The organism is Nitrosospira sp. Nsp14 (genome assembly GCF_900113575.1).
In the GTDB taxonomy this organism is placed as follows: Bacteria; Pseudomonadota; Gammaproteobacteria; order Burkholderiales; family Nitrosomonadaceae; genus Nitrosospira.
In genome coordinates, this window is sequence record NZ_FOPV01000009.1 from 57,672 (window position 1) to 144,182 (window position 86,511).

General features: G+C 54.3%; 78 protein-coding genes, 2 tRNA genes and 1 pseudogene (1 of these 81 cut by a window edge). 17 read left to right on the forward strand and 64 right to left on the reverse strand.

The annotated features are described in order from the left end of the window. The 4 genes from BM022_RS07435 to BM022_RS07450 all read right to left on the reverse strand — a co-directional run. Positions 1-275, reverse strand: partial view of a DUF1841 family protein gene (locus tag BM022_RS07435; RefSeq protein ID WP_091138149.1) — the 5' portion only. The gene continues 163 nt to the left of window position 1, outside the view; the window shows 275 of its 438 coding nt (coding positions 1-275); its start codon is at positions 273-275; its stop codon lies beyond the left edge, outside the window. A gap of 67 nt (positions 276-342) precedes the next feature. Then, complete coding sequence (gene nth / locus BM022_RS07440) at positions 343-1,074, reverse strand: endonuclease III (RefSeq protein WP_091138150.1); 732 nt, start codon at positions 1,072-1,074, stop codon at positions 343-345. Positions 1,075-1,120: 46 nt separating this feature from the next. Next, positions 1,121-1,813 carry an RnfABCDGE type electron transport complex subunit B gene (locus tag BM022_RS07445; RefSeq protein WP_091138152.1) on the reverse strand — a complete coding sequence of 231 codons (693 nt, stop codon included), beginning with the start codon at positions 1,811-1,813 and terminating at the stop codon, positions 1,121-1,123. Between the two features lie 10 nt (positions 1,814-1,823). Continuing rightward, the gene (locus BM022_RS07450; protein ID WP_091138282.1) at positions 1,824-2,849 is read right to left on the reverse strand and encodes a quinone-dependent dihydroorotate dehydrogenase; all 1,026 of its coding nucleotides are present in this window, start codon (positions 2,847-2,849) and stop codon (positions 1,824-1,826) included. A gap of 139 nt (positions 2,850-2,988) precedes the next feature. Here BM022_RS07450 and BM022_RS07455 point away from each other — a divergent pair, with 139 nt between their 5' ends. Next, a complete protein-coding gene (locus BM022_RS07455; protein ID WP_091138153.1) occupies positions 2,989-3,924 on the forward strand; it encodes a tetratricopeptide repeat protein in 936 nt (311 codons plus the stop codon). 62 nt (positions 3,925-3,986) lie between these two features. Here the strand turns inward: BM022_RS07455 and BM022_RS07460 are convergent, their stop codons facing one another. The 16 genes from BM022_RS07460 to thiO all read right to left on the reverse strand — a co-directional run bounded on the left by BM022_RS07460 (position 3,987) and on the right by thiO (position 16,765). Then, positions 3,987-4,733: an arginyltransferase gene (locus tag BM022_RS07460; RefSeq protein ID WP_091138155.1), complete on the reverse strand. Its 747-nt coding sequence runs from the start codon at positions 4,731-4,733 to the stop codon at positions 3,987-3,989. After that, positions 4,717-5,415 carry a leucyl/phenylalanyl-tRNA--protein transferase gene (gene aat, locus BM022_RS07465; protein WP_091138157.1) on the reverse strand — a complete coding sequence of 233 codons (699 nt, stop codon included), beginning with the start codon at positions 5,413-5,415 and terminating at the stop codon, positions 4,717-4,719. Before aat ends, BM022_RS07460 begins: the two co-directional genes overlap by 17 nt. A 58-nt stretch (positions 5,416-5,473) precedes the next feature. Continuing rightward, complete coding sequence (gene queC, locus BM022_RS07470) at positions 5,474-6,157, reverse strand: 7-cyano-7-deazaguanine synthase QueC (protein ID WP_091138159.1); 684 nt, start codon at positions 6,155-6,157, stop codon at positions 5,474-5,476. 30 nt (positions 6,158-6,187) lie between these two features. Then, positions 6,188-6,880, reverse strand: coding sequence for a 7-carboxy-7-deazaguanine synthase QueE (gene queE / locus BM022_RS07475; protein WP_091138283.1), 693 nt, complete (start codon positions 6,878-6,880; stop codon positions 6,188-6,190). Between the two features lie 102 nt (positions 6,881-6,982). Beyond that, entirely contained in the window at positions 6,983-7,891 is a 909-nt protein-coding gene (gene ybgF, locus BM022_RS07480) for a tol-pal system protein YbgF (RefSeq protein ID WP_091138160.1), read from the reverse strand. Between the two features lie 2 nt (positions 7,892-7,893). Continuing rightward, a complete protein-coding gene (gene pal, locus BM022_RS07485; RefSeq protein WP_091138285.1) occupies positions 7,894-8,409 on the reverse strand; it encodes a peptidoglycan-associated lipoprotein Pal in 516 nt (171 codons plus the stop codon). 35 nt (positions 8,410-8,444) lie between these two features. Further along, positions 8,445-9,746, reverse strand: coding sequence for a Tol-Pal system beta propeller repeat protein TolB (gene tolB / locus BM022_RS07490; RefSeq protein ID WP_091138287.1), 1,302 nt, complete (start codon positions 9,744-9,746; stop codon positions 8,445-8,447). A 47-nt stretch (positions 9,747-9,793) separates the two neighbouring features. Further along, the gene (gene tolA / locus BM022_RS07495) at positions 9,794-10,669 is read right to left on the reverse strand and encodes a cell envelope integrity protein TolA (protein ID WP_256209041.1); all 876 of its coding nucleotides are present in this window, start codon (positions 10,667-10,669) and stop codon (positions 9,794-9,796) included. 10 nt (positions 10,670-10,679) lie between these two features. Beyond that, positions 10,680-11,096, reverse strand: coding sequence for a protein TolR (gene tolR / locus BM022_RS07500; protein WP_256209042.1), 417 nt, complete (start codon positions 11,094-11,096; stop codon positions 10,680-10,682). A 31-nt stretch (positions 11,097-11,127) separates the two neighbouring features. After that, positions 11,128-11,814: a protein TolQ gene (tolQ, locus tag BM022_RS07505; protein ID WP_091138162.1), complete on the reverse strand. Its 687-nt coding sequence runs from the start codon at positions 11,812-11,814 to the stop codon at positions 11,128-11,130. Continuing rightward, entirely contained in the window at positions 11,811-12,233 is a 423-nt protein-coding gene (gene ybgC / locus BM022_RS07510) for a tol-pal system-associated acyl-CoA thioesterase (RefSeq protein ID WP_091138163.1), read from the reverse strand. The genes tolQ and ybgC overlap by 4 nt, the downstream gene beginning before the upstream one ends. A 61-nt stretch (positions 12,234-12,294) precedes the next feature. Then, positions 12,295-13,338, reverse strand: coding sequence for a Holliday junction branch migration DNA helicase RuvB (gene ruvB / locus BM022_RS07515; RefSeq protein WP_091138165.1), 1,044 nt, complete (start codon positions 13,336-13,338; stop codon positions 12,295-12,297). A gap of 106 nt (positions 13,339-13,444) precedes the next feature. Next, the gene (gene ruvA, locus BM022_RS07520; protein ID WP_091138167.1) at positions 13,445-14,038 is read right to left on the reverse strand and encodes a Holliday junction branch migration protein RuvA; all 594 of its coding nucleotides are present in this window, start codon (positions 14,036-14,038) and stop codon (positions 13,445-13,447) included. Next, complete coding sequence (ruvC, locus tag BM022_RS07525) at positions 14,035-14,553, reverse strand: crossover junction endodeoxyribonuclease RuvC (RefSeq protein WP_091138169.1); 519 nt, start codon at positions 14,551-14,553, stop codon at positions 14,035-14,037. Before ruvC ends, ruvA begins: the two co-directional genes overlap by 4 nt. A gap of 99 nt (positions 14,554-14,652) precedes the next feature. After that, positions 14,653-15,378 carry a YebC/PmpR family DNA-binding transcriptional regulator gene (locus BM022_RS07530; RefSeq protein ID WP_091138170.1) on the reverse strand — a complete coding sequence of 242 codons (726 nt, stop codon included), beginning with the start codon at positions 15,376-15,378 and terminating at the stop codon, positions 14,653-14,655. Between the two features lie 274 nt (positions 15,379-15,652). Beyond that, the gene (gene thiO / locus BM022_RS07535) at positions 15,653-16,765 is read right to left on the reverse strand and encodes a glycine oxidase ThiO (protein WP_091138172.1); all 1,113 of its coding nucleotides are present in this window, start codon (positions 16,763-16,765) and stop codon (positions 15,653-15,655) included. A gap of 147 nt (positions 16,766-16,912) precedes the next feature. On the opposite strand from thiO, the gene BM022_RS07540 reads away from it, so the two are divergent. Next, positions 16,913-16,988: transfer RNA gene (locus BM022_RS07540), tRNA-Lys, on the forward strand. Between the two features lie 212 nt (positions 16,989-17,200). Here BM022_RS07540 and BM022_RS07545 read toward each other — a convergent pair. The 3 genes from BM022_RS07545 to BM022_RS07560 all read right to left on the reverse strand — a co-directional run bounded on the left by BM022_RS07545 (position 17,201) and on the right by BM022_RS07560 (position 19,908). Next, positions 17,201-17,611: a hypothetical protein gene (locus tag BM022_RS07545; protein ID WP_091138174.1), complete on the reverse strand. Its 411-nt coding sequence runs from the start codon at positions 17,609-17,611 to the stop codon at positions 17,201-17,203. 167 nt (positions 17,612-17,778) lie between these two features. Then, positions 17,779-18,522 carry a flagellar brake protein gene (locus tag BM022_RS07550; protein ID WP_091138175.1) on the reverse strand — a complete coding sequence of 248 codons (744 nt, stop codon included), beginning with the start codon at positions 18,520-18,522 and terminating at the stop codon, positions 17,779-17,781. A gap of 519 nt (positions 18,523-19,041) precedes the next feature. Beyond that, positions 19,042-19,908 (reverse strand): hypothetical protein, encoded by an 867-nt coding sequence (locus BM022_RS07560; RefSeq protein WP_091138177.1) that lies wholly within the window; start codon positions 19,906-19,908, stop codon positions 19,042-19,044. Positions 19,909-20,861: 953 nt separating this feature from the next. Here BM022_RS07560 and BM022_RS07565 point away from each other — a divergent pair. After that, positions 20,862-21,581, forward strand: coding sequence for a hypothetical protein (locus tag BM022_RS07565; protein ID WP_091138179.1), 720 nt, complete (start codon positions 20,862-20,864; stop codon positions 21,579-21,581). 104 nt (positions 21,582-21,685) lie between these two features. Here the strand turns inward: BM022_RS07565 and BM022_RS07570 are convergent, their stop codons facing one another. From BM022_RS07570 to BM022_RS07590, 3 genes are all read right to left on the reverse strand, one after another. Then, positions 21,686-23,581, reverse strand: a complete 1,896-nt coding sequence (locus BM022_RS07570) for a pyruvate kinase (protein ID WP_091138181.1) — start codon at positions 23,579-23,581, stop codon at positions 21,686-21,688. Between the two features lie 927 nt (positions 23,582-24,508). Next, positions 24,509-24,778 carry a hypothetical protein gene (locus tag BM022_RS07575; protein ID WP_091138182.1) on the reverse strand — a complete coding sequence of 90 codons (270 nt, stop codon included), beginning with the start codon at positions 24,776-24,778 and terminating at the stop codon, positions 24,509-24,511. A 1,381-nt stretch (positions 24,779-26,159) separates the two neighbouring features. Next, the gene (locus tag BM022_RS07590; RefSeq protein ID WP_091138189.1) at positions 26,160-26,486 is read right to left on the reverse strand and encodes a hypothetical protein; all 327 of its coding nucleotides are present in this window, start codon (positions 26,484-26,486) and stop codon (positions 26,160-26,162) included. A 962-nt stretch (positions 26,487-27,448) separates the two neighbouring features. On the opposite strand from BM022_RS07590, the gene BM022_RS07595 reads away from it, so the two are divergent. From BM022_RS07595 to BM022_RS07615, 5 genes are all read left to right on the forward strand, one after another. Beyond that, a complete protein-coding gene (locus BM022_RS07595; protein WP_091138191.1) occupies positions 27,449-30,397 on the forward strand; it encodes a hybrid sensor histidine kinase/response regulator in 2,949 nt (982 codons plus the stop codon). 56 nt (positions 30,398-30,453) lie between these two features. Then, positions 30,454-31,656, forward strand: a complete 1,203-nt coding sequence (locus tag BM022_RS07600) for a response regulator (RefSeq protein WP_177191652.1) — start codon at positions 30,454-30,456, stop codon at positions 31,654-31,656. A 142-nt stretch (positions 31,657-31,798) separates the two neighbouring features. Further along, a complete protein-coding gene (locus BM022_RS07605) occupies positions 31,799-32,851 on the forward strand; it encodes a YheT family hydrolase (RefSeq protein ID WP_091138194.1) in 1,053 nt (350 codons plus the stop codon). 279 nt (positions 32,852-33,130) lie between these two features. Then, positions 33,131-36,625 (forward strand): DNA polymerase III subunit alpha, encoded by a 3,495-nt coding sequence (gene dnaE / locus BM022_RS07610; protein WP_091138195.1) that lies wholly within the window; start codon positions 33,131-33,133, stop codon positions 36,623-36,625. 159 nt (positions 36,626-36,784) lie between these two features. After that, positions 36,785-37,516, forward strand: coding sequence for a YggS family pyridoxal phosphate-dependent enzyme (locus BM022_RS07615; RefSeq protein WP_091138197.1), 732 nt, complete (start codon positions 36,785-36,787; stop codon positions 37,514-37,516). On the opposite strand, the gene BM022_RS07620 is transcribed toward BM022_RS07615, so the two are convergent. The 5 genes from BM022_RS07620 to BM022_RS07640 form a co-directional block, all read right to left on the reverse strand. Continuing rightward, on the reverse strand, positions 37,482-37,745 hold the full coding sequence (locus tag BM022_RS07620) for a YfhL family 4Fe-4S dicluster ferredoxin (RefSeq protein WP_091138198.1): 264 nt from the start codon (positions 37,743-37,745) through the stop codon (positions 37,482-37,484). The two genes, BM022_RS07615 and BM022_RS07620, sit on opposite strands and share 35 nt — an antisense overlap. 7 nt (positions 37,746-37,752) lie before the next feature. After that, positions 37,753-38,238, reverse strand: a complete 486-nt coding sequence (gene coaD, locus BM022_RS07625; protein WP_091138200.1) for a pantetheine-phosphate adenylyltransferase — start codon at positions 38,236-38,238, stop codon at positions 37,753-37,755. Next, on the reverse strand, positions 38,207-38,776 hold the full coding sequence (gene rsmD, locus BM022_RS07630) for a 16S rRNA (guanine(966)-N(2))-methyltransferase RsmD (protein WP_091138202.1): 570 nt from the start codon (positions 38,774-38,776) through the stop codon (positions 38,207-38,209). Before rsmD ends, coaD begins: the two co-directional genes overlap by 32 nt. Before the next feature lie 60 nt (positions 38,777-38,836). Next, positions 38,837-40,147 carry a M16 family metallopeptidase gene (locus BM022_RS07635; RefSeq protein ID WP_371264306.1) on the reverse strand — a complete coding sequence of 437 codons (1,311 nt, stop codon included), beginning with the start codon at positions 40,145-40,147 and terminating at the stop codon, positions 38,837-38,839. A 69-nt stretch (positions 40,148-40,216) separates the two neighbouring features. Next, complete coding sequence (locus tag BM022_RS07640) at positions 40,217-41,623, reverse strand: M16 family metallopeptidase (RefSeq protein ID WP_371264308.1); 1,407 nt, start codon at positions 41,621-41,623, stop codon at positions 40,217-40,219. Positions 41,624-41,724: 101 nt separating this feature from the next. Between BM022_RS07640 and ftsY the strand changes: the two genes are divergently transcribed. From ftsY to rpoH, 4 genes are all read left to right on the forward strand, one after another. Then, the gene (ftsY, locus tag BM022_RS07645) at positions 41,725-42,708 is read left to right on the forward strand and encodes a signal recognition particle-docking protein FtsY (protein ID WP_091138203.1); all 984 of its coding nucleotides are present in this window, start codon (positions 41,725-41,727) and stop codon (positions 42,706-42,708) included. A 25-nt stretch (positions 42,709-42,733) separates the two neighbouring features. After that, entirely contained in the window at positions 42,734-43,387 is a 654-nt protein-coding gene (gene ftsE / locus BM022_RS07650; protein ID WP_091138205.1) for a cell division ATP-binding protein FtsE, read from the forward strand. Continuing rightward, positions 43,384-44,292, forward strand: coding sequence for a permease-like cell division protein FtsX (gene ftsX / locus BM022_RS07655; RefSeq protein ID WP_091138206.1), 909 nt, complete (start codon positions 43,384-43,386; stop codon positions 44,290-44,292). Before ftsE ends, ftsX begins: the two co-directional genes overlap by 4 nt. Positions 44,293-44,390: 98 nt before the next feature. Beyond that, complete coding sequence (gene rpoH / locus BM022_RS07660) at positions 44,391-45,239, forward strand: RNA polymerase sigma factor RpoH (RefSeq protein WP_091138208.1); 849 nt, start codon at positions 44,391-44,393, stop codon at positions 45,237-45,239. Between the two features lie 318 nt (positions 45,240-45,557). On the opposite strand, the gene BM022_RS07670 is transcribed toward rpoH, so the two are convergent. The 13 genes from BM022_RS07670 to aroQ all read right to left on the reverse strand — a co-directional run bounded on the left by BM022_RS07670 (position 45,558) and on the right by aroQ (position 55,845). After that, complete coding sequence (locus tag BM022_RS07670; protein ID WP_091138211.1) at positions 45,558-45,806, reverse strand: BolA family protein; 249 nt, start codon at positions 45,804-45,806, stop codon at positions 45,558-45,560. Between the two features lie 213 nt (positions 45,807-46,019). Beyond that, the gene (locus BM022_RS07675) at positions 46,020-46,775 is read right to left on the reverse strand and encodes an ABC transporter permease (protein WP_091138213.1); all 756 of its coding nucleotides are present in this window, start codon (positions 46,773-46,775) and stop codon (positions 46,020-46,022) included. Continuing rightward, a complete protein-coding gene (locus tag BM022_RS07680) occupies positions 46,772-47,701 on the reverse strand; it encodes an ABC transporter ATP-binding protein (protein ID WP_091138214.1) in 930 nt (309 codons plus the stop codon). Before BM022_RS07680 ends, BM022_RS07675 begins: the two co-directional genes overlap by 4 nt. Positions 47,702-47,788: 87 nt before the next feature. Further along, positions 47,789-48,103, reverse strand: coding sequence for an STAS domain-containing protein (locus BM022_RS07685; RefSeq protein ID WP_091138216.1), 315 nt, complete (start codon positions 48,101-48,103; stop codon positions 47,789-47,791). Position 48,104: 1 nt separating this feature from the next. Continuing rightward, on the reverse strand, positions 48,105-48,749 hold the full coding sequence (locus BM022_RS07690) for an MlaC/ttg2D family ABC transporter substrate-binding protein (protein WP_091138217.1): 645 nt from the start codon (positions 48,747-48,749) through the stop codon (positions 48,105-48,107). 60 nt (positions 48,750-48,809) lie between these two features. Then, positions 48,810-49,295 carry an outer membrane lipid asymmetry maintenance protein MlaD gene (gene mlaD / locus BM022_RS07695; RefSeq protein ID WP_091138219.1) on the reverse strand — a complete coding sequence of 162 codons (486 nt, stop codon included), beginning with the start codon at positions 49,293-49,295 and terminating at the stop codon, positions 48,810-48,812. Then, positions 49,295-50,092, reverse strand: coding sequence for a lipid asymmetry maintenance ABC transporter permease subunit MlaE (gene mlaE, locus BM022_RS07700; RefSeq protein WP_091138221.1), 798 nt, complete (start codon positions 50,090-50,092; stop codon positions 49,295-49,297). Before mlaE ends, mlaD begins: the two co-directional genes overlap by 1 nt. Then, positions 50,085-50,897, reverse strand: coding sequence for an ABC transporter ATP-binding protein (locus BM022_RS07705; protein ID WP_091138222.1), 813 nt, complete (start codon positions 50,895-50,897; stop codon positions 50,085-50,087). Before BM022_RS07705 ends, mlaE begins: the two co-directional genes overlap by 8 nt. 164 nt (positions 50,898-51,061) lie before the next feature. Continuing rightward, positions 51,062-52,240, reverse strand: a complete 1,179-nt coding sequence (locus tag BM022_RS07710; RefSeq protein WP_091138224.1) for a DUF3426 domain-containing protein — start codon at positions 52,238-52,240, stop codon at positions 51,062-51,064. A gap of 27 nt (positions 52,241-52,267) precedes the next feature. Beyond that, on the reverse strand, positions 52,268-53,194 hold the full coding sequence (prmA, locus tag BM022_RS07715) for a 50S ribosomal protein L11 methyltransferase (RefSeq protein WP_091138226.1): 927 nt from the start codon (positions 53,192-53,194) through the stop codon (positions 52,268-52,270). Between the two features lie 167 nt (positions 53,195-53,361). Continuing rightward, positions 53,362-54,717 (reverse strand): acetyl-CoA carboxylase biotin carboxylase subunit, encoded by a 1,356-nt coding sequence (accC, locus tag BM022_RS07720; protein ID WP_091138227.1) that lies wholly within the window; start codon positions 54,715-54,717, stop codon positions 53,362-53,364. Between the two features lie 30 nt (positions 54,718-54,747). Then, positions 54,748-55,209: an acetyl-CoA carboxylase biotin carboxyl carrier protein gene (gene accB / locus BM022_RS07725; RefSeq protein ID WP_091138229.1), complete on the reverse strand. Its 462-nt coding sequence runs from the start codon at positions 55,207-55,209 to the stop codon at positions 54,748-54,750. Between the two features lie 156 nt (positions 55,210-55,365). Beyond that, positions 55,366-55,845 carry a type II 3-dehydroquinate dehydratase gene (gene aroQ, locus BM022_RS07730; RefSeq protein ID WP_091138231.1) on the reverse strand — a complete coding sequence of 160 codons (480 nt, stop codon included), beginning with the start codon at positions 55,843-55,845 and terminating at the stop codon, positions 55,366-55,368. Positions 55,846-56,143: 298 nt separating this feature from the next. On the opposite strand from aroQ, the gene BM022_RS07735 reads away from it, so the two are divergent. Beyond that, a tRNA-Thr gene (locus BM022_RS07735) sits at positions 56,144-56,219 on the forward strand. A gap of 491 nt (positions 56,220-56,710) precedes the next feature. Here the strand turns inward: BM022_RS07735 and BM022_RS07740 are convergent. From BM022_RS07740 to BM022_RS07755, 4 genes are all read right to left on the reverse strand, one after another. Further along, entirely contained in the window at positions 56,711-58,396 is a 1,686-nt protein-coding gene (locus tag BM022_RS07740; protein ID WP_091138232.1) for a restriction endonuclease subunit S, read from the reverse strand. Beyond that, the gene (locus tag BM022_RS07745) at positions 58,393-59,850 is read right to left on the reverse strand and encodes a class I SAM-dependent DNA methyltransferase (protein ID WP_091138234.1); all 1,458 of its coding nucleotides are present in this window, start codon (positions 59,848-59,850) and stop codon (positions 58,393-58,395) included. Before BM022_RS07745 ends, BM022_RS07740 begins: the two co-directional genes overlap by 4 nt. A 3-nt stretch (positions 59,851-59,853) precedes the next feature. Further along, positions 59,854-62,313: an EcoAI/FtnUII family type I restriction enzme subunit R gene (hsdR, locus tag BM022_RS07750; protein WP_091138236.1), complete on the reverse strand. Its 2,460-nt coding sequence runs from the start codon at positions 62,311-62,313 to the stop codon at positions 59,854-59,856. A 261-nt stretch (positions 62,314-62,574) separates the two neighbouring features. After that, positions 62,575-62,919 carry a hypothetical protein gene (locus BM022_RS07755; RefSeq protein ID WP_091138238.1) on the reverse strand — a complete coding sequence of 115 codons (345 nt, stop codon included), beginning with the start codon at positions 62,917-62,919 and terminating at the stop codon, positions 62,575-62,577. A gap of 934 nt (positions 62,920-63,853) precedes the next feature. On the opposite strand from BM022_RS07755, the gene BM022_RS07760 reads away from it, so the two are divergent. Beyond that, complete coding sequence (locus BM022_RS07760; protein WP_091138240.1) at positions 63,854-64,612, forward strand: hypothetical protein; 759 nt, start codon at positions 63,854-63,856, stop codon at positions 64,610-64,612. Between the two features lie 132 nt (positions 64,613-64,744). On the opposite strand, the gene BM022_RS07765 is transcribed toward BM022_RS07760, so the two are convergent. The 8 genes from BM022_RS07765 to BM022_RS07800 form a co-directional block, all read right to left on the reverse strand. After that, positions 64,745-66,046 (reverse strand): hypothetical protein, encoded by a 1,302-nt coding sequence (locus BM022_RS07765; RefSeq protein WP_091138241.1) that lies wholly within the window; start codon positions 66,044-66,046, stop codon positions 64,745-64,747. Positions 66,047-66,281: 235 nt separating this feature from the next. Then, positions 66,282-67,241 carry a hypothetical protein gene (locus BM022_RS07770; protein ID WP_177191653.1) on the reverse strand — a complete coding sequence of 320 codons (960 nt, stop codon included), beginning with the start codon at positions 67,239-67,241 and terminating at the stop codon, positions 66,282-66,284. Positions 67,242-68,018: 777 nt separating this feature from the next. Further along, the gene (locus BM022_RS07775; RefSeq protein ID WP_091138243.1) at positions 68,019-68,717 is read right to left on the reverse strand and encodes a hypothetical protein; all 699 of its coding nucleotides are present in this window, start codon (positions 68,715-68,717) and stop codon (positions 68,019-68,021) included. Positions 68,718-68,921: 204 nt separating this feature from the next. Beyond that, positions 68,922-70,880, reverse strand: a complete 1,959-nt coding sequence (locus tag BM022_RS07780) for a DUF3631 domain-containing protein (protein WP_177191654.1) — start codon at positions 70,878-70,880, stop codon at positions 68,922-68,924. Then, entirely contained in the window at positions 70,877-71,191 is a 315-nt protein-coding gene (locus BM022_RS07785) for a CHC2 zinc finger domain-containing protein (protein WP_091138246.1), read from the reverse strand. Before BM022_RS07785 ends, BM022_RS07780 begins: the two co-directional genes overlap by 4 nt. Beyond that, positions 71,188-71,622 carry a helix-turn-helix domain-containing protein gene (locus tag BM022_RS07790; RefSeq protein ID WP_091138247.1) on the reverse strand — a complete coding sequence of 145 codons (435 nt, stop codon included), beginning with the start codon at positions 71,620-71,622 and terminating at the stop codon, positions 71,188-71,190. The genes BM022_RS07785 and BM022_RS07790 overlap by 4 nt, the downstream gene beginning before the upstream one ends. A gap of 149 nt (positions 71,623-71,771) precedes the next feature. After that, positions 71,772-72,623, reverse strand: a complete 852-nt coding sequence (locus BM022_RS07795) for a hypothetical protein (protein ID WP_091138249.1) — start codon at positions 72,621-72,623, stop codon at positions 71,772-71,774. A gap of 41 nt (positions 72,624-72,664) precedes the next feature. Next, positions 72,665-73,861: a tyrosine-type recombinase/integrase gene (locus tag BM022_RS07800; protein ID WP_091138250.1), complete on the reverse strand. Its 1,197-nt coding sequence runs from the start codon at positions 73,859-73,861 to the stop codon at positions 72,665-72,667. 971 nt (positions 73,862-74,832) lie between these two features. Here BM022_RS07800 and BM022_RS07805 point away from each other — a divergent pair. From BM022_RS07805 to BM022_RS07815, 3 genes are all read left to right on the forward strand, one after another. Next, the gene (locus BM022_RS07805) at positions 74,833-76,986 is read left to right on the forward strand and encodes an Agd3-related carbohydrate deacetylase (protein ID WP_091138251.1); all 2,154 of its coding nucleotides are present in this window, start codon (positions 74,833-74,835) and stop codon (positions 76,984-76,986) included. A 258-nt stretch (positions 76,987-77,244) separates the two neighbouring features. Further along, positions 77,245-77,529, forward strand: a complete 285-nt coding sequence (locus BM022_RS07810) for a hypothetical protein (RefSeq protein ID WP_256209044.1) — start codon at positions 77,245-77,247, stop codon at positions 77,527-77,529. 429 nt (positions 77,530-77,958) lie between these two features. Next, entirely contained in the window at positions 77,959-79,284 is a 1,326-nt protein-coding gene (locus BM022_RS07815; protein WP_256209046.1) for an MFS transporter, read from the forward strand. Positions 79,285-79,386: 102 nt separating this feature from the next. Here BM022_RS07815 and BM022_RS07820 read toward each other — a convergent pair whose 3' ends face one another. The 8 genes and pseudogenes from BM022_RS07820 to BM022_RS16375 all read right to left on the reverse strand — a co-directional run. Beyond that, a complete protein-coding gene (locus tag BM022_RS07820; RefSeq protein WP_091138254.1) occupies positions 79,387-79,875 on the reverse strand; it encodes a hypothetical protein in 489 nt (162 codons plus the stop codon). A 106-nt stretch (positions 79,876-79,981) separates the two neighbouring features. Continuing rightward, positions 79,982-82,108 (reverse strand): CopD family protein, encoded by a 2,127-nt coding sequence (locus BM022_RS07825; RefSeq protein WP_091138256.1) that lies wholly within the window; start codon positions 82,106-82,108, stop codon positions 79,982-79,984. Then, complete coding sequence (locus BM022_RS07830) at positions 82,105-82,521, reverse strand: copper resistance CopC family protein (RefSeq protein WP_177191655.1); 417 nt, start codon at positions 82,519-82,521, stop codon at positions 82,105-82,107. Before BM022_RS07830 ends, BM022_RS07825 begins: the two co-directional genes overlap by 4 nt. 154 nt (positions 82,522-82,675) lie before the next feature. Further along, positions 82,676-83,233, reverse strand: a complete 558-nt coding sequence (locus BM022_RS07835; protein ID WP_091138300.1) for a hypothetical protein — start codon at positions 83,231-83,233, stop codon at positions 82,676-82,678. A gap of 109 nt (positions 83,234-83,342) precedes the next feature. After that, positions 83,343-83,912 (reverse strand): hypothetical protein, encoded by a 570-nt coding sequence (locus tag BM022_RS07840; protein ID WP_091138257.1) that lies wholly within the window; start codon positions 83,910-83,912, stop codon positions 83,343-83,345. Between the two features lie 205 nt (positions 83,913-84,117). Next, positions 84,118-85,368, reverse strand: coding sequence for a methane monooxygenase/ammonia monooxygenase subunit B (locus BM022_RS07845; protein WP_091138259.1), 1,251 nt, complete (start codon positions 85,366-85,368; stop codon positions 84,118-84,120). Next, positions 85,369-86,193 (reverse strand): methane monooxygenase/ammonia monooxygenase subunit A, encoded by an 825-nt coding sequence (locus BM022_RS07850; RefSeq protein WP_091138260.1) that lies wholly within the window; start codon positions 86,191-86,193, stop codon positions 85,369-85,371. 219 nt (positions 86,194-86,412) lie between these two features. Next, positions 86,413-86,511, reverse strand: a pseudogene (locus BM022_RS16375) (methane monooxygenase/ammonia monooxygenase subunit C); the annotation flags it as partial.

An 86,511-nucleotide genomic window follows, 5' to 3' on the forward strand; every position in this document is an offset into this window, starting at 1 on the left:
CGCTGGCGGATTCCGGACGGCTGATCGATCGAAAGCTGCTCCTTGACGGCAACGTGCATGCTCATATGGAGGAAAGGGTTGATATCGCCCATTTCGGGCAAATAGTCCTTATGCTGAAATCGTTCCGGCATTTCAAGCACTCGCTGGTATTCGGGATGCAATAGAATGACCTCCAGCGCCATGTCTTCCATGGCGGAAAGCATTTCTCGTCGCTGGTATTTTCGCCATGCATCGAAAAAGAGCTGACGCGCCTGATCTCGGGAAGGGCTGAACATCTAGGAATCCCTTGATAAATCAACGGAATGGGACATCTCTGTTACCACAGCACGTCATTGCGCAAACTCATTTGCTCGATGAGGCCGGCGTAGCGGACGGCCCGGAGGGCTCGTACGCGGCTTCGTGCGCCAATACCAACGCACCTGGATAGCTGCTGTCGGTTTTGCCGAAATTTTTTTCCTTGTATTCGCATAGATCGTTGATGATGCAAATGGCGCATTTGGGTTTCCTGGCGACGCAGATATAACGCCCGTGCAGGATAAGCCAATGATGAGCATCATGGCGAAAACTCGGCGGTACGTTCTTCAAAAGCTTCAGCTCTACTTCCAGCACGGTTTTTCCAGGGGCGATTCCGGTACGATTTGCAACACGAAAAATGTGCGTATCCACGGCGATCGTCGGTTCACCAAAGGCTGTGTTTAAAATCACGTTAGCGGTTTTCCGTCCCACGCCGGGCAGTTGCTCCAACTGATCCCGTGTCTGAGGAACTTTCCCGCCATGATGCTGAATCAGCAGCTTGCACGTGGCGAGTATATTTTTTGCCTTGGTCTTGTATAGACCAATGCTCTTGATGATCTCGCGCAAGCCCGTTTCTCCCAGCGCTAGCATTTTTTCAGGTGTATTGGCTTGGGGAAAAAGTTTGCGCGTTGCCACGTTTACGCTCTTGTCAGTCGCTTGCGCAGACAGAATCACCGCAATCAGTAATTCAAACGGCGAGGCGTACTCCAGCTCGGTGGTGGGGTGGGGATTGGCCGACTTAAAGCGGGTGAAAATTTCCTTTCGTTTGCTTGAATTCATGGAAGTTGATTAAATGCCAGTGAACGGCATGTTTCCCTATGTTTCCCTATGTTTCCCTAGTTTCCGTTGGCCCTTGAGTTCGCGTGGCCCTGGCACGCGCCAGCGCCGCTTGAATAGCTGCTTTTTTAGGATCATTCCGCGCGGAAACATCGGCGACCGTCACCGCTTCAGCCTGCGCCAATCTCACATCGTTTTCGCATTTTTCCCGCTCAAGCCGCTGCAGCCGGTACCGGTAACGCGCACGAGCATGATCTGCCGAGGCATCGCCACGATGCCTGGAACCGTCATTTGTGCCAGCGTCCCCATCCGGCGCGCCGGCATCTGCAATTTTCCCAGGCATCATCCTGATACAGTCAACTGGACAAGGAGCAAGGCATAACTCACAGCCGGTGCACTCGTCCGCGATTACAGTATGCGCCTGCTTGGCGGCACCCACGATCGCGTCTACCGGGCAGGCTTGAATACAGAGTGTGCAGCCTATGCACGCCTCCTCATCGATCATCGCAACGGTGCAGGGTTGATAAGAACCATGAACAGGATTGAGGGGTATGGGACGCTTGTCCAGCAAAACGGCCAACCTGCGGATACCATCATCGCCACCTGGAGGACATTGGTTGATGTCCGCGCGCCCTTCGGCGATGGCCTCCGCATAAGGCAGACAGCCTGAATACCCGCATCGCCGGCATTGGGTTTGCGGCAATATCGAGTCGATTTCTTCAACCAGTGCGTTCTCTTTCATCGAAGCTCGGCTACGAAGAAGCTTCCGTCCTGCATAAGGCTTGTGCGATCTCGCCTACCAGCACGGGACCTCGATAGATCAGCCCGCTGTAGATTTGTATCAGACTCGCCCCGGCTTCCATTTTTTCCTTTGCATCTGCCGCGCTCATAATACCACCTACCCCAATGATCGGTAGCGCCCCTTGCAGGGCCGCGTGCAGGCGGCGTATCACCGCGGTGGCACGCTGTCTCAGAGGCGCTCCGCTCATGCCTCCAACCTCGTCCCGATGGCGCAGTGTTTCGACGCCAGATCTGGAAAGCGTGGTATTGGTAGCGATAACCCCGTCGACCTGATGCTTCATTAACAACGCTGCGATTGCATCGATCTGTGCTGGCTCAAGATCGGGCGCAATTTTTACCGCTATCGGTGTATATTTCCCGTGTTCATCAGCCAGCTTTTGCTGATTCAGCTTCAACAAGTATAATAATTCACTTAACTCCTCGGCGTTCTGCAGCTGGCGAAGATGCGGCGTGTTGGGTGACGAGATGTTGACGGCGATATATCCGGCATAACGATACGCCTTCCGCAGGCAAACCAAATAATCCTCGGCTGCATTTTCCACTGGGGTATAAAAATTTTTTCCGATATTGATACCAAGTATGCCTCGATAATCAGCTTGCCTGACGTTCGCCAACAGCCTGTCTATGCCTTGATTATTAAACCCCATCCGGTTGATAATGGCCTCGGCCTGCGGTAGTCGGAACAATCGCGGTTTCGGATTTCCCGCCTGGGGACGCGGCGTCACCGTGCCGATTTCGATAAAGCCGAAGCCGAGGGCGGCGAGCGCGTCGATGTGCTCGCCATCCTTGTCCAGTCCGGCGGCCATGCCAACGGGATTGGGGAAATCCAAGCCCATGATAGTTCGCGGCGGGCATGGCACCGGCTCTGCAAGTGGAAGGCCCAGCCTTCGAGCTGCCTCCAGGGCCTTAAAGGTAACACGATGAGCTGTCTCGGGATCGAGACTAAATAACAACGGACGGATCAAGGAATAATGCATGGGCGTCATTTTAACATCCAGGGACTGTTAACCTCACAGCTCAAAAAACTCATACGGCGGCGCCGCGTGTCCGGTGCGGCGGTTCTAAAGTTGTTGTTTATCCATCTCCCTCAGTTACCACCATCATTGCAGGAATTCCATGAAAAAATTTGGGCTATACCTGGTCTGGATTCTGATGACGATGTCCTCAAGCACCTTTGCGACGACGGACTGGGAGACACTTAACCAGGAGTTGGAGGCACTCTACCAGCAGGGGAATTATGCGCGTGCCACGGCGGTAGCGAAAAAAGCCTTTCAGACAGCTGAACAAACATTGGACGCTAGTCACCCCGACATCGCCACCAGTTTGAATAGCCTGGCGCTGCTGTACAGTGACCAAGCGCAATACGCACAGGCCGAACCGCTACTCAAGCGTGCACAGATAATTTTCGAGACAGCGGTTGGGGAGGAAAGTCCGGAGGTGGCGGCCACCTTGAACAACTTGGCGATGGTTCACAGGAAGCAGGGGCAGTTTGCCCAGGCAGAGCCCTTATATAAGCGCGCTCTGGCAATTGATGAGAAGGCGCATGGGCCGGATCACCCAAATGTCGCCATCAGTCTTAACAATCTTGCTCAGCTCTATCAGGCGCAGGAGCAATACGACCGGGCAGAACCGCTACTCAAACGCGCACTGGCGATTCTGGAAAAGACGCTTGGGCCGAATCACCCGAATGTCGCCATGAGCCTCAACAACCTTGCGCTGCTCTACAACGCTCAAAAGCAGTATTCGCAAGCCGAGCCGCTCTACAAGCGGGTGCTCGCCATCTCCAGAAAGACGCTAGGTCCGGATCACCCGAATGTGGCCTTAAGCTTGAACAACCTCGCCGGGTTATATAAAGATCAAGGCAAGTACCCGCACGCGGAGCCACTTTTCAGGCGAGCTCTGGCTATCTCGGAAAAAACATTGGGCCGGGATCACCCGGATGTCGCAACCAGCCTCGAAAATCTGGCGCAGCTTTATCGGGAAGTCGGGCACGCAGATAAAGCGGAGCCCCTGGATAAACGCGCCGCGGCAATAAGGTCTGCGCAGAACTAGGCTGATTTCTCGCAGCGCCTTGAACACGTCATGGCAGTTGCCTGCGCTGTACAGGCACAGATCTAGGCGTGATCGGAAGCTTCCAAACTGCTGAGGGGCTCCCACTGGCCATTAATCAAGCGCTGCAATGGCCGGAAAGCCGCTTTGTACGCCATCTTCCGGCTATCCTTGATCCAATATCCCAGATAAAGATAAGGCAGCTCCAGTGTCAGGCAAAGTTGTGCCTGCCAAATGATGTTGTAGGTGCCATAGCTTGCTCCCGGCACATCCGGGTCGAAAAAGGTATACACCGACGATATTCCGTCGGGCAGCTCATCAATGATGCTGATCATGCGCAGCTCACCATTTTCACGAAACTCGACCAGGCGTGAGTTCACGTTGCTAGGAAGCAGGAAATGCCGGTATTGCTCGCGGCTGTCACGGTCCATTCCTCCACCGGCATGGCGCCTCGCCTGGTAGCGCAGATAGAGCGCGTAGTGATCCGGGTGATAATACAAGTCGTGTTGTATAGCCACCAACTTCTGATGGCGTTTCCACGAACGCCGCTGCGTGCGACTGAGCGTCAACTGGTCAGCCACTACCCGCACCGGCATGCAGGCGCAGCAGTTGTCGCAGTGTGGACGATAAGTGAAAGCGCCGCTGCGCCGGAAACCGGCTTGCACCAGTTCGCCATAAACGCCGGTGTCGATAAGGTGGCTGGGTGTAGCTACCTGAGAACGCGCCAATTGCTCCGGCAGGTAACTGCATGGATAAGACGCTGTCGTGTAAAACTGCAGCGCTGAAGAAGGAAGATCATTTAACTTGCTCATGATCAAGACACCATTTTTTGCCTCGTTCAGGATAGTGTACCAATTCTTTTAATTTCTGCCTAAATTCCTTCCGGGAAATTTCGCGCGCACCCAGCGAGGCGAGATGTTCTGTTTTCATCTGGCAGTCGATCATTTCAAATCCCCAGCGCTGCAGTTGTGTTACCAGGTGTACAAACGCAATTTTGGAGGCGTCGGAAACACGGAAAAACATTGATTCGCCGAAAAACATCTTACCCTGCCCGATGCCATACAAACCGCCAACCAGTTCTCCCTCTATCCACGTTTCCATTGAGTGGGCCATGCCCATCTCGTGGAGCTTTTCGTAGGCCGCGATCATCTCCGCGTGAATCCAGGTGCCCGCCTGATCCCCGCGCGGAGCGGCGCAGGCTTCCATCACCTGTTTGAAAGCGCTGTCAGCGCGTATCTCGTAGTTTCCCCTCTTGAGGGCTTTGCGCAGGGAGCGCGAAATCTTTAGTTCTTGCGGGAACAACACCATGCGCGGATCGGGGCTCCACCATAAGATGGGCTCGCCTTCATTAAACCACGGGAAAATTCCGCGGCGGTACGCGTCTATTAACCGCGAAGGCGAAAGGTCTCCGCCGACCGCGAGCAACCCATTCGGCCGCGCGAGCGCGGTCTCCAATGGAGGAAAAGGCGATTCAGGATCCAGCCAGGGAATCATCAATACACCGTGAAATTGATAAACGTTTTATTTTAAAACGGCTCGCCTAGCGGCGGAACTATGGGAACGGTGTCTGATAATGCGTGGGATCAGGCACCTGGGCCGATTGAAATCCTGTTTGCCGTATCCGGCATGAATCGCACACGCCGCACGCCCGTCCAGCTTCGTCAGCCTGATAGCAGGACACGGTCAGGCTGTAATCGAGGCCTAGCGAAGCACCTTGTTTAATTATCTGGGCCTTGGACAGATGCATGAGGGGGGCATGGATATGTATTTTAGCGCCTTCGATTCCGGCTTTGGTGGCGAGGTTCGCCATGTTTTCGAATGCCGTTATGTATTCGGGACGGCAATCGGGATAGCCGGAATAATCCACCGCGTTGACCCCGATAAAAATATGACGACTCTCGAGTACTTCTGCCCAGGCGAGCGCAAGAGACAGCATAATGGTATTTCGGGCAGGCACATAGGTGACCGGTATTCCCGGTTTGATTCCCTCGGCGGGAACAACGCGTGATGGATCGGTCAGAGCCGAACCGCCGAAGGCGGAGAGGTCGACTGCAATTACCTTATGATCGCGTGCCCTGACCGACTCCACAAGCTTTGCAGCGGCGGCAAGTTCTGACACATGGCGCTGGCCGTAATCAATACTTAACGCGAAACATTCATAGCCGCTACTACGGGCAATGGCGAGCGTAGTACCCGAGTCCAGACCCCCGGACAACAGCACGACGGCCTTAGTCATCAACTCCGGGGTAATGGATTCTTCCCATCATCATCGCCCGGGGCCCTCACCCCAGAGCAACTTGTGCAACTGGACCTGCACCCGTACCGGCAGGCGGTCGCGCAGCACCCATTCAGCCAGCGAAGCCGGGTCAAGGCTGCCATATACCGGTGAAAATAAAATCGGGCAAATCCGATCGAGCTCGTGCTCGCGCATCACTGCGACGGACCATTCATAGTCGCTTTTATCGCACAGCACAAACTTCACTTCATCATGGGATGTCAGATGGTGGAGATTGGACCAACGGTTCTTATCCAGCTCGCCCGAACCGGGGGTCTTGATATCCACGATTCTGGATACGCGCAGGTCCAGTTTGGATATATCCATAGCGCCGCTGGTTTCGAGCGATACCGAATAGCCGGCGTCGCACAATAATTTGAGCAAGGTCGGGCACTCTCTTTGCGCAAGGGGCTCGCCTCCGGTCACGGTGACGTGACGGACGGCATAGCTCGCGATCTCATCAAGAATGGCGGAAATCGCGATGCGCTGGCCACCATAAAAAGCGTATTCGGTATCGCAATAATGACAGCGCAACGGGCAGCCGGTCAGCCGCACAAATATCGTTGGCAGGCCGACGCGGCTGGTTTCCCCCTGCAGGGAAAGGAAAATCTCGCTGATGCGCAAATGGCCGTGCTCCGGCGACGCATAGGCCGGGTTTACAAGCTCGAATGAAGTTTGGATCATGTCGGGCAATGTGGGTCCACAGCACGAAATGTCAAGTAGAGGCATGTCGGTATCAGCCCATCGCGTGCACGACCGCGCCTGGCTGGTGAATTCACCAGCACGCTACTTCGAGTTGGCAAGCCGACGCTTTGCTTTCTCGGCGGCGTCGCTTCCAGGATATCTCGCGATAAGGGTTTCGAGAGTTTTTTTTGCGGCGGTTTTTTTACCCATTTCCTGCTGACTGCTGGCAATGTTGAGCATCGCATCCGGGGCCTTGGCGCTGTCCGGATAACTACTCAACAATTTCTCCTGAGCGGTAATTGCGTTTTTAAAGTCGCGCAGCGCGAAATACGAGTTACCGATCCAGTATTGGGCACTCGGCAGATAACTTGAGGCCGGGTAACTTTTGATGAACTTGTTGAAATGAGAAATAGCATCCTTGTATTTGGCCGACTTGAACAGGGCGTAGGCTGTCTCATACGCCTGCGCCTCGCTGCTGTCAGCTGGCGCGGCGCTTCCATTCGAAACCGGAGCGGAAGAAGAGACCCCAGGAGCTGCTGCGGAAGCCATGGCAGTAGTCTCTGCATCCGTGTCCGGCGCGCTGCCGGCATCAACGGATGAATGCATGTCAGCCTCCTTCTCTTTGGGGGCGAGTGCAGAGGAGTGCGAACCCATGGTTTCGCCGTGCTGCTCGATGCGCCTTACCCGATCATCCAGGTCAATGTAAAAATCCTTCTGACGCTTCTGCGTCAGCTCACTCTCATTGCCCAACACCTCGATCTGGCCCTGTAATTTATTCAGATCCACTCTCAGGTGCTCGATCTGATTATGCAGGTCCAACAGCGGTTGGTTGCTCAGCGCTTCATCGAGTTTGATAATGCGCGCCTCCAGCGCCTGAACCTGGCTGCGCAGTTCCGTTATCAGGGCCTGCTGCGCCGCGATCTGCTTGCGCGCCTCTTCGTCGTTGAACAGGCCCGCGTAAGCTGGGTTACCGCCGATCAGAAGCAACAATAAAAAAGCGCGCAACCGCATCGTTACTCGCCCTGATAGCGGATATCGACGCGGCGGTTTTCTGCCCAGGAAGCCTCATCGTGACCACTGGCTCGCGGCTTTTCCTCGCCAAGACTGACAGACTCGATCTGGGATTCCTTGGCACCCGACAGCGTCATCGCATAGCGCACCGCATCGGCCCGTTTTTGTCCCAGTGCCAGGTTGTATTCACGGCTACCACGCTCGTCAGTATTACCTTGCAAAAGAACCCTGGCGTTTGGATTGCTGCGGAGGTACCCAGCATGGGCGCCGACGAGGGATTTATATTCATCCTTTACCACGAAGCTGTCGAATTCGAAATATACGCTGCGCCGGGAAAGAATATTATTCGGATCCGTGAGTGGATTGAGAGTCGGCGCAGCTTCCGTGGTCGCTCGAGGCGCTTCCGTCGCGGGTTTCGTTCCCACTGACTTGTCTTCGACCTCGGCGTCCGATTTCTTGGTCTGGCTCGCGCATGCCGTTAAAAGACTGATCAATAATACAGCTACAACTTTTTTCATTTCATTTCCTTTGAGGTTGACTAAAAATGCGGATGCTAGTTTTGCGGCCTTCGCATGGGTCCCCATGCCGGCTCTCTCATATCTCCAGCTTGCGTTGAAAGCTGTTGTCTTGTTCTGCCATCGCTGGATACAGCGGATAATATACCACGGCCTTTTATTTCAGTTGCATAGAGTATGATCCTGCCATTGGGCGCGAAGCTGGGAGACTCGTCAAATCGCGAATCAGTAAGCAAATGTACCTGGCGTGTCGCCAAATCCTGTATCGCAACATTGAATCCTCCTCCGCCACGGTGGATAAACGTAAAGCTTTTTCCGTCAGGGCTGTAACGCGGGCTGACGTTATAGCTGCCCTCGAACGTAAGGCGTTCAGCCGACCTGGACGCACTCTCGGCTACCGGCATGCGATAAATCTGAGGACTGCCTCCGCGGTCAGAGGTAAAAATGATATAACGGCCATCCGGGGAAAAACTTGGCTCGGTATCGATACCGGAACTCTGACTAAGCCGCTGCAATCCCCCGCCATCGGCATTTATAAGGAAGATCTGCGACCCCCCCATCAGTGATAACACCACCGCAAGCTTGCTGCCATCCGGCGACCAGGCGGGTGCGCTGTTACTGCCCCGGAAATTGGCCACCGCTTTGCGCGCCCGTGTCGCCAGGGTCTGCACATAAACCACCGGTTTCTTGTTTTCGAACGACACATAGGCCAGCTTGGTACCGTCTGGAGACCAGGAGGGGGAGATGATCGGCTCAGTGTATTCGATCACCGGCTGGGAGTTATAGCCATCGGCGTCCGCCACCTGCAACGAATATTTCTTGCCTTGCTTCACGACATAGGCAATGCGCGTGCTGAATACGCCCACATCGCCCGTCAGTTTTTCGTAGATCATATCGGCAATGCGATGCGCGGCGGCGCGCAATTGTTCCGCGGGCACGGTTTCCGCATAGCTCGCCAGTTGCTCCTGTTTTGCAACGTCCAGCAACTGGAACCGGATTGCGACCTGGCCGCCTGCCAGGGTTGTGGTGCTTCCAATCACCAGAGCGCCCGCGCCACGGTTTACCCAATCGGGATAACTCACCTCGACCGGTTCATGCGGCCTGAGACCCGCCGGATCTACCAGCCTGAACAACCCGCTGCGCTGCAAATCCGCTGCCACCACGGGTGTAATACTCTGGCTGAGTTTTTCTTCGGCGGCGAAGGGAACAATGGCGATCGGAATCTGGGTTGCGCCACCACCGAAAATTTCAATATTGAGTGTGGCGTACGCATTCGCGCCCGCCAACCACAGAAAAAGGACAACAGCATAGCTGTAAAATCTGCACAGGCGAACTTGCATGGGTATGGCCTTCAGGGGAATTCGCGGGAAGACGTAAATTATACCAGTCATTCTTGGTAATGCACCTTGACGTTCAAATTGCGGAATTTCAAGAACAGCGCGGGATCGGAAGGCAGCGGAAGCGGCTTGGACATAAAGATGCCGCGCTCCACGGCGCTATCGAAAGCGGGGTATCCACTCGTCCTGCGCATCTTCACCTCAAGGATATCCCCTCCGGGAAGCAGCGTAACGTCGAATTCCACAGCTGGATTTCCTGGGAGATCGGGCGGCATGACAATGTTCCTTCTGATCTTGGCCATGATCTTCGCCTTGTACTCGGCCATCTCATCCGCCAAACGGGATTGTGCCGCCGCCAGTTGCTGCCGCTTGTCATTTGCTTCCTGCTCCCGTTGAAGCTGCTCCACCTCGGCGGCGATTCTCGCTTTCTGCTCTTTCTCCTTCTGCTCTTTGTCCTTCAGCTCTTTCTCTTTCCGCTCCTTTTCCTTCTGCTCTTTCGCCTTCGATTCCCTCTCCGCCTGCTCCTTTAGTTCCTTTTCTTTCTTCGGCGGCTGCTTCTGCTCCACCGGCTTCTTTTCCGGCTTGGGTTTTTCGATTTTTTCCTTGAGAACAATATCGGGCTTCGCCGGGGGCGGAACCTCCGGCTCGGGTGGCAACGGCTTTGCCTCAGGAGGTGGAGGTGGAGGAGGCGGAGGCGGTGCGGGTGCCGGGGGCGCTGCTTTAGCCGCGGGCTGAACCGGCGGCGGGGGGGGCGGCAAGCTGCTCCACAAGTCCACGGTCATGCTTTCGGGAGGAGATGTTTTCCAGTTGAGGCCGAAAATCATAAACGCAAAGAAAACGATATGTACCACCACCGCCAGCACGCCCGCTCGCAACCGTCCCGGTTCAAGTTGCACCGAATTGCGCAATGCTATGCCGCCTGTCACGTCGCACCGTTCATTTGGGTCTGGCCAGCAGCCCCACCTTCTTCACCTGCTGCTGTTGCAGAATATCCATTACATTTATCACTTCTTCGTAGCGGACGCTCTTATCGCCCGCAATTACCACCGGTTGTTCGGTGTTTACGGCCTGCTTCCGTTTGATTGCTTCGACAAGTTCGTCCCGGCTGATTTTCCGTTCGCCGCCGGCCACGGAACGGTCGTGCAGCCTGAGGCTGCCATCCGCCTTGACGATCACCTCGAGCGGCGCTACGGGCGGCGCCAGAGATTTGCCGATCTCGGGCAACTCGATCTGGCCGGGCGTGATCAGAGGGGCGGTAATCATGAAAATCACCAGCAGCACGAGCATTACGTCAATGTATGGAACGACGTTTATCTCATTCATCAGGCGGCGTCGGCTGCGGCGCTCAGTCACGATAACCGCCCTACGAAGTAATACTCATCCCTCATCCGGAAGCCTGCCGCTGCAATACGTTGGACAATTCTTCCATGAAACTCTCAAAGCGGGTTGCGAGACGATCGATGTGGCTTGCGTAACGGTTATAGGCGATCACCGCGGGGATGGCGGCAAATAGTCCCATGGCGGTCGCGATCAGCGCCTCGGCGATGCCCGGTGCGACATGAGCGATGGTAGCCTGGGAAACGTTGGACAATCCGCGGAAAGAGTTCATGATGCCCCAGACCGTGCCAAACAGTCCCACGTAGGGACTCACCGAACCAACTGTTGCCAGAAAGGAGAGATGGGACTCCAGGTTGTCCATTTCGCGCTGGTAAGTCGCCCGCATTGCCCGGCGCGTGCCGTCCATGACTACGCTGATATCCATGCCAGGTTGCCGCTTGTGCTTGATGAATTCGCGGAAGCCTGCCTCGAAAATCCGCTCCATACTCCCCGCAGTATGACGCGACGCCGCGGCGCTTTGAAAAAGCGTGTTGAGGTCCGGGCCTTTCCAAAAGACATTCTCGAATTCGTCGCTCTGCTGCATCGCCTGACGGATCGCAAACAGCTTGCGAAAGATGTACCACCACGACAGAAAGGAAGTCAGCAGCAGCAACGCCATGACCAGTTGGACCGGCAGACTGGCGCTGCCGATGAGATGAAACATGGACATGTCCTGCGTAACCGCTGGGCTCATGACCGAGCTCCCAGTTTTTGGCGCAACGGCGCCGGCACGCTCACCGGCCGGAGGCTCTCGGCTCCCACGCAAACCGCTTGCACCGTCGCGTTGGCCAGCAGAGTTGTCCCGCGCAGCACATGCTGCGAGATAGTAATGCGGCTTCTGCCCAACTCCGCCGCCTGTGCAGTGATGTGCAGCAAATCGTCCAGCAACGCCGGTTTGAAATATTCGATACTGAGGGAGCGAACCATGAAAACCACCTTGTGAACCTGAACCAATGAATGAATATCGAAGCCTAGCTCCCGCAGCCATTCGTAACGGGCACGCTCCATGAAATTGAGATAAGTGGAATGATAAACCACTCCGCCAGCATCGGTATCCTGATAATAAACGCGCAACGGCAGAGTAAAAATCGGATAAGTCGGGGAATTATCCATCTATCTCAGGTATTGAACTTCTCGCGCACTTGCCCGCGAAAACCACGCACAATTTTTCGGGCTACTGACTATCATCCCACAACTCTCCACTCAACCCGTTTTTCGGCAGCGCGATACCAAAGTGCTGATAAGCGATCATGGTCGCCATGCGGCCGCGCGGCGTACGTTTCATGTAGCCCTGCTGGATCAGGTAGGGTTCCAGCACGTCCTCGATGGTGCCCCGCTCTTCGCTAATCGCGGCGGCAAGGTTGTCCACCCCAACCGGACCTCCCCCGAATTTTTCCATCACCGCCAGGAGCAGCTTTCTATCCATCACGTCCAGGCCAATGGAATCCACATCCAGCATGAGTAATGCCGCGTCCGCCACCTGCCGGGTAATGCCGCCGTCAGCCCTGACCTGGGCGAAATCGCGCACGCGCCGCAGCAGTCGATTAACAATGCGCGGCGTGCCGCGCGAACGGCGGGCGATTTCCACGGCCCCATCGATTGAGATTTCCGCACTTAACAACGCGGCCGATCGCACTACGATCTTGGTCAGCTCTTCAGCCGTATAAAATTCAAGGCGTGAGATGATGCCAAAACGGTCGCGCAAGGGATTGGTAAGCATGCCCGCGCGGGTAGTGGCCCCGACCAGGGTGAACGGCGGCAGATCGAGCTTGACCGAACGCGCGGCCGGCCCTTCACCAATCATGATATCGAGCTGGTAATCCTCCAGCGCTGGATAAAGAATTTCCTCCACCACCGGAGAGAGACGGTGAATTTCGTCTATGAACAGCACGTCATTAGGTTCGAGATTAGTCAGCAATGCCGCCAGATCTCCCGGGCGCTCCAGCACTGGACCAGAAGTATGGCGCAGGCTTACGCCCATTTCCCGCGCAATGATGTGGGCAAGGGTAGTCTTGCCTAACCCGGGCGGACCAAACAGCAACACGTGGTCAAGCGCTTCCTGACGGCGCCGCGCCGCCTCGATGAAAATCTGCAACTGTCCGCGGATTTTTTCCTGACCGATGTATTCGGCCAAATGCTTGGGACGCAGCGCCCGCTCGAGTTCCTCTTCCCTCTGGGAAACGGGCGCGGAGGCGATGAGCCGATCTGTTTCAATCATTCAGTGCATACCCGATGCGCACGCCGCCGGATATTCCTGATAACGGAAATGTTAAGTCGAGCGAGCCGCCGATACCGGCGTGGCTACTATTGCGCATCTTCGGGTGCTACTTTTCTTTAGATAGGATTTTCAACGCCTGCCGTATACCGTCGGCCACATTAAGGTCCACGGGTAACTGCCTGATGGCCCAACTGGCCTCGCGGTCATTATACCCCAGAGACAACAGGGCATTAAGCACGTCGCTGCCGCTGCTTGCCACACGCACCCCTCCTGCCGCCTCTGATGCGCCGTTCGCGCCGGTGCCGAGCTTGTCGCGTAACTCCAGCAATAGACGTTCCGCGGTTTTTTTTCCGACGCCCGGGATTTTGGTCAACCGCCCGCTATCCTGCGCCGCCACTGCCTGATGCAGGTCGGCCACGCTCAAGCCGGACAGCAGTGCAAGGGCGGTTCTGGCTCCAACGCCCGAGATTTTCACCAGCTGGCGAAATACCGATCGCTCCGCTTCCGTGGCGAAGCCGAAAAGCAGATGCACATCTTCGCGCACGACAAGATGGGTGTGAAGCACGATTTCGGTCCCGATGGCGGGCAGGTTATAGAATGTACTCATTGGCACGTCGATCTCATAGCCGACTCCGCGCACGTCCACGAGCACCAATGGCGGAATTTTCTCCAATAGCAAACCCGTTATTCTGCCGATCATACCAATCGTCCTCGCTTCATGCGGTAACCCGCGGTAGACATGCCGCCCAGTCCCAACCCGCCATGAGCGTGGCATATCGCGCAGGCAAGGGCATCGGCCGCGTCTGTGCTGGGGTTGCCGCCAAGCTGCAGCAAGCGCTTGACCATTTCCTGAACCTGCTCTTTTTTCGCATGACCCTTGCCGACCACCGCCTGCTTGATCTGCAAGGCGGTATATTCAGCCACCACCAGATTATTCAGCACTGCGGTGCAGATTGCCGCCCCCCGCGCCTGTCCCAGCATCAACGTGGACCGTGGATTGACATTGACGAATACTTGTTCCACCGCGACTTGATCGGGGCGGTGTTGAACGATAACCTCGTTGAGATGATCCATAATCGACTTCAGGCGTAATGGCAGCTCGCCATCCTGTGTCTTGATACATCCGCTGCTGACGTAGGCAAGCTTGCTGGCTGTTTTGTCGATGACCCCAAAACCTGTAATTCGCAAGCCGGGGTCAATCCCAAGGATACGGATTTTGATTACCTCAAGTAATGGGGCCCCAAGGCTCCGGGCAGGGAAATCAATATACTAGACTTCGCGCGTGGATTCGTCGGGCACCGTGCGTGACGAAAACTATTCATCCATTACGGCGGTCGTGTAAACCTCTTGCACATCGTCAATGTTTTCCAACGCATCGAGCAGTTTTTGCATTCTTGTCGCATCATCGCCCGCCAACGCGGTCTCGTTGACCGGCTTCATCGTCACTTCAGCCAGTTCCGCCTTGAACCCCGACTTCTCCAGCGCTTCCCTGATTGCGACAAATTCGTAAGGCGCGGTGACGACTTCGATGCTGCCGTCCTCATGCGTGACGATGTCTTCGGCGCCGGCTTCGAGGGCAACTTCCATCAGCTTATCTTCATCGGTTCCGGGCGCAAAAAGAAGTTGTCCGCAGTGCTTGAACAGGAACGCCACCGAGCCATCCGTGCCGAGATTGCCGCCATACTTGGTGAAAGCGTGGCGCACATCCGCAACGGTACGGACGCGGTTGTCCGTCATGCAATCGACCAGCACGGCCGCGCCTGCGGTGCCATAGCCTTCGTAGCGTATTTCTTCGTAGTTGACGCCCTCCAGACCGCCGCTGCCGCGCTTGATGGCGCGTTCTACGTTGTCCTTGGGCATGTTTTGCTCGTATGCCTTATCTACAGCCAGGCGCAGCCGCGGATTACTATTGGGATCGCCCCCACCTAGCCTCGCGGCGACAGTGATCTCCTTGATGAGCCGGGTGAAAATCTTGCCGCGCTTGGCGTCCTGCGCGGCTTTCTTATGCTTGATATTAGCCCACTTGCTGTGACCCGCCATGATATGCCCTTTACCCTCGTCCTCTTGTTGAGTAGTGCAATGGTATCACCGCGTGCCACGAGCATAAAGCGCGGAGCAGAGTGTGTTACGGCGCGTATATATTGCTCCCAGCGGAGACCCGAGAGGCGAGGGAATCCCTGAATAGGTCCTCCGCCTAGCGCATCTCGGGAATCGGGATCGCGAAATCCGCGTTCTGCCACCCACAGCGACTTTTGTCCACTTAAGGAAAACGGCAATACGGCTCCGCCAAGGCGGCAGGTCGATTTAACGATATTCAGACGGGCCAGAGATAGGGGGTAATGTCGATTGGCTGGGGTGCGCCCGAAATGACGTTCGATATAAGCCGGGCGCTACCAGGCGCCATGGTAACGCCATATCGGTAATGGCCGCTATTGAGATAGAGGTTGGGGATTGTCGGATGATGATCGATAACCGGGACATTACCAGGCGATCCCGGACGCAAACCGGCCCAGTGCGCGGAAAGGACGTCTTCGTTTAATTCCGGCACCAGCGCGCGCGCCTTTGCAAGTAGCATCTCCCGGGCCTCGGCGGTAGGGCCCTTGTCGAACCCGGCATCCTCCAGCGTACTACCAGCCAGAATGTGCCCATCCCGACGGGGAATCAAATAGAATTTTTCCGGTTCCTTCAACACGATGACATCGAGGAGGCCGGGATCTGCCCTGAAAAGCAGGATTTGGCCGCGCACCGGCCAAATGTCGAGCTTTAGCGCGAGTTGATGCAGAAGCCTGCCGCTCCATGCCCCAGCGGTCACGACATAATTGGCCGCAGCGTGGTCCTCTCCCCGGCTGGTGCTGACTGACTCAACCCGGCCTCCCGCCATATTCCAGCGCGTGGCCTCTGTATCTTCAACGATGACGCCTCCACGCAGTTCCACTGCCTTCATTAGCGCTTGTAACAGGCGAGGATTGCGCACCTGGCATACGCTGGACAGCCAAAGCGCCGCTGCATCGTGTGAAAGTGCTGGTGCAACTTCATGAGAACGAACCCTGCTCATGGGAAAATTAAATCGTGCGCACCAGGCTTGCGCTACGCGTATTCGGGCATCCAGCCGTCTCGCTTCTGGCTCGCTGCATTGCTCCGTAAGCACCAGCATTCCGGTCGCCTGATACTCGGGATCAATCCCCGTTTCAGTTCGTACGGCTTCGATAAATTCCGGATATAGCTGGTTGCTCAACTGCGTGAGCTGCGTGACAGCGTCAGGGTAATCCCAGGGCAATAACGGAGACAGGATACCCGCGCCTGCCCATGACGACTCCTGCCCGCAGCGATTACGTTCCAGTAGGGTTACCGTCGCCCCCTGCCGCAACAATTCGTAAGCAGTAGCCAACCCGACGATTCCGCCGCCGATGATAAGAACGTCGCTCAAAAATCAATCCTTCGCATCGCCGGCAGTTTAAAGCAATTTTTCCACCGAAGCAGCGCAAGCTGGCGTTGGTCATAAAGATGAGCCTGGTCCAAAAAACTTTATATCGGGAGGGTGAGCCGGTATAATGCACGTCCCTTGGGAATCAGTGGGTCGTTAGCTCAGCCGGTAGAGCAGCGGACTTTTAATCCGTTGGTCGCCAGTTCGAATCTGGCACGGCCTACCAATACAATCAGTAGTTTACCTTGATAGTGACTTGGTATCATGCGCCGCGTGGGACACTGTTGGGGCACTTGAGGTGAACTGTATCCCCTCTGCCGCTTCTATACGTTTTGTCTTCTCTGTACCTATATCTGTATCTAGCAGTCGTCACCGTTACGTCGTTACCCCTATCGAGCGCCTAGGGGACCGGGATACCTTTGAGGCTACGCGTCCTGCTCACAAAGGGCCCGGCAGAAAGTGATGTATCAGATCGTTACGCTCACGCCCCATCAGCTCTAAATTGGCACATTTGGACATGCGAAAGTCGCTGTGGCCAGTGCTTGTGAAGGTGAACGACATCCGCGGTTGCGTAATCTCTTCCGTCTCCTTTCGGGGCTCACCTGCATCTGACAGGATGGCGTCGCCATACTGCCTGATCAGCTTGCCCATCATCTGCGTCTCGATTTTTTCCGCCCGCTTCGCGCGGCGCTCCACAAAATCAATTGTGGTGCCGTCTGCATGGTGATTAGCTATCAGCAATTTTAGCAATCTCTCGATTGCCTGGAACAGCAGCACATTGGGCCCAATCTTGCGAAGCACATCATCGCTCAAGGTCTTCATATGCGACACCTGATCATTTTTGTCCATTACCCGAAATCCTGTTGTCATATTCTAGACTTATTTCTCGAACCTCGAGGAAAACTGGCTGAATTTTTTTATCATGCATCGGTAGCAAGCCCATGCTTCTTGGCCCTTCTACGCGGCGATTAGCGAGAGAACTCTCTCTGATCAATGAGGGGGAAAGAAGTGCAGGATTACTTTCTCTTCTCTACTTCAAGCTTGTTGATGTAGCGTTGAATTAACGATAGGGTAATATCGTCTACGTCGACATATTCACAACTGACACGCTGGCGGGGGATATCATTCACCCGCTGGAGCTCGACGCGCGTTACCCGGACGCTGGCCTTGAGGGTGCCCATTTCAGGAAGCATGATGCGGCAATTGGGGTAGATGGGACCTTTTTCGAAGACGACTTCGCATCCATAGTCCAGGAACGCCATTCCACCACAACTGATATTCTGCAGAACAACGTCCACTGAAGAAGCCGATATATTTTGGAGCAAAGGAATGACGCACTTCACCGGCGAGACGATAGGCGTCGCAATCCGGTAATACTCTCTTTTCTGGATCTGGAGAAGGCTTTCCGGTACTTCAGCAAGGAAAGCCTCCTTGCCTTCAAACAAGGTTTTACGCAGTTTCTGGCACATGAACTGGATCTTCACCTTGTTGGGGAATGCGACGATACTCAAGTCGCTGGTTTTGAGCGCTTTCTCATTGACTAAGCCATCCGCGCCGCAGTCCATAACCATTTCATTTTGATGGGCATCTACGCTTAAGATGGTGGTCAGAAAAAAGCTGCCGCTCTCGCCAAAGTAACAAGTGGCAAGCGAACGGCTCCGCACCATTAGGCGAAGTACAGAGAGAATTGCGATTTTGGAATGGGTACGGTATTTCTCATTGCTATCAAGGACCTCGGGTTTGTTTTCCTGTTTTAGCATGAACTTGCTCTCTGCTGACCGGGATTGCCGATTTATGTTGAATATAACGATTACGTTGCTTTAAAGGCTGGCTTTAGAAGCCTCCCTGCAGTATGGTTTGCACAAGGTGTGCCATGGAGGGTAATAACGGCAGTAATGGGGGGAGAATTAAAGCGTCGATATGGCAAAAATTTTGAAACGCTCATTCCTATTCATTCTTTTCCTCTCTGAATGGCTTCTAGCGCACTTAAACGTCGTTCCGGGTCTTCGTCAGCTCTTGTACCGTGTGATGTTTTGCAGGCTCCGCACGAACAATCAGAACAGACTGACATGCATCTGTTGCGAGGGTCTGCTGCACGGCTACAAGAGTCCACCGGGAGTAATGAACGTCTTCGGACTGGTGCCTCAATGGTGAGGGGTCGTTCCGCGGCCAGCGTGCGCCCGGCCAATTGTTTCTTGAGCTCGCCGGCCAGCCCGGATTCTCCCGGAATCGATTCGGCATCCTTGTTCTTGAACTGGGCCAGCAGTTAATCAATCAGTTCATCCGGGAATAGCTTGGACGCCTTCGCTTTGGTCTTCCTGCTCTTGATGTTCATCGTATTTGTCATGTTGTTTCCCTTTCGAGATCATCTCATGACCTTCCCATACAAAATAACTGACAGGCTCGGCGGGGCCCATTCTTTTGCTTTGAATGATCATTTGTTCATAAGAGACGGAATGCTCATCGACGTTACGCGCGTATTGCAACAGTGAATCCACCCAGTCGTTAAATAGCCTGAAGACACGATCGACAACCACCTCTGCTTTCTCGCGTTCGTCGTCGTTAAGAGCCGGAAGATCTAAATCGGCGAACCCGGGACCATTGATTGCGTGTGACGATTCCGCGATATAGTGCTTCGTGCCAAAGAATTCGCATTCTTCGCCGTTTTGCATAGTGATGCCTTGGCAGCTTCTGAAGAGGACTATTGACACAGCTTCAATCGCCTCCATCAACGCGAACAAACCATAGGATTCCAACTGTGTCGCTGTTGCGGTCAGTTCCAGAGACAACCGGCGGGAATGTTCAAATCCGGCACCCCATAAGACTCGGGTGGCGTCGGAAAGAGGCATCTTCATGTCGGCGTTGACCTTATCGAGGTCGCGCAACAACCATTGCCAATGGAAATCCTCCTCATACGTGTGAGCATTCAACATGGCCTGAATGGGGTCAGCAACGCCGCCGGGCTTTTCTTTTCGGAAGACGTAGGTGTTCAGATCAGCGTACGCCATGATAAAAGGAATGGTGCTGGGAGCCCAGGATAGGCGTTTTTCTCCCGGCAAGTCGGTGTCGGATAGAAACTGCGTGAAAAACGGATGTCTCTCAAATTCATTTCTCGCGGTTTCGATATAGTCGATGATATTTTTCATGTTCTGGGCACCATTAAAACGTTTAGGGAACTGAATAAAAACCGCACTACGCCGCGGCTGACATGCAGCACAAGTACCTCCTGGAAAAAGGGCCGTTAGCTGCCTCGTGACACGTGAACGAGCAAGGGAAGGCGGGCTTCCAGACTGTGTTATCGGCAAACCTTTGTTTTTTCTTTAACGAAAATACGGCGCGGCAGTGAAGCGGACGCCGGAATGATGCTAGTCGCAAGTGCAAAGGTGCAGACCCGCGAATAGAAGTTCAATCAGGCCAAATCCTGGCTACGCGAGATAAGCTACGGCCGGCAGCGGCACGGAAGATGATCGTAGGGTTACGATTCTGGAGACGTTTGTAAGACATTATCATGCATGGCGGCAATCTTGACGGCTGCAATCCCTGACCTTTGAAACGGTTCGGCCAGATGTTCAAGTATCTGGTTGGTGCGCTGCAGTTCCTGTAGCCCGCTTCAGTGCGCGTCACCACTCAGCAAGACGCCTCGTGAGTTCTTCCTGGGCTATAGATGGTGGCGATGAACGTCTAGTGCGAAAAGCCGGAGATGACACCATCGCTCAGAAGGAAGAAACCACCTGCAAATATTGCGTGTGTGAGCCACCACATGTGATTCCGGAGCCCGACCGAGGATGAAGGCAAGCGACGAGAGCGCGTGCCGTAGATCAGCGAAGTACTGATCAGTCGCTGCAACAAGATGACTGATCCGGTTTTCCTAAAGCAGATCAGTATGTCGCACTGGCCGGGTAACGGGTAAGACGAAGGGGAAAATAATTGTATTCTCGCTAATTGGTTTTAACGATTTAAATAATTAACCAATCCCTGCACTTATAGAATTAATAACCTATTATTAATTCTGTATCACCCTTTTTTCAGCATCACTGACGGATGTGTATCAATTGTCCAATAGATGCGTTTCTTTAAACAAGAATGATAGGAGATCAAAATGAAAATGAAATTCGGTGGGTTCGGGTCTCTTCTGATCTTGGCGTTAGTAAATTTTCCGGCGGTGGCGGCACCATCCGCGCCATGTACTAAAGAGATCGGGGAAGTTGTTCCTGACGTCGGTACTTATGTTAACGCCACGGCTGATACCAATTATTTTATTAAACCGGGCGAGTGCCTGGTCTCCCCGAACAAGCAATATATGGCTGTGCTTCAGCCTGATGGAAATTTTGTGGTGTACGAAACCCACCACATCGATTCTAAATCCGATTATTGGAATAGTGGAACGCGGGATAATCGCAAGGCGGGTCTCTTAGTCCAGCCGGATGGGCGTTTCGTGATATATAAAGAGAAAGGGATCAAGCAAGGAACCGATGGCAAGTTTTATGGCGATCCATCGCGGGCTGTTTTCGTTTCAACTGTACGATCCGCACCATCGGATTATTATTTGGCCATAAAGAACGATGGTAATTTAGTCCTTTATCGTGGTACTCCCCCTGGGGTAAAGATGGTACCCGTTTGGGATTCCTTTACGTATCCTGCAATGAGGCGCTACTGCATCACGTTGAGTCAGCCCCATCGCGGCGTGGTTGGTATGAGAGAAGTCGACACCGCTAGCCCCGGCACTAAGGCTCCATATTATCTGGAGCAGCATAACAATATGTCTCTTCCCTCGTTTCGCGCCACTTCTTTTAGTACTGAACGTGGCAATTGTCCCTAGGAAATTAGGTGTGGGGGTAAATCCAGTACACGTTTACCCCCTTTCAAATCAGTACCTTCGCATGAACCTTGTTTTGTCCTGACCTGAATCGCGGGTTTATAGCGTTACCAATGCAGGCGCCGTAGCAATGAACGTTTTTTCCACTGGTGCCCCTGCATGCGTTGCAGGATGCTATCCAACATCTGGATCGCCTCTATAATGTGCGGCCCTTTGTTGAGCATGACACACTCGGCACGCTCTCCCATCGCAGCATCAGTAACTTCGGCGCGACTCGGCCTGCCTGTTTTGACCAACCCTTCCAGAACCTGAGTAGCCCAAATTACGGGAAGGTGCGCGGCCTCGGCCAGCCATAAAATTTCCTCTTGCAACTCGGCCAGTCGTTCATAACCACATTCCACGGCCAGATCGCCACGCGCGATCATGACCCCAGCGACCGGTGAGCCGAGGAGAGAAAATATCAGCTCCGGCAATTGCTCGAAAGCGGTACGTGTCTCAATCTTGATCACGATTCCCAGCTTTTCGGCATCAAGCCGTTTCAGCTGTTGCTGCAACAATGCGATATCCGAGGGCTTTCGCACGAAGGAAAGTCCAACCATATCCGCGTGACGGGCGACAAATTTTAGGTCGATTATGTCCTGGACTGTCAGGCCATCCAGATCAAGATCGCTATCCGGCAGATTGATGCCCTTGTCAGCCAGCAGCTTTTCTCCGCAATCACGAGCCTGGGTGATCTCAACCCTAATCTCGCCAGCGTTGACGTCGCGAATTACTCCGCCGATACGGCCATCATCGATCAGAATCCGCTCACCTGGGCGAACACCTGCGAAGACTTCTGGTAGAGAACAAGCAATACTGGCGGCACGTAACATCCGACCGCCATCGTCGAACTGAGCGGGACGCCCTGGAATCGAGTCACGCGTTATAATGAGGCTGTCGCCGCGATAAAGCCGAATAATTCCCGCCATTTCGGGAACCACACCTATCTCTCCGGCATAGTCATGATGTATCCCCCGTGCGGCCCCGGGGTCTGGTGCTCGCAACAGGTCAAGCGACAGGCCAGGCTTGACATATGCAGTTTGGGAAGACTCTCCCCAGCAACCAAAGCTCGCCTGCCCAACGACTTGTATGCTGCGCAACTTACCTCTAGCGTCGGTGAATTCAATATTGTCGCCTGCCATTACCTGCGCTAGCCAGTTTCCCTTGACTGGAATGCAAGCATCAGCTTCGACGCAGGAAGCGGCTTGCTCCTCGGGATACAACCAGATGCGAGCAGGCCGGAGCACTTTGCCGTACGCGTCGCGTTTCGGACGCCATTTGAGTACCGCGTGCCCAGACGCGATTTCGCCAGTACGTAGTTTAGGGCCACCCAAATCCATCAGGATGCGGCACTGACGTCCCGTTTCACGACGCGCCCGCTTGATCTGTCGGAGCAAGCGCATCCAAACGCTCATGTCGTCGTGCGCGCAATTGATACGCGCGCAGTCCATCCCTTGCAGGATCATTTTTTTGATCAGGGAATAGTCGTCCGCTGCCTCGCCGGGCAATGTGACCAGAATGCGAACGCGCCTCTGTGCCGGAGGTTTACCAAGAAGGTTATAAGTGTTGGCTTCCAGCGGCGCGGGTCCCGTTGCCGGAGAATCGGCGAGGGAAGAGTAGAATTGCGATGACTGCTTACCCAAAACACATTCCAAGAGTGTGATGATGGCGTCCAGATTGTGAAGGACATGGGACTCCGCACGTCCCAGGGACGATAATCCAGCCGCCGCGAGTTTTTCCTGCAAGGGACGTATATCGCGCCGCCGCAAGCCCAAATAATGAATCAGATTGGCGGCGCTGGGCCGATGGCGCGCCGCCACCTTCTCCAAGATCTCGGCGGATTCGCTTTCCAAGGTCATAAGGTCCTGTCGCAGGGCCGTCAATTCCCGCAACAAATCCGCGTAAGAATTTTTTTTGCTACGCTTAGATGAAGAGGTTTGCCGGTCTGGGCGGGACGGGTTCATGCTAGCTCTCCATAGGGGTCGGAAATATTGTCATTGCATTGTTGCAAAGATATGACAATAAACCCGCGCGTCAACGTCGTTTTTTCTAATCAATCATTATAAGAATCAGAGGCTTATCCAGATAGCGTTCGAGTATGGCCCCCAGTTATGGGGGGTCTTTTTTTCCATCTCTTTAAAGTCTCACCACTGAAGTACTTACCCTTTCGCCTATAGACCAACCCCACGGGAATAGCCCGTGGTCGAATTTTCTGCCATCGACTTGAGTAGTGCCCGGCGCCGCCGGTACTCACCTGCCAGACGCCAGAACAGTTACCTCGCGGGATCACTGGGCCGGATCACTGAGGGTGTCCGTTTCTGTTACGGGAATGGGAAAATTGCTCTTTCCTGTTACTGTTGCAGGAGCCGGGGGTTAGCCCTACGGTTCCGCTTTAGGAAGAATCAGGAGATTTGGTCCTGTTATGGTAGCAGGACCGTTTGAAGAGATTGATTGATGCAGTCGCAGATGCTGATTCTTCTGTGCGCAGACCATCACCCGCGTACCGTCACCCGCGCGGGTCCTGCATTTGATCTTCCGATTCCGATTACGGATATTGTATCCGTTACCGGTACAGCTAGCGGTTTCTGTTTCTTATTATCGCTCCCCGGCGGGATAACAGGGTGTATCTTCAGTGCAAGATTGCAGAGGGCGGAGGGCTCGCACCGCATGCGCGGGATTCTGGAACAGGACTGTAGCACGACCATACGGCCAAAATGTTTTCCAACCTGCCCAACTACGTCATTCTGGATCCGGACACCATTGGCGCGCGGCTGCGCTGTATGACGGTATCCTTTAGTTCCCAACCTGAACATGAGCGGGGCCGGAAACCTGCAAGTCCGCTTTCATTCGAGAATTCCCGACCCTGCTTCAGTCCACCAAAAACGAAGATACTATTTTTTCTCCTTGTACGGTTTCTTGTCCATTACTTCCTGATCTCTGTATTCGTATTTCACCCCCGGCGGCACATCGTCGGGTACCTTTTCGCGCATGATCTCGCTGGTTGAGCTTGGCTGTTTCCCATAATATTTGTCCCCGTCCTTTTTGCTGGACCCGGTGCTCGTCGTCGTTTCCTTGCCCTTGTCATGCGATTCAGCGGACACGCCGAAGCTACAAACAGCCGTAAAGGCGGCGAGAATAACAGTCGATATGAGTTTGTTCATTTCAGGCTCCTATTAGTGAGCTACGTGATAGATAAAAACATCGATCGCCCGTTTTGGTGCGTGGTAAGCATGTTCTTTGAATCCTGCGCCGAGCAGACCTTTCGCCTGGTTTCCCACAACGTTCATAAACAATACGAATGCTCTTCGATATATTCGGTGCGCTAACGCACCGATCCATGCATTACCGTTAATAGGAAGGGAGCGAAAAGGAAAGGTTTTTTTGTCCATTTAGCTGTCGGTAATGCTGAGCTTGTTTACACGGCAGATGATGACTGATCGATGCCCGCGCGTACGAAGTGCGAGCTGCCTTATGCGCGAAAGAGACTTCATGTGAAGTCTCAATAATCGCCTTCAGCGCTAGGGATTCGCGATGTCTTCAACCAGCAGCAGTTACGATTGGAGAAATATATTCGTTGGTCGGTAGAGAGGAGCATTGCGTCTCCCTATAACTGCTAACGTAACGAGACGCCAAAGCGTCTCATACTCTGCCAAAAAGGGTCGCGCGTGGCCTGAACGAAGTCATCAGACCATTGGATTGCGAGGGAGCGAAGCGTTAGCGGCGAGCCCATGATGGGGTGTTTAGACCATGTGCTTGGTGCGACAACGTACGGAACAACTCTTGGGCTAGCGTATCATTTTAATACAGCAATTTTGCTGGATTGAAACGGGGAACGGCTATGAAAAATACTTCGGCTTTAAAAAATACAACTCGATCGATCCTGATTGCCAGCGTTATGTTCGGCGTTACGGGCATGGTGCATGCTCAAAGCTCCACCGCCAAAACCGCCAAAAAACCGGGCAGCTCCATGTCGAGCCCGGCCGCGCACACATACGGTAAAGATGCAGCACGGGACTATGCAATCTCGCAAGGATCAGGCTCACATACGTATGGAAAAGACCAATCGGCCGACTATGCGCAGTCGCAAGGTTCGGGATTTCACGCGTATGGAAAAGATTCAGCAAGCGATTACTCAATGTCGCAAGGATCAAGCTCCACCGGACGGTCCACTGGGATGGGATCGAGTTCCTCGCAAGGCTCGAGCACCTCAGGAGGGGATTAACTACGGTCTGTTTCTTTAAGATCCGACCAGGTAGGCAGGCCGCCGGTAATCCGGTGTTTCCGGGGCTCCTTGGCGGAAACGCCGGATTGGTTCCGATCTATTGTTGGCGGGCCAATTTGTGTGTAAAAGCTTGCCGTTCCCGGTGTCGAACGGACGAAGCGACGCTGCGCGGTAATGCGATTCCCAGCTATTTTTATGGAAACAGATGCGGAGGAAGTATATAGCAAAGCGAAATCCCTCTGCGCCCCGTCCGGCATCGGCTTGACGAGAACTTGTTAAAGTCCTGTTGTAAGCCCACGCATCTCTTCCCCGAACGAATCTTAAAAATCAATCCGAGCGCTAATGGCGTCGTATACCTTTGAACTGAATGCGGCTGCCTGGTGAATTATTTCGCCCTCTGCCTGATCTTGAACCCTTCCTGTTTTGTATAGTTTTTCTCCGATTCTGAATGCATTTTCCCATGCCGCATTACATATGGGATTGCCGAAGATTTTTTTCTTTTCTGCAATATGAGCGGCCAGTCCACTTAAGAACTTATCGTGGGTGCCGGAAAAATAGCCCCCTACGGTACAGAGTCGATAATCCTGTTCAGCTGCGATGCTGGAGCTCGAAAAGCCTACGAAAAGAACAGTTGCAATCCACCACATTCTCATAATATCCCTCGAATTAAGTGTTGATATTAGGCGGACACACCCGCCAGCGTACCGGCCATTCACACCGCGGCGTCTCAGTTCTACCAAATTCCGTAGTTCATTTCATCCTGCTGCTTCGGGGCGATTCCAGCATATTGCCCTGAAACTGTGGTACGGGTATCCGGTAGCACCGCAGTTTTCAATATTGCGCCCGGCGGCCTTTAAAAACAAGAATCGTTATATGAAACGCCGCAACCATATTGACGGAGCAGACCATCCTTCCCGATGGTTATCTCCGTATTGCCGGCTCGACCCTTCCGTTGGCCCGCCGCCGAATAAACGTATTATTCAAATCTTTCCTGCCAGATTTCCCGCGCTCGGATTTGACGGGTTTTTACATCGCTGTTTGTTAAAAAGCCCCCATTTTTCGAGCATAAGATGGACCTACAGTTGAACAAACCGAGATCCGGAAAATCCGGATAAGTTTCGCCCGGTACAAGGGGCTTTTGCGGACGGACCCCATGGCGGAGGCAGGGTAGCATGGGTCCGAATTAGCCCAAGGGAACGGACGAAAAAAATGACCTTGAATGTTTTCAGCAAAGCCACCGGGCTGAAGGCCATCTGATCCGTAATCGCCGCTGCCGAGACAAGCCTATGCTTGGACCTACGTGGCATTTGGTTGACCGCTTTTGGTCGAGCCTCGGTCATGCCCGCCCTTTCAATACTCGCTGCGGAGATACTATCGGAGGCTTTGTTACTACCCGTACCACACGGCCTGATTTATTTGGCCGCTGCGACAAAGAAAACGGCGGAATAACCGTTAACTGAATGTGATTCATTTGCAGAGCGCGCCGACCATTTACCAAGGGATTCGCAGCGAAAGTTCGCCACACATCGCGTCAGCACGCACTGTCAGGGACTCTTGGTGATTCTTATATGTTGCACATCATTAGCTCGATTAATCGGCAGGATTTCATATGACGATCCGCAAATTGAGCCACATCTTTTACCTTGTAACGGGTTTTCTCATTCTTCTGCTTACACTGTTTGTCACACTCCGCTTCAATGAGCAGCGCAAGCTTACGCATGCGCAGGATGCCCGTCATGCCTCCTCCCGTGTTGCGGACGGGCTGCGGCAATCCTCCGATAACCTGACACGTTTGGCTCGCAGCTTCGCCACTACCGGAAATCCGAAGTTCGAGCACATGTATTGGCAAACGCTTGCCATCCGCAACGGCGACCTGGCAACGCCACGCAACTACGAACGAGGTTACTGGGATCTCGCCATCGGGGATCCCAATTTTCGTGCAGAGTATGAAAGTACAAAAATCTCCATGCGTACGCGATGGGAAAATCTTACGCTCACGCAGGCGGAGACCGCTAAATTGGAGGAAGCTGAAAGCACGTCAAATTGGCTGGTACAGTCGGAACGAACCGCATTGAACGCAATGAAAGGCCTCTTTCAAGACGAGGCCGGGCACTTTGTCATCAAGGACAAGCCCAACATCGAACTTGCTCGTTTTATCTTGAACGACGAGACATATGATGCGGCCAAGGCGAGAATATCGCGGTCTATCAATGAATTTCATGAGCTGAACGACGCGCATACACGCGATATTATTGATCTTGCCCAAGAACGCACAAAGCTTTACGTTGCTGGCGTCTTCCTTACGTTGGCGGTTCTACTGGTGTGGTTTGTTCTTTCTTATTTTATAGTGAGGCGAAAAGTAGCAAGTTTGGAGTTGCTGGAACGACATACCAAGAATAATACATCCCAGGGGAACGATACACCTCAATTTGACCTTGCGACGGAAGATGAGATTGGCCGGCTTTCACGCACAGTCGCCACGGCTCACTTCGAACGGGACCGCTACAACAGGGAACTGGAAGCCATGGTGGCGTCACGAACTGCGGAACTGGAGCATGCCCGGCGCGACGCGGAGCAGGCGAACCGAGCCAAATCGAGTTTTCTCGCTGCAATGAGTCACGAGATTCGCACGCCCATGAACGGCGTGATCGGCATGATCGATGTGCTGCATGAGACCAGCCTGCGCAAAGACCAGGTGGAAATGGTCGATCTTGTGCGCGAATCAGCCTTGTCATTACTGAGTATCATTGATGACATTCTCGATTTTTCAAAAATCGAGGCGGGCAAGCTCCAGATCGAGCACGTGCCGCTTCCCATCGACGACGTGGCAGAGAAGGCCTGCAGCATCCTGGACCAACTCGCTCAGAAGAAGGGCGTGGAACTTACCTTATTCATCGAACCCAACCTTCCTGCCGAAGTGGTCGGGGATGCGCTGCGGCTGCGTCAGGTTCTTCTTAATCTGGTCAGTAACGCCATAAAATTTTCCGCCAACCAGCGACGACAAGGGAAGGTTTCAGTGCGCGTGTTGCTAGCCCACCAGAACCCGGAACGGATAATTGTCGAGTTCCAGGTGGTCGACAATGGCCTTGGCATGAATGAAGAAACCCAGAAAAAATTATTCACGCCTTTTACGCAAGCCGATATTTCGACGACCCGGCGCTTCGGCGGAACCGGGCTGGGACTGGTCATCTCACGTAATCTGGTTGAACTGATGGGGGGAGAAATCAGCGTCGAAAGTTCGATAGGGCAAGGCAGCACGTTTACCGTCCGCCTGCCTTTCAAGCCAAAGCCAGCGGGCACAGGCGACACATCTGCTACGACATCTGAAATCACCGGCTTGTCATGTCTCGTTGCCGGCGACGCGAAAGGATTGGCGCCCGATCTTGGCATTTATCTTGAACGCGGGGACGCAAAGTTGGAGCGCGTCCACGATCTTTCCGCCATCCCGGAGTGGATCCGCCACTGCCCCCCCGGTCTGTGGGTAGTGGTGATCGATGCTGAAGATACGGCTCCGCAGTTGGATAACCTCAATGCCGCGGGTCGCGAGCGGCCCGACCTGGACCTTCGTTTTGTCGTTATCGGCCGTGGAAAACGCCGCTGGCCGCGCTTGCGGGAAAATGGAGTTGTAACGGTGGATGGGAACCTGTTGCCCCGTCGCGCTTTGATCAAGGCGGTAGCTCTTGCGGCCAACAGGACACGGGATGAAGCCAAACAACCGCTTCCCGCGCACGAGGCGTCTCTAGATCTTTCACCACGCATCCAGGCAGGGGAACGACCTCAGGTAATCCTGGTAGCCGAGGACAACGAGACCAATCAGGAGGTGATCCGGCGCCAGCTCGCCCTGCTGGGTTATGCGATCGCCGTGGCGGGCAACGGGCGGGAAGCATGGGAGCTGTGGAAAACCGGCAGGTACTCGTTACTACTGACCGATGTGCACATGCCTGAAATGGACGGCTATGAGCTGTGTGCCGCTATCCGAGCCAGCGAAACCGGGATGACTCATATTCCCATCATCGCTGTCACTGCCAACGCGCTTAAGGGTGAAGCGGAGCATTGCCGCGCCATAGGAATGGATGATTACCTGAGCAAACCACTTCAGCTAACGGATTTGAGGAAAGCATTGGAAAAATGGCTCCCACCTGCGATACCTGACAGATCTGCGGCAGAATCAACGGCGTACAGCGGTACGCTACCGACTCCAACGTCCGCTCCCGATGCGCGGACAGGTTCGGGGCTGATCGATATCGCCGTTCTCCAAAGACTGGTAGGAAATGACCCAGCGGTAATCAACGAGTGCCTGCTGAGCTTTCGAAAAACGGCAACCAAGACGAGCGCTGAATTAAAAGCGGCCTATCGTGCTGGGCAAACGGCGCAGGTCGGAGCGGCGGCGCACAAGCTCAAGTCTTCGGCCCGCTCCGTTGGGGCTGTCTCGCTCGGAGAGTTATGCGCCAGCATGGAAGATGCCTGTTCTGCTAAAACGAACATAGAGCTGGATACTGTTATCCAACGTTTCGAGGCGGAAATAGCCGCCCTGGATGAATATCTTGGCTCCTCTTAACAAAAATGCGGAGACCTTCCAAAAACAGAAGGGGATTACATGGTCGCAGGGCCTTTATGACACGTAAATCTTCGAGACCGGCGGCAACCATACTTATCGCGTCTGACAACATTGCCGACGGAGAACTGATAAAAACGATACTTGACGCAGAATTCGACAATGTTTTCATCTCCACTTCCCCCGACCGAATAGTAGAAGATTTCGAGCTGCACCTCCCTAATGTGCTGCTGCTTGCCTTCGATACTCTCGAAAAGTCGGAGCACTTCTATCGCAGTCTCAGAACGCGCAGCGAGGCGGCCGGGTCTTCGGAACACAGGGTCATCGTGCTCTGCGACAAGAATAATATCGGTCGGGCTTACCAGCTATGCAAGATGGAGCGCTTCCACGATTATGTGTTTTTTTGGCCGATGACACATGATGCACCACGTTTGCTCATGTCCTTGCATCTGGCGATACGTGAACTCACACTGTTGGACGCTAGCCCGACGGTGGAAGAGTTTGCCGCTCAGGCGCGACGCTTGAGTGAAATGGAAGCCCTTTTGCATAAACACATGGCGCACGGAAATCGGGAAATCGAGATCGCGGATTCCGTTATGCGCAAAGCCGAGCAAGAAATAGGTGCGGCTCTAGATGAATTCTCCCGGCAGCTTGCCCAGGAGGACCCGCCGGCTGGCGAATACGCCATAACGGAAAAATTTGCCTGGTTTAAGCAAAACGAAATCGACCCCCGCCTGCGCAGTTTTGAGGAAGTCACCCAACCACTGAAATTATGGATAGATGGCTTCAAGCAGGAGTGTGCTCCTCACATAAAAACCGCCCGCGTGCTCAACGCAATGGCTGACCGGCTGCAACCGACGGTATTGGTTGTGGATGATGATAATTTCCAGTGGACAATCATAGCGAAGATACTGGAACCCTTGAAATATCGCGTGCTCTACGCCGAAAGCGGTCTGGCTGCGCTCGAACTTTTGCGGAACGTACGACCAGATCTTGTTCTGATGGACCTCATGATGCCCGATGTCAATGGTATCGACACCACGCGCCGGCTAAAAGCGATCCCTGCCTTGGCAAACCTGCCGGTGATGATGATGACGGGAAAAAGCGAAGGCGATATTGTTATTCAGAGCCTTCGGGCGGGCGCGATCGACTTCGTCGTAAAACCGGTGGAGCGCGAGATCCTCGTCGGCAAAGTGGCCCAAATTCTGCGGATGATGAAGATGAACAGGGCGTTGGTTAAAAAAAAATGGGACGACATTTAGGGAGTCTCTTCTAAGACGAGAAACTCAAGCTCACGTTAGTTTGCTGGTGCTCTGGTTTTTTTGTTATAGTTCTATGCAGGGTAATACGGCTTTTTCATACTCAGGCACCGCTTGACTCCCGCAGAGCCTTACAAGACTTAGCGTGAAAATCTCCTCTTTCCCTCTGTGCGCCAGGCCTTATGCGGCTCCTGCTTGGCTTCGCGGTGCGCATGCGCAAACCATCTACCCTTACTTTCTCGCACGTCCTGCCATCATTTACCGTCGTGAGCGCTGGGAACTGGACGATGGTGATTTCATTGATATCGACTGGCTTGATAACGTCGCCGATGCACCGCTGGTTGTCCTGTTTCATGGACTTGAGGGAAGCTCATCCAGCCACTATGCGCTGAGCATCATGGCGCTGCTCCGGCAATTGGGTTGGCGGGGCGCAGTGGTGCACTTCCGGGGTTGCTCCGGATCACCCAATCGGCTCGAACGCGCCTATCATGCCGGCGACTCAAACGAAATCGACTTCATACTGCGCCGGATCAGCGAACAGAGCAAACGGCCGGGCTTCCGTTTACCGCTTTACGCCGTAGGTGTTTCCCTGGGTGGTAACGCCTTGCTGAAATGGCTGGGCGAGCAAGGACGACAGGCATGTCAAGTGGTAGATGGCGTGGTGGCGGTTTCAGTGCCGCTGGATCTTGCAGCTGCTGGGGGTGCCCTGGCTTCGGGCTTTAACCTGCTCTACACTCGCCATTTTCTCGACACCCTGAAGCACAAGGCGCTTGAGAAACTCGATCGCTTTCCGAGCCTTTTTGACTCCGAGGCGGTAGCCGCATGCAAGACGCTGTACGAGTTTGACAATCTGGTAACCGCTCCCCTGCACGGTTTTCGCGACACCGAAGACTACTGGGAGCAATCAAGTAGCAAGCCCTGGCTGCGGCAGATCGAGGTGCCCACCCTCCTCATCAATGCCTTGAACGATCCTTTCATGCCCGCTTCCGTGCTCCCACGATCCCAGGAAGTTTCCTCTGCCGTTGTTCGGGAATTCCCCGAGGAAGGCGGACATGCCGGATTTTTACATGCGCCGTTTCCGGGAAAGCTGACGTGGCTTCCCGAGAGAATTGTCAGTTTCTTTGGCCAGCAGGGCGGCCGAACGGCACTCCGGCCCATTGATACAGTTGATACCGTACCCGAGCTCCAAATTTCCTGAGCGCGCCATTTCTCGCCCCCGCTTTTCTCCCGCGTTTTTCCGAGGCTTGTGGCGCGAGAGACGGTAGTACGTCACGTCTAACCCGCCACACAGGAACCGGCAGCAATATCGCTCACCGGCCCTTTTATATTTAAATCGATAGCGAGCCCGACCCTTGCCGAAGGTGTAAAATCAAAACCCAGTTCAGCTCTAATCGGAATAAAGTCTATTCCCGACGTTGACGTACTGGCTTAACCGCAATGTATCGCTATCAGCCAGCCAATCAGTCTTACCCCCGTTATGCCCATACACCCAACCTTCATTCACCTGCGGATGCACAGCGAGTATTCCGTCGTCGATGGCATTGTGCGTATCGACGAGGTGGTGGCAAAAGCAGCTGCCGAGGAGATGCCGGCGCTGGCGTTAACGGATCTCTGCAACCTGTTCGGCCTGGTCAAGTTTTATCAGGCGGCACGCAATAAGGGTATTAAACCGATTGTCGGCTGCGATGTGTGGATAAGCAATGAAGCCGACCGGGACAAGCCTTCCCGTATGTTGCTCTTGTGCCAGTCCCATGCCGGCTATCTGCTGTTGTGCCGTTTTCTTTCACGCGCCTACCGCGAGAATTATTATCGTGGGCGCGCCGAAATACGGAAATCCTGGTTAAGGGAAAGTGATATCGGCACAGACGGACTGATCGCTCTTTCGGGCGCAAATCTCGGGGAGATTGGTCTTGCACTGATACAGAACGATCTGACACAGGCCGATCTACTGGCCACGGAGTGGGCCGGCCTCTTCCCTGGCCGTTTTTATATCGAAATACAGCGTGCAGGGCATCCGAACACGGAGGCTGTCATGCAGCGCTCCCTGGTGCTGGCCTCAGCCCTGCATCTGCCAGTAGTTGCAACGCAGCCCGTACAGTTCCTGAATCCCGAAGACTACCGCGCGCACGAGGCAAGGGTATGCATCGCGGAAGGCTATGTGCTGGGTGACCGCCGCCGTCCGAGGCATTGCACGGAACAACAGTATTTTAAAAGCCAGGCAGAGATGGCGGAGTTGTTCACCGACGTTCCGGCGGCGCTTGCCAACACGGTGGAGATCGCCAAGCGGTGCAGCCTGACGCTGGAGCTTGGCGTGAACCGCCTGCCGCTGTTTCCCACCCCCAATAACCAGAGCCTGGAGCTGTACCTGCGCAATCAGGCGGTTGCGGGTCTGGAAGCCCGCATGAAGTCACTTTTTGCCGATACGGTCCAGCGGGAGGCAAAAATGCCCAGTTATCGCGCACGGCTGGATTTTGAGGCTGACATCATCGTGCAAATGGGGTTTGCAGGCTATTTTCTAATCGTCGCCGATTTCATCAATTGGGCCAAAAGCAACGGGGTGCCGGTCGGGCCGGGCCGTGGCTCTGGCGCTGGCTCGCTGGTTGCGTACTCCTTAGGAATTACCGACCTTGATCCGCTTCGCTATGATTTGCTATTCGAGCGCTTTCTGAACCCTGAGCGCGTCTCCATGCCTGACTTCGACATAGATTTCTGCCAGGACGGACGGGAACACGTGATCGAATACGTGAAACAGAAGTACGGCGCAGAGAGCGTGTCCCAGATTGCCACGTTCGGGACCATGGCGGCAAAGGCGGTAGTGCGCGATGTCGGCCGGGTGCTGGACTTGCCTTACAATTTTGTGGATCAATTGGCGAAGCTTGTGCCGTTCGAACTGGGCATGACGCTGAAAAAGGCACGTGAAGAGGAACCGCAACTGAACGAGCGCGCCGAAGCGGAGGAAGAGGTACGCAATCTGCTGGAGCTGGCAGAGCGCCTCGAAGGGCTTACGCGCAACGTTGGCATGCATGCGGGGGGCGTGCTGATCGCATCCGGAAAGATCACGGATTTTTGTCCGGTCTATTGTACCGATTCGGGCGCATCGGTCATAAGCCAGCTGGATAAGGATGATGTGGAAAAGATCGGGCTGGTGAAATTCGACTTCCTGGGTCTGCGGACGTTGACCATACTCGACTGGACCATTCGATACATCCGCCAGCGTGAGCAAGGCGCCTCGCACGAAATTACCGGTTCCACGGCCTTTTCCCTCGAAAATCTGCCCTTGGATGATCCTGCCACCTATGCGTTATTGCGGCAGGGTAACGCTGTGGGTGTATTCCAGTTTGAATCACGCGGCATGAAAGACCTATTGCAGCGGGCCCGACCCGACCGATTCGAGGATATCATCGCGCTGGTTGCTTTGTACCGTCCGGGCCCGATGTCCCTGATCCCCGAGTTTACGGACCGCAAGCACGGCAAGCGCGTGGAGTATCTCGATCCTCGTTTGCAACCCATACTCGAACCGACCTATGGGGTCATGGTCTATCAGGAACAGGTCATGCAGATCGCACAGGTCATTGGCGGGTATAGCCTCGGCAGCGCCGATTTGCTGCGACGAGCAATGGGCAAGAAAAAACCCGAAGAAATGGCCCTGCAACGCGACATTTTCGTCGCCGGCGCGGTTAAGAACGGCATGACTGATCGGGATGCGGCCGAGCTCTTTGATCTGATGGAAAAGTTCGCCGGATACGGATTTAACAAATCGCATGCGGCGGCTTACGCCCTGATCGCGTTTCAGACTGCCTACCTGAAAGCGCACTATCCGGCCGAGTTTATGGCCGCTACCCTTTCCGCGGACATGGACGATACCGACAAGGTGCACTCGTTCTTTGAGGACAGCGTTGCTAACGGGCTAGTCATGCTGCCGCCGGATATCAACCTGTCCGGTTACCGCTTTATTCCCGTGGACGCCAAAACCGTTCGGTACGGGCTGGGGGCGATAAAAGGAACGGGGGAATCGGCGATTGCGGCAATTATCAAAGCACGTGATATGGGCGGCCCTTACCAGGACTTGTTCGATTTCTGCCATCGGGTGGACAAGCGCATTGTAAACCGCCGCGTGTTGGAGTCGCTCGTCCGCGCGGGGGCGTTCGATTCCATCGATCCTCATCGGGCCGGCCTTCTCGCCTCCGTAGGTATTGCGCTCGAGTCGGCGGAGCAGGCCGGACGCGCAGCCAACCAGGTCAGTTTGTTCGGAGAGCGTGATACGCCGCTGGAAAGGTCGAGCCTCCTTAATGTGCCTGCGTGGCCGGAAAAGGAAAAGCTGAAGAATGAGAAAATGGCGCTGGGATTCTATTTGAGCGGCCACCCGTTCTACGCTTATGCAGAAGAGTTGAAACATTTCGTGCGTAACCGCCTTGACCGGCTGAACCCGCAACGAGAACCGCAGCTTCTGGCTGGGATTGTTTACGCGATGCGCACGCAGGTAACACGTCGGGGCAGGATGGGGATAATCGTACTGGACGATGGCAGCGCACGCGTGGAGCTGGTGGTATACAGCGAGTCATTCGAATCAGCGCGAAACTGGCTGAAAGAAGATCAGTTGCTGGTAGTGGAGGCCAGGGTTAGCAACAAGGGTGGAGAGGATGAGTATGGACTGCGGATTACGGCCGATCAGCTGTATGATTTAAGCAGCGCCCGCTCACGCTACGCAAAACGCGTTGAGCTTCGTTGCAATGGATCGTCGGATGCCCGGAAACTGAGAGAACTGCTGGCACCCCATCGCGGCAACTGTGGCAATGCGGGCGGAGCCGGTGCGGCAAATAAATTTTCCTGCCCCGTTTCTGTAATCTATCGCAACCGCGACGCGACATGCGAGGTTGAGCTGGGCGACACGTGGCGCGTAAGTCTGCACGACGATTTGCTGCAATCTCTGGCCGCTCATTTTGGGCCGGACTTGGTAAAAGTGATCTACTGAGATGCGGGGAGAAATCGAACAGCACGGACGGCGCCTGCATGAACAAGAGTCGGCTTGACCGTAGAGATGAGTGCCACTACTATGCGCATGCCCCGGCAACTATTTTTATTCTCGGGGGTAAATCGCCCGAGGTGGCAAGGTAAATAAAGAAGGAAAGAAATGGAACCAAACACGACAACCATCGCCTTGGGGCTTCAAAAGGTTAGAGCGCGCATCAAGGAAGTTGCAGAGAAAGCAGGCCGGCGGCCCGAGGCGATTACGCTTTTAGCTGCCAGCAAAACCAATCCGCCGGAGTGCCTGCGGGAAGCCTTTGCCGCCGGCCAGACTATTTTCGGCGAGAACTATCTCCAGGAGGCCCTGGTAAAGATCGCGGCACTCCCCGACTTACCCATTGAATGGCATTTCATCGGCCCGATACAAAGTAACAAGACGCGCCGAATCGCGGAAAATTTTACCTGGGTCCATAGCGTGGACCGGAAAAAAATTGCCGACCGGTTATCCAAGGATAGGCCTGAATCGTTGCCGCCGCTCCAAGTATGTCTGCAGGTAAACGTAAGCGGAGAGGATAGCAAGAGCGGCGTCGCGCCCGAGGAGGTCGTTGATCTCGCTGCACATATTGTCACGCTGCCTCGCCTGAAACTACGAGGCGTGATGGCTATTCCGGAACTTACCAAGGCGACCTCCCTGCAGCGTAGCCAGTTCAGTATGGTAAGAGAAGCGTATGATCTGTTAAACGGCGCCGGTTACGGTCTTGATACGATTTCCATGGGAATGACCGAGGACCTCGATGTTGCCATAGAAGAAGGTGCCACCCTCGTTCGCGTCGGCACCGCTATTTTCGGTCCCAGACGCTACGCTATCCCTGAGGAGCTGGCTGCCCGGAAAGACTGAGATATTTTTCGTACAGCTGCTCTTTTGTCTCGGCAATTTCCGGGTTAAGGACGATGCAATCCACCGGGCACACCTCCACGCATTGCGAAACCTCATGATGCCCTACGCATTCCGTGCACAGGGCAGCGTCGATCACGTAGATCTCCTCCCCTGCAGAAATCGCGTCATTCGGGCACTCCGGTTCACACACATCGCAATTTATACATTCGTCAGTGATTATTAAAGCCATATCAACCTCAGGGATTATGACTGGTTCTCATCCGCAACTGTTCCGCAATCAAAGGATGCACGAATTTATCCACGCTTCCGCCCAACAAGGCGATTTCCCGTACTATAGTCGCGGAAACGAACATGTATTGCTCCGACGGTGTCAGAAACAGGGTTTCGACACCCGGATATAGGCTACGGTTCATCCCAGCCATCTGAAACTCGAATTCGAAATCGGAAACTGCGCGCAGGCCGCGTAATATGACTCTCGCCTGCTGCTGCTGCGCAAACTCCATCAACAAGCCAGAAAACGACATTACCTCGACATTGGCGTAGTTCGCAAGTACCTGGCGTCCCATTCTTACCCGTTCCTCCTGAGTAAAAAAAGGCGCTTTGCCCCGGCTGGCCGCGACCGCGACCACCACCTGATCGAAAAGTCCCGACGCCCGCCGGACTAGATCCTCGTGTCCCCGGGTGATCGGGTCAAACGTCCCCGGGTAGATCGCTTTTTCCATTTTCTCGGGATTTCAAAAGTTGATAAAACACCTTGCCCGCGTGCCCCTGGCGCCATAACTGCCACTCAGCGCCAGGCTCAAGAACCTTTTCGTTTTCCACATAGACGAGCCCGCCGAGGGTAAGGTGGGAATGGAGTCGCGATAGCAGTTCGGGTAACAGCCCCAGCCGATAGGGGGGATCAAGAAAAATGACGTCGAAGCGGCGGTGGTCGGAATCGATGAAATTCGACACGTCCATTGCCACCAATTCCACCTGCCCGCCTCCGAGTTTCCGCAAACTCGTTCTCAACATTGCCATTATGCCAGGGTTGGATTCCACCATCACGACCTTCACGGCACCGCGTGACGCGGCCTCAAAACCCATGGCGCCGCTACCCGCGAATAAATCAAGGCAGCATTTGCCGCTCATATCCTGTCCCAGCCAGTTGAAGACGGTTTCACGCACACGATCGGGCGTGGGGCGCAAATCGGCATTCTCGGGAAATGTGATGATACGGCTTCGCCATTCGCCGGCTATTATGCGGACTTTGTTTTTCACCAATGCGAATGTCGAGAATTGAAGTGCTTTCGACTGGGAACGCGCCAGCGAAACCGCTTATTATTTCGGTGCCACAGCTCCGACCACGACAGTTACCATCCCTTCCGGGTTGATGCGGCGCTGAAAAGCATCCTTGACCTGGGGAACGGTTACCCGTTCCACCGCTTTTACGTAATCCTCCAAATAGGTCAGGGGAAGATTATAAAAACCGATCATGGCAAGAAATCCGATAATCTTCTTGTTGCTGTCGATGCGCAACGGAAAGCTGCCAATAATGTTCTGCTTGGCCTCCACAAGCTCTTTTTCTGTTGGACCACCTACCACAAAATCAGCCAGGACTTTTCGAGTCAGTACGAGCGCTTCGTCAGACTGTTCCTTCCTGGTCTGCAGTCCTATCTCGAAAGGCCCCTTTTCCCTGAGCGGGGCAAAATGGCTATGCACGCTATAGGCCAACCCTCGCTTCTGGCGGATCTCTTCCATTAGACGGGAGGTAAAGCCGCCCCCGCCGAGTATGTGATTGCCCACAAGCAATGGGAAATAGTCCGGATCGACGCGCTGGAGTCCCGGATACGCGAGCACGATATGGCTCTGCGTGGCAGGGTGGGCAATTTTTTGGACGCTTGGAACCGGCGCTATAACCTCTGGCAAAACATCGGCCGGCTTTCCTTGCGGCAGTTCCTTCGTTAGCGATTCCGCGATTGCTGCCGCTTCCGCGCGGCTCACATCGCCCATGATCGCGATCACCGCACCCCCAGCGGTATAGCGGGTGCGATAGAAATCAGCCAAATCGTCGCGCTGCAAGCCGCTTACGCTGCCGACTTCGCCCGAACCGCGCAACCCATAGGGATGGTTACCGTAGAGCATCTTCATCAATGCGCGATCAGCAATAGTGCCGGGCTTGGTGTCAGCTTCCTTCAATCCCGCGATGACCCGCGCCTTTTCCCGTTCCAGTACGTCCCCGGCGAACTCCGGGCGCTGGACGACACGACCGAAAATATCCAGTGCCTGCCTGCGCTCTCGCGCGCTGCTGAGCGTGCGCAACGTGACGCCAGCCCGATCCTGGTCGAAGTGGGCGCCGAGCTGGGCGCCAACGTCAGCCAAACCTTTCGCAATCTGGTCTTCGGTCAGACCGCCGGCGCCCAGACTCAACAGGTGTAGGGATAATCCGGCACGGCCTGATTTATCCGCCGTGTCAGTACTGCTGCCGGCGTTGAAATCGACGCTGACATCGAGTATCGGCAAATCACGGCTTTCTATGAAATATACCTGGGTGCCTGCGGGCGTCTGCCAATGCTGGATGGGCAGCGTAGCGGAGACCCACTGGGAACAGCAGCTTAACAGCAGGAAAAACATGAAGCGCATCACATGCATCGCGGCTCTCGTAAAAAACGCTTGGAATTCAACTTAGAAATGGGAATGGATCGGCATGCTTCCATCCTCTTAATGCCGCAATGCGGGGGGCGGAGCAGAGGGCGCTTTCTGCTCCAGCGGCTGCGGATCCAGTACCGCAACCGTGAGCACGTCATCCTTCAGGTATTTCTTTGCTACATCGCGTACCTGTTCGGCAGTAACCGCTTTCAATTTATCGAGTATCGTATCGACATCACGGTATGACAACCCGATGCTTTCGAGCTGGCCGATTTCCATCGCCTGAAAAAACATCGAGTCAAGCTGGAAGACGTGCGCGGCAACGACCTGAGCCTTGACACGAGCGAGTTCCTCCTCGGTCACGCCCTCGCGCACAATCTTTTCCACCTCGGCACGCAATGCCGTTTCAAGATCAACCGCTGTTTTTCCCTCGCTTGGGGTGCCATTCAGATAGAACATGCCTGGACCACGCGCGGTCGAATCGTAGCTCGCACCGGCGGAACTCGCAATCCGCTGCTCGCGCACCAGCGTCTTGTTGAGACGGGCCGACTCGTTGCCATCCAGCACCCCTGCGAGCATCTCCAGCGCGTAGGGTTCCCAATCGGTACTCGGGTTGCGCAACGCCGGAGCGTGGTAGACCATCATCAGATATGGCAGTTGCGCCGGCGCTTTCACTGTGAGCCGCTTGATCCCGACCTGTTGTGGCTCAATCTGGGGCTTGCGCTTATCCAGGGGTAATGGCTCCCCTCGCTTGATGGGCCCATAAAACTTTTGCGCCAAGGCAAAGACTTCCTTTGGGTTGACGTCGCCTACCACAACCAGCACAGCATTGTTTGGCGCATACCAGCGCTCATACCATGCCTTTGCATCGAGAAAGGTCATGTTTTCCAGATCGTTCATCCAGCCTATTATGGGATGGCGGTAAGGGTGCGCCTGATACGAAACCGCCATCAATTTTTCATGCACCAGAGAGCGTGCTTGATCATCGGTGCGCAAGCGCCGTTCTTCCATCACCACTTGGATTTCTTTGGTAAATTCTTCTTCCGTCAGGATCAGGTTGCGCATCCGGTCGGACTCCAGCTCCATCGCCAGTGGCAGCCGGGACTTATGCAGTTGCTGGAAATAAGCGGTATAGTCGCGGCTGGTGAAGGCGTTTTCGCGCCCGCCGGCGGCTGCGATGCGCCGAGAAAACTCGCCCCCGGGAATCTTTTTCGTTCCCTTGAACATCATATGCTCCAACACATGGGCCACGCCGGTCACGCCGTTCACTTCATCAATACTTCCGGCCTTGTACCAAATTTGCGAGATAACGACGGGAGAACGGTGATCTTCCCTGACAATCAGCCTAAGACCGTTGGCAAGCGTGTACTCATGCGTATGAGCGGTATTAGCAAAGAGGCTCCCCGGAAGCAGCAAAGCGAGCAGCATCGCAAACGACCGCAAACCCGTCCATAGCGAGGGAAGAGACGGAAAAGTCATCATTTTTTTAACAACCTAAAGCCGGGTAAACGGATAAAATCGAAATAAGATCGCAATTGACGTACTCGCCGGGATTTCGACAAATATGACAGCCTACCAGAATGCCGAGTTTCTTCAACTCCAAAAATAGCGCCGAGGCCGCCGGAGCCCCTTCCAACTGGGCCACAAGGGTGAGATCGGGTTTATCGCGTACCCGGCAAAACCTGGGCAAACACTTATCCGGCCTCTTCGGCAGCGGCAAGATCGACGAAGCGCTCTATGAGGAGTTGGAAACCGTCCTGCTCACGGCTGACGCCGGCGTGAGCGCGACCACATGGTTGCTCGATGAGCTGCGCAGGCAGGTCAAACGCAATGGCCTTACCGAGGCGATCGAACTCAAGGGAGCATTACAGGAAGCGCTCGTCGCGTTGCTTGAGCCTCTGTCGCAACCACTCGAAACCATTACGCACAAACCTTTCATCATCATGCTGGCGGGTGTGAACGGCGCCGGGAAAACCACCTCCATCGGCAAGCTCGCGCATCATTTTCAGCTGCAGGGAAAAACGGTGCTGCTTGCGGCCGGCGACACGTTTCGCGCCGCCGCGCGCGAGCAGCTGATGGCCTGGGGCGAGCGCAATAATATCGCGGTGATTGCGCAAGAGAATAGCGGGCAGCAAAAAGGGGACCCGGCCGCTGTTATATTCGATGCAGTTAATGCGGCAAAAGCCCGCGGAATCGACATTGTCCTGGCGGACACTGCCGGGCGGCTCGCCACGCAACTGCATCTCATGGAAGAAATCAAAAAAGTGAAGCGGGTTATTGCCAAGGCCGAGCCAAGTGCGCCGCATGAAACCCTGCTGGTGCTCGACGCGAACACCGGGCAGAATGCCGTTGCCCAGGTTAAAGCCTTCGATGATGCGCTCGGTTTGACCGGCCTCATCGTTACCAAGCTGGATGGTACCGCTAAAGGCGGGGTGATCGCCGCTATCGCGAGGCAACGCCACGATAAACAGCCGCTTCCGATCCGGTTTATCGGGGTAGGCGAGGGCATCGACGACTTGAGGCCGTTTGTTGCAAGTGAATTTGTCGAGGCGTTGTTTGATTGAAACAGCGCCATTATCGTAACGAAGCATGATTAGCTTCAGTCAGGTCTACAAACGCTACCCAAACGGCTTCGAAGCGCTCAGGAACGTTTCCTTTACCCTTGAAACAGGCGAGATGGGCCTCATCACCGGGCATTCAGGAGCGGGTAAGACCACGCTGCTAAGACTGATCGCCGCCATCGAGCGGCCGACAACCGGCAGCATTATCGTCAACGGGCAGAATATCAGCGCGATCAAGAGCGGTGCGATCCCATTCCTGCGGCGCAACCTCGGTCTTGTGTTTCAGGATCAGAAAATTCTATTCGACCGCACGGTTTTCCAAAATGTACTGCTCCCTCTGCAAATAAGCGGGTTCAGCTCGAGGGCGGCGACCGGACGAGTGCGCGCAGCGCTGGACAAAGTAGGGTTACTGAACCGGGAAAAAGCGCGCCCCATTACTCTGTCTGGCGGAGAGCAACAACGCCTTTGTATTGCCCGCGCGATCGTCAACAGGCCATCGATACTCATCGCCGATGAACCGACCAGCAATCTTGACCCAGATTATGCAAAAGATATCATGGAGATGTTTGTGTCATTTCACCAGGTGGGTGTCACGGTATTGATAGCGACCCACGACGTGCAGCTGCTGGGCAGCATGCAGCCGCGCATTTTCAGACTCAATCACGGTGAACTGGCGATATGAGCGTTTGGCTTTCTCATCATTTTCACGCGCTTGCCGCCGCGATCAAACGGTTGACACGCACCCCCACCGGCAGCCTGCTCAGCATCGCTGTGATCGGGATTGCTTTCAGCCTGCCGGCGGGTATTTACGTCCTGCTGGAAAATCTCCAGTCCCTTTCAGGGCAATTCTCGGGAGCGCCTCAATTGAGCCTGTTTCTGAAGCTGGATGCAGACTCGGAGGCCGTTGCCGAGATCGAATCGCGCTTGAAACAACACCCGGATGTGGGCCGCTTTACGTTCATTCCCAAGGGCGCTGCGCTTGAGCAGCTCAAGCAGAGCAACGACTGGGGGGATGTCATGGATGGCCTCGAACGAAATCCCCTGCCGGACGCTTTTGTACTCAGCACCAGAAATATCTCCCCGGAGCGCCTGGAAGCCTTGCGTACCGAACTGGTGAAGCTGCCGCAGGTCGAGCATGCGCAACTTGACTCGGCTTGGGCGAAGCGTCTGGACGCCTTGCTGAAGCTGGGCCGCGCAGGTGTACTGATGCTCGCCGCTTTGCTAAGCTTCTCCCTGGTCGCAGTGGCATTTAATACCATACGTCTGCAAATAATGACTATGAGGGATGAAATAGAAGTATCCAAGTTGATCGGCGCAACGAGGGGTTTCATCCGCCGCCCTTTTCTGTACTTTGGGGCGATTCAGGGAGCGGTTGGCGGCGCGGCGGCATGGCTCATCATTTCGTGGGGAATTCATATGGCGGATGAGCAACTGAAACACCTGATGAACCTTTATGAAGTGAATTTTCGTCTCTATCATCTCTCGCTGGAGGACAGCCTGAGCTTGTTGCTGTTATCCGCGCTGCTCGGCTGGATAGGGGCATGGTTGTCAGTGACATACCAATTGGGACGAATAGAACCTCGATAATTCATGACCTTAAAAGGTATTCAGGAGGGAACTTTCGTACGCTATTGGCTCTCTTAACCGAAAAGAATTAAGATTTAGCGAAAAACTAAGGAGGATACATGACTTTTGCTCTAGCCGTACCCTCAGCCAGCGGCAGCATTGAAAGCTACATCCAGTCGGTCGGTGGCTTTCGCATTCTTTCTCAGGAAGAAGAAATCCGTCTCGCGCGTTCGCTACGAGATGAAGGAAATATAGATGCTGCTCGCCAGCTGGTGCTGTCGCACTTGCGCGTGGTGGTCGCCATCGCGCGGGGCTACAAAGGCTATGGTCTGCCCCAGGCCGACCTGATACAGGAAGGCAATATCGGATTGATGAAAGCGGTCAAACGTTATGACCCCGAACGCGGGGTACGACTGGTTTCATTTGCAGTGCATTGGATCAAGGCCGAAATTCACGAATTCATACTGCGCAATTGGCGGCTGGTGAAAATCGCTACGACCAAGGCGCAGCGAAAACTATTTTTCAATCTGCGCAGCATGAAGACGGTCCTGGACACGATGAATACCGACGAGGTCAACGCCGTGGCTAGGCAGTTGGGGGTCAAGGCCGAAGAAGTCGTTGAAATGGAGACGCGTTTTAGTGGACGCGATATCTCGCTTGAACCGATGTGGGATGAAGACGAGGACGACACATTCAGTCCGATCGCTTATCTCACTGATGGCTTGGAACCGCAGCAACTCCTGGAAACAGAAGAGACCCGGAGAGTGCGCGGCGAAGGCCTGGAGCGCGCACTTGCAAGCCTCGACTCGCGCAGCAGGCGCATTATCGAAGCCCGCTGGTTGCGGGAAAAGGATACCGCCACCCTGCACGACCTTGCTGACGAGCTGGGAGTTTCTGCTGAGCGTGTCCGGCAGATCGAAGCCAAGGCCATGGAAAAAATGCGGACTGCCATGGGACCGAGCAGCTAACGGAAGCAATAGCTGCTTGCAGTCCATCAACGCGTGTTGAGGGACTCCTCTTATTACGGCTCAACGAAGATTTGTAGTCGGGTTGAGGCGACTGGGTCCGATACCCCCTGAACCCATCGTTTCCATATCGTCATGGATGGGATAGGCTGATGGCGATACGTTGCGCTTGACCTGTACGGCTCTTAAGTCTCTTACGCTGCGCAATGACCTTCAGTAGTTGACGTAGGTTGTTTTTAAGGAGTGTCATGATATTCTCATGCACGGTTGCAATCACCGTCCAGAGACTGTTCTGTTTCCTGCTCGTCCAATACGTTGCCATTAGCCCTGACTGCTCACTGCCCACTGTTCCGGGGTGAGCGTTTTCATGGACAGGGCATGGATTTCCTGTTTCATCCTGTCGCCAAGGGCGCCATAGACCATCTGGTGCTGCCGCACCATATTCTTTCCGCGGAATTCAGCGCTCACGATAATCGCGTTGAAATGATACCCGTCGTCGCCTTCGACGTGCACCAGGTCGCACGGCATACCCGCCTCGATCTGACTTTTTATGCTCTCTGCTGTAACCATTCTTCGTCCTGTAATAAAGTCAACTAAGGAACCGCTGCACAAGCCGCCCTTCACGGACCGCGTTGCTGTCAAAATCCGGTGCTCCCAAGGGCCCCCCCAAACCCTGCCGAGCTGCAGGTCGGTCTACGTCGCTCAGCAGTGCATACGGTGCCCGAATTTACCTCACCCCAGGGAACCCGATATATCGAGCCGCGAGGCTTGTCCAGAGTTTCCCTAGTGCCGGATTTTGTATCCGCTCTTCAGCATCCGCAACGTCACCCATGATACCGCCACAAAGCACACCACTACAATCCCGAGACTGATATAGGGTGAGATATCCGAGGCATTAAAAAAACCATAGCGGAAACCGTCGATCATATAGAAAAACGGATTCAGGTGAGACAACTGTTGCCAAAAAGGCGGCAATGAATGAAGGGAATAGAATACCCCGGATAAAAAAGTGAGCGGCAGAATGACAAAGTTTTGGAAGGCTGCGAGCTGATCGAACTTGTCCGCCCAAATGCCCGCGATAATCCCGATGGCCCCCAGCAGCGCGCTCCCCATAAAGGCGAATAGAAATACCCACGGGAATGAGGCCACGGCCACATCGAAGAAGCCGACTGTCACCAGATATACGCCCAGCCCGACCGCGAGCCCGCGTACAACCGATGCCAGGACGTAGGCGAAAAAGATTTCCCGGTAGGATAGCGGTGACAACAGAACAAAAACCAGGTTGCCAGTGATTTTTGACTGGATGAGGCTGGATGACGAATTGGCAAAAGCGTTCTGCAGCACCGCCATCATCACCAGGCCGGGGATCAGGAAGGCCGTATATGCCACGCCGGGGAAAGCCTCCACCTGCGCTTCCAGCACATGCGAGAAAATCATCAGGTAAAGTAGAGTGGACACCATCGGCGCGAATACTGTTTGAAATCCAACCTTCCAGAATCGCAACAACTCTTTGTATAGCAGAGTAAGAAACCCGGTCATGAAGCGAAGGCTGCGGCGCGCGTTACCCCGGCAGTGCCTGTGATAGTTACGAAGACTTCTTCCAGATCAGGTTGCAGAATTTCCATTTCGAGAATGCATGTTTTTTCCTCACGCAACGCAGCCAGTACGTCTTCTATTTGTGAATAGCCATTGAGCGTCAGAATGTGAAATCCCTCTTCCCGCTCGCTCATCAAAGGCTGCAGCACGGTCGGCAAAATATCCGGCGACAATCGCAACCGCATGGAGCACGTGGACACGCTGGAAATGAGATTCCTGATACTGTCGAGTGCAACAATATGGCCTTGCTTCAGCATTGCCACCCGGTTGCACAAGGCTTCCGCCTCATCAAGATAGTGCGTGGTAAGCACAATCGTGTGCCCGTCGCGATTCAATTGCCTGATGAACCGCCAGAGCCCCTGACGCAGCTCCACGTCCACCCCTGCGGTCGGTTCGTCAAGTACGATTACAGGTGGCTTGTGAACCAGCGACTGAGCCACCAGTACGCGGCGCTTCATGCCGCCGGATAACGCACGCATGTTTGCGTCCGCCTTGCTGACAAGATCGAGCTGGTGCAGTATTTCCTCTATCCACGCCTCGTTATTCTTCAGGCCGTAATATCCAGACTGGATGGTTAGGGTTTCACGGACCGTAAAGAACGGGTCATACACCAGCTCCTGTGGTACGACCCCCAGCATACGACGAGCTTGACGATAATCCAAGACTACGTCATGTCCCATGACACTGGCACTGCCGCTGGTCGCAAGGGTTAACCCGGCGATGATATTGATAAGCGTAGTTTTACCGGCACCGTTGGGGCCGAGCAGGGCGAAAAATTCCCCTGCTTCTATTTCGAGATCAACACCGCCCAATGCATGCAACGCGCCGAAACTCTTACGCAGTCGTTTGACTTCGATTGCCAGTGCCATTGAGAGCAGGGTATATGGGAGATAGGAATGGCAGGCACTCAGCAACAGCGCGAATTATTCTGGCCAGGCATCTCGGTGAGGGGAACGTTAGTCCGGTTCCCGGCGCGCTTCTGCCAGAGGCACCAGTTCAGCCACCCCGTATAGTTGAACCAGGTTCTGCAGTTTGGGCGGTATATTAGCGAAATATATCTGGCGTCGGCGCCGGCCGGTCCCTCGCTGCCATTCAAGCAGCATGCTAACGGCTGACGAGTCCACTTCGGTGACGCCCGCTAGATCCACCACCTGGTTCTCCTGGCTAAACAGGGCTGCGCCTCGAGCAACCGTCGCCACCACATTGTCGATGGTGACGGGGCCTGCAACGCTCAGTTCACCGCCTTCACGCACAGTCACTTCAGCATTCATCTCATTGAGCCAACGCAGCCTTCTTGTCCGAGGCAATCAGAGAGCGATTTTTGTCCGCGAGGGTCTTGATCAGTTTCTCCACACCGCCTTCGCGCACTTGGTTATTAAACGTGCTGCGGTAATTGGTCACCAGGCTCACACCTGCGACCGTAACGTCGTATACCTTCCATCCATCACCGGTTTTTTCCATGCTGTAGTCGATGGGGACCGGTTCCTGGCCCTGTTCCTGTATGACCCTGGTTTTTACAGTCGTATCGGTCTCGCCTCCCTTGCTTTTCAAGGGCTCGACCTTGATCGTTGCATCGCTGTAGTTCGACAGGGCGTTGGAATAGGTACGCACCAGCAACGTTCTGAACTCTTTCACCAGCTCCTGCTGTTGCTCAGGCGCAGCCTTCGACCAGTTCTTGCCCATCGCCAAACGGGTCATGCGGTTAAAGTTGAAGTGAGGGAGGATCTTCGCTTCCACCAGATCAAGAATTTTCGCTTTATTGCCCCCTTGAATGTCCTTATCCTGTCTCACGATCGCAAGAACTTCCTGGGCCGTATTGTCCACCAGCGTATCCGGATTGGTTTCAGCTATCGCCCATGCAGGGATCGCCAGCAGCCATGCCAAAAGCATTAGCGGGATGCCAAGATATTTTTTCATACGTTCCTCGTTTAAATTTACTTAGACCAAAAAAAGAATTGCTGTGCCAAAAGTGTCTCGTTAGTCCGCATCAGCCTTTTCCTTCCCATCACCTTCGGACGCCTTGTTGAACAGGAATCGTCCAATCATCTCTTCCAAGACCAGCGCTGAATTGGTTTTCATGATCTTGTCGCCGCTCTTCAGTAAAGCCTCGTCACCTCCCGCGGCGAGCCCGATGTACTGCTCGCCGATGAGACCAGACGTTAGGATACTCGCGAAGGTATCCTTTGGGAATTGGTAGCGGCTGTCGATGCTCATGATAACCTGGGCATCGAAAGTATCAGTGCTGAACTGTATGTCTGTCACTCGGCCTACTACCACCCCGGCGCTCTTTACCGGCGCCCTGACTTTCAAGCCCCCGATATTTTCAAAACTTCCTGTGACGGTATAGCTGTCGGATGCACTGTATGTTCCCAGATTCCCAACCTTGAAGGCCAGCACGAGCAGCGCCCCGATCCCGGCTATGACAAATATTCCCACCCATAAATCCATCGTAGATCGCTGCATCAGCTCATTCCCCTGAACATGAACGAGGTCAAAACAAAATCCAGGCCGAGAATTGCCAGCGACGAAGTCACGACAGTGCGCGTGGTTGCGCCGGATACACCCTCGGCCGTGGGTGACGCATCGTAGCCTTCGAACACTGCTATCGCAGTTACCGCGACGCCGAAAACGCAGGTTTTTATTACGCCATTGACGATGTCGTAGCGGAAATCCACCGCATCTTGCATTTGCGACCAGAATGAGCCCTCATCCACCCCGATAAGCACTACCGCTACCAGGTAACCGCCAAATACGCCGACCGCGGAAAACAGCGCCGCCAGCAGAGGCATGGAAATCACTCCCGCCCAGAATCGGGGAGCGACTACACGCGCAATAGGATCAACCGCCATCATTTCCATGGCCGCCAGTTGCTCGGTCGCTTTCATCAGGCCGATTTCCGCGGTAATTGCTGAGCCGGCACGGCTGGCAAACAATAGCGCCGCAACCACTGGCCCCAACTCACGCAACAGCGACAACGCCACCATTGTGCCCACGGCCGATTCCGCCCCGTATCTCTGCAGCGTTTCGTAGCCCTGCAACCCAAGGACCATGCCCACGAACAAACCCGACACCAGAATGATGATCAGCGACAATACACCGGTGAAATATACCTCACGGATGATCAGGCCGAAACGACGCAGGCTGGTGCCCGATTTCAGCATTGTCAGCAGGAAAAAACGGCTGGCGTAGCCCAATCGCCAGACACTGTCTATTACGCGATGACCGACGCCCCTGATGCCAATAACAATGCGTCTAGGCAAAACTGTTCTCCAGTCTCAAATCGCGGGCATACGCCTGGGCCGGGTAGTGGAACGTAACGGGCCCGTCTTCTTCGCCGTGTACGAACTGATGTACGAACGGTGCAACCGACTCGCGTACTTCCGACGGGGTCCCATGCGCCGCAATCACGCCATCCGCAATGAAATAAACATAATCCACGATTTTTAAGGACTCTTGTACATCGTGCGTGACGACGACCGACGTCATGCCCAATGCATCCGTCAGGCGGCGGATCAGATTACCGATGACTGTGAGCGAGATCGGGTCAAGCCCGGTAAAAGGCTCGTCATACATGATGAGAACCGGATCGAGCGCGATGGAGCGCGCCAGCGCCACTCGTCTCGCCATTCCTCCAGAAAGCTGCGCGGGCATCAGGTCGTGCGCTCCACGCAGGCCGACGGCCTGCAGTTTCATGAGGACCAGGTCGCGTATCATGGGGTCCGGCAGATCAGTGTGTTCCCGCATCTGGAACGCGACGTTGTCGAACACGGACAGATCGGTAAATAACGCCCCGAACTGGAACAGCATGCTCATTTTCCTGCGTATGCGGAAAAGCTCGTCCCGCGTCAGCTTATGCACGACATTGCCTTCGAGCTTGACATAACCTGAGGAAGGGCGAACCGCGCCCCCGATGAGACGCAGTAAAGTAGTCTTGCCGCTGCCGCTGCCACCCATGATGGCAATCACCTGGCCGCGGTGCATGTCCATATTGATCCCCTTGAGAATCGGGCGCTCTCCATAGGAGAAGTTCAGGTCCCTGATTTCAACCAAAGCGTCGAGTGCCATTCTGAAGGCGGATGAATGCGTAATTCGTAATGTCGATTTTAATCCAAATGCGCATACAGCACACCATTCTATCGCGCGCGGAGACGACACCATTCTCATCAAAAAAGTGGATAGGCCTGCGCCCCAGCCTGTGTTTTCGCCTGTTCAGTTCCTGCTCAGGGCATTTAACTGCCAGGATAAAGCAGCGACAGGCGATACCCGGCTGCGTTCAGGTCGCCACTGTCCAAATGGAGGCTGATGTTGATTTCGTTATTCGGCGCAATGGCATCTGTCGGCTCCACCTTGTGCCCGAGATACGCTTCGGGCAGGAAAGTGCGGCTGGCGAGCGGTCGGTCTTTAGCATCGATGAGGGTCAGCTGAAACAACGGAAACGCTTGAGGATAGGATGCGTGATTGCGTACGGTGGCGCTGAGCGTAATCACGCCCGGGCGTTGCGCGTCCGACTGCATGTCTGATGTTTCGATGTTCAGCAATTTGGTTCGCTGAGGCAAGCGGATGGTGCAGTCTAATAGCTCGCAGTAACGCGCAAGGTATGGCTTGGCGGCGGGGGCCATAACCGCCAACTCGGCACGATAGTGATAAGCAGCTTGCGCAGCCAGGAAAAAAAGCAGGATTAGACTGCCTAGGGCCCAGGCAAAAGTCCACGCGATGGTGTTTTGGCGGAACTCTGCTTTATCTGAAGCATACGCTCTCGACGAGTAGCTTTCTTCAGGAAAGTCTTCCTGATCCTGAGCAGTGGCCTCCGGCGTCCCCAAGACCGGCTCTTCCCGGCCATGGCCCGCGGTAAAAGCTCGCTGCTCCGGAGCGTTGGTCTCCTGCATCCGCCAGACGGGCTCTTTCCCGCCGACCTTCCTGTCAATCGAGCTCTCGTCGGACGCGGCCGCCGCTTCCCGTTCTCCACTTCGCGCTTCTTCGGCTGGCGGTTCCTCGACCGGCTGCTCCTTGGCGGACTGTCCCCCGGCGGCGGGTATGAACGAAGGCATAGCCGGTGCTGGCGGCACCCCGTGCTGTGCTTCTTCCGCGACTGTTTGCGCGGCGCTTGAATCGGCGGGCTGGGTCAGAGGGCTTCCGCTTTCGACCCCGCTTGCGTGCCGCAAAGCTGGCTCGGACGCATCATTTGGCTGCTCCATCTCGGCTGCGACGGCAATTCCCCGTGCCGTCTGCTCAGCCTCTGGCGGAGCCGGGCGCGCAGGCTCCAGTTCGCGTAATGTCGCGAGCATGGAATAACCATTGAATACGTGCGCACACCGACCGCAGCGCACATCGCCGCCATGCGCCTGCAAATCCAGCGGCGTTACGCGGAAAGCCGTCGCACAATTAGGACACTGCGTTATCAGGGACATATCTGTTCTGCTTTAGAGAAAATTGAATCACGTTCTCGTTCCCGTCAACAAAACCCAACCGTCCTGTTCTCGCGCAATCCGTATATCAAACGCGTGCCGATACGCTTGCGCGACTTCTTCGGCCTGTTCGGTTAATATCCCCGAAAGCGCGATGCGAGCTGCAGGTCGCGTAGCGCGCGTCAGTATGGGTTCCAGTACGATCAAAGGGCCGGCCAGGATGTTGGCGACAATCACATCCGCGCTGATCGCGTCTATTTCGCCCGTTCCACCCGCCCGGGCCGCATCGCCAGTCTCATGAAATTGCAATTGTGCTTCGCTGCAGCGATTGAGCAATGAATTTTGACGGCTGGCGTCAATTGCCTGCGGATCGATATCGATTCCAATGACGCGATGCGCGCCCAGTTTTGCGGCGGCAATGGCAAGTATGCCCGAACCACAGCCGTAATCCAGAACATCTTCTCCCCCGCGCAAGTTTTCGTCAAGCCATGCCAGGCAAAGTTGTGTAGTGGGATGACTACCCGTGCCGAAAGCCAGGCCGGGGTCGAGTATCAGATTCACTGCGTCTGGATCGGGTATCTGGTGCCAGCTTGGGACTACCCATAAGCGCGGGGATATTCGGATCGGACTGAACTGAGCCTGAGTAGCGCGGACCCAATCCTGCTCTTCCACGCGTGTCGTGCGATAGCTGGGCGGGAAAGGAAGCCCAACCGCATCCGTGGCAGCGTGCAAAATGGACGGTATGTCCGCTGCTTCATCGAATAAGGCGGTAACCTCCGATGCGACCCAAATCTGCCCTTTTGCCTCGCCGACTTCATCGAACAGGGGCTGTTCACCCGCGGTGCCCGCTGCGGCGTCATGCAGGTCAGTTGACAGGGCGCCCAGCTCCATTAATGCGTCACTCAAAACTTGTGCATGAGTGTCATCGGTTTCGATGGCGAGCGATATCCATGGCATAAGTTATAACCTCAAAAGATCCTGCACGTGCGCATTTAGGGTCGATTCGGACGACCGCAAACATTCTCGAATGCACAGCTTCCGGCTACTGACCGTATTGAGAATAGCGATATCAGGACCGGATAGCGCGATACCCCTGCCCAGCCGCAATGCGATCGCAAGCTGATCTATCCGGGCTTATTGTAGTTGGCGAGCTTTTGCTCCAGGTAATGGATACTGGTGCCGCCATTCAGGAATGCGGCATCGGATAGCAGATCGAGATGTAGGGGGATGTTGGTTTTGATTCCCCCCACCACCATTTCGGATAGGGCAATCCGCATACGGGCAATCGCCTGCTCGCGATTTTCCCCGTACGCTATCACTTTGCCGATCATGGAATCATAATTGGGGGGTACGAAGTAATTATGGTAGACGTGGGAGTCGACGCGGATTCCCGGCCCGCCGGGCGCGTGATATTGGGTAATGCGGCCCGCAGATGGCGTAAGCTTATAAGGATCTTCGGCATTGACGCGGCATTCGATGGCATGACCCTTCCAGGTAACGTCCCGCTGGCGAATATTCAATTTTTCCCCAGCCGCCACTCGAATCTGCGCCTGGACCAGATCAATTCCGGTTACCGCTTCGGTGACGGGATGTTCGACCTGCAGGCGCGTGTTCATTTCGATGAAATAAAACTCGTTTCGTTCGAAAAGAAACTCAAACGTGCCTACGCCACGATAACCAAAACGGCGGCAAGCGTCCGCGCAACGGGTGCCGATCCTGTCCCGCAAACGCGTAGGGATGCCGACCGCGGGCGATTCCTCGAGTATTTTCTGGTGACGGCGCTGCATCGAGCATTCCCGTTCTCCCAGGTGGATCGCATTGCGGTGTTCGTCAGCCAGCACTTGAAACTCAATGTGCCGAGGGTTTTCAAGGTATTTTTCTGCGTAAAGCGTCGGATTGCCGAACGCCGCCTGGGCTTCGTTCCGGGTAATGATAACCGCGTTGGACAATGCGGCTTCGGTATGTACCACCCGCATGCCCCGGCCGCCCCCGCCCGCAGCAGCCTTGATGATCACAGGGTAGCCAATAGCGCGCATAATCGCCTTGATTTCTTCCGGAGCATCGGGCAACGCGCCATTCGACCCGGGAACGCAGGGCACGCCCGCCTTTTTCATTGCCAACTTGGCGCTGACCTTATCGCCCATAAGCCGGATCGTGTCGGGCCGCGGCCCAATAAATACAAAGCCGCTCCGTTCCACACGTTCGGCAAAGTCGGCATTTTCCGACAGGAATCCGTAGCCAGGATGGATCGCCTCGGCGTCGGTTACTTCCGCCGCGCTGATGATCGCGGGGATATTAAGATAACTCTGAGCTGAAGGGGCGGGTCCGATACAGACAGATTCATCGGCGAGTTTGACATATTTCGCGTCGGCGTCCACCTCCGAGTGTACCGCTACCGTCTTGATACCCATCTCGCGGCACGCACGCTGTATCCGCAGTGCGATTTCACCACGATTGGCAATTAGTATTTTTCCGAACATGTTTACCTAGGTAACTCAGACGGGACCATATCAATCGATTACAAATAGCGGTTCGCCATACTCTACCGGCTGCCCGTTTTCCACCAGAACAGCCCTTATCACTCCGCTTTTGTCGGACTCGATTTCGTTTAAGAGCTTCATCGCCTCGACAATGCAGAGCGTATCGCCTTCCTTGACCGTCTGTCCTACCTCCACGAAGGCAGGGGCGCCCGGCGCAGAGCTACGGTAAAACGTTCCCACCATGGGTGATTTTACAACGTGGCCTTCGGGAATGGTTTCGGCAGGCTGGGGAGGCACGGAGCCCGCGCCCGTTTGGATGACGGAAGCGGGTGCCTGCGGCTGAGCCATGGTCACTGTTGGGGTGGCGGAACCTTGCGCCGGGTTTGCGGATTTGCTGATGCGAACTTTTTCTTCACCTTCAGTAATCTCCAGTTCGGCGATACCGGATTCCTCGACCAGGTCAATCAGCTTTTTGAGCTTTCTAAGATCCATAATAGCCTCCCGGGGAACACCCCAGATTTTTCTTAACTTGCTTAATCAATATTGTTTGTTATTGGACCGTGGTCTGGTCGAAATATTGGGAATGCAGCATCTGCTTTTGGTACAAGCCCATACCAGCCCACGCACTAGAATCGCCACTTGCCCTGCTCATCCCGATCCGTCTCCCTCGGCGACGCGTATGGACAGGACATAGTCCAGGGCGAGCTCATACCCTTTCGGTCCGAGGCCAGTGATTACACCCCGTGCAAGATCCGAGAAATACGACTTTTTGCGAAACGGCTCGCGCGCGAAGACGTTGGAAAGATGAACTTCAATGAAAGGAATCTCAGTCGCCGCAAGCGCATCCCTCAACGCAATGCTAGTGTGAGTAAAAGCGGCAGGATTGATGATAATAAAGTCGGTTTGTTCCCGACTCGCGTCCTGAACACGATCGATCAGCTCGGCTTCGGCATTACTTTGAAAGTACGTTAATCTCGTTCCCGCTTTTGCAGCCAATTTCGTCAAATTACTGTTAATTTCTTCGAGTGTCGCCCTTCCGTAGATATTCGGCTCGCGAGTCCCCAACATATTCAGGTTGGGTCCGTGCAGGACCAGAACGTGTTGTGCTTGAGTCGCCCCCTTTTTCATGGCCGCAAGTTTGACGCAAACCGGGAAAAAAGTCTAGCTGTGACGAACTTATCGGCGAAAATCGCGGAATATACGCGGATTTCAGAATAAATCGGTAGGGCAGCCGATCTGATATGCGAAAATCGAGTCAAGCCCGACTTGTCAGGAGCACATTACAGCGGTTGGGTGGAAACCAGCCCAGGACAACTGTTTCGCTGGCGGCTTACCGCGGTTTCATGATGGGGCTCTTCGGTTCGAATATACTTGGCCGTTTGCCCGCAGTTCTTCAAACCTCTATAATCCTATTTCGCTTCACGAGGCTGTTGTAGCTCAGTTGGTAGAGCAACTGATTCGTAATCAGTAGGTCGGAGGTTCGACTCCTCTCAACAGCACCATAAAAACAAAGCATTATCGGAATTGCCAAGGACGGGATGACACGCGGGGTAACGTAGGGGTAACTTCGTAGGGAACTACCGCTCTCGACTGGCAGGTTTCACCGCCGATGACCTCGTGGTTTCCCGTCTGCGTCTTATCAAACCGGCCGCCACGCTCGGCTCTAGACAACCAGACCGTAACCTCGAACGAATGCGCTGCTACTTGATGGCTCGGCTGTCGGTAAGATGACCCGTAGCTAGGAGCGGGTCGCTAGACGAGGTTGCGAGTGCCTTTTGTCCACACTTGGGACTGGCCGTGATCGATCAGCGCCATCACAGATGAACACACCCACCTGGAACTACCGCCACCTTCTGGGGGCATTTTGCGAAAGTACCATCCAGACAACGCCTTCTCTACTCGGACATTGATCCACGGCTTATGCTTTGCTTGAAGCTCGCCCGCCGTTCTGTGGTGCCGGGTGGGTAGTCGGACTAAAGCCGATGCACGCCAATCATGCGGCGTTTTGGAGAATCGGACACAGCGCGCCGTGCAGTGCGGCTTTCAGGAGGCGGCGGGTGGCAGCGGCTGTGATGGTAACTTGAGCTTCCAGTTGGTCACAAAGCTTCATCAACTCATCCACCTTCGCAACGATCCGATATTGCTCGGCGAGGGGTGGGAGTGCTACTAACATGTTCTTCAGCGCCGTCCCGTTAACATTCGCCTGTCCAGTTTGTTTTTTAATTAATGGAATAATCTGAGTTTCGCGAAACTCAGATGTGTTCATAGCCAAATTTAGGTAATGGGGACAGCCGGAAGTCGGCGATGAGCGAATCCGTATTAAATATGAGGCAAAAGTTCTGGCGTCATCCTCGTCAAGGTAAATACCAGTCTTCCCGACGAGTTCAGCGCTATTCGTCCGGTTGTACAGAATATCAAGCTTGCGCAGGTAAAGCGCCGGAAGTTCATTCGACGATTCTGGTATCCTTTTCTCACTTCTGTAAATGATTCGTCCATCCTGAATGTTACCCATTGTGAGAACAGGCACCCCATTGTCAGCAGTATGGGACTTCAGGGATGTTCCATACTGGGTGAACAGAACGGCGCTCCCGATACGCGCCCATATCCAGTTATCCGGAATTGCGAATGGATGGGCGTCCGGATGAACAGGTTCAAGGGGTGGTTCTCGGCGAATCGATCCTTTTTTAACAAGATCGGAGCGCTCTACTGCTACTCGGTGGAGCAATTCAGTCGCTGGTTCGTCGTCGGGGTCTTGGGGAACAAGTTTGCCTCGCACGGCGAGATTGAGGATAGTTTGACGCAGCTGCTTGATATGCGCTGGACGGGTGGTTAGGCGCGGCAGGTGGTCAAAGATGAAATGGTCGCCGGCGCAACACGGTTCGTTACCGCTAGGCTGGTTCAGCTGCTGCAAGCTGGCAGCTAGCAAACGGTCGCGCCCTTTCTCCCGCTCGTGAGTTGCCGCTTCTAACTGGTCGCACAGCGACATAAGTTCATCGACGCGACCCTGAACAGTTGGCGTAATGATGGGCACCGGTACTTCTGCGATTTTGCCAATTGTTAACGTCACGTTTGCGGTGCCATTCATTTTTGACACGAGCAACTCAGCCCTGAACGCCGTCAGGTATTCAAAAAGAAATCGAGCAGAAATCAACTTTTCATCAATGGGAAATACCGCGCACAGAATCGTTCCGAGTGCGAACTTGCCTTCTTGATAATGGAGCCGATTCAAACTGGCATGACCGTGCCCAGTAGATGAAACCATCGGAACAATGGCGGCCGTACCGTCGAAATCATAGTGATCACAGGTTGAACGCCCCTCCCCCGTAGTAACAAGGGGAAATTCGCCCGGGGTCGCGCCCTGAATTCCGGTCAGCCCTTTTTGGAGGCTTGCTAAGTTGCCGAGACGCTCAAATGTACGATGGGCCATATCTGGGCCCGGGAGTTCTTCTGACCTTATTGGATCCATTGCTTTCTGCTTCTTAAGCCTACCCTGCTTAATGAGTATGGCGGCTTTGGCTTCAATACGGTTGAGCATTTCCGACGCAGAAATATCCGCGTCCGGCCTTTCCAACAGCTTTCCTCGAATTGCCAAATTAACAATGTAGCGGCGGAGCAGTGGAATATTTTCAGGGTCATTGGTAACCAGATCAAAACGCTCCAAGAGGGCTCTTTCACTCATCGCAGCAAAGCTTCTTCAAGAATCGCCCTAAGTTGGTCACGAATAGCTTTTGTTTTTTGCTCGGTCGCTACGAGTTCGATTAGTAGTTGCTCTGGATCGGCGTGATCGTTGGGAATGATGCGCGGATTCTTAAAGTCTAGGTTGTAGTTGCGCGCCTTGATGTCGTCTATGCTGACTTTCCAGGCTAGATCTGTTTCCACCCGGTTCCCGCGTCCTGCCTCGCCCCACCACTCGAGACAGCCTTGCAGGTATTCCGTTTTCATGGGCTTTGTCATTGAGTAGGCTTGCTGCCCTTCTGGCACACGATGCTCGTAGAACCAAATTTCTTCCGTCGGCGTGCCCTTTTCGAAGAACAGCAGATTGGTGCCTATACTCGCGTAAGGTTTGAACACACTGTTGGGCAGGCGCACAACGGTGTGCAAGTTGCACTCTTCGAGCAGGTGTTCTTTTAGCCGCGTTTTCACGCCTTCACCAAACAGGGAGCCATCTGGCAACACAATAGCAGCGCGACCACCGGGTTTGAGCAGTCGGATAAACAGGGCCAGAAACAGATCGGCCGTTTCTTTGGTGCGAAAATGTGAGGGGAAATTAGACTCGATACCGTCTTCTTCCTTGCCCCCAAATGGCGGGTTAGTGAGGATGATGTCCACCCGGTCGGTTGGGCCATAGCTGATGTAAGGCCGCGCCAGTGTATTGTCGTGACGCACGAAGCTGGGTTCCTCAATGCCGTGCAGCAACATATTTGTGACGCAGAGCATGTGCGGGAGCTGTTTTTTTTCTACCGCTCGCAGGTTCGTCAGCATGCTTTGTTCATCCTCGACTGTTTTGACATAGCGGTCGCGCATATGTCGAATAGCGCAGGTGAGAAATCCACCAGTTCCACATGAGGGGTCAAGCAGGATTTCGCCCGGCTTAGGATCGATTCGATCGACCATGAAGGCGGTGACAGCACGAGGAGTGTAATATTCGCCCGCATTGCCAGCGCTTTGTAGATCGTTGAGCAATTGCTCGTAGATGGAGCCGAAATGCTTGCGCTCGGTCAGGTCATTGAAGTCCACGCGACTAATTTTATTGATGACCTGCCGCATGAGATGGCCAGACTTCATGTAGTTGTGGGCATCTTCAAAGACACTGCGGACCACGCGGCAGCGGTTAGCACTGTTGCCCGAGGCGGGAAGTGCCTTGAGCTTAGGGAATAACTCGATGTTAATGAAGGTTTGCAGCGCTTCCCCGGTGATACCCTCGGGATCACTCGCCCAAGCTCGCCATTGCAGAGCTTTCGGGATTGGCGACCGGTAATTGTCCTGCATCACCTCGAGCTGTTGATCCTGGTCATCGATTATTTTCAGGAAAAACATCCAGCAAAGCTGGGAGAGACGCTGGGCATCCCCATCGACACCCACATCCTGGCGCATGATATTTTGGATGGATTTAACCGTATTCCTGACTGACATGATTTAAACAATATCCTGATAAAGAGCGGTTTGCAGTTCATGAACCGCGTTCTCGAAACTGGTGCGAGACCCGAATTGCTTAATGAGCTGGAATGGTGTTCCCATCCTGTTGAAGGGCGAGATTTCCAGAATCTTGCTGTTATCCAGACCGCTGATAATGCCCTCGTCCTGATACTTGGCTAGGAGCGCTTCTAGCACAGCCCGTGCTTGTGCCCCGTACTTTGTGAATACATCGCGTTTGCGCACATTATTGGCTCGGTCGCGCCGTGTCAAAGGCGGCTGATCGAAAGCAATGTGACAAATCAGGTCGAAGGGATCAAGGTCTTTATCTACTTCTTCCAACAACGGGGCCAGCAACAATCCTGCTTCCGCCAGTTCTTCAATAATGGCTTCCTTCCGCTCGACAGATCTCCACCGACGCAGGAATTGATCAAGACTAATGTATTGCTGCCGAATTGCCTTACGACTGTAGTCGCGCAGAGATTCAGTAATTAATTTGCCGTCTTCATCCAGATATTCTACCCGCTCGGTGAGCACGGCCACCGGGTTGCCCTTGATATAGAACTTGCGAGGGCTGTCGCCATCGTCCGGCGGTAGATCGATAACCGGCGGGTCGCCATCGACTACCGTTTCATCCTCGCCAGGCTGTGGCGGAATAGGCTCTTCATTGTCGTCATCGGATGGCGGCACATCGTCCGGCGGGACGACAGGGTCGTCCTCACCGGGCTCGTAAATCTGGGCGGGCTCGCCGTCGAAATCGGGGTCGGCAAAATGGTTGGTCGCTCTGCGGAAGTCGACTAGGGTGAAATAGTACTTTTTCGTATCTTCATGCACCCGGGTGCCACGTCCCACGATCTGCTTGAACTCGGTCATGGAGCCGATTTCTCGGTCGAGCACAATCAACCGACAGGTTTGTGCATCGACTCCGGTGGACAGCAGGCGTGAGGTGGTGACAATAACTGGGTACGGCGCCTCGGGATCAATAAAATTGCCAATTTGCGCTGCCCCTTCGCTATCGTTCCCCGTGATCCGCATCACGTAGCGCACGTTTCGTTGGACAAGGTCCTGGTTCTCATTGATGAAGGCTTGGCGCATCCGAGCCGCATGTTCGGTATCGACGCAAAAAACAATCGTCTTCTGCATCCGATTGCCGCTTTGCTTCAGGTGGTCCGACACCCACTTGGCGACACGCCTCGTGCGTTCGTCAATCACGAGGTTGCGGTCAAAATCTTTTTGATTGTAGATGCGGTCTTCGATTTCATGGCCATAATCGTCCACTTCCGCTTGCTGGGGCCGATAACCTTCTGCATCAACGTCCAGATGTACCTTAATGACTTTATAGGGGGCAAGGAAGCCGTCGCGAATGCCCTGTCTCAGGGTGTAGGTGTATACCGGCGCCCCGAAGTAATGGATGTTTGAAACATACTCGGTTTCCTTGGGTGTGGCGGTAAGGCCAATTTGCGTAGCGGTGGAAAAATATTCGAGGATTTCCCGCCAAGTGGAATCTTCGGCCGCGCTGCCCCGATGACATTCGTCGATAACGATGAGATCGAAGAAGCTAGGCGAAAACTCGCGGAACAGTTTTTGTCGTTCGTCAGGGCCCGTAATTGCCTGATACAGCCCGAGATATATCTCATAAGACGTGTTGATGCGGCGGTGCTTGTCGACTGCAGTTGTAATGACCTCTAAATTCCCATCATCCCGTTCAATGGTTTTGGCACCGGTGCTAAGTTTGGCCATAGCCGCACCGAAAGGGCGGAAGTCGTTGACCATAGTTTGGTCGATCAGAACATTTCGGTCTGCCAAAAATAGGATGCGTTTCTTTAGCCCGACGTTCCATAGACGCCAGATGATCTGAAAAGCTGTGTAAGTTTTGCCGGTGCCGGTTGCCATGACGAGCAAAATACGATTTTGCCCTTTACTGACGGCTTCAACCGCGGCGTTGATAGCATTGCGCTGGTAGTAGCGTGGCTCCTTGCCACTGCCGTCGTCGTGATAAGGTTGCAGGACAATCTCTTCCTGTTCAGATTCCAGTCCTTTCCAGATACAGTATTGCTTCCATAAGGTTGCAGAGCTCGGAAATGCGTCGAGCGCAAGCGTGGTTTCCAGTTGGGCACTCAGGCCCGTGCGGTCATGAAACGCGAACCCATCGCCGTTGGAAGCGAATACAAAGGGGATATCGAGTGTGACGGCATAATCCAGCGCCTGCTGCATCCCATCGCCTACGGCAAAGTTATTGTCCTTCGCTTCTATCAGGGCGATAGGGAAGTGCTGATGATAGAGGATGTAATCAGCCCGCTTCGCCTTGCCTCGCGTGACCAGCTTGCCCCGGACGATGATGCGACCCTTAGTGAAAAAGACCTCGCGGCGAATCTGGGCTAACTCATTCCATCCCGCCTGTATAACTGCAGGTGTAATGTACTTGGCGCAAATGTCGGATTCGCTCAGCGTTTTTTTGCTCATGTTGCCCTATTTGAAACACGAGACCGTCGAGAGCAATACTGGGTAGGTCAGGCATATTCACCAAACCGTTGGGTTAGAGCTCTCACCTGTCGACAAACCGACCTCATGGGCCGTCTCAGCAATTCTATCAAACTCGGCAGTACACGCCATGGTCTAAGGTACACCGGAGCATTTCCTTTTCATCATAAAGGTAGCTTTTGCTATATCGGCGCCTGGTATACGTAACTTCGTATCTGCTTCGGCTATCAAAGCTGGCAATGGTTAGACGAAATTGGGCTTAACAATAGACTCAATTTCTTTTGCGAACTTAACGTCCAGTTTTTTGAAAGCGTCAATTACCTCTGGCCAACATACGCTTACGTATAGCCTTGCTTCGCACTCTTCGATAGTGGCGATGATCTCGTTGGCGGTTTTGATGTCTCGGAAATGTTCTAAGTTAGACCACCTTTTTCGCAACAACTTGCGCACGTAGATCGAGTAGACGCCTGCTTTAGTCCGGGTGGCGACAATATAGTCCGTCCAATCAGAGATCATATTGTCGCCTTCCTCCTCAAAAAGCAAAGCTGCAGGACAACGCGCGAATGCCAGCGGGTGTTCATTCACCATTATTTTTCCTTTTCGAATCAAGCAAACGGTCATAATCGTCAAATGAGGAGGCGAGCTATCCGGACTTGAACAATGTGCAGGGCTAGATCAGACCTGTAATATCAATCGCACCTACAACGCCGCCGCTGCTTCAATCTTCCGCGTTATTTCCTCAACATCCCCTAGCAGATTCATAGCATCGGATTTGTAACCCTTTAGTGGCGGCTCTAACTGCCGTCCCGACCATAGGCTATTGACGGAGTTCATGCTGTTTTTGCTGCCGTTTCAAATCGGATCGTGGTAACGTTATCCGGTTCGTCTACATCGATGCTGACGTTGCTCAGGTCTCTTCCAAACCCTCGAGCAAGTATTTGCGGGTGGGCAAGAAATCTTCAAACGCGAAGGCGAGAAGCAACCCGACAGAAAGATGCACTTTCGGTATCCATTACATCACCCTCGGTTGATTTGTCGTGGCTGGCAGGCGCCCTCCTACCAGCTGCACAAGCTCGTCACCTATTAAGCCACCTGTTGTTTATTAAATAAATCAGCCTTTTTTGGTCTTAACCATAGGACAGCGGAACAATAGCGTGTGGCCTGCTAACTGTATTACTGGCACAGGCTCGATCATACGGCTATGGAGATTAATGAACAGTGGACCTTAGTACAGCTTTTTCCGTGCAGGCAAACCTAGCCGGTGAACGTATCACGGTTGGACTTTCAAGCTGAGTAGTCGCGAGGTGTACGTCAGTCCAATAGTTATTTCTACAATAATTAGTAGACTCGCGTTTAGACATGCTTGAGCTAATGGACGTTTCAGAGTTAGTCAGGAAGGGCTTTTTGCTGTAGTCGTTCGGATCTAATTTGAGACTTGTCTTACAGAGTTGGGGTTGCTCCAGAAGTTTATCGCGTGACGTCCGCAGTTGCCCCGTTTATAAAAAGGGGAAGGAGGCGAGGAATGATTGATGAGGTATACGACCCGAATTGGACGGCAAAGGTTACGGTGCCTGTACGCAGGGTCGGAACTAAATGGGAATTCTTCTATGGTGGAGACGTCCCCGTACACGAAGGAACCATTGGCAACCTTGTTATCCCTATCGCGCAAATCATGGACAAAGCCTTTCTTAAAATGGTTAGTGACGAGACTGTTGTCAAGATCCTGGATGAGGGTACGAAATTATTGGTAGCCCTCAGTGACCGAGGCGCGGGTATGAGATATGTACGGGTAGGACGACCTTGGCCAGATGTTCCCATCGAAAACATGCCTCCAGGCACGACACGGTTCGAACAAATTGTGATTGGCCCGCCGAACATATCTATCCCCCGACAAAGGGAATTGGTCGCAAAAAAGATGGGGGGTGGACTTTGGATTCGGCTAAAGGGACTCGAGCGTTCAGAGCTGGAGTGCAGTACTGTACATGTGCCGGAAGAAGTATCTCATAAGGATGCGGTTAGCCTCAATCACGCGTTAACGCTGCTATCACAACATTACGAAACACATCGCATTTCACACACCGGTAATGTCTACGAACGGGTCTTTTACCAGGAAGAGAATAATAAGTGGTATCCCATCGGGCACCTCCGAGAGGGAGTCCGAGCGCGGGCAGAGAGGAGCGTTATTGCATCAGTTTGGGACAGAATTGAAGAGAAGTTAGGCTGGTGCCAGCTAATCCCTGAACCAAAGCCGATCAATGGGCGCCGTCGTTCACGTAAATAGCAAGGGGTAATTTACGGCGATTTATTACTTCCGCCTGTTTTCTACTCTGGAAGGGCCCGTACGCTAGCGGTTAAAAATCAACCGGTCTCTATAGATATAGAGTTGTTTTTGTCGTATCCAAATATGGCCGCTTCAGTCGAGATAACGAATGAATGTTGAATACTGTCCAGCATCGAAGGTAGGATCAAGCTTAAGGGCCAGATCGCGTAAAAAACCGTGATCGTCCGAGGCCCGACTTCTTGCCCAAGTTTGGCTGTTACTTTCTATCCCCTCAATGAGGTCAACGCAATCGCCGATCTCATACCGCCCCAACCTTGGCCGGATGGCCTCGCTAAAACGTCGATCCGCAGTATCGTAGCTGCCGCTGGCGACGTAATATTTATTGGCTAGCCGAACAACTACCTTATCCCATTCGGGGGACTCTGACAGTTCCTCAAGGGCTTTCCACATGTTGGTATCAATCTGCGGACTTTCTTGTCCAAGAATCCACTCGCCCAACCGCATACCATGCTCCTGCAAGCTCTCCGCTGTGAACCAGGCCATGCACCTCCCCCACACGCTATGTTCCGCAGCATGTTGAATTGCCGTTTTTGCGTGATTGGCCAATAATCGGTACAAATATGGTTCTTTTGAGAGGAAACCGATGAGATAGACGACGGGGCTACCAGTAGGCGCTATCTCGCTGAAATAGTCTTTGTCTGTTTCGACCAAGCTTCTGAAACCATGCGGGTTTCGCGAGAATAGCAACTTCAGCGCCCTGTAGTTAATGTCTCGGTTTTTCTCGCAACGCTCATTGGTGAGCCGAAACGCAAACCTCCATAATGCCCGAAACACAAGCTTCTCAACCTCCGGATTGAAGCGCGCGAAATACTTACTCTCCAAGTACGCTTTTAGTTGCTTGTCGTCGATCAGAATACTTGATGTCTGTTCGAGATTTTCAACAAGGTCATCTACGATTTGTTTGGACAGAATAGGTGCTTTAGTAAGCAAACCATCAAGGGTATTGCGAATCATTGCGCGGGCCGTTTCCCGGTTGGGTCGGTGCAACTGGAAGTTCGCGTTCACCACCGGATGTGCGGCGAGATGGCGCTGTCTCTGCAGATGCAACAAATTTTCCCGATCCGCGATATCGAGTAGCTGGGTTTGCTCGGCAACCGCCACAACCAGCTTAGTTTCCCAAATCGGCGACCGTTCGTTTTCCTGTTGCAGCTTACCGATCTCAGTCAGAATGTCCTTGGCCTTTGCATCGCCATAGAGGTCGTCGAGGTTCTGTAACTTGAAGAGGAGATCGCAGACGGCAACTGCCCACAGCATAACGACTGATGATCGGTAGTTACCCGACTCATAACAGCTCAACACCTCTAAAAAATATTCCTTGGTTCGTGCGTCGAAAATCTGGGTTGCACGCTGCTCAATAGAATACTCGTCAAACATCTACCACCTCTCTTTGGAAACATAGACGTTAGCAAAACGGCACTTCCCCATGTGTGAAGGGGCTTGCCGGATTGCCTTCGACGAAGGGATTGACGGGCGGGATAGTGCACTCAATCTCGAATCAAGGTTTGGAAAATTTGGGGCACGGAAATTAGCAGCCTCAAGCGCAAAGTTTTCCTGCCCACCGCCGTGGGAACTTTTTGTGACAATTGTTCTTTTTTTGCTGTCATTACGCTCACCATCGAACTAAGGCAAACTGTTCTATACCGAATTCCTGGCGAAGGTAATCACCCCAATACAACCAAGCCTCTAGGCCATTGTCGTTTGCTCGCATACTTTCGGGAAGCAGAAAACCATTTTCAGCGTTATCTTCCGCAGCAAACAGCTCCCGCAAACGCCTACCTGCATCGTTAATCGAAATGAATCCGTGATCGTCTTGAACGGTCCCAGCCACTTTCGCTAAGAAACTCGTCAAGCTAGTCCCAACATCGGGCAATGCGAGGGGGGAGTGGAAGCATAAATCTGAACCCCCCTCTGTAAAACTGTAGCTGTGCTTAGCGTCCGATACTATTGAGTGGGGTGGAATGGAAATATGCTCGCGCAATACAGGAACTTGATCGAATTTGATTTCGCCACTCGTACTGGAGATCAGGATTTCCTCCAATTCCCAAGGGCTGCTGCGCCAAAATATTGGCCACAACATTAACCCCGACATGTGGACATGAAACCTGTATGCAGACCGTTCGAGAAACAACGGGCAAACATACGCCGCATCCCCAACACCGGCAGAGAGCAGCCGCTTACGCAGACGGTACAAGACGTTGTGTTGGTAGTCGTAGTGCTGTTCCCGCTTCTTGCGCAACTCGAAGTACAAAGTGTGAGGCGACACGGGCAAACGTAGCTTTTCTCTGTCGGCAATGACCTTGGCTGTACTGATGTCGGGGTATGCAGATGGCCGTTTGAATTGCATGTAAAAAGGCTTGAAACTCTTCAGATACCCATCCAATCGCGCATCCGCTCCCAGCCATCGCTCCTGCCGCCGGGAAAACGGTTTGATTGAAAAACGAAGGCGGGGAAAACTCAATACGGACAAAAAGGATTCAATAGCGAAACCAACAGTGTCTTCGGTGAAGTCCGCATCGAGGCGAAAACTATTTTTATTCGTCTTTGCCAAATATATCTCTCTTTTGATCATGTTAGAAATTGTGAAACTCCTCAAGCAGCGAGAAGCCCCCGAGCGCGACATCGAGCGTCCCCCGGCTCTAAATTCTTCTCATAGACTCAATCCAACCATTTGTAGTCCCTGGTTTAGCTATATATTCTGAGCCCCTCGAATTCATGCGCAAATAAATGCTGGGAAGCCTCATTAGCTCATCTCAGGTTTTTTGTGCGCACGTCAAGGGGCCTGCCGTAATCACCGCGATCCTAATTGCACTACAGTTCATGTAAAACATACCCCTGCACGATGGGTTATATAACCAGAAATGGATACCCTAAATAATACGAAGGCTCCCACAACCACCGCTATGCTCAAGTCCACCGGATATTACTGCTGAGGTAGGATAATAACCCCTTTGAGCTAAGCAATTTGGATTTAAGCGTATCAAATGGAGAGGGTGTTCATGCCATCGCCGGACCGAACATCGAGCAAAAGCACGAGACGAATAACGAACAAGAAACGGCAAGAGAAAAGAGAAAATGACGTTTTAATAGTGGCGAATGATCGCCGTATTCGAATGACCCCAAATTTTAAATGAATCTCATACCAATACTCAGTACCAGCGCTAGGAGTAGGTGGAAATTAGATGCGCAGGGCTTTCAACTGACAAAGATAAAAGACCGGTTTACAATCCTTTCCACAAGCGACGGCTGGGGCCTGCCTGTCCTTCCCTATTCTGATATTCGCCTCCTTTGCTCTTTTAGCAACAGGGACAATTCGCGCAGCAAAGGACGTGTACCGCCCTTATATGCGTTACGTGCCACTTTTGCCTTGCCCTCCGGGGTTCGAGCCCCTATTGAATGCTCCCACGGTTTCCATTGCTGAATCAGCTCTGATTGCTTCGCCCGCTGGTTCCACGTCCATTTTCTCGCCGCCATGACCTACCTCTAATAGTTCGTTTTGCTGCATTTCATTTTTTCCCGGCCGCATCGCTGACAACGGCGCAGTTATCGCATTGTTAACCTGCTGGTGGCCATGCGCGATATTTGTTTGCCCTGAATATATTGTTGGTGGATTCTTGATTGCTGCCAAGGATTCAAGGGTAGCTCTGCACTGGGTTTGTGCTCTTAGCGCAACACGGATAAAACTGTCGAATGAGGTGGGGTGCGTGGCCGAAAAAGCTTTTTCCGTCAGTCGAGCGAAAAGGCTTTGCAACGCGGTCGCCTGATTCATAAGCATCGCCTCCGCTTGAGCCAGGTCGCCCTTGCTGGCCGTCGCAGCTTGGTCGCGTAAGATGTCCATCAATGTCGGCACGTCAATATGTTCACCCACCCCCGATTCATGTTCCACTTTATTAATAATTCGATGCGCTGCAAGCTCGGGCGAAATCACCAGCCTCGCATAATTGCGCCCCCTCTTTTCCCCGTTTTCGCCATCTTCGCACTGCACCGCCTTGCGCGGGTATTTCTCGGGCTCAGATTTTGCCACCTCTTGCTGTTGCTTGTTCCCCACTATTGGCTCCTTGTTGGATCAATGAACACGGCAATTAAAAGCATACTATCACTCCACCGTTCCGCACCCGCACATGTGATACTGCAGAGGTAGAATCAGGGCCACGCCACCACTGCTCGTTCCTCCGGTAACAGGTAACAATCCAGTATCTACGCTGGTTTCCGCGTTACCGAAGGGTTACCCGTTACTGACGATTCGGTAACATTACTCTCCGTTACTGGCGATTCGGTAACGGGTAGCAGCATCAGTAACATCAATAACCGCGCCCCTATTGAGTTTCGGAGAATTGTTACCCTGTGACCGAGGATCTTCTGGGATGGGCAGGTAGCGTGCGAACGCATCAGCAAACTGTCCTACCTCAAACCCCTTACAGCTGCTAAAACCGAAGCGGATGGTTTTCGACTTGATTCCATACGGTTTCAGTAAATTTGTCACCTGTCGCATTGTTATGGGCTTACCCCGGTTGTAAGTATCCCATGACTTTTCAGAGTCCTCTGCAAGCGAATCCATCAAATCCGTGTATCTAATCTTGGAAATGGGGCCATCAGGTCCATTCTCAAAAATTTCCCGAATGTCGGATAATAGCTCGTTAGTCGGACTGACCAATTCATGACTTTTGTTACCGGACAGTTTCAATGCAGCATCGGTTGCCCGTTTAGTCCATCTCGCGCCTGCGCATTCGGCTATTGCCAACAGCGGTTCCCAATTATCCTGTTCCCGATCTCCTAGCGAATCGGGGAGTATCGGTTGCGCCTGCTGGACCTGTTGTGAAAAGTCATCTGCGAAACGCGCCAGCTTTGATGCTAGATCCGCAAACAGATCATTCTCGGCATGCCGTAACCGCGAAACCTTTTCATTCGGTAATTTACGCCGGAGTTGAATTACTATTGCCCGACTCATCGTCGCCGGCGGCAAATGCCTTTCCAGGCTTATACCCGCAAACGCCTTCGCTCCCCACACACTGAAAGCCTTCGGTTCATGATCGTCGCCAACCAATCGCCATGCGAAGGCACTATCTCGGGTGTGGCCAGCATTTATCAGCCCGGACATTTCCTCATCAGTTTTGATGAACGTATCCGCCTCATCGATCATGATTGAAGGATGCCACTTTTCAGCAATTCGAAATAGCGTTGCCGACCTCATATTGGCTGTGCTGAGAGCCTTACGGGACAGCTTGAGTAGCAATGATAAAAGTTGCGACTTGCCACACTCCCTCTCGGGCGCATTGATGATGATCAAGGGCGCTACTTTCACCACGTCGATAAGCCATGTAAATGCCACCCATAGCGCCACCGCATGTGCCTGCTTTGAATCCAGAACGATGAAACGCCGAATGATCATTACTATTTCATTCAGAAGTTGAGCTGGGTGTATCGGTTCCGGCCACGGCTCGGGATCAGTAAAGGGGCTCTCATCAGTAGTCGTCGTCTCGTCTACTCCCCGGACAAGTTTGTCCAAGGTATCAGCGCGAATGCGCAGGATTTTGGCCTCGTCTTTGCGTACCCGGTCGTATTCAAACGGGGGTAACGCGGCAAGACGCTCAATGGCCTCATCCTTGCTCTCAGGATCCGGAGCAACCATGGATAGCGCCGAAACGGCGGCAGCGGTGGCATCGGGATTTTTTGCCAACCAGTCGACGCAATCTTCCTTCTCAGCTAAAGCCAACTCATCAATCTCGATGTGCTGCAATTTACAGCCGAGCGCCCTTAATTTACGTGTTATTGCCAGGGCCCAGCGCTTCCCGGCTTCGTCGTTGTCGCGCCATAACACAACGTTGCGGCCAGCCAATGGCTTGAAGTCCGCCTTTTCAAATGAATCGGCCCCGCCACTTGTAGTTGCGAGGAGCCCCAGTGTCTCGAGTTCGTCCGCGCACTTTTCGCCCTCCACCAAGAAGACGACGTCATTGGGGCGCAGATGCAGTTGATGTAGGCGATATAAAGGTTTCCCCGCTGGAAACTCGGGCACTCCCAGGACATAAGACTCAACTTCAAACTTCATGGGGAGGAAGCACTTCTCGCCCGTGGCAGGGTGTCTGAGACGCATACGGTGATAGACCGCACGGCCGTTTTGGTCCGTGTACTCGTGTAACGCTTCGGGTCGGTACCCTTTCGCTAGCATGAACCCAACGAGGCGCAGCGCTCCCTCCTTTGCGGTCTCAGTCATGGCCGTATACCCCATGCGCCCAGTTGCTTTGCGGCCTCCACAAAGCTCAGCCCAGGCAGTTGCCTATGAAAAGCCAGCACATCGCTTCCATGAGCACCGCAAGCCATACCGCGAACGCCGCCCGTGTCAACGTTGATACGCAAGCTCGGTCTGGTGTCATCTTGGAAAGGGCAGCGAGCGTATTTCCATTCCCCCTTGCCGGCTGGTTTCAGGTCCTGACCCTTATGATATTCGGATGGTATTGCGAGCTGGTCACGTCGAAACAAGAAGTAGTTTCGATTTCCTTCCCAAGTCTGAATCGTTAGTTTCATCGCTCCCCCCTTAAACCTTTTTCTTCAGTTTCCGAATACTCCTGAGAGTTGGGCTCGTCCGCTGCGTTGCCCCTGCATCTGTGGTAAGACTTGATGTCGGAGTGTTGGGGCAACGCTGAGCAAGACCCGTGCTGGTTTGCCTGGGATTTGTGCTTTTGCCTGATCTCGGCCGGAGGGCGCAACACCGTAGTGATAACCTCGCCTTTAATCTGGCCCTGGGTTCTGCGCGCGAGGAACGAATCGAGGTCCGACTTGCGATACCTGACTAGTCTGCCGACTTTTATATAGGGAACGTCATAACGTCCTGTGCTACGCCACACAGGAAGGGTGTTGTCAGCGAGACCGAGATATGAAGCAGCTTCCAGTGTCGAAAGCAGGGGGTCGGTGGGTCGGTTTTCTAGGAGAGATTCGGATAAAACTCTGGTATTCATAATATTCCCTCGGGTTTCGCTGTAAATGGCCAGCTACCGGGAGGAATATTAGGGAGGTAAAGCGGGATGGAAGTAGGAGGATTTTTTTACAATTTCATGATAAATCCTCCCTGGAGGATTATTGTAAAAAAAAGGATAAAATCCTCCTTCTAGTTTTTTACGAGTTTACTGACGTAATCCAGGTCGATCTCCGGCTGATCAAAGACAACCCCTGCAGTAGCAGCCACAACTTCATGCAGGGGTGTTCCATATTCTTCTTTAAGGTAACGGGACAGCTTACGGACAAAGTAATGTATAGCCGCGTTGTCTGAATTCGGTTTTCGTACTAATGGTGTTTTTTTTGAAAACTGAAGCGACTTGTCAGCAACGTCGCGAAGGATTTGATATATAGACGGAGCTCCCTCTGCCAGAAAAAAACGCCTTAGCTCGTCAATATCATCTTCGCCCCCCGGCCGGCTTATTTCGAGATTGAGTACATTTTGTAATGAATTAATGGACTCGGTGCTGATTAAATCCATAATTGAGTAATTGTGAAACTCTTCCGTCTCGTACATCATCTGCAATAACTCAAGGGCGTGATGATGCATTTTGAGGAAATGATCCCTGCGCTGCTTCGGACTCAGTTTCTGCGCACCCAGCCATCCCAAAATTGCTCGTTCACATTCGTGCCAGAAATAGAGGAGCTGTACCTCTTCCTTACTCCGCTTTGAAAGGGAAGCCCAGACGGGTTTCATTCTAAGGTCCGTAATCAACTTACCCAGCAGCTCTTTACCCTTTTCTGGGGGAAGGGCAAACTCCGTCCGGTGTAAACTGGTCCGATAGTTCTCCTGCCGTTGCTTGGACATTTGCTTAAACTGCTCGTCCTCCTCGAGAAGTTGGGCAATATGGCCGTCCGGATCAGATGGACAGGGCGGGTATTCGCCACCTGGGTATTCTCTAGGGTGCGGGTAGTGGTTATAAGTCCAAACCAAAAGGGCTGGTGCCCAGTCCGGAAAATTCATGAGTTCCTCTTCGCGGTTGGAAAAACGATTGCCTCACGTGACTAACCTCTGCTCCTGTTAAATTTCACTACACCCATATCCGGCGTCAATCCACCGGCCACCATCATTGCGCTCGTGGCCGCATTGACACTATCCCTTACCGGATCAAGGTCGAGGCGAGCATAAATCGCTGTAGTATTCTGACTTTTATGATTAAGACTTTTGCCAATTATGGCTAGGCTCGCGCCCTGCTTGGCCTGCCAGCTTCCCAAGGTTCGTCGTAAGTCATGAATCCGTAGGTCACCGAGACCTGCTCGGGAGAGAATTCGCTGCCAGCCTTTCTTAGGTTCGGCCAAATGGCCGGTCTTTCCCCTGCCTGGAAAAACGAAAACAGTCGGCTCCAACGGCAACCGGTCGCGTAGAATCTGGATTGCTTGGGGCGACAGGGTGACCGTTTGCGGAGTTCCGTTCTTTGTCGTTCTGAGACGCCACTCTGCTCGGTCCAGACTTATATCCTCCCACCGCATTGCCAATACGTTGGCTCGCCGGGCACCCGTAAGCAATGACAGCAGGAAAAAATCTCGCATGCTCGAGTTCTGTTCATCCGCCAAAGCGCGGAAGAATCTGGGCAATTCGTCTCCCTGGATGAAGCGATCGCGCGACTGCTCCTTATTATGTTTGATGCCCGTTGCCGGGTTCGTGTGCCACAGGCCCGCGGATATGGCCCAACCAAATATACTTGATACCAACGCTTTTACCCGATTGGCAGTGGTGGCTTGTCCCGCTTTGGTGATACTGCTGTGGATAGACGCTACGCTGCTCCGGTTAATGGCGGAAATCTTCTTGGGCCCTAACGTCGCCCGCAGATACGAATGGAATTGGGACTCGTCCTGAGCCCAGGTTTTCTTGTTGGGCTTGGAGTGTCGTTCGAGGTATTCCCCGAAGAGTTCAGAAAAGGTAAGCTCAGCCTTTCGTCCCCTTTTCACTTCAGCTGGATTTACGCTATTAGCAATGTCAGCATTAATCTCGGCAGCCTTCCGTCTTGCCTGCTCAATAGTTAGAGCGGGATAGCGACCCAGCGTAACGCGTTCGAGTCTTCCATGTATCCGACGTAATACAGAAAATGTCCGAGTACCGTTCGAACTTACTCGAACCTGTAAGCCTAGCGTCTTCGTGTCGTGGAAATCGATTCGCTTGCCTTGTTCGGGCAACGGCAAGCCTTCAATCATTGCTTTCGTGAAATTAATCTTATTCGCCATCTCATCCTCTGGGTAACTCTGGGGTAACTCCAGAGGTGAATTTAGCGTACACTCTGTGTTACAACATAAATGTCACTATAGGCTGAAGATGACCGTATATCAAGGGTTATAAACTTTAATCAATTTGGGGAAAACGGGGGGCATTCTGATTCGTAATCAGTAGGTCGGGGGTTCGACTCCTCTCAACAGCACCAATTAGTACATTCCTACATCCGTTACATCGCGCCACCGCTCAACGTCCCGGACATCGGGTTACACCGGGTAAGCGAAAACAGTTTGATGGAAATTCGGTACCTGGACGGCAACTTCCGCGGTATCCCCCACGCTATCGCTTAATATTCGCCTTGCTACCAGTCTCGCGCACGGCATTCTTTTGCAGACCAAGGCCCCACTTCGTATGTTGGGCGGTGGCGGCACTCGGGACAGTTGCGGGTCCGGACCATGCCCGTCGCCACCTGGCGTTTTCTGTGTTTAACGTAAATTCTCTTGGATCGAACACCTGATCCTCCCCGCACTCGCCCGGCTCGAGCTCAGGGGCGCTTTTCTGTTGTTATCCTTCTTTATTTTTGTTACCTCTCGGAGCGACACCGTCGGACTGCTTTCGAAGTGCAACGATCTACAGATTAGAACATGCCTTACTTGACATGTGTAACGAGCTCAAGAGTGTGAGGTGTTGCCAGGGTTCGGCGTCGGCTCGCGGACAGAGTTCCGCGCCGTAAAATCGTTGCGTGTCGCGTAAGCATTTTCGCTTGTAAAACGTTATGCCCTTATGGGACATCAAAGAGGGGGAAATTAGCTGGAGTTGTAGGCCTTGAGCAAGGCTAAGGTAGCACCTTATATGGTATCGGAGTGGTCTTGCTGAGATGGATAATGGGGAGGAAAGATTAGCTAGTGAATTATCTTTTGCGGGAAAGGGCCTGAGCTCGTTTATATTTGGAATGTTTATTATTTTGTTTGCCAAATAGCGCGAAATGAAGCTTTTTTTTACAGCGAAAATATTGGACATTGAGGGCTCCCGCCTCGTGTCGTTAGTGGTATGCCTGGTATTGGCTGCCTTGACGCCGCCAACCTTTGCGGACAACACCGTCAAATTAAGGATACTGGTGGTCACGACAGGCGGGGTCGCGGAAGATATGGGATTTGCTTATATCAAGCCCTTCCTTGAAGAAATGGGCGTGCCATATGATGTGTTAAACGTCAGGACACAGGATTTGACTGTGGCGTCTCTCTCCACTTCTCAAACCGGACCCGGCTGCAATGTGGAGGACGAAGGTTGCGTGGGCAACTACAACGGCATCATCCTTACGGATTCTGACCTGTCTCCCGCCTTCACCCCATCAGAATGGGACATCCTGCACAATTACGAGAGGAATTTCGGCGTCCGTGAAGCGGTGCTGTCAGGCTGGCCAGCCACTTATAAGGACTCGCGGCCTCCCCATGGGGTTTATCTGGATTATGGGCTGGTCTATTCGTCCAGCGGCGACGACTATGAAGGCCGGTGGTCAGTGTCCGCCGCATACAACAAGGAAGTGTTTGAGTATGTGAACCAGGCCAATTCACTTCCAGTTACTAACTTCGCGTTCGCGGGCAATCCCCGGAATGATGCTGCTGGCCCACGGGATGGTTCTGTCCCCCGGGTAGAGCCGCTCCTCAGAACGGAAAAAGGCGAAGCCCTGGTATCCATTGTCCGATACATGACGCCCGCGCGAAGCAAGCCCGTACGGGAGGTAATGATCTCGACGATTACCAACGCAGCGTTCCTTATCCATTCACAGGTTCTTGCCTATGAGTTCATCAACTGGGTGACGCAAGGAGTATTTGTGGGGGGGCGTCGTATACATATGGCAACTCATGTGGACGATTTGTTTCTTCGTAGCCTCGTTTGGGACACGGCCCTTAAGGCAAGTAACCCCGCGAATAGCTATCGCTTGAGCGGCGCTGACGTCAACAACGCGGTGAGCAAGCAACTCGCCTTTCGCGCCGCGCACCCGCTAGCGGGCGCCTTCAAGTTGGATTTTGCGTTTAATGGTGCGGGGGCCGTGGTTTACCCGAAAGCTGCGACGTTGATTGCAAACCTGAAGGACGACCTCGTGGCCGCAGTCGTCGTCAATAAGAGAAACTTCCGCTTCATCAACCACACCTTCAGTCACGCGACCCTGGATAAGGCGCGGGCTCGATCTGATGCGCCTTGTGATTACGCGACTCTTAACACAGTCGCGGCTATTAAAGCCGAGATTCTCAGGAACCGGGTAGTCTGGGGACTTCTGGGACTTCCCGACAGAGGTGAAAACGACCGGGTACTCCTGAGTGGAGAGCACTCGGGCCTCAAAGACCACAAGTGCACCGTTAAACCTGCTCTGCATCGGGATATGTTCGATGTCCAAGCGGATGATACGGAATTTGACGCCGGAGGCGCCAACCCGCTGTTCCTGGAAGCAGCAGCTAAAGCGGGAGTTCGCTATCTTGGCGCCGACTCAACGCAGCCCGCCCAGAACGTCGAACAGTTTATTACCCAGTACGAGGACGGCAGCCCGGCGGATCGCCTGTTGCTACCACGCTGGCCCACGGATATTTTTTTTAACGTGACGAATCCCATGCAACTGGAGGATGAGTACAACTACCTTTATCACGGGCGGTTCGTTGAGGTGGGACAAGACCCGTGTGACGTACCGCAGGCGCTCTGCTCACGCAGGAATTATGCTGAAATCCTCGTTGCGGAAGCCGATCTGGCCGTGCGACATATGCTGACGTTAAAAAAGTGGCCGCATTTTTTCCATCAGGCAAACCTCGCCAGATACGACGAGGAGGGTAGCACACTCCAGTTTGACTGGCTTAACGCCGTATTCGCAGGATATGAGGAGCTGTTGACGCTACCGGTCAAGAATATCCCCTATTATTTGATCGGTGATCGCACTGCGGCAAGGCTCAACGCGAAGTCGGCGGTTATTCATGGGACATGGGACCGCGCGAACGATCACGTTACCCTTTCTGCGGATAAGTCCATACCGAGCCTTGCTGTTACGGGTATCTCGGGCGGAGAGCTTTACGGGGGTCAATTCGTGCGGGAAGTCGCCATTGGCAACACCCCCAGGAAGTTTTCGATTGACAGGGCGCTGACCAAGTGAACGTGGGGTACTCTCCTCGATTGCTGGGCTTTGGGCTGCAGCGGTGCCGTTCCTTCAATGACGTTTTGAGTAGCCGTACTTCAGTCCAATGGTAAATCTCGTGCATGGGGTTAAGATGCGGTTTGTTTGTCGTGGGTATTGGGGGCAGGCTGGCAAACGAGTAATAGAGGCAGAGGCCCCGGTAGGGCGCAAAGGTTTTTACCCCGCTCGGTGATGAACAGGAGCGAGGTCGAGTGGTGTTAATCTTAAAGATAGAGAATGACTATGTCCGACATTTTGACGTTCGATCAGACCTATGAGCTGGCGGACATGCTGATAAGAAAAGCGACCAAAGAACAACTCGCGGAGTGTGCGCGACTGCTTGCCTTGAATCTTGCCCATCACCAGATAAAACAGGGGGAGATACCAATAGACGCCACGCTGGCTTCGTTACGATCGTTTGAACGCAACGACGAGCATCTCAAATTGCTAATGGAAGGAATGCTCAACCTGATAGGTGTTCTGCTGAATGTGTCCGGCGACCTGGGGCAGGTGAAGCACTAATAGTTCTGAACCGTCTGCTTCTCCGGAAGAATGCGGCGTAGGGATAAATCAGTATGGCGGTAACATATCCTGGGTCATTGCCCCTTCTTCCGTGTTGCTCCCCAATGCAAGCTAGCGCAGCACCCGTTAAGCATTAAGGCGGATCGCGCCCAAAACCGACATCACCGGGAAGCTTTTCAGACGGTGCGCGATATGGCGGGACCATATAGGGGTCGAGATCGGTTTTACGGTAATATCCGAATGCATGGGCTCCCGCTTTCCCAACTCCACGACTGAATATAATTGTTTTATCGCGCTTGAAAGTAGGCGCTCTCTTTTCGGATTCGTCGCGTCGAGCGCCCGCTTCCTACCGGTTTAGGTATCCCTTTGCGGTTTTGTGTTTGCACGTGAAGGGGGAGGCTATGGGCTCGTCGTATTTAATGGTGGGTTATGTCATCAGGTAACGAATCAAGGTATCTTGCTGCCGGCGTGAGCAAGCGGGAAGCGTGGTCGTGGGCGATGTTCGACTTTGCCAACTCCGGCTATACCACGGTGGTGATTACAGCAATTTTCAATGCTTACTTCGTTGGCGTAGTAACAAACAATGAGGACTGGGGAACGTTCGCATGGACTGCCTCGCTTGGGGTTTCATATGCGCTGATTATTGTCGCTGCACCGCTCCTTGGCGCCTATGCTGATGCCTATGCTGCAAAGAAACGGCTGCTGTTGCTGACGACTGTTGGATGCGTTTCATTTACCGCGCTGCTTTATTTTATCGGCCCCGGCGATCTCGGGCTGGCAATTTTGCTGATTATTCTGTCAAATTTTTTTTTCGGTTGCGGCGAAAATCTGATTGCCGCCTTTTTGCCGGAACTGGCTCAGAGCAGGGCGCTGGGAAAAGTGTCAGGCTGGGGTTGGAGCCTCGGTTATATCGGCGGGCTGGTCAGCTTGGGCGTATCGCTGGCGTATGTCACATGGGCCCAGAATATCGGCATGCGAGCCGATCAGTTTGTGCCCGTGACAATGCTTATAACAGCAGTAATTTTTGCTGTAGCCTGTATTCCCACCTTTCTTTTCCTTAAAGAACGCGCCTTACCTCAACCGCATCTTTTCGGAGGCAGCGCGCTGCGTGAAGCAGTGGCGCGTCTCGCGGGTACGCTTCATCAGGTCCGTGAGTTTCGCGACTTGTTGCGTTTTCTGGCCTGTCTCGTCTTTTATCAGGCTGGCATACAAACCGTCATCACGCTGGCGGCGATATATGCCCAACAAGTAATGCATTTCGATACGGGCGACACCATGTTTCTGGTGCTCGTGGTCAATGTCACCGCGTCAGTTGGGGCCCTTGCGTTCGGCAGCGTTCAGGACAGAATCGGCCATATTCCAACGATTGCATTGACGCTGTGTGGCTGGCTTCTGATGGTGTTGCTGGCCTGGTCGGCGGAAAGCCGGTCTACCTTCTGGCTGGCTGCCAACGTTGCCGGACTGTGTCTCGGGGCCTCGCAATCCGCCGGACGCGCGTTAGTGGGTTTTTTCAGCCCGAGTGCGAGGCGGGCTGAGTTTTTCGGATTATGGGGGCTGGCGGTCAAGCTGTCGTCAATAGTGGGACCGATCACCTACGGAGCGGTTAGCTGGATTTCAAGTGGCGACCATCGGCTGGCAATGTTGATAACGGGCGTTTATTTTGTTATCGGCCTGGCGATATTGATGAGCATCGATGTAAGGAGGGGGAGGGAGGCCGCGCTCCAATCCGACGCGGTACCCGTAAACGCAGTTTGACCGGCTTGAACGAAGACTGCGTCCTGTTGGACTTCCTGCCGTCCAAATTCCTCACTTCGCCCAGCTTTTCACCTGTCCTTCGTTACCTGCGTCTGCCGGTAGTTAATGATGCATGTGATGATGATCATGTCCGTTATTACCACCTGCGGGTTTTTTCTCCTGAGGTTTTTTGGCAGCTTTCGCCTTGGACTTGAGTGGCGTAAAACGGGCGGATTGCGCGTCCTGTTCTGGCAGTTTGATAAACGCGATGATGGTGGTTTCAGGGGTGACCGTGAAGTCTCCGGTACCTTTTAGTATGTTCTCACCCGCCGGCTGCAGCTTGATGGAGTTTTCTGGCTTGCCTTTGCCTATCTGGATGCTTACCTTCCCTACCCCGCCGCCGGTATTGATCTTGTTATCGCTATGATCTGCGACATACAGCAGAATTTCTTTGTCCTTTGTCACGAGTTCCAGGTGATAAGGTCCAGCCATGCGCATCTGCCCGCCATGTGGGGCAGCAATAGAGTCGAAATATTCCTCGGTGTGCGCGGCAACGGGAAGTGACACGGCCAACGCGGCAGCAGTAACAACGGTGGCCAGCAATTTACTCATTTTCTTCTCCTAGTGGAAACTAATTAAAGGGGTGTACAAAAAATGGATTTGCAGCCCGTTTGGGCTTTGTGCTCTCTCTTTCTGTCATTGAGCTTGGGAAACAAAGTCAATGCACGTGGTCACCTGGGGGAGGCAGTATTTCCTTTTCGCGGTTGAGCTGGGCGACCTGCTGCGTCAGCATCTGGGTATTGCTCCAGCCGGGGCCATCGGCCTCCGGAATCCAGCGCGCGCGCAGGTAGCCAAAGCGGTCCACCAGGAACTCCAGGTGATCGGGCAAGGTGCCCTGGCCCAGCAGGTCGGGCTTGCTCAAGGTGCGGCGGAACAGGGCATAGCTTCGCACCACCTCGTGGGCGCCTTCGGTTACCACCGGGAAGGGCACCTCGGCTGTGATCTCTGCCAGTTCCTTTGCGTCGGGATCATCCTCCGGCACCGCGAGCAGCACCGTATTGTCACGGGTCAGCTCGGGATAGAGCCCTGCGAGCTGCGCCAGGCGCTCGCGCGACTGTGGCCATGAGAACAGCACCAGCAGCACATTCTTCTGGCCGCGGAAGTCCTTCAGCGTGCCGCTTGAGCCGTCGTGCGCCACGTAGGAGAAATTGGGCGGGCTCATGGAAGGCTGGGGCTGGTCGGGCTTGACGCTGGGACTCATCAGGCGCGCCTGGTAGCCGCGCGACATGGCGTGCAGGTAATTGACCACGTCCCAGCGGTCCTCTTCGGAGAGCTTGTCGGCAAACACCGGCATGCCGGTATCGGGAATGCCAAAGGTGAGCCAGTGGAAGAAGTCGCCTGCGGTATGCTTGGCGGTATGCGGTTCGGTGAGCATGTCCACCGGCGGCTTCGGAAAGCTCTTGGCCATGACGCCATCGCCCTTGCCCTGGGTACCATGGCAGGCCACGCAGTTCTCGGCGAACAGGGCCGAGCCATTGGCAATGGAGATGGTGTCAAACGGCACCGGGGTCTTGCGGTAGGTTTCCGGGTAGGCGTCGATGGCAAGCGGGGGCAACCCTACGCCTGCAGCCAGGGCCAGCAGCAGCGCGGAGATGCCGAAGCGGCGCTTGTTGTTCCATTTTTTGATGCTGCCAAGGGTGAAGGTCACGCCTGCCAGCAGCAGGAGCGCAACACCGCTCCAGACGCGCATCATGACCATCTGGTCGCCCCAGGTGGCGGCGATGGAGAAGCGGAAGGAATAGGGCCAGGTCTGGATGAGGGCGTGCTTGGCGGGCACGGTGTTGGCCACGATGGTGGCCAGGAGCACAATCCCCAAGGCGAGCACGAATTCGAAGCTGACCCATTTGCGCAGCCGCTGACCGCCGGCCTGGGCGGAGCTCGAGTCGCCGCGCTGGGACAGCAGCGGCAGCCAGGTGGAGCGCGCGCGCGCGGCAATGATGAGTACGATGACCAGCAGGGCGATCTTGGCATCGAGCAGCCAACCGTAGGAGGTGGCAACAAGCGCTCCATAGCTGGTGTCGACCATGCGGTCGGTGATGATGACGCCGGTGGCAATCACCGCCAGCATGACCGGCAGGGCCATGGCGGAGAAACGCTTCAATGCCTGGGCATCGGCCATGACCGCTTCTTCGCGTGACTGGAACAGGGCATGGATGCGCTGGATGGACTCGGTCTGGATGCCCGCGCGCAGGGCAGGCTGTTTGCCCGGACTGCCGGGATTGCTTAAGCTCAAATTGGATGAGGCAGGCTCGGTGCAGGCATAGCACACCACCAGGAAGGCGGGCAGGGCGCCAAACCAGACGCTGGCCAGGATGATGTGCAAGGCATAGGGCAGGATCGACAGTACCGACAGTTCTTCGGCCGCAGCATGGCTGGCAAGGGAGCCCACGGTCAGGGTTACGGCGGCGGCAGTGGCGCACAACACGTATTTCCAGCGCGCGCGCTCGGAGTGGCGCAGGTAGAGGGCAATGGCGGTGACGATCAGGGCGCAGATCACCCGGCCTATCCAGATTTGCCCCATGCGGGTATTTTGCATGAGTGCCAGCCAGGCTTGCGGACGCCAGGCGTTCTCGCTGATGCCGGTAGCCTGTGCGGTGGTGGTGGCCAAAATGCCCAGCAGTCCGATCAGGAGGATCAAGCAGAGCCAGGGCAGCGAGCGCTCCAGGCGGGTGACCCAAGGGGAGTGGTAGGACCCGGCGATTGCCAGAAAGACGCAGCCGCCGACCAGGATCATGTTGGACGCGAGCTGTAACCAGCGCAGGAGCGTCGCGATGACCTCGATCATTTTTCTTGCGCTTTGCTCTTTACTGTGAAGTCGTAGGACGTGTCAACCACGTGGCCGTCCACCGACAGTACCCGGAACTTGACCGTGTATTTGCCCGGCGCCAATTCCGGCAATGTCAGAACGATGGCCTTGGGGTCGTCGGCGGCAATGGCGGGCTTGGCATCGGTCACCGCGGCCTTGGCCCCATCCAGCACGGCAAGCGAGGCATAATCCTTTTCGATTTCCTCGTTGAACCAGAGCCGCACCTGCGCCGGCGGCTGGGCGAGCACGGCGCGCCGCGCAGGCTCGGCCTTGACCAGCATGGCGTGCGCCAGCACCGGGGTGCTATTGAGGCAGGTTGCCAGCGCCACGATCAGGGCGCTGCCCATCATGAGCCGCTTCAGGTTCAGGGCCGGAATCATCAATGGTTGCATTCTTGCTCCTCGTTCTTGTCGCGCGCTCCCGGGCAAATGCCCCTGCTGGCAGCGCAGGTATGGTTGTTTGACTGTATCGCTTCAGTTTGGTTCGAGCACAGCCGCAGCCGTTCCAGCATCTGGGCCCTGGGCCCGGCCTGCGGCTGCGCCAGGCTTACGCGGCGCCCATGTTGCTCGATTTGCGCCCGCGCAGGAAGAATACCACGGCAGCGACCACGAGCGCGGCAATGCCGACGATGAGGTAGGGCGAGGTGCCTTTGGGCTCGCCTACCGAGAATGGGAAGCGGGAGACGTATTCGCCTTTTTCGCCCACGGTCACAAGACCTACGAATTTGCCGGGCTGGGCAAACTGGTATTCGAAATTGATGGAGCCGTTGGGGTAGACCTTGGCCGGAACGTGCAGGATGGTGATGCCCTCCAGGTTTTGTTGTTCTTCCGGTCCGGGCTGCCCGCCGCCGGGGCCGGTGTCGCGGATGATGCGCACTTCGGTGGGCAGGGGACGCAAGGCTTCTTCGATGTAGTCAAGGGCCACCACGGTGCGTCCGGTGGCCGGGATGTCTTCGCAGAATTCCTTCTCCTGGGTACTATCCGGCTGGTAGCCGGTAAAATGCATGGTGTAGGGGCCGATCGTGAGTTTGCATACGTCATCTGCCAGGGAGAGTCCGCCGTGGGCCTGCACCTGTGCGGTGTATGGGATGCCGATGGCCAGCATCAGGCATACGAAGGCAGGCTTGAGAAATTGTAAGGACATTATCAAAATCGCCTATAAGAATTGAAGAATCGTCTATCTGTTTTAGAGTTGTCTATCTGTTTTTGGTTGTCTATGAGCGGCGTCGGGCGCGCCAGCGCTCCACGCGTTTGGATTTCATGAGTTTATACCCCAGCAGGGTCAGGAGCAGCAGGCCGATGAGCGGTCCGACCGCAGTGCGGAATATGTTGCCATAGTTGACCATCTGCACCCGCAGAGGGTATTGGTAGCGCAAGGGCGGCAACCCCTCGGCGGTGATGATGACGGTGTAGAGTCCCTGATCGAGGCTCGTCTCTCCCCTGATGACGCCGTCCGGATGGTAGCTCGGACGCACGTAGGAGACGGTTTCGTCTTCCGTTTCGTTGGTGCCTTTTATGACCCGCATGCCGATGGGCATCTCGCGCATGGCCGGATCAATGAGGTCCACTACCAAGTAAGTGTCTCCAACCTTGGGTATTTCGGTGCAGTATTGGGCGCTCGTGTCAAATTGCGGCTGGTAGGCGCTCAGGTGCACCATGTTCTCGCCTATGCGGCGTACGCAACTGTCTTCTTCCATCGATTCTCGTCCATGCGCGGCCGCGTTGCCGGCATAGAGTGCCGCAATCAGGATGAGCGCGCCTGCCTGTGTCACTTGCCTAACCACGAAAGAATCCTCTCGCTTGCATGTTACAACGCCGTTCGCTCGGCTTACCGTTCCGCTATTTTATCGCTATAGCGGAGTCATTGCTGTTTCGGTTGCCGTTTTGTGTTTCTTACGCGTTAAAAAAACACCGATCCACCTTGCCGTCTGTCGACGGTGGCGGACCGGTGTTTTGAGGAACCTTTGCTGTCGCGGTTCCCCAGTTTGCTTAGAGCTTGGTGAAGACCGGTATGACCGCACCGGCTATGCTGTTGATGTTGCGATCACCAGCATCGTTCCAGGTCATGAGCAAGCCGCCAAACCGGCTTTCCGGATCGCCCAGGAGCGCCATCAGCCGTTGTACTTCCCACAGCGCATCTTTCGCTTCCATCTTGACTTCGCGCGTCTCGCCCGGTTGAATCGGGGTGTCGTTGTCAAACGAAAGTCCGGTGGCAACCAGTTCCTTCGGATAGCCGCGGTCCAGATGCTTCAGGCCCACCTTGTTGATGAAACGCACACCAGCCGTGGTGAACTCGCCAATACGGTAGGCGGTATCCCCGCTGTTGGTCACAGACATCGTCACCCGCAGTGCACGCCCCGGTACGTCGTAGTTGGCGTGGGTCACTTTGATGGCGATGGGGTTGGGTTTCACCGGCAGCGGTTGCACCTTGGACTCACCCGCCTGGATTGGCACGGTGTAGGGATGCTTGGTCTCGGTGTAACGATAGCCGCCCCATACGATGCCAAAGGTCAGGATGAGGATGATCCATGCCATCTTCTTGTCCATCGGATCGAGCAGAAGGTCGTCGCCATAGGCCAGCAGTACGCGGCTACGCGGCAGGAACATGGGCCGGGCAACGTAGTAGCCGATCCAGAAGCAGCCAAGACCCAGCCACAACAGGTGCCAGAAGATGCCGTTGCTGAAGTTGAAGGTCTCGGTGTCGATGGTCTCGCCCGTCAGCAGTTTGATCGGATTGGTGAAGTCATCCCAGCTGCCGGTGATGTTCATCCAGGCGGCAGGGCCTGCAATCGGGCCTGCATCCTTGATGTTGACCATGGCGTGCATGTGATGGCGTCCCGGGATCCGCGCTTTGAGCTTGGCTTCAAAGGCGTAGTCGCGGCCGATCTCGAGCGGGCCCGAGATCATGGTCGGTTCACCGTTCAGCTTGGTGCTCAGCCGTACAAACACCGGGCTGGGGCTGCCTACGTTGAAGAAGGCGCGTCCAGGCTTGCCAACGGCCCGCGGCCAGTCTTCGGCAAGGTGGAATTTGCCGGTCATGGACGCCATGTCGTTGACCTTGGTGGTCTCAGGCTGCCATTTCATGTCGTACCATTGGATGGTACGCATGCGCAGGAATGGCTCCTGCGAGCGTTCGCCATGCGCTGCCGCAGGCTGGATGTCGACCATCAGCCCCATGGCCAGCGCGGCTGCGCCGCACAGGCCTGCTACGCCCTGTTTGATGAGGTTTTTTGTGTTCATTTATTTGATCCCCTCGGGAAAGCCTTCTTCGCCAAATGCGGTGACGTCGTTCTTCATGCTGACGCGGCCACGCGCGCCTTTTACGTAGTAGAAGGCGGTGCAGTAGACTTTGCCAAAGTACCACCATACGCAGAACATGAGCATGGAGACGAAGGCGGAGAAGAATGCGGCAATGACGGTGGTGTGACCGCCAAAGGTTCGCAATGAGCCTTGTTCGATCAGGCGCACGTACTCGGGCGTGCCGGTGCGTACATACAGGAAGCCTGTGTAGTCGGCTACCGACAGCAGTACGCCTTCAGCCACCAGCGGCAGGTGGGTCGGGCCAAAAATGGGCCAATTGCCGGGGTAGAACAGAAGACCAAACGCGCCCCCGCCAATCAGGGCTGTAACCATCCAGTTGCGCGTGAGCAGCAAGACGGTGTCCATGACCAGCGCTCCAGGTATCATGGTGGAGGGGAATACAAAGTTGATGGGGTAGTGTGACCACCAGTAGAAGCCCCAGTAGCGCGTCAGCCATTCGCCTACCAGCAGGCAGACGATGCACAGCGTGGCTCCAAAGGGCAGTCTATAGTTGACCCACAGGTAGTACATGATGGCAGCACAGTAGGTGATGCCTACGATGGGCGTTACCACCGGCCACCATTGACGGTCCTTCCAGTCCAGCCAGAAGTCCCAGTCGCCTGCCAGCAGCATGAAGTGCATGTGGTAGGTTCCAACCAGCAGGATGCATAGAATCGGGAAATATACCGCGTCTATCATCCTGGACATCTTTACTGCTTCCGGCGGCATCTTGGCCGCCTTTAGTATTTCATCGGTTCTGCTCATCGCCTCGCCCTCCCCTAATATGTCTGCAATCTTTAAACATGTATGTTGTGCTGCTTTGCTGCTGTCTTGCCTGCGGCTTTTGCCCGGCTGCCTTCCCCTTGGTCTGTCTCTGGCTGCCCGCGCAGGCTATGATTCCTTTGCCGCTGTCGGCCGCGGCCGCCCTCCCGCTCTTGCCGGGGCGGGGCGGCCGCAGGCCCTCATTTCAGCCTCTTTGACCGATTACGGTACGATCCGGTTGTTGAGGATGACTTTGCTCTGGCCGTTCCAGACTACGTCCGTGAGGTTGGAGTAGCGGGTGATGATCTGGGCTGCAATGCC

Excerpts from the sequence above, each read along its gene's own strand:
- nth (WP_091138150.1), bottom strand. The coding sequence starts at position 1,074 with ATGAATTCAAGCAAACGAAAGGAAATTTTCACCCGCTTTAAGTCGGCC.
- BM022_RS07445 (WP_091138152.1), bottom strand. The coding sequence starts at position 1,813 with ATGAAAGAGAACGCACTGGTTGAAGAAATCGACTCGATATTGCCGCAA.
- BM022_RS07450 (WP_091138282.1), bottom strand. The coding sequence starts at position 2,849 with ATGCATTATTCCTTGATCCGTCCGTTGTTATTTAGTCTCGATCCCGAG.
- BM022_RS07455 (WP_091138153.1), top strand. The coding sequence starts at position 2,989 with ATGAAAAAATTTGGGCTATACCTGGTCTGGATTCTGATGACGATGTCC.
- BM022_RS07460 (WP_091138155.1), bottom strand. The coding sequence starts at position 4,733 with ATGAGCAAGTTAAATGATCTTCCTTCTTCAGCGCTGCAGTTTTACACG.
- aat (WP_091138157.1), bottom strand. The coding sequence starts at position 5,415 with ATGATTCCCTGGCTGGATCCTGAATCGCCTTTTCCTCCATTGGAGACC.
- queC (WP_091138159.1), bottom strand. The coding sequence starts at position 6,157 with ATGACTAAGGCCGTCGTGCTGTTGTCCGGGGGTCTGGACTCGGGTACT.
- queE (WP_091138283.1), bottom strand. The coding sequence starts at position 6,880 with ATGATCCAAACTTCATTCGAGCTTGTAAACCCGGCCTATGCGTCGCCG.
- ybgF (WP_091138160.1), bottom strand. The coding sequence starts at position 7,891 with ATGCGGTTGCGCGCTTTTTTATTGTTGCTTCTGATCGGCGGTAACCCA.
- pal (WP_091138285.1), bottom strand. The coding sequence starts at position 8,409 with ATGAAAAAAGTTGTAGCTGTATTATTGATCAGTCTTTTAACGGCATGC.
- tolB (WP_091138287.1), bottom strand. The coding sequence starts at position 9,746 with ATGCAAGTTCGCCTGTGCAGATTTTACAGCTATGCTGTTGTCCTTTTT.
- tolQ (WP_091138162.1), bottom strand. The coding sequence starts at position 11,814 with ATGAGCCCAGCGGTTACGCAGGACATGTCCATGTTTCATCTCATCGGC.
- ybgC (WP_091138163.1), bottom strand. The coding sequence starts at position 12,233 with ATGGATAATTCCCCGACTTATCCGATTTTTACTCTGCCGTTGCGCGTT.
- ruvB (WP_091138165.1), bottom strand. The coding sequence starts at position 13,338 with ATGATTGAAACAGATCGGCTCATCGCCTCCGCGCCCGTTTCCCAGAGG.
- ruvA (WP_091138167.1), bottom strand. The coding sequence starts at position 14,038 with ATGATCGGCAGAATAACGGGTTTGCTATTGGAGAAAATTCCGCCATTG.
- BM022_RS07530 (WP_091138170.1), bottom strand. The coding sequence starts at position 15,378 with ATGGCGGGTCACAGCAAGTGGGCTAATATCAAGCATAAGAAAGCCGCG.
- BM022_RS07545 (WP_091138174.1), bottom strand. The coding sequence starts at position 17,611 with ATGGACAAAAATGATCAGGTGTCGCATATGAAGACCTTGAGCGATGAT.
- BM022_RS07550 (WP_091138175.1), bottom strand. The coding sequence starts at position 18,522 with ATGCTAAAACAGGAAAACAAACCCGAGGTCCTTGATAGCAATGAGAAA.
- BM022_RS07560 (WP_091138177.1), bottom strand. The coding sequence starts at position 19,908 with ATGAAAAATATCATCGACTATATCGAAACCGCGAGAAATGAATTTGAG.
- BM022_RS07565 (WP_091138179.1), top strand. The coding sequence starts at position 20,862 with ATGAAAATGAAATTCGGTGGGTTCGGGTCTCTTCTGATCTTGGCGTTA.
- BM022_RS07570 (WP_091138181.1), bottom strand. The coding sequence starts at position 23,581 with ATGAACCCGTCCCGCCCAGACCGGCAAACCTCTTCATCTAAGCGTAGC.
- BM022_RS07575 (WP_091138182.1), bottom strand. The coding sequence starts at position 24,778 with ATGAACAAACTCATATCGACTGTTATTCTCGCCGCCTTTACGGCTGTT.
- BM022_RS07590 (WP_091138189.1), bottom strand. The coding sequence starts at position 26,486 with ATGTGGTGGATTGCAACTGTTCTTTTCGTAGGCTTTTCGAGCTCCAGC.
- BM022_RS07595 (WP_091138191.1), top strand. The coding sequence starts at position 27,449 with ATGACGATCCGCAAATTGAGCCACATCTTTTACCTTGTAACGGGTTTT.
- BM022_RS07600 (WP_177191652.1), top strand. The coding sequence starts at position 30,454 with ATGACACGTAAATCTTCGAGACCGGCGGCAACCATACTTATCGCGTCT.
- dnaE (WP_091138195.1), top strand. The coding sequence starts at position 33,131 with ATGCCCATACACCCAACCTTCATTCACCTGCGGATGCACAGCGAGTAT.
- BM022_RS07615 (WP_091138197.1), top strand. The coding sequence starts at position 36,785 with ATGGAACCAAACACGACAACCATCGCCTTGGGGCTTCAAAAGGTTAGA.
- BM022_RS07620 (WP_091138198.1), bottom strand. The coding sequence starts at position 37,745 with ATGGCTTTAATAATCACTGACGAATGTATAAATTGCGATGTGTGTGAA.
- coaD (WP_091138200.1), bottom strand. The coding sequence starts at position 38,238 with ATGGAAAAAGCGATCTACCCGGGGACGTTTGACCCGATCACCCGGGGA.
- BM022_RS07635 (WP_371264306.1), bottom strand. The coding sequence starts at position 40,147 with ATGCATGTGATGCGCTTCATGTTTTTCCTGCTGTTAAGCTGCTGTTCC.
- BM022_RS07640 (WP_371264308.1), bottom strand. The coding sequence starts at position 41,623 with ATGACTTTTCCGTCTCTTCCCTCGCTATGGACGGGTTTGCGGTCGTTT.
- ftsY (WP_091138203.1), top strand. The coding sequence starts at position 41,725 with ATGCCGAGTTTCTTCAACTCCAAAAATAGCGCCGAGGCCGCCGGAGCC.
- ftsE (WP_091138205.1), top strand. The coding sequence starts at position 42,734 with ATGATTAGCTTCAGTCAGGTCTACAAACGCTACCCAAACGGCTTCGAA.
- ftsX (WP_091138206.1), top strand. The coding sequence starts at position 43,384 with ATGAGCGTTTGGCTTTCTCATCATTTTCACGCGCTTGCCGCCGCGATC.
- rpoH (WP_091138208.1), top strand. The coding sequence starts at position 44,391 with ATGACTTTTGCTCTAGCCGTACCCTCAGCCAGCGGCAGCATTGAAAGC.
- BM022_RS07670 (WP_091138211.1), bottom strand. The coding sequence starts at position 45,806 with ATGGTTACAGCAGAGAGCATAAAAAGTCAGATCGAGGCGGGTATGCCG.
- BM022_RS07675 (WP_091138213.1), bottom strand. The coding sequence starts at position 46,775 with ATGACCGGGTTTCTTACTCTGCTATACAAAGAGTTGTTGCGATTCTGG.
- BM022_RS07680 (WP_091138214.1), bottom strand. The coding sequence starts at position 47,701 with ATGGCACTGGCAATCGAAGTCAAACGACTGCGTAAGAGTTTCGGCGCG.
- BM022_RS07685 (WP_091138216.1), bottom strand. The coding sequence starts at position 48,103 with ATGAATGCTGAAGTGACTGTGCGTGAAGGCGGTGAACTGAGCGTTGCA.
- BM022_RS07690 (WP_091138217.1), bottom strand. The coding sequence starts at position 48,749 with ATGAAAAAATATCTTGGCATCCCGCTAATGCTTTTGGCATGGCTGCTG.
- mlaD (WP_091138219.1), bottom strand. The coding sequence starts at position 49,295 with ATGCAGCGATCTACGATGGATTTATGGGTGGGAATATTTGTCATAGCC.
- BM022_RS07705 (WP_091138222.1), bottom strand. The coding sequence starts at position 50,897 with ATGGCACTCGACGCTTTGGTTGAAATCAGGGACCTGAACTTCTCCTAT.
- BM022_RS07710 (WP_091138224.1), bottom strand. The coding sequence starts at position 52,240 with ATGTCCCTGATAACGCAGTGTCCTAATTGTGCGACGGCTTTCCGCGTA.
- prmA (WP_091138226.1), bottom strand. The coding sequence starts at position 53,194 with ATGCCATGGATATCGCTCGCCATCGAAACCGATGACACTCATGCACAA.
- accC (WP_091138227.1), bottom strand. The coding sequence starts at position 54,717 with ATGTTCGGAAAAATACTAATTGCCAATCGTGGTGAAATCGCACTGCGG.
- accB (WP_091138229.1), bottom strand. The coding sequence starts at position 55,209 with ATGGATCTTAGAAAGCTCAAAAAGCTGATTGACCTGGTCGAGGAATCC.
- aroQ (WP_091138231.1), bottom strand. The coding sequence starts at position 55,845 with ATGAAAAAGGGGGCGACTCAAGCACAACACGTTCTGGTCCTGCACGGA.
- BM022_RS07740 (WP_091138232.1), bottom strand. The coding sequence starts at position 58,396 with ATGAGTGAAAGAGCCCTCTTGGAGCGTTTTGATCTGGTTACCAATGAC.
- BM022_RS07745 (WP_091138234.1), bottom strand. The coding sequence starts at position 59,850 with ATGTCAGTCAGGAATACGGTTAAATCCATCCAAAATATCATGCGCCAG.
- hsdR (WP_091138236.1), bottom strand. The coding sequence starts at position 62,313 with ATGAGCAAAAAAACGCTGAGCGAATCCGACATTTGCGCCAAGTACATT.
- BM022_RS07755 (WP_091138238.1), bottom strand. The coding sequence starts at position 62,919 with ATGGTGAATGAACACCCGCTGGCATTCGCGCGTTGTCCTGCAGCTTTG.
- BM022_RS07760 (WP_091138240.1), top strand. The coding sequence starts at position 63,854 with ATGATTGATGAGGTATACGACCCGAATTGGACGGCAAAGGTTACGGTG.
- BM022_RS07765 (WP_091138241.1), bottom strand. The coding sequence starts at position 66,046 with ATGTTTGACGAGTATTCTATTGAGCAGCGTGCAACCCAGATTTTCGAC.
- BM022_RS07770 (WP_177191653.1), bottom strand. The coding sequence starts at position 67,241 with ATGATCAAAAGAGAGATATATTTGGCAAAGACGAATAAAAATAGTTTT.
- BM022_RS07780 (WP_177191654.1), bottom strand. The coding sequence starts at position 70,880 with ATGACTGAGACCGCAAAGGAGGGAGCGCTGCGCCTCGTTGGGTTCATG.
- BM022_RS07785 (WP_091138246.1), bottom strand. The coding sequence starts at position 71,191 with ATGAAACTAACGATTCAGACTTGGGAAGGAAATCGAAACTACTTCTTG.
- BM022_RS07790 (WP_091138247.1), bottom strand. The coding sequence starts at position 71,622 with ATGAATACCAGAGTTTTATCCGAATCTCTCCTAGAAAACCGACCCACC.
- BM022_RS07795 (WP_091138249.1), bottom strand. The coding sequence starts at position 72,623 with ATGAATTTTCCGGACTGGGCACCAGCCCTTTTGGTTTGGACTTATAAC.
- BM022_RS07800 (WP_091138250.1), bottom strand. The coding sequence starts at position 73,861 with ATGGCGAATAAGATTAATTTCACGAAAGCAATGATTGAAGGCTTGCCG.
- BM022_RS07805 (WP_091138251.1), top strand. The coding sequence starts at position 74,833 with ATGAAGCTTTTTTTTACAGCGAAAATATTGGACATTGAGGGCTCCCGC.
- BM022_RS07810 (WP_256209044.1), top strand. The coding sequence starts at position 77,245 with ATGACTATGTCCGACATTTTGACGTTCGATCAGACCTATGAGCTGGCG.
- BM022_RS07815 (WP_256209046.1), top strand. The coding sequence starts at position 77,959 with ATGTCATCAGGTAACGAATCAAGGTATCTTGCTGCCGGCGTGAGCAAG.
- BM022_RS07820 (WP_091138254.1), bottom strand. The coding sequence starts at position 79,875 with ATGAGTAAATTGCTGGCCACCGTTGTTACTGCTGCCGCGTTGGCCGTG.
- BM022_RS07825 (WP_091138256.1), bottom strand. The coding sequence starts at position 82,108 with ATGATCGAGGTCATCGCGACGCTCCTGCGCTGGTTACAGCTCGCGTCC.
- BM022_RS07830 (WP_177191655.1), bottom strand. The coding sequence starts at position 82,521 with ATGCAACCATTGATGATTCCGGCCCTGAACCTGAAGCGGCTCATGATG.
- BM022_RS07835 (WP_091138300.1), bottom strand. The coding sequence starts at position 83,233 with ATGCTGGCCATCGGCATCCCATACACCGCACAGGTGCAGGCCCACGGC.
- BM022_RS07845 (WP_091138259.1), bottom strand. The coding sequence starts at position 85,368 with ATGAACACAAAAAACCTCATCAAACAGGGCGTAGCAGGCCTGTGCGGC.
- BM022_RS07850 (WP_091138260.1), bottom strand. The coding sequence starts at position 86,193 with ATGAGCAGAACCGATGAAATACTAAAGGCGGCCAAGATGCCGCCGGAA.